Source organism: Mycobacterium colombiense, from assembly GCF_001953985.1.
Taxonomy (GTDB): domain Bacteria; phylum Actinomycetota; class Actinomycetes; order Mycobacteriales; family Mycobacteriaceae; genus Mycobacterium; species Mycobacterium colombiense_B.
Map to the genome: position 1 here is coordinate 55889 of NZ_MBEI01000056.1, position 113325 is coordinate 169213.

The 113325-nt window shown below is 66.5% G+C and carries 118 protein-coding genes, 4 tRNA genes and 4 pseudogenes (2 of these 126 only partly in view); 67 read left to right on the forward strand and 59 right to left on the reverse strand.

The annotated features are described in order from the left end of the window. Window positions 1-246, reverse strand: partial view of an alpha/beta fold hydrolase gene (locus A5732_RS15850; RefSeq protein ID WP_076054924.1) — the 5' portion only. The gene continues 624 nt to the left of window position 1, outside the view; the window shows 246 of its 870 coding nt (coding positions 1-246); its start codon is at window positions 244-246; the stop codon falls past the left edge of the window. A gap of 235 nt (window positions 247-481) precedes the next feature. Here A5732_RS15850 and A5732_RS15855 point away from each other — a divergent pair, with 235 nt between their 5' ends. Then, window positions 482-2185, forward strand: a complete 1704-nt coding sequence (locus A5732_RS15855) for an MOSC and FAD-binding oxidoreductase domain-containing protein (protein ID WP_076102722.1) — start codon at window positions 482-484, stop codon at window positions 2183-2185. Between the two features lie 4 nt (window positions 2186-2189). Here A5732_RS15855 and A5732_RS15860 read toward each other — a convergent pair whose 3' ends face one another. From A5732_RS15860 to A5732_RS15870, 3 genes are all read right to left on the reverse strand, one after another. Continuing rightward, window positions 2190-2918: an SDR family NAD(P)-dependent oxidoreductase gene (locus tag A5732_RS15860; protein ID WP_436971828.1), complete on the reverse strand. Its 729-nt coding sequence runs from the start codon at window positions 2916-2918 to the stop codon at window positions 2190-2192. 81 nt (window positions 2919-2999) lie between these two features. Continuing rightward, on the reverse strand, window positions 3000-3797 hold the full coding sequence (locus tag A5732_RS15865) for a family 1 encapsulin nanocompartment shell protein (RefSeq protein WP_065052649.1): 798 nt from the start codon (window positions 3795-3797) through the stop codon (window positions 3000-3002). Beyond that, a complete protein-coding gene (locus A5732_RS15870; RefSeq protein ID WP_170880101.1) occupies window positions 3794-4846 on the reverse strand; it encodes a Dyp-type peroxidase in 1053 nt (350 codons plus the stop codon). Before A5732_RS15870 ends, A5732_RS15865 begins: the two co-directional genes overlap by 4 nt. Before the next feature lie 10 nt (window positions 4847-4856). Here A5732_RS15870 and A5732_RS15875 point away from each other — a divergent pair, with 10 nt between their 5' ends. Further along, on the forward strand, window positions 4857-6119 hold the full coding sequence (locus A5732_RS15875; RefSeq protein WP_076055023.1) for a M18 family aminopeptidase: 1263 nt from the start codon (window positions 4857-4859) through the stop codon (window positions 6117-6119). A gap of 11 nt (window positions 6120-6130) precedes the next feature. Here the strand turns inward: A5732_RS15875 and A5732_RS15880 are convergent, their stop codons facing one another. Next, window positions 6131-6487: a DoxX family protein gene (locus tag A5732_RS15880; protein ID WP_076054916.1), complete on the reverse strand. Its 357-nt coding sequence runs from the start codon at window positions 6485-6487 to the stop codon at window positions 6131-6133. Between the two features lie 46 nt (window positions 6488-6533). Next, window positions 6534-6680, reverse strand: a pseudogene (locus A5732_RS27630) (deazaflavin-dependent nitroreductase); the annotation flags it as partial. Window positions 6681-6891: 211 nt separating this feature from the next. Here A5732_RS27630 and A5732_RS15885 point away from each other — a divergent pair. The 3 genes from A5732_RS15885 to A5732_RS15895 all read left to right on the forward strand — a co-directional run bounded on the left by A5732_RS15885 (window position 6892) and on the right by A5732_RS15895 (window position 9314). Next, window positions 6892-7314, forward strand: coding sequence for a hypothetical protein (locus A5732_RS15885; RefSeq protein WP_076054914.1), 423 nt, complete (start codon window positions 6892-6894; stop codon window positions 7312-7314). Beyond that, entirely contained in the window at window positions 7311-8840 is a 1530-nt protein-coding gene (locus tag A5732_RS15890; protein WP_076054912.1) for a multicopper oxidase family protein, read from the forward strand. The genes A5732_RS15885 and A5732_RS15890 overlap by 4 nt, the downstream gene beginning before the upstream one ends. Before the next feature lie 126 nt (window positions 8841-8966). Further along, window positions 8967-9314 carry a VOC family protein gene (locus A5732_RS15895; RefSeq protein WP_076054910.1) on the forward strand — a complete coding sequence of 116 codons (348 nt, stop codon included), beginning with the start codon at window positions 8967-8969 and terminating at the stop codon, window positions 9312-9314. 7 nt (window positions 9315-9321) lie between these two features. Here A5732_RS15895 and A5732_RS15900 read toward each other — a convergent pair whose 3' ends face one another. Then, on the reverse strand, window positions 9322-9717 hold the full coding sequence (locus tag A5732_RS15900; RefSeq protein WP_076102724.1) for a nuclear transport factor 2 family protein: 396 nt from the start codon (window positions 9715-9717) through the stop codon (window positions 9322-9324). Between the two features lie 124 nt (window positions 9718-9841). On the opposite strand from A5732_RS15900, the gene A5732_RS15905 reads away from it, so the two are divergent. From A5732_RS15905 to purM, 6 genes are all read left to right on the forward strand, one after another. Beyond that, the gene (locus A5732_RS15905; protein WP_076102725.1) at window positions 9842-10630 is read left to right on the forward strand and encodes a helix-turn-helix domain-containing protein; all 789 of its coding nucleotides are present in this window, start codon (window positions 9842-9844) and stop codon (window positions 10628-10630) included. A 56-nt stretch (window positions 10631-10686) separates the two neighbouring features. Next, the gene (gene purL / locus A5732_RS15910; protein WP_076102726.1) at window positions 10687-12984 is read left to right on the forward strand and encodes a phosphoribosylformylglycinamidine synthase subunit PurL; all 2298 of its coding nucleotides are present in this window, start codon (window positions 10687-10689) and stop codon (window positions 12982-12984) included. 19 nt (window positions 12985-13003) lie between these two features. Beyond that, entirely contained in the window at window positions 13004-13633 is a 630-nt protein-coding gene (locus A5732_RS15915) for an Rv0804 family intramembrane glutamic endopeptidase (RefSeq protein WP_076102727.1), read from the forward strand. Between the two features lie 25 nt (window positions 13634-13658). Continuing rightward, window positions 13659-14048, forward strand: a complete 390-nt coding sequence (locus tag A5732_RS15920) for a sterol carrier family protein (protein WP_076102728.1) — start codon at window positions 13659-13661, stop codon at window positions 14046-14048. Between the two features lie 137 nt (window positions 14049-14185). Next, a complete protein-coding gene (gene purF, locus A5732_RS15925) occupies window positions 14186-15712 on the forward strand; it encodes an amidophosphoribosyltransferase (RefSeq protein WP_064951303.1) in 1527 nt (508 codons plus the stop codon). Between the two features lie 71 nt (window positions 15713-15783). Beyond that, on the forward strand, window positions 15784-16878 hold the full coding sequence (purM, locus tag A5732_RS15930) for a phosphoribosylformylglycinamidine cyclo-ligase (RefSeq protein WP_064951302.1): 1095 nt from the start codon (window positions 15784-15786) through the stop codon (window positions 16876-16878). Window positions 16879-16944: 66 nt separating this feature from the next. Here purM and A5732_RS15935 read toward each other — a convergent pair whose 3' ends face one another. Both A5732_RS15935 and ygfZ read right to left on the reverse strand, forming a co-directional pair. Next, complete coding sequence (locus A5732_RS15935) at window positions 16945-17130, reverse strand: DUF3073 domain-containing protein (RefSeq protein ID WP_076102729.1); 186 nt, start codon at window positions 17128-17130, stop codon at window positions 16945-16947. 146 nt (window positions 17131-17276) lie between these two features. Continuing rightward, on the reverse strand, window positions 17277-18371 hold the full coding sequence (gene ygfZ, locus A5732_RS15940; protein ID WP_076102730.1) for a CAF17-like 4Fe-4S cluster assembly/insertion protein YgfZ: 1095 nt from the start codon (window positions 18369-18371) through the stop codon (window positions 17277-17279). 131 nt (window positions 18372-18502) lie between these two features. Between ygfZ and A5732_RS15945 the strand changes: the two genes are divergently transcribed. Then, window positions 18503-19360, forward strand: a complete 858-nt coding sequence (locus tag A5732_RS15945; RefSeq protein ID WP_142256631.1) for an aminodeoxychorismate lyase — start codon at window positions 18503-18505, stop codon at window positions 19358-19360. A gap of 247 nt (window positions 19361-19607) precedes the next feature. Here the strand turns inward: A5732_RS15945 and A5732_RS15950 are convergent, their stop codons facing one another. The 7 genes from A5732_RS15950 to lmeA form a co-directional block, all read right to left on the reverse strand. Continuing rightward, window positions 19608-20264, reverse strand: coding sequence for an FABP family protein (locus tag A5732_RS15950; protein WP_076054892.1), 657 nt, complete (start codon window positions 20262-20264; stop codon window positions 19608-19610). Window positions 20265-20410: 146 nt separating this feature from the next. Beyond that, the gene (locus A5732_RS15955) at window positions 20411-20713 is read right to left on the reverse strand and encodes a DUF1416 domain-containing protein (RefSeq protein ID WP_007777644.1); all 303 of its coding nucleotides are present in this window, start codon (window positions 20711-20713) and stop codon (window positions 20411-20413) included. Window position 20714: 1 nt separating this feature from the next. Continuing rightward, window positions 20715-21548: a sulfurtransferase gene (locus A5732_RS15960; protein WP_065055188.1), complete on the reverse strand. Its 834-nt coding sequence runs from the start codon at window positions 21546-21548 to the stop codon at window positions 20715-20717. A 36-nt stretch (window positions 21549-21584) separates the two neighbouring features. Then, window positions 21585-22055 (reverse strand): DUF4395 domain-containing protein, encoded by a 471-nt coding sequence (locus tag A5732_RS15965; RefSeq protein WP_076102732.1) that lies wholly within the window; start codon window positions 22053-22055, stop codon window positions 21585-21587. 105 nt (window positions 22056-22160) lie between these two features. Next, window positions 22161-22274 carry a putative leader peptide gene (locus A5732_RS27810; RefSeq protein WP_364298402.1) on the reverse strand — a complete coding sequence of 38 codons (114 nt, stop codon included), beginning with the start codon at window positions 22272-22274 and terminating at the stop codon, window positions 22161-22163. 5 nt (window positions 22275-22279) lie between these two features. Further along, window positions 22280-22699: a thioredoxin family protein gene (locus A5732_RS15970; protein ID WP_076102733.1), complete on the reverse strand. Its 420-nt coding sequence runs from the start codon at window positions 22697-22699 to the stop codon at window positions 22280-22282. Next, window positions 22696-23508 (reverse strand): mannan chain length control protein LmeA, encoded by an 813-nt coding sequence (gene lmeA / locus A5732_RS15975; RefSeq protein WP_076054885.1) that lies wholly within the window; start codon window positions 23506-23508, stop codon window positions 22696-22698. Before lmeA ends, A5732_RS15970 begins: the two co-directional genes overlap by 4 nt. Window positions 23509-23685: 177 nt before the next feature. Between lmeA and A5732_RS15980 the strand changes: the two genes are divergently transcribed. The 6 genes from A5732_RS15980 (at window position 23686) to pstB (ending at window position 29472) form a co-directional block, all read left to right on the forward strand. Further along, entirely contained in the window at window positions 23686-24465 is a 780-nt protein-coding gene (locus A5732_RS15980) for a winged helix-turn-helix transcriptional regulator (RefSeq protein WP_064951294.1), read from the forward strand. Continuing rightward, window positions 24462-25397: a mycothiol synthase gene (mshD, locus tag A5732_RS15985; protein ID WP_076102734.1), complete on the forward strand. Its 936-nt coding sequence runs from the start codon at window positions 24462-24464 to the stop codon at window positions 25395-25397. The genes A5732_RS15980 and mshD overlap by 4 nt, the downstream gene beginning before the upstream one ends. A gap of 166 nt (window positions 25398-25563) precedes the next feature. Continuing rightward, window positions 25564-26685 (forward strand): phosphate ABC transporter substrate-binding protein PstS, encoded by a 1122-nt coding sequence (gene pstS / locus A5732_RS15990; protein ID WP_076054881.1) that lies wholly within the window; start codon window positions 25564-25566, stop codon window positions 26683-26685. Between the two features lie 51 nt (window positions 26686-26736). Beyond that, entirely contained in the window at window positions 26737-27771 is a 1035-nt protein-coding gene (gene pstC / locus A5732_RS15995; RefSeq protein ID WP_436971829.1) for a phosphate ABC transporter permease subunit PstC, read from the forward strand. Further along, window positions 27768-28682: a phosphate ABC transporter permease PstA gene (pstA, locus tag A5732_RS16000; protein WP_076054877.1), complete on the forward strand. Its 915-nt coding sequence runs from the start codon at window positions 27768-27770 to the stop codon at window positions 28680-28682. Before pstC ends, pstA begins: the two co-directional genes overlap by 4 nt. A 13-nt stretch (window positions 28683-28695) precedes the next feature. Next, the gene (gene pstB / locus A5732_RS16005) at window positions 28696-29472 is read left to right on the forward strand and encodes a phosphate ABC transporter ATP-binding protein PstB (RefSeq protein ID WP_064951289.1); all 777 of its coding nucleotides are present in this window, start codon (window positions 28696-28698) and stop codon (window positions 29470-29472) included. Window positions 29473-29485: 13 nt separating this feature from the next. Here the strand turns inward: pstB and phoU are convergent, their stop codons facing one another. From phoU to A5732_RS16035, 5 genes are all read right to left on the reverse strand, one after another. Then, entirely contained in the window at window positions 29486-30154 is a 669-nt protein-coding gene (gene phoU, locus A5732_RS16010) for a phosphate signaling complex protein PhoU (RefSeq protein WP_064951288.1), read from the reverse strand. 58 nt (window positions 30155-30212) lie between these two features. Beyond that, window positions 30213-32303 (reverse strand): LCP family protein, encoded by a 2091-nt coding sequence (locus A5732_RS16015; RefSeq protein WP_076102736.1) that lies wholly within the window; start codon window positions 32301-32303, stop codon window positions 30213-30215. Window positions 32304-32510: 207 nt separating this feature from the next. Continuing rightward, window positions 32511-33644, reverse strand: a complete 1134-nt coding sequence (dusB, locus tag A5732_RS16025; RefSeq protein ID WP_076102737.1) for a tRNA dihydrouridine synthase DusB — start codon at window positions 33642-33644, stop codon at window positions 32511-32513. A gap of 7 nt (window positions 33645-33651) precedes the next feature. Continuing rightward, window positions 33652-34674: an acyl-ACP desaturase gene (locus A5732_RS16030; RefSeq protein ID WP_076054871.1), complete on the reverse strand. Its 1023-nt coding sequence runs from the start codon at window positions 34672-34674 to the stop codon at window positions 33652-33654. Window positions 34675-34846: 172 nt separating this feature from the next. Continuing rightward, complete coding sequence (locus A5732_RS16035; RefSeq protein WP_139334738.1) at window positions 34847-35461, reverse strand: TetR/AcrR family transcriptional regulator; 615 nt, start codon at window positions 35459-35461, stop codon at window positions 34847-34849. A gap of 69 nt (window positions 35462-35530) precedes the next feature. On the opposite strand from A5732_RS16035, the gene A5732_RS16040 reads away from it, so the two are divergent. Next, on the forward strand, window positions 35531-36604 hold the full coding sequence (locus A5732_RS16040) for an oxygenase MpaB family protein (RefSeq protein ID WP_076102738.1): 1074 nt from the start codon (window positions 35531-35533) through the stop codon (window positions 36602-36604). Between the two features lie 21 nt (window positions 36605-36625). On the opposite strand, the gene A5732_RS16045 is transcribed toward A5732_RS16040, so the two are convergent. Genes A5732_RS16045 through A5732_RS16055 form a run of 3 tightly spaced genes read right to left on the reverse strand, consistent with a single transcriptional unit; the run spans window position 36626 to window position 37825 of the window. After that, window positions 36626-36832, reverse strand: coding sequence for a hypothetical protein (locus tag A5732_RS16045; protein ID WP_064951282.1), 207 nt, complete (start codon window positions 36830-36832; stop codon window positions 36626-36628). A 43-nt stretch (window positions 36833-36875) separates the two neighbouring features. Next, window positions 36876-37283, reverse strand: a complete 408-nt coding sequence (locus tag A5732_RS16050; RefSeq protein ID WP_142256628.1) for an ArsR/SmtB family transcription factor — start codon at window positions 37281-37283, stop codon at window positions 36876-36878. A 44-nt stretch (window positions 37284-37327) separates the two neighbouring features. Continuing rightward, window positions 37328-37825, reverse strand: coding sequence for a nucleoside deaminase (locus A5732_RS16055; protein ID WP_076102739.1), 498 nt, complete (start codon window positions 37823-37825; stop codon window positions 37328-37330). 120 nt (window positions 37826-37945) lie between these two features. Here A5732_RS16055 and A5732_RS16060 point away from each other — a divergent pair, with 120 nt between their 5' ends. After that, on the forward strand, window positions 37946-38842 hold the full coding sequence (locus tag A5732_RS16060) for a class I SAM-dependent methyltransferase (protein WP_076102740.1): 897 nt from the start codon (window positions 37946-37948) through the stop codon (window positions 38840-38842). Window positions 38843-38876: 34 nt separating this feature from the next. On the opposite strand, the gene A5732_RS16065 is transcribed toward A5732_RS16060, so the two are convergent. Then, window positions 38877-38952, reverse strand: a tRNA-Lys gene (locus tag A5732_RS16065). Between the two features lie 124 nt (window positions 38953-39076). Between A5732_RS16065 and A5732_RS16070 the strand changes: the two genes are divergently transcribed. The 3 genes from A5732_RS16070 to A5732_RS16080 all read left to right on the forward strand — a co-directional run bounded on the left by A5732_RS16070 (window position 39077) and on the right by A5732_RS16080 (window position 39359). Next, window positions 39077-39149 (forward strand) — tRNA-Glu (locus A5732_RS16070). 29 nt (window positions 39150-39178) lie between these two features. Continuing rightward, window positions 39179-39255, forward strand: a tRNA-Asp gene (locus tag A5732_RS16075). Between the two features lie 27 nt (window positions 39256-39282). Beyond that, a tRNA-Phe gene (locus A5732_RS16080) sits at window positions 39283-39359 on the forward strand. 31 nt (window positions 39360-39390) lie between these two features. On the opposite strand, the gene A5732_RS16085 is transcribed toward A5732_RS16080, so the two are convergent. The 3 genes from A5732_RS16085 to A5732_RS16095 form a co-directional block, all read right to left on the reverse strand. Then, window positions 39391-40767, reverse strand: a complete 1377-nt coding sequence (locus A5732_RS16085; protein WP_076102838.1) for a TIGR00366 family protein — start codon at window positions 40765-40767, stop codon at window positions 39391-39393. A 281-nt stretch (window positions 40768-41048) separates the two neighbouring features. Continuing rightward, window positions 41049-41888: a mycofactocin-coupled SDR family oxidoreductase gene (locus tag A5732_RS16090; protein ID WP_076102741.1), complete on the reverse strand. Its 840-nt coding sequence runs from the start codon at window positions 41886-41888 to the stop codon at window positions 41049-41051. 200 nt (window positions 41889-42088) lie between these two features. Continuing rightward, entirely contained in the window at window positions 42089-42643 is a 555-nt protein-coding gene (locus A5732_RS16095; protein ID WP_076102839.1) for a TetR/AcrR family transcriptional regulator, read from the reverse strand. Between the two features lie 185 nt (window positions 42644-42828). Between A5732_RS16095 and A5732_RS16100 the strand changes: the two genes are divergently transcribed. Together A5732_RS16100 and A5732_RS16105 are read left to right on the forward strand one after the other, a co-directional pair. After that, on the forward strand, window positions 42829-43023 hold the full coding sequence (locus tag A5732_RS16100) for a ferredoxin (RefSeq protein ID WP_076102840.1): 195 nt from the start codon (window positions 42829-42831) through the stop codon (window positions 43021-43023). Window positions 43024-43060: 37 nt separating this feature from the next. Beyond that, window positions 43061-44341 (forward strand): cytochrome P450, encoded by a 1281-nt coding sequence (locus A5732_RS16105; protein ID WP_076102742.1) that lies wholly within the window; start codon window positions 43061-43063, stop codon window positions 44339-44341. A gap of 6 nt (window positions 44342-44347) precedes the next feature. Here the strand turns inward: A5732_RS16105 and A5732_RS16110 are convergent, their stop codons facing one another. Continuing rightward, the gene (locus A5732_RS16110; protein WP_076102743.1) at window positions 44348-44779 is read right to left on the reverse strand and encodes a tautomerase family protein; all 432 of its coding nucleotides are present in this window, start codon (window positions 44777-44779) and stop codon (window positions 44348-44350) included. Between the two features lie 13 nt (window positions 44780-44792). Further along, the gene (locus A5732_RS16115; protein WP_076102744.1) at window positions 44793-45935 is read right to left on the reverse strand and encodes an LLM class flavin-dependent oxidoreductase; all 1143 of its coding nucleotides are present in this window, start codon (window positions 45933-45935) and stop codon (window positions 44793-44795) included. A 127-nt stretch (window positions 45936-46062) separates the two neighbouring features. On the opposite strand from A5732_RS16115, the gene A5732_RS16120 reads away from it, so the two are divergent. Next, on the forward strand, window positions 46063-46764 hold the full coding sequence (locus A5732_RS16120) for a M15 family metallopeptidase (protein ID WP_076102745.1): 702 nt from the start codon (window positions 46063-46065) through the stop codon (window positions 46762-46764). An 85-nt stretch (window positions 46765-46849) separates the two neighbouring features. Beyond that, entirely contained in the window at window positions 46850-47662 is an 813-nt protein-coding gene (locus A5732_RS16125) for a methyltransferase domain-containing protein (RefSeq protein WP_076102746.1), read from the forward strand. 4 nt (window positions 47663-47666) lie between these two features. Here the strand turns inward: A5732_RS16125 and A5732_RS16130 are convergent, their stop codons facing one another. Beyond that, window positions 47667-48491, reverse strand: a complete 825-nt coding sequence (locus A5732_RS16130; protein WP_065125066.1) for an SDR family oxidoreductase — start codon at window positions 48489-48491, stop codon at window positions 47667-47669. A 70-nt stretch (window positions 48492-48561) separates the two neighbouring features. On the opposite strand from A5732_RS16130, the gene A5732_RS16135 reads away from it, so the two are divergent. Genes A5732_RS16135 through A5732_RS16150 form a run of 4 tightly spaced genes read left to right on the forward strand, consistent with a single transcriptional unit; the run spans window position 48562 to window position 52543 of the window. After that, complete coding sequence (locus A5732_RS16135) at window positions 48562-50139, forward strand: methylmalonyl-CoA mutase family protein (RefSeq protein WP_076054853.1); 1578 nt, start codon at window positions 48562-48564, stop codon at window positions 50137-50139. After that, window positions 50140-50565 (forward strand): cobalamin B12-binding domain-containing protein, encoded by a 426-nt coding sequence (locus A5732_RS16140; protein WP_076054851.1) that lies wholly within the window; start codon window positions 50140-50142, stop codon window positions 50563-50565. Then, entirely contained in the window at window positions 50550-51506 is a 957-nt protein-coding gene (locus tag A5732_RS16145; protein ID WP_076054850.1) for an LLM class F420-dependent oxidoreductase, read from the forward strand. The genes A5732_RS16140 and A5732_RS16145 overlap by 16 nt, the downstream gene beginning before the upstream one ends. After that, complete coding sequence (locus A5732_RS16150) at window positions 51503-52543, forward strand: CaiB/BaiF CoA transferase family protein (protein ID WP_076054848.1); 1041 nt, start codon at window positions 51503-51505, stop codon at window positions 52541-52543. The genes A5732_RS16145 and A5732_RS16150 overlap by 4 nt, the downstream gene beginning before the upstream one ends. Window positions 52544-52564: 21 nt before the next feature. Here A5732_RS16150 and A5732_RS16155 read toward each other — a convergent pair whose 3' ends face one another. Continuing rightward, complete coding sequence (locus A5732_RS16155) at window positions 52565-53173, reverse strand: TetR/AcrR family transcriptional regulator (RefSeq protein WP_076102841.1); 609 nt, start codon at window positions 53171-53173, stop codon at window positions 52565-52567. Between the two features lie 272 nt (window positions 53174-53445). Between A5732_RS16155 and A5732_RS16160 the strand changes: the two genes are divergently transcribed. The 3 genes from A5732_RS16160 (at window position 53446) to A5732_RS16170 (ending at window position 55799) form a co-directional block, all read left to right on the forward strand. Continuing rightward, entirely contained in the window at window positions 53446-54804 is a 1359-nt protein-coding gene (locus tag A5732_RS16160) for an aromatic ring-hydroxylating oxygenase subunit alpha (RefSeq protein WP_076102842.1), read from the forward strand. 16 nt (window positions 54805-54820) lie between these two features. Then, complete coding sequence (locus A5732_RS16165; RefSeq protein WP_076102747.1) at window positions 54821-55282, forward strand: hypothetical protein; 462 nt, start codon at window positions 54821-54823, stop codon at window positions 55280-55282. A 91-nt stretch (window positions 55283-55373) separates the two neighbouring features. Beyond that, entirely contained in the window at window positions 55374-55799 is a 426-nt protein-coding gene (locus A5732_RS16170; protein WP_076102748.1) for a nuclear transport factor 2 family protein, read from the forward strand. Between the two features lie 9 nt (window positions 55800-55808). On the opposite strand, the gene A5732_RS16175 is transcribed toward A5732_RS16170, so the two are convergent. From A5732_RS16175 to A5732_RS16185, 3 genes are read right to left on the reverse strand one after another with little or no spacing between them, the layout of a single operon-like run. Further along, window positions 55809-57074 (reverse strand): amidohydrolase family protein, encoded by a 1266-nt coding sequence (locus tag A5732_RS16175; RefSeq protein WP_076102749.1) that lies wholly within the window; start codon window positions 57072-57074, stop codon window positions 55809-55811. Between the two features lie 41 nt (window positions 57075-57115). Continuing rightward, window positions 57116-57430: a DUF4286 family protein gene (locus tag A5732_RS16180; protein WP_076055012.1), complete on the reverse strand. Its 315-nt coding sequence runs from the start codon at window positions 57428-57430 to the stop codon at window positions 57116-57118. 20 nt (window positions 57431-57450) lie between these two features. Then, a complete protein-coding gene (locus A5732_RS16185; RefSeq protein WP_064951265.1) occupies window positions 57451-57789 on the reverse strand; it encodes a 2Fe-2S iron-sulfur cluster-binding protein in 339 nt (112 codons plus the stop codon). Window positions 57790-57913: 124 nt separating this feature from the next. Here A5732_RS16185 and A5732_RS16190 point away from each other — a divergent pair, with 124 nt between their 5' ends. The 4 genes from A5732_RS16190 (at window position 57914) to A5732_RS16205 (ending at window position 62103) form a co-directional block, all read left to right on the forward strand. Beyond that, window positions 57914-59317: a class I adenylate-forming enzyme family protein gene (locus tag A5732_RS16190; protein WP_076102750.1), complete on the forward strand. Its 1404-nt coding sequence runs from the start codon at window positions 57914-57916 to the stop codon at window positions 59315-59317. Beyond that, window positions 59295-60200: an acyl-CoA dehydrogenase family protein gene (locus A5732_RS16195; RefSeq protein ID WP_076054843.1), complete on the forward strand. Its 906-nt coding sequence runs from the start codon at window positions 59295-59297 to the stop codon at window positions 60198-60200. Before A5732_RS16190 ends, A5732_RS16195 begins: the two co-directional genes overlap by 23 nt. After that, window positions 60187-61269 (forward strand): acyl-CoA dehydrogenase family protein, encoded by a 1083-nt coding sequence (locus tag A5732_RS16200; RefSeq protein WP_076054841.1) that lies wholly within the window; start codon window positions 60187-60189, stop codon window positions 61267-61269. Before A5732_RS16195 ends, A5732_RS16200 begins: the two co-directional genes overlap by 14 nt. A 63-nt stretch (window positions 61270-61332) precedes the next feature. Beyond that, a complete protein-coding gene (locus tag A5732_RS16205; RefSeq protein WP_076102751.1) occupies window positions 61333-62103 on the forward strand; it encodes an enoyl-CoA hydratase/isomerase family protein in 771 nt (256 codons plus the stop codon). Window positions 62104-62124: 21 nt separating this feature from the next. Here A5732_RS16205 and A5732_RS16210 read toward each other — a convergent pair whose 3' ends face one another. Both A5732_RS16210 and A5732_RS16215 read right to left on the reverse strand, forming a co-directional pair. Continuing rightward, window positions 62125-62979, reverse strand: coding sequence for a proline iminopeptidase-family hydrolase (locus A5732_RS16210; RefSeq protein ID WP_076102752.1), 855 nt, complete (start codon window positions 62977-62979; stop codon window positions 62125-62127). Window positions 62980-62991: 12 nt separating this feature from the next. Continuing rightward, a complete protein-coding gene (locus A5732_RS16215; RefSeq protein ID WP_076102843.1) occupies window positions 62992-63594 on the reverse strand; it encodes a cation transporter in 603 nt (200 codons plus the stop codon). 128 nt (window positions 63595-63722) lie between these two features. On the opposite strand from A5732_RS16215, the gene A5732_RS16220 reads away from it, so the two are divergent. From A5732_RS16220 to A5732_RS16235, 4 genes are all read left to right on the forward strand, one after another. Then, complete coding sequence (locus tag A5732_RS16220; protein WP_076102753.1) at window positions 63723-64241, forward strand: phenolic acid decarboxylase; 519 nt, start codon at window positions 63723-63725, stop codon at window positions 64239-64241. A gap of 137 nt (window positions 64242-64378) precedes the next feature. Further along, the gene (locus tag A5732_RS16225; protein WP_076102754.1) at window positions 64379-65518 is read left to right on the forward strand and encodes a thiolase family protein; all 1140 of its coding nucleotides are present in this window, start codon (window positions 64379-64381) and stop codon (window positions 65516-65518) included. A gap of 7 nt (window positions 65519-65525) precedes the next feature. Further along, the gene (gene meaB / locus A5732_RS16230) at window positions 65526-66413 is read left to right on the forward strand and encodes a methylmalonyl Co-A mutase-associated GTPase MeaB (protein ID WP_064951257.1); all 888 of its coding nucleotides are present in this window, start codon (window positions 65526-65528) and stop codon (window positions 66411-66413) included. A 126-nt stretch (window positions 66414-66539) separates the two neighbouring features. Continuing rightward, complete coding sequence (locus A5732_RS16235; RefSeq protein ID WP_076102755.1) at window positions 66540-67439, forward strand: thiamine pyrophosphate-dependent enzyme; 900 nt, start codon at window positions 66540-66542, stop codon at window positions 67437-67439. On the opposite strand, the gene A5732_RS16240 is transcribed toward A5732_RS16235, so the two are convergent. After that, window positions 67432-68085, reverse strand: coding sequence for a response regulator (locus A5732_RS16240; protein WP_076102756.1), 654 nt, complete (start codon window positions 68083-68085; stop codon window positions 67432-67434). The genes A5732_RS16235 and A5732_RS16240 overlap by 8 nt on opposite strands. A 113-nt stretch (window positions 68086-68198) precedes the next feature. On the opposite strand from A5732_RS16240, the gene A5732_RS16245 reads away from it, so the two are divergent. Then, window positions 68199-69419, forward strand: coding sequence for a sensor histidine kinase (locus A5732_RS16245; protein ID WP_076054832.1), 1221 nt, complete (start codon window positions 68199-68201; stop codon window positions 69417-69419). Between the two features lie 39 nt (window positions 69420-69458). After that, window positions 69459-69962 (forward strand): ester cyclase, encoded by a 504-nt coding sequence (locus A5732_RS16250; RefSeq protein ID WP_076102757.1) that lies wholly within the window; start codon window positions 69459-69461, stop codon window positions 69960-69962. 77 nt (window positions 69963-70039) lie between these two features. Here the strand turns inward: A5732_RS16250 and A5732_RS16255 are convergent, their stop codons facing one another. From A5732_RS16255 to A5732_RS16270, 4 genes are all read right to left on the reverse strand, one after another. Continuing rightward, window positions 70040-71110: a GGDEF domain-containing protein gene (locus A5732_RS16255; protein WP_076102758.1), complete on the reverse strand. Its 1071-nt coding sequence runs from the start codon at window positions 71108-71110 to the stop codon at window positions 70040-70042. A gap of 144 nt (window positions 71111-71254) precedes the next feature. After that, entirely contained in the window at window positions 71255-71998 is a 744-nt protein-coding gene (locus tag A5732_RS16260) for a class I SAM-dependent methyltransferase (RefSeq protein ID WP_076102759.1), read from the reverse strand. A gap of 48 nt (window positions 71999-72046) precedes the next feature. Then, window positions 72047-73663, reverse strand: coding sequence for an FAD-dependent oxidoreductase (locus tag A5732_RS16265; RefSeq protein ID WP_076102760.1), 1617 nt, complete (start codon window positions 73661-73663; stop codon window positions 72047-72049). Between the two features lie 14 nt (window positions 73664-73677). Further along, window positions 73678-74355, reverse strand: a complete 678-nt coding sequence (locus A5732_RS16270; protein WP_076054823.1) for an IclR family transcriptional regulator — start codon at window positions 74353-74355, stop codon at window positions 73678-73680. Window positions 74356-74481: 126 nt separating this feature from the next. Here A5732_RS16270 and A5732_RS16275 point away from each other — a divergent pair, with 126 nt between their 5' ends. The 8 genes from A5732_RS16275 to A5732_RS16310 are packed head-to-tail and all read left to right on the forward strand — an operon-like array spanning window position 74482 to window position 83639. After that, the gene (locus tag A5732_RS16275) at window positions 74482-75345 is read left to right on the forward strand and encodes an alpha/beta fold hydrolase (RefSeq protein WP_076102761.1); all 864 of its coding nucleotides are present in this window, start codon (window positions 74482-74484) and stop codon (window positions 75343-75345) included. Then, window positions 75345-77066 (forward strand): bifunctional 3-(3-hydroxy-phenyl)propionate/3-hydroxycinnamic acid hydroxylase, encoded by a 1722-nt coding sequence (locus A5732_RS16280; RefSeq protein ID WP_076102762.1) that lies wholly within the window; start codon window positions 75345-75347, stop codon window positions 77064-77066. Before A5732_RS16275 ends, A5732_RS16280 begins: the two co-directional genes overlap by 1 nt. Then, window positions 77014-77931, forward strand: a complete 918-nt coding sequence (locus tag A5732_RS16285; protein WP_253189078.1) for a 3-carboxyethylcatechol 2,3-dioxygenase — start codon at window positions 77014-77016, stop codon at window positions 77929-77931. Before A5732_RS16280 ends, A5732_RS16285 begins: the two co-directional genes overlap by 53 nt. An 8-nt stretch (window positions 77932-77939) precedes the next feature. After that, window positions 77940-79667 (forward strand): FAD-binding protein, encoded by a 1728-nt coding sequence (locus tag A5732_RS16290; RefSeq protein ID WP_142256632.1) that lies wholly within the window; start codon window positions 77940-77942, stop codon window positions 79665-79667. A gap of 2 nt (window positions 79668-79669) precedes the next feature. Beyond that, the gene (locus A5732_RS16295; protein WP_076054815.1) at window positions 79670-80971 is read left to right on the forward strand and encodes an LLM class flavin-dependent oxidoreductase; all 1302 of its coding nucleotides are present in this window, start codon (window positions 79670-79672) and stop codon (window positions 80969-80971) included. Window positions 80972-81007: 36 nt separating this feature from the next. Beyond that, a complete protein-coding gene (locus tag A5732_RS16300; protein WP_076102765.1) occupies window positions 81008-81835 on the forward strand; it encodes a coniferyl-alcohol dehydrogenase in 828 nt (275 codons plus the stop codon). After that, window positions 81823-82812 (forward strand): cyclase family protein, encoded by a 990-nt coding sequence (locus A5732_RS16305; protein ID WP_076054812.1) that lies wholly within the window; start codon window positions 81823-81825, stop codon window positions 82810-82812. Before A5732_RS16300 ends, A5732_RS16305 begins: the two co-directional genes overlap by 13 nt. After that, window positions 82812-83639 carry an alpha/beta fold hydrolase gene (locus A5732_RS16310; RefSeq protein WP_371915819.1) on the forward strand — a complete coding sequence of 276 codons (828 nt, stop codon included), beginning with the start codon at window positions 82812-82814 and terminating at the stop codon, window positions 83637-83639. Before A5732_RS16305 ends, A5732_RS16310 begins: the two co-directional genes overlap by 1 nt. On the opposite strand, the gene A5732_RS16315 is transcribed toward A5732_RS16310, so the two are convergent. Both A5732_RS16315 and A5732_RS16320 read right to left on the reverse strand, forming a co-directional pair. Further along, window positions 83627-85183 (reverse strand): multicopper oxidase family protein, encoded by a 1557-nt coding sequence (locus A5732_RS16315; protein WP_081396046.1) that lies wholly within the window; start codon window positions 85181-85183, stop codon window positions 83627-83629. The genes A5732_RS16310 and A5732_RS16315 overlap by 13 nt on opposite strands. Before the next feature lie 274 nt (window positions 85184-85457). Further along, complete coding sequence (locus A5732_RS16320; RefSeq protein ID WP_076054807.1) at window positions 85458-86225, reverse strand: SDR family oxidoreductase; 768 nt, start codon at window positions 86223-86225, stop codon at window positions 85458-85460. Window positions 86226-86445: 220 nt separating this feature from the next. On the opposite strand from A5732_RS16320, the gene A5732_RS16325 reads away from it, so the two are divergent. Further along, window positions 86446-87255, forward strand: a complete 810-nt coding sequence (locus A5732_RS16325) for an SDR family NAD(P)-dependent oxidoreductase (protein ID WP_076102768.1) — start codon at window positions 86446-86448, stop codon at window positions 87253-87255. A gap of 28 nt (window positions 87256-87283) precedes the next feature. On the opposite strand, the pseudogene A5732_RS16330 reads toward A5732_RS16325, so the two are convergent. The 4 genes and pseudogenes from A5732_RS16330 to A5732_RS16345 all read right to left on the reverse strand — a co-directional run bounded on the left by A5732_RS16330 (window position 87284) and on the right by A5732_RS16345 (window position 91268). Further along, window positions 87284-88116 (reverse strand): annotated as a pseudogene (locus A5732_RS16330) (glycosyltransferase family 2 protein). Then, window positions 88116-89003, reverse strand: a complete 888-nt coding sequence (locus A5732_RS16335; RefSeq protein WP_076102769.1) for a glycosyltransferase — start codon at window positions 89001-89003, stop codon at window positions 88116-88118. Before A5732_RS16335 ends, A5732_RS16330 begins: the two are co-directional and overlap by 1 nt. After that, entirely contained in the window at window positions 88984-90225 is a 1242-nt protein-coding gene (locus A5732_RS16340) for a glycosyltransferase family 4 protein (RefSeq protein WP_076102770.1), read from the reverse strand. The genes A5732_RS16335 and A5732_RS16340 overlap by 20 nt, the downstream gene beginning before the upstream one ends. Beyond that, entirely contained in the window at window positions 90222-91268 is a 1047-nt protein-coding gene (locus A5732_RS16345; RefSeq protein WP_081396047.1) for a glycosyltransferase, read from the reverse strand. Before A5732_RS16345 ends, A5732_RS16340 begins: the two co-directional genes overlap by 4 nt. A 306-nt stretch (window positions 91269-91574) precedes the next feature. Between A5732_RS16345 and A5732_RS16350 the strand changes: the two genes are divergently transcribed. The 9 genes from A5732_RS16350 to A5732_RS16390 all read left to right on the forward strand — a co-directional run bounded on the left by A5732_RS16350 (window position 91575) and on the right by A5732_RS16390 (window position 101511). Beyond that, window positions 91575-92240, forward strand: a complete 666-nt coding sequence (locus A5732_RS16350) for a TetR/AcrR family transcriptional regulator (protein ID WP_076102772.1) — start codon at window positions 91575-91577, stop codon at window positions 92238-92240. Window positions 92241-92250: 10 nt separating this feature from the next. Beyond that, on the forward strand, window positions 92251-92445 hold the full coding sequence (locus tag A5732_RS16355; RefSeq protein WP_065056056.1) for a ferredoxin: 195 nt from the start codon (window positions 92251-92253) through the stop codon (window positions 92443-92445). 1 nt (window position 92446) lies between these two features. Continuing rightward, on the forward strand, window positions 92447-93691 hold the full coding sequence (locus A5732_RS16360) for a cytochrome P450 (RefSeq protein ID WP_076102773.1): 1245 nt from the start codon (window positions 92447-92449) through the stop codon (window positions 93689-93691). Between the two features lie 154 nt (window positions 93692-93845). Continuing rightward, window positions 93846-94907: an amidohydrolase family protein gene (locus A5732_RS16365; RefSeq protein WP_171975041.1), complete on the forward strand. Its 1062-nt coding sequence runs from the start codon at window positions 93846-93848 to the stop codon at window positions 94905-94907. Beyond that, window positions 94907-96151 carry a M24 family metallopeptidase gene (locus A5732_RS16370; RefSeq protein WP_076054793.1) on the forward strand — a complete coding sequence of 415 codons (1245 nt, stop codon included), beginning with the start codon at window positions 94907-94909 and terminating at the stop codon, window positions 96149-96151. The genes A5732_RS16365 and A5732_RS16370 overlap by 1 nt, the downstream gene beginning before the upstream one ends. After that, the gene (locus tag A5732_RS16375) at window positions 96141-97268 is read left to right on the forward strand and encodes a M24 family metallopeptidase (protein ID WP_076102774.1); all 1128 of its coding nucleotides are present in this window, start codon (window positions 96141-96143) and stop codon (window positions 97266-97268) included. The genes A5732_RS16370 and A5732_RS16375 overlap by 11 nt, the downstream gene beginning before the upstream one ends. Before the next feature lie 2 nt (window positions 97269-97270). Continuing rightward, window positions 97271-98266, forward strand: a complete 996-nt coding sequence (locus tag A5732_RS16380; RefSeq protein ID WP_076102775.1) for an enoyl-CoA hydratase/isomerase family protein — start codon at window positions 97271-97273, stop codon at window positions 98264-98266. Beyond that, on the forward strand, window positions 98266-100695 hold the full coding sequence (locus tag A5732_RS16385; RefSeq protein WP_076102776.1) for a CaiB/BaiF CoA-transferase family protein: 2430 nt from the start codon (window positions 98266-98268) through the stop codon (window positions 100693-100695). Before A5732_RS16380 ends, A5732_RS16385 begins: the two co-directional genes overlap by 1 nt. Before the next feature lie 6 nt (window positions 100696-100701). After that, on the forward strand, window positions 100702-101511 hold the full coding sequence (locus A5732_RS16390; RefSeq protein ID WP_076102777.1) for an SDR family NAD(P)-dependent oxidoreductase: 810 nt from the start codon (window positions 100702-100704) through the stop codon (window positions 101509-101511). Here the strand turns inward: A5732_RS16390 and A5732_RS16395 are convergent. Further along, on the reverse strand, window positions 101508-102347 hold the full coding sequence (locus A5732_RS16395; RefSeq protein WP_076102778.1) for an SDR family NAD(P)-dependent oxidoreductase: 840 nt from the start codon (window positions 102345-102347) through the stop codon (window positions 101508-101510). The genes A5732_RS16390 and A5732_RS16395 overlap by 4 nt on opposite strands. 86 nt (window positions 102348-102433) lie before the next feature. On the opposite strand from A5732_RS16395, the gene A5732_RS16400 reads away from it, so the two are divergent. Next, window positions 102434-102925, forward strand: coding sequence for a MarR family winged helix-turn-helix transcriptional regulator (locus tag A5732_RS16400; RefSeq protein ID WP_076102779.1), 492 nt, complete (start codon window positions 102434-102436; stop codon window positions 102923-102925). Window positions 102926-102942: 17 nt separating this feature from the next. Beyond that, window positions 102943-103359, forward strand: coding sequence for a DUF5313 domain-containing protein (locus A5732_RS16405; RefSeq protein ID WP_064951228.1), 417 nt, complete (start codon window positions 102943-102945; stop codon window positions 103357-103359). Between the two features lie 3 nt (window positions 103360-103362). Here A5732_RS16405 and A5732_RS16410 read toward each other — a convergent pair whose 3' ends face one another. Together A5732_RS16410 and A5732_RS16415 are read right to left on the reverse strand one after the other, a co-directional pair. Further along, entirely contained in the window at window positions 103363-104211 is an 849-nt protein-coding gene (locus A5732_RS16410; protein ID WP_065056048.1) for a mycofactocin-coupled SDR family oxidoreductase, read from the reverse strand. A 227-nt stretch (window positions 104212-104438) separates the two neighbouring features. Continuing rightward, entirely contained in the window at window positions 104439-105089 is a 651-nt protein-coding gene (locus A5732_RS16415) for a TetR/AcrR family transcriptional regulator (RefSeq protein ID WP_064951226.1), read from the reverse strand. A 290-nt stretch (window positions 105090-105379) separates the two neighbouring features. Between A5732_RS16415 and A5732_RS27845 the strand changes: the two are divergent. Further along, a pseudogene (locus A5732_RS27845) lies at window positions 105380-105949 on the forward strand (acyl-CoA dehydrogenase family protein); the annotation flags it as partial. A 156-nt stretch (window positions 105950-106105) separates the two neighbouring features. Further along, a pseudogene (locus tag A5732_RS27850) lies at window positions 106106-106519 on the forward strand (acyl-CoA dehydrogenase family protein); the annotation flags it as partial. A gap of 8 nt (window positions 106520-106527) precedes the next feature. On the opposite strand, the gene A5732_RS16425 reads toward A5732_RS27850, so the two are convergent. The 8 genes from A5732_RS16425 to A5732_RS16460 all read right to left on the reverse strand — a co-directional run bounded on the left by A5732_RS16425 (window position 106528) and on the right by A5732_RS16460 (window position 112662). Then, window positions 106528-106797 carry a DUF4190 domain-containing protein gene (locus A5732_RS16425; protein WP_076054778.1) on the reverse strand — a complete coding sequence of 90 codons (270 nt, stop codon included), beginning with the start codon at window positions 106795-106797 and terminating at the stop codon, window positions 106528-106530. A 136-nt stretch (window positions 106798-106933) separates the two neighbouring features. Further along, window positions 106934-107764 (reverse strand): acyl-CoA dehydrogenase family protein, encoded by an 831-nt coding sequence (locus tag A5732_RS16430; protein ID WP_076102781.1) that lies wholly within the window; start codon window positions 107762-107764, stop codon window positions 106934-106936. A gap of 3 nt (window positions 107765-107767) precedes the next feature. After that, the gene (locus tag A5732_RS16435; RefSeq protein WP_076102782.1) at window positions 107768-108865 is read right to left on the reverse strand and encodes an acyl-CoA dehydrogenase family protein; all 1098 of its coding nucleotides are present in this window, start codon (window positions 108863-108865) and stop codon (window positions 107768-107770) included. Window positions 108866-108882: 17 nt separating this feature from the next. Continuing rightward, window positions 108883-109338 (reverse strand): nuclear transport factor 2 family protein, encoded by a 456-nt coding sequence (locus A5732_RS16440; protein WP_075236183.1) that lies wholly within the window; start codon window positions 109336-109338, stop codon window positions 108883-108885. Beyond that, window positions 109310-110536 carry a metal-dependent hydrolase family protein gene (locus A5732_RS16445; RefSeq protein WP_076102783.1) on the reverse strand — a complete coding sequence of 409 codons (1227 nt, stop codon included), beginning with the start codon at window positions 110534-110536 and terminating at the stop codon, window positions 109310-109312. Before A5732_RS16445 ends, A5732_RS16440 begins: the two co-directional genes overlap by 29 nt. A gap of 3 nt (window positions 110537-110539) precedes the next feature. Beyond that, entirely contained in the window at window positions 110540-110863 is a 324-nt protein-coding gene (locus A5732_RS16450) for a hypothetical protein (RefSeq protein ID WP_076054771.1), read from the reverse strand. Next, a complete protein-coding gene (locus tag A5732_RS16455; RefSeq protein WP_064951219.1) occupies window positions 110847-112124 on the reverse strand; it encodes an aromatic ring-hydroxylating oxygenase subunit alpha in 1278 nt (425 codons plus the stop codon). The genes A5732_RS16450 and A5732_RS16455 overlap by 17 nt, the downstream gene beginning before the upstream one ends. A 19-nt stretch (window positions 112125-112143) precedes the next feature. After that, window positions 112144-112662: a carboxymuconolactone decarboxylase family protein gene (locus tag A5732_RS16460; protein WP_076054770.1), complete on the reverse strand. Its 519-nt coding sequence runs from the start codon at window positions 112660-112662 to the stop codon at window positions 112144-112146. 388 nt (window positions 112663-113050) lie between these two features. On the opposite strand from A5732_RS16460, the gene A5732_RS16465 reads away from it, so the two are divergent. Beyond that, window positions 113051-113325: the start of an amidohydrolase family protein gene (locus tag A5732_RS16465; RefSeq protein ID WP_065075886.1), read on the forward strand. The gene runs 1024 nt beyond the window's last position; 275 of the gene's 1299 nt are visible here — the first part of the coding sequence; it begins with the start codon at window positions 113051-113053; its stop codon lies beyond the right edge, outside the window.

A 113325-nucleotide genomic window follows, 5' to 3' on the forward strand; every position in this document is an offset into this window, starting at 1 on the left:
GGTCAGCGCGTCGAACGTGTAGTCGAACTCGTCGACGGGTGGGGCGTCGGACAGCCCGAAGCCGAGGTGATCCGGCGCGATGACGTGGTATTTGTCAGCGAGGGCCGGGATCAGGTGGCGGAACATGTACGAGCTGGTGGGAAACCCGTGCAGGAGGACCACTGCGGGAGCGGCCGGGTCCCCGGCCTCCCGGTAGAAGAGCCGATGGCCGTCGACGGTGGCGTATCGATGATGAACAGCGGACATGACATTCCTCCTGGGTCAATGTGATTCACCAAGCGAGCGCCGCGGCGGCGTCCGGCGGGAAACCCGCGAAACCCTATTCCGGAGTTCTGGGTTATGCGACCCATTATGCACCACTGCGGCGTCGCGCAACAGCCCGTGAAGCCGATCTATTGCCGAGCGCATCCGGCTGCCCTATTCTGGGCCAACCATCCCAGTTGGGGCTCGGTACGAATGCGAGCTGGTTCGAGGTGACACAGTGGGCAGGCTTGTCTCGGTGAACGTGGGCATGCCCAAGGACGCCCGATGGCGGGATAAAACCATCTACACCGGGATCTGGAAGACCCCCGTCGAGGGGCCGGTCATGGTGCGCCGGCTGAACGTCGACGGCGACGGTCAGGGGGATCTCGCCGGTCATGGTGGGGAGCAACGCGCCGTCATGGTCTACCAGAGCGAGGCCTACGACTTCTGGAAGACCTACCTGGGTCGCGACGACCTGCAACCCGGACACTTCGGCGAGAACTTCACCGTCACCGGCCTCGCCGACGACGAAGTGTGCATCGGGGATCGCTATCAGATCGGCGACGCCGAGTTCGAGGTCACCCAGCCGCGTGTCACCTGCTTTCGGGTCGGCATTCGCCTCGACGAGCCCGACATGCCCAATCTGCTTGTCTCTCAACATCGCCCGGGCTTCTACTTCCGGGTGATCACCGAGGGCCACGTGCCGGCCGGCGACGACATCGTCCGCACCCGCCGTGGCCGCCACGAACTCAGCGTCGCTGACGTTGACGCCCTGCTCTATCTGCCCGACCGCAGCGTCGAAACGCTGCGCAAGGCCGTCGACGTTCCGGCGCTCAGCCCGGGCTGGCAACAGTCGTTCCACGAGCTGCTGGCCGCACGCGATGGCACCGTATCCGCGGTGGCACCAGCCCTACCGGGATGGAAGGGATTCCGCAACCTGCGCGTCACCCAAACCCGCAGAGAGAGTTCGCAAGTGCTCTCGATCACGCTCGAGGCCGACGACCGGAGTTCGCTACCGCCGGCCCTGCCGGGCCAATACCTGACGGTCAAGGTCACCGGCGCCGGCGAACCCGCACCGTTGCGCAGCTACTCCCTGTCCGATGATTCCTCGGCCGGCTCCTACCGGATCAGCGTCAAGCGCGACGATCACGGCGTGGTGAGCCGCTGGCTGCACGCCCACATCCAGCCGGGGTCGGTGATAGCGGCGGCCGCCCCGCGCGGCGACTTCTACCTCACCGAGGACAGCGGCCCGGTTGTCCTGTTCTCCGCCGGTATCGGGGCCACACCCGTCCTGGCGATGCTGCACGCGCTGTCCGCGGCCCGGAGTCGGCGCGACATCTGGTGGCTGCACACCGCGCGCAACCGCGAATCGCAGTCATTCGCGGACGAAGTCACGGCGCTCATCGATTCGTTACCGCACGCCAGGCAGCAGGTCTTCTACACCGAAACGCAGGGCCGCCTGGGCCGAGAGTCGATCGCGGCATTGGGTCTTCCCACAAATGCCACCGTTTACCTCTGCGGTCCAACGCAATTCATGGCGGATATGCGTGACGACCTGGTTGGCATGGGGTTCGACCCCGCCCGGATTCACAGCGAGCTGTTCGGGGCGCTGCCGGCGATCAACCCGGGCATCGTCGAGGGCGGGGAGCGCAAGCCGCCGCACCGCCCGGTCGGCCCACCGGGTACGGGACCCGCGATCACGTTTGCGCGCAGCGGATTAACCGTCGACTGGTCTCCCCGCTACCGGAGCATCCTGGATTTGGCCGAGGCCTGCGACGTGCCCACCCGCTTTTCCTGCCGAAGCGGGGTGTGCCACGTGTGCGTCACCGGAGTTGTCGCCGGGACGACCAGTTACGTCCAGCAGCCTTTGGAGCCGCCCGCTGACGGGTCGGTCCTCATCTGCTCGGCGGCCCCGGAAACCGACGTGGTGCTAGACCTCTAGGTCATCACGCCGCAATTGCCCGCTGACCGCCGGTCGCGTGCAGAATGGCGCCGTTGACATAACTGGCCTCCGGCGAGGCGAGAAACACCACGGCGCTTGCGATTTCGCTCGCATCGGCCGCCCGCTGCAGCGTGGTGATCGCCGCAATCGTGTCGAGCACACCCGGAAGTGCGTTGGCCCCGGGCGTGTCGGTCGGCCCCGCCGCCACCGCGTTCACCCGCACGCCTGAGGCGCCGAATTCGTCGGCCCAGACGCGCGTCAGCTGATCCACGCCGGCTTTGGTGGCGCCGTAGATCCCCGCCCCGCGGGTCGCCACCGATGCGGCCAGAGTGCTCACGTTGACCACGGCGCCGCTGCCCCGCGCGGCCATGGCCGGAACCAACTGCTGCACCACGATGTACGGCGCACGCAGGTTGACGTTGACATGTTCGTCGAAGGTCACGTCGTCGGTGTCGGCAGTGGGGCCGAACTCATAAATTCCGGCATTGTTGATCAGGATGTCCACCGGCCCCGCCTCGGCGGCCAACCGCCGGACATCGTCGGCGACGTTGAGGTCGGCCGCGACGAAACGCGCTTTGCCCCCGGCATTTTCAATATCGTGAACGGTTTTGGCGCCGCGCTCGGCATTGCGGCCCTGCACCACGACCTCGGCGCCGCGAGCCGCGAGCTGCAGTGCGATTTCCCGGCCGATCCCTGATGTCGCGCCGGTCACCAATGCGGTCGAGCCGGCCAAAGTTGTTGCCATCGAAATCCTGCCTCCAAGAGAGAAGTTCATTGCCTCTCCGGGTAAGCAGTGGCTCGCCGGTAATTATTCCTACGGGCTGAGCGGGACGGACGCCTCCGCGGTGTAGCACAGGAAGGTCAGCGTCTCCTGGAGGTACAGCTGCACGGTGTCCGCGTCATGGCTGGTGTAACCGATCGACACGTCGTGCCCGAGCTGCAGGTCGAAGTCGCCGCCGCGGGTGGTCAGCACGAAGGCGCCGTCGATGGCCGGCGCCCAGATGATGTCTCCGGGGACCAGCCGGTCGATGTGCTCGAGGATCGGATAGCCGTGTTCGGTCGTCTCGCTGACCCGCGTGTAGACGTCGGCGGACAGCAGCACCGAGTAGGGGCCGTCGACACCGGCCAGCCGAAGTTCGGAGATCGCCTGGGTGATGACGTCGGGGATCTCGCGCGGATCCGCCGGCAGGGTCAGCGATTTGTTCGAGCTCGCGGAGCGGATGCCCTCGATGGAGGCCGCGGCGTAACCCTCGAAGATGGCCCGGTCTTCCACGAACGCCAGCTTCTTGGCGGCTTCCTTGACCGGGTCCCAGTCGGAGTCGTTGGCGCCGCGCTCGACGTTGTCGATCTCGTAACGCGACAAGGTGAACGGAACCCGCAGTCGGACAAGGGGTTTGCTTTCCCGCAGGTGAGCCTCCACGCCGTCGGTGGGGGACGCCACGTTGGCGAGCCGACCGGTGCTCACCGCGGCGGTGGCCGGCCCGCCGGGCTCGCTGACGTCGACCACCCGGCGCCCGGCGATGTGGCGTTTGAAGGTGCGGGTCGCCTCCAATTCGATTTCTTCCCAAGCGGCTTCGGTGACCGGTGCCAGGTCGCGGTAGAGGTTGTTCATGACGTGGTTCCTTTCAGGCTGCCGATCGAAAGTGAGCCGTTCTGTGCAACAGGCGTTTCCGCCACCGCCGCTGCCGGCAGCGGCGGTGGATCGTCGAGAAAGTCGAGGGTAGGGGAGAAGAACAATCCGCCGGTGACGGCCGTGGAGAAGTCCAGGATGCGGTCGGTGTTGCCGGGTGGATCGCCGAGGAACATGTTGCGCAGCATCCGTTCTGTGACTTGCGGCGTCCGCGAATAGCCGATGAAGTACGTGCCGTATTCGCTCTTGCCGAGTTCACCGAACGGCATGTTGTGCCGCACGATCTTCAGTTCGGTGCCGTCGTCGTCGGTGATCACGTTGAGGGCGATGTGGGCGTTGGCCGGCTTGACGTCGTCGTCGAGTTCGATGTCGTCGAGCTTGGTGCGGCCGATCACGTTCTCTTGCTCGGTGACCGGGATCGCATTCCACGACGACATGTCGTGCACATACTTCTGCACGTGCACATAGCAAGAGCCGGCGAAGTCGGGGTCCTCGTCGCCGATCGCGGTGGCGCTGGTGGCCAGCGCTCCGTCCGGGTTCTCGGTGCCGTCAACGAATCCGAGCAAGTCGCGGTTGTCGAAGTAGCGGAAACCGTGCACCTCGTCGACCACGGTGACCGCACCCGCCATCGATTTGAGGATTCGGTCGGCCAGCTCGAAGCAGACGTCCAAACTCTCGGCCCTGATGTGGAACAACAGATCCCCGGGCGTGGCGGGAGCGCTGTGCCGCGGTCCGTTCAGCTCGGGGAACCGGTGCAGTTCGGCGGGCCGCGGTCCGGAGAACAGGCGATCCCAGGCGTCGGAGCCGATCGAGGCGATCGCCGACAACCGTTTCTGCGGTTCGCGGAAACCGATGGCGCGCACCAGCCCGGGAATATCGGGCAGCGCGTCGTGCACCGCCGCCTCTCCGCCGTCGTCGATGGTCACCACCAGAAAGATCGCCGCTGGGGTCAGCGGCGCGAGGATGGGTTGCGGCTGGACGGGGGGCACTCTGAGGACCCTAGCGTGAAGTCCGTGACCGCGGACAGCCATGATGATCAACATGTCGGCCAGCGCCGCAGGCCTCTGCGATTTCATCGACGCTTCTCCCTCGCCATTTCATGCCTGCGCTACGGTCGGCGCGCGGCTGACCGCCGCCGGGTTCACCGAACTGAACGAGACTCAACGGTGGCCGGAAGAACCGGGCCGCTACTTCGTGGTGCGGGCCGGCTCGCTGGTCGCGTGGGATTCCAACGCCGCCGACGGCCCCTTCCGGATCGTCGGCGCCCACACCGACAGCCCGAACCTGCGGGTCAAACAACATCCCGACCGGGTGGTCGCCGGGTGGCGCGTGCTCGCCTTGGAGCCCTACGGCGGCGCGTGGCTCAACTCGTGGCTCGACCGCGACCTGGGCATCAGCGGGCGGTTGTCGGTGCATGACGGCGGTGCGATCGAGCACCGGCTGGTCCGGATCGACGAGCCGATCCTGCGGGTGCCGCAGCTGGCCATTCACCTGGCCGAGGACCGCAAATCGCTGACACTTGACCCACAGCGACACGTCAACGCCGTCTGGGGCGTCGGTGAGACGGCCCGGCCATTCGTCGATTACGTCGCAGACCGCGCCGGGGTGGTGGCAACCGACGTGCTGTCCGCCGACCTGATGACCCACGACCTGACGCCCTCCACGGTGATCGGCGCCGACGCCAGCATGCTGAGCGCTCCCCGGCTGGACAACCAGGCCAGTTGCTATGCGGGCATGGAGGCTATGTTGGCGACCACGCCTCGCGCGTTCGTGCCCGTGCTGGTGCTCTTCGACCACGAGGAGGTCGGTTCGTCTTCCGACCACGGTGCCCAGTCCGACCTGCTGGGCACGGTGCTGGAGCGCATCGTGCTCACGGCCGGCGGTACCCGAGAGGACTACCTACGCCGTCTGCCCGACTCACTGCTGGCCTCGGCGGACATGGCGCACGCCACCCATCCCAACTATCCGGATCGGCACGAGCCCGGCCACCTGATAGAGGTCAACGCCGGACCGGTGCTGAAGGTGCACCCCAACCTGCGTTACGCCACGGACGGACGCACGGCCGCGGCCTTCGCGCTGGCCTGCCGGCAGGCTGGGGTCAACCTGCAGCGCTACGAGCACCGCGCAGACCTGCCCTGCGGGTCGACGATAGGGCCGCTCGCCGCCGCCCGGACCGGCATCCCGACCGTCGACGTCGGCGCCGCGCAGCTGGCGATGCACTCGGCGCGCGAGTTGATGGGCGCGCACGACGTGGCCGCGTATTCGGCCGCGATGCAAGCCTTCTTTTCGCCGGAGTCGTTCTGAGGCTCCCACGGCTACACGAAAGCCAGGGTGAGCGCGAAGGTTGCAGCGTTGAGGACGAGCAGGAACCCGGCGAACGCGAACTGACCGGAAATATCCTTGGCGAGTACGTGGGTGTACATCGCACAGATGAAGAAGATAGTCAGCCCGGCTGCCGCGGCGACGCCGATCGCCGGAACCCACAGGCCGACGATAAGCCCAAGGGCGCCTAGGGTTTTCAGTGTGCCGATGGGGAACCTCAGCCAGGACAGCGGCACCCCGGCCCGGCGCATGGGTCCCATGATGGGCGCGAAGTGGAGCAATGCGCTCACACCCGAGAAGCCGTCAAAGGCTATGGCAATTGCCGTCACGATGAGGTATGCGGTGCGCATGTTGGGGTCTTCCGTGGTTGGTCGAATGAGAGCAGAGTCGTCTGTGTCAGCCCGTCGGGATCGGATCCAATCGGAACACCGCGATCCGGCCGGCCAGCGGCTCGACCTCGTCGGGGCTGCCCTGGCGCACCAGGCCAAAGCGCTGCGGAAAGCCGACACCGATCGGAACTTCGATCGGGTATCGCCGCAGTAGCAGGGTTCATCGCTTCTCCTATTGCGTATTCCGTTGCGGTGGCCCGCAATCGGCTGATCCAGTTCGGCGGAGTAGCCGACTGCCACCGGCAACTCGTATCCAAGGACGGATCGGCGGGGCGGAAAGTTACACGTGCGCGTAACTTTTCGCCGTCCCGCCTCGTCGTCATTTCTTGAGTACGGAGTCCCGACGCCGACTACGAGGAGGATCGATGACAGCGGAGAGCTGGTACGGCCCGCGCTGGCCGCGGGTGACCGCCCGTGCCACCAGTGCAACGTTGGCAGTCCTGGCGGTGGCTCAAGCCGCATTCGCCGGCAGTTTCCTGGGTGGGCAGTACGACGCACTGGGGCTGCACTCCGCGGGCGCGAAAGTCACCACGGTACTTTCCGTCGTTCAGGTGGTGGTGCTGGTGATCGTGAGCAGGACGGGCGGGCCGCGCTGGCCGATCGCGGTCGCGACGCTGGTGACCATCCTCTTCATCGCCGAATTCGCCTCGGGGGAATTGCGGCTGACAGCGTTACACGTTCCGCTCGGGGTGCTGTTGATCGTGGGGATCTTTCAGCTGACCGCATCGGTGTGGCGATTGCCGCTGGCCGCACGCTCTCGTTCCGCACAGCGGGATGTGATTCGGTGAACCGGCGTAGCGCGCTGCGGGTGGGCGCTGCCGCGGCTGGAATAGGTTTTGTCGGTGCCGGCTGGCCGCTGGCGGGCGCACTGCTGGGATCGACCGAGTCGGGGCGGCTCGTGCGCAGTCAGACGAAACTGCCCGACCGCTATCAAGTCCCGTTGCCGATCCCGGAACAATTGGCACCGGTCAGCAGCGATGCCGGCACCGACTACTACGAGATCACCCAGCAGATCTCGCACTTGCGCATACTGCCCGAGTTGACTACTGCCGCATGGACGTACAACACGACTTTCCCTGGCCCCACCATTGTTTCGCGGTCCGGCCGGCGGGCCGTGGTGCGGCACCGCAACGCTCTGCCGGTGCCGGTCGTGGTGCATCTGCATGGCGGGCATACGCCGCAAGACCACGATGGATACCCAATCGACTTCATCCTGCCCCAAGGCGATCAATCCAGGGCGGATGGCATGACGCGCAATAGCGTTGTCGGACAGCGTGAGTACGTCTATCCGATGAAACAGCGGGCCGCTACGTTGTGGTACCACGATCACCGCATGGGGTATACGGGCGCCGCTGTGTGGCACGGCCTGGCGGGTTTTCATGTGATCCACGACGATGAGGAAGACGCCTTGCCGCTGCCTCGGGCGGGGCGCGATATTCCGTTGATGATCACCGATCGTGCCTTCGCCGCCGATGGCTCCTTTCGGTATCCCGCCGCGGACGGCGGCGGCGTAACCGGCGACTACATGAATGGCGTCCTCGGTGACGTCATCCTCGTCAACGGCGCGCCGTGGCCGGTGCTGCAGACCGACCCTGCTCGCTATCGCCTGCGGCTACTGAACGCATCCAACGCCCGTCGCTACCGACTCCAGTTAGACCCGCAGCCGCCCGGCGGGTCGGCGCTGGTGCAGATCGGCAGTGATGGCGGATTGCTTGCGCGACCGCTCGCCCACGATTTCATCGACATCGCTCCGGCCGAACGCTTTGATGTTGTGGTCGATTTCAGCCGTTACCGGCGCGGGACAAGGGTGCGCCTGGTCAACCTGCTGGGTACCGAAAACGCCGGTGAGGTCATGCGATTCGACGTCGTCGGCGCCGACCGTTCCGATGAGTCGGCCATCCCCGAACGGCTCAGCAGTAGCGCAGCGGGTCTCAACCGACACGATGCCGTGGCCACCCGCACGTTCCTCTTCCGCCTCGGGAGAGGGGGCGCGTGGACGATCAACGACCTGTCGTATCAACCGGGCCGGGCGCTGGCGTGTCCCAAGCTCGGTACCGCAGAAATCTGGCGATTCATCACCGAATTCCACCATCCCGTCCACGTGCACCTGAACCCGTTCCAAGTGATCTCGCGCAACAATCGCGCACCGGGACGGTTCGACATGGGCTGCAAGGACACCGTCGATGTCCGGCCGGCCGAGGCGGTCGAAGTCCTCATCCGATTCACCGACTACACCGGTTCCTACCTTCTGCATTGCCACAATCTCGAGCACGAAGACATGGCGATGATGGCCGACTTCGTGACGGTGGATTAGCCGCCCGGACGAGGGCACCGGCTCGCCCCGATTCGGACGGGTGTCCCGCCGCCGATATCGGGCTCCCACAGGCGGCGATGGAGCGATCCTTCCGCCCGGACCCCATCACGCCTAAGGTCTGCCGGTATGGCGCTCAACGTGGAGATGCTGACCTTCGACTGCGACAACCCGGCGAGGCTGGCCGGCTGGTGGGCCGAACAGTTCGGCGGGACGACGCACGAGGTGCTCGCCGACGAGTTCACCGCGGTGACCTTCGGCGAGGGGCTGCGGCTCGGATTCCAGAAGGTGCCCGATCCGACGCCCGGAAAGAACCGCGTGCACCTCGATCTGGGTGCGTCCGACGTCGACGCCGAGGTGTCGCGGCTGACGGCGGCCGGAGCGACCGAGGTCGGCCGGCACCAGTTCGGCGATACCTTCCGCTGGGTGGTGCTGGCCGACCCCGAGGGCAACGTCTTCTGCGTCGTGCGTCAGTAGCCGTAGCTCAGCGCTGACCCACGAAAGCGGGCTCGTAGCGGATGACGTTCTCCACCACGATCCCGTTGCGGGTGCGGACCCGGTCGATGCCGCGGATGTGGAACGGTCCGTCCGGGCCGGTGCCGTGGCCGACGTAGTGCAAGAACACCAGTTCCTCACCTTCGGCGGCGGCGGGGACGGTCGCGCTGTCGACCACCTCGAGCCGCAAATCCGGTGCGGCCTCGAGCAATTCGGCGATTTTCGCCGTGTATGCCTTGATCCCCTGGACCGGCTCCGGATCGCCGGGCCAGTAGCCGACGATGTCCTCGTGAAGGATGTCGAAGCCGCGCGACATGGTGGGTGCGGCCCAGTATGCCGCGAAAACCTCGGCGCTGAACTTCGGGCCTGATTGGACGTCCGTCATGGTTCCTCCTTGGATCGGGCGCTCCGATCGAGCGCGTACCGCAAGCGTGTCGCCGCGCTGTGCGGCCCCGCAATTACCTCCGAGGTCATCGTCGCCGACGCGCCGGCGTGGTTACCGTTGCCTGGTGAGCCATGCGGCGGTTGGTGAGTTGTTGCGCGAATGGCGGACGCGGCGACGGGTGAGTCAGCTCGATCTGTCGCTGAGTGTCGGTGTGTCGGCACGACATCTGAGCTTCATCGAGACGGGACGCTCGCGCCCCAGTCCGGAAATGGTGCTCACCCTGGCCGACGGCCTCGACATACCGCTGCGGGAACGTAACACGCTGCTGCTCGCCGCCGGTTTCGCGCCGCGCTACCAATCGCGCCCTTTGGAGGATGCCGCACTCTCCCCGGCTCGGGACGCGGTGCAGCGCCTGCTCGACGCGCACCATCCCTACCCGGGCATCGTCATCGACCGGTGCTGGAACATCGTGGGGACCAACGCGGCGGCCTCCGCGCTGACCGCCGGCCTACCCGAGGAGCTGCTGGGCCCGCCGGCCAACGTCTACCGGTTGTGCTTGCACCCCGACGGCCTGGCGGGGCGAACCCTGAATTTCCCGGACTGGGCCGGCTACCTGCTGCACCAGTTGCGCCGCACCATCGCGCTCACCGGCGACCCGGGATTAGCGGCACTCGACGAGGAGGTACGCGATTACCCAGGGGTCGCGGCCGCGGCCGAAGCCCGGCGCGCGCCCGCGGATAGCTCGTCGCTGCTGATTCCGTTCGTTCTCGACGCCGGTGAGGGACGACGGTTGTCGATGTTCACGACGCTGACGACGTTCGGGACGCCGCTCGATGTCACCCTCGCCGAACTGGCCGTCGAGTTGTTCTACCCCGCCGACGCCGAAAGCGCGGACCTGCTTCGCGGCGGATAGGTCCCGCCTGGGGCGGCGAAAGCGCCTGCACGCCGCCCAGCCCTAGACTGTCTGGCGTGACTGTCTCCGGGACGAGTGCGCGCACCCAGGCCATCGACACGGTCGAGCACGCCGCCACCACTCCCGACGAACCGCAGCCCTTCGCCGAGCTGGGCCTCAAAGACGACGAATACCAGCGCATCCGCGAGATCCTCGGCCGCCGCCCCACCGACACCGAGCTGGCTATGTACTCGGTGATGTGGAGCGAGCACTGCTCCTACAAGTCCTCCAAGGTGCACCTGCGCTACTTCGGCGAGACCACCACCGACGAGATGCGCGCCGGCATGCTGGCCGGCATCGGCGAGAACGCCGGCGTCGTCGACATCGGCGACGGCTGGGCGGTCACCTTCAAAGTCGAGTCGCACAACCACCCCTCCTATGTCGAGCCCTATCAGGGCGCGGCCACCGGAGTCGGCGGGATTGTGCGCGACATCATGGCGATGGGCGCGCGACCCGTCGCGGTGATGGACCAGCTTCGGTTCGGCGCCGCGGACGCGCCGGACACCCGTCGCGTGGTCGACGGCGTGGTCCGCGGCATCGGCGGCTACGGCAACTCGTTGGGCCTGCCCAACATCGGCGGCGAGACCGTCTTCGATGCGTGCTACGCCGGCAACCCGTTGGTGAACGCCATGTGCGTCGGCGTGCTGCGCCAGGAGGACCTGCATCTGGCCTTCGCCTCCGGCACCGGCAACAAGATCATCCTGTTCGGTGCCCGCACCGGTCTCGACGGCATCGGCGGGGTGTCGGTGCTGGCGTCGGACACCTTCGACAGCGAGGGTTCCCGCAAGAAGCTACCCTCGGTCCAGGTCGGCGACCCGTTCATGGAGAAAGTGCTCATCGAGTGCTGCCTCGAGCTGTACGCCGGTCACCTGGTGGTCGGCATCCAGGACCTGGGTGGTGCCGGATTATCATGCGCCACTTCGGAATTGGCGTCAGCAGGCGACGGCGGGATGGCAATCCAGCTCGAGACCGTGCCGTTGCGGACCAACCAGATGACGCCCGCGGAGATCCTGTGCAGCGAGTCACAGGAGCGGATGTGCGCCGTCGTCACCCCGGAAAACGTCGACGCCTTCATGGCGGTCTGCCGCAAGTGGGACGTGCTGGCCACGGTGATCGGCGAGGTCACCGACGGCGACCGGTTGCGGATCACCTGGCAGGGCCAGACGGTCGTCGACGTGCCGCCGCGCACGGTCGCCCACGAAGGCCCGGTCTACCAGCGCCCGGTCGCCCGCCCCGACACGCAGGACGCGCTGAACGCCGACAGCTCGACGCGGCTGCCACGGCCGGCCACGGGTGACGAACTGCGCGCCACTTTGCTTGCACTGCTGGGCAGTCCGCACCTGTGCAGCCGCGCATTCATCACCGAGCAGTACGACCGGTACGTGCGCGGCAATACCGTGCTGGCCGAGCACGCCGACGGCGGCGTGCTGCGCGTCGACGAATCGACCGGCCGCGGCATCGCCTTATCGACCGACGCGTCCGGCCGGTACACGAAGCTGGATCCCTACGCCGGCGCCCAGCTCGCCCTCGCCGAGGCCTACCGCAACGTCGCCGTCACCGGGGCGGCCCCGGTCGCGGTGACCAACTGCCTGAATTTCGGTTCGCCCGAAGACCCCGGGGTGATGTGGCAGTTCTCGCAGGCGGTACGTGGCCTGGCCGACGGCTGTGTGGCCCTGGGCATTCCGGTCACGGGCGGCAACGTCAGCTTCTACAACCAGACCGGGTCGACGGCGATCCTGCCCACCCCGGTGGTCGGGGTGCTCGGCGTCATCGACGACGTCGGCCGGCGCATCCCCACCGGTCTGGGCACCGAGCCCGGGGAAACCCTGATGCTGCTTGGGGATACGCGCGACGAGTTTGACGGTTCGATCTGGGCGCAGGTGACCGCCGACCACCTCGGCGGGCTGCCGCCCAAGGTCGACCTGGCCCGCGAGAAGCTGCTGGGCGAGGTGCTGCGTTCGGCGTCGCGCGACGGCCTGGTGTCGGCGGCGCACGACCTGTCCGAAGGCGGCCTCGCGCAGGCCATCGTCGAAGCCGCCCTGGCTGGCGAAACCGGTTGTCGCATCGTGCTTCCCGAGGATGCCGACCCGTTTGTGACGTTGTTCTCCGAGTCGGCCGGCCGCGTGTTGGTGGCGGTGCCGCGCACCGAGGAGAGCCGGTTCCGTTCGATGTGCGAGGCGCGGGGGCTGCCGGCGGTGCGCATCGGCGTGGTCGACCAGGCGTCCGATGCGGTGGAGGTCCAGGGACTGTTCACGGTCTCGCTGGCCGAACTGCGCCAGACCTCCGAGGCGGTGCTGCCGCGGCTCTTCGGATGAGCGCCCGCAGCGAAACCTGATGTGTGACAGGCGTTTCCGTCGGGCCGGCGCATTGTCTCTGGCCGCCGCGCTGGTCGGCTGGAGCTTCGTCAGTCCCCGGTTGCCGCCCTGGTGGCGAGCGGTGCTGCAGGCCGGCGTGGGCGGCCTGCTGGTGTCGATGACGGGCGCGCCCCTAGGCCTGGCTCCGCCCCGGCTATGGGTCGGCCTGCGGCTGGGGTCACTGGCCGCGTTGCCGACTGCTTGCGCGGTCGCGGCGACCAGCGCGCTGCCGCCGGTGCGCCGATCGATGGCCGGCCGCGAGCCGCCGGCGACCGCGCCGGACTGGCTGCTGCTGCGGATACCGGTGGCCACCGTGTGGTCGGAGGAGTCCGCCTTTCGGGGGGCGCTGGCCGCCGCCGGGTCCGCCGCTTTCGGGCCACGCGGCGGACGGTTGTTGCAGGCCAGCGCTTTTGGCCTGTCGCACATCGCCGATGCGCGCGCGACGGGTGAACCGGTGGCCGCCACCGTGCTGGTCACCGGGATCGCGGGCTGGCTCTTCGGTTGGCTGGCCGACCGGTCGGGCAGCCTGGCCGCACCGATGCTCGCGCACCTGGCCATCAACGAAGCCGGGGCGATCGCCGTGCTGGCCGTGCGGGCGTCGAACCGCTGACTCCTGGATTTTGAGACCCTGGGGTATGGCCACGCGCGACAAAGCCGATCCGGCGCAGACCCGGCAGGCCGTGTTGGCCGTCGCGGACTGGCTGCGTGACGAATCCCGTCCGGCGCCCGACCGGCAGGAATTGGCGACGGCCGTGCGGCTGACCGCCCGCACCCTGGCCGCCGTGGCGCCCGGGCGAAGCGTCGAGCTGCGCATCCCGCCGTTCGTCGCCGTGCAGTGCATCGCCGGGCCCACCCACACCCGGGGCACGCCGCCCAATGTGGTGGAAACCGACCCGCGGACCTGGCTGCTGCTGGCCACCGGAAAGTCGTCGTTCGCCGAGGCGCAGAGCACCGGTGCGCTGCGGCTTTCCGGCTCGCGCGCCGGTGAGATTGGACACTGCCTGCCCCTGTTCGATGTGGGCTGAACATAACCCTGAACTGCAGGTTTAGGCATTCGCACCGGCAATTAGTCGCTCAACACGCCCGGGGGATTCGTCGGCGCAGCTCCGGTGCCCGTAGACTCCGTTACGTCACCAACCGTTCCCCGGGGAGCTGCCTAATCGTGACCGTCCAAGAGCCCGAAGAGGATTTCAGCGCACCCCGCGAAGAATGCGGTGTATTCGGGGTTTGGGCCCCGGGCGAGGACGTCGCCAAACTCACCTATTACGGCTTGTACGCGCTGCAGCATCGCGGCCAGGAAGCCGCCGGCATCGCCGTCGCCGATGGATCCCAGGTGCTGGTCTTCAAAGACCTCGGCCTGGTCAGCCAGGTGTTCGACGAGCAGACGCTGGGCGCCATGCAAGGCCACGTCGCCATCGGCCACTGTCGCTACTCGACGACCGGCGACACGACCTGGGAAAACGCGCAGCCGGTGTTCCGCAACACCGCGGCAGGCACCGGGGTTGCGTTGGGACACAACGGGAACCTGGTCAACACCGCCGAGCTCGCCGCCCGCGCCCGCGACGAGGGGCTGATCGCCAAGCGCGCCCCGGCGCCGGCGACCACGGACTCGGACATCCTGGGCGCGCTGCTGGCCCACGGCGCGGCGGACGCCACCCTGGAGCAGGCGGCGCTCGACCTGCTGCCGACCGTGCGCGGCGCGTTCTGCCTGACCTTCATGGACGAGAACACCCTGTACGCGTGCCGCGATCCGCATGGGGTGCGGCCACTTTCGCTCGGACGGCTGGATCGCGGCTGGGTGGTGGCCTCCGAAACGGCGGCGCTCGACATCGTCGGCGCGTCGTTCGTGCGTGACATCGAACCGGGCGAACTGCTGGCCATCGACGCCGACGGCGTCCGGTCCACGCGCTTCGCCAACCCCACCCCCAAGGGCTGCGTCTTCGAGTACGTCTACCTGGCCCGACCGGACAGCACGATCGCCGGCCGGTCCGTCCACGCGACGCGGGTGGAGATCGGTCGCCGGCTGGCCCGAGAGCGTCCCGTCGACGCCGACCTGGTGATCGGCGTGCCCGAGTCGGGCACGCCCGCCGCGGTCGGATACGCGCAGGAGTCGGGCATTCCCTACGGCCAGGGTCTGATGAAGAACGCCTACGTGGGGCGCACGTTCATCCAGCCGTCGCAGACCATCCGCCAACTCGGTATTCGGCTGAAGCTCAACCCGCTTCGCGAGGTGATCCGCGGCAAGCGACTCATCGTCGTCGACGACTCGATCGTGCGCGGCAACACCCAGCGCGCCCTGCTGCGGATGCTGCGCGAGGCCGGCGCCGTCGAAGTGCACGTCCGGATCGCCTCGCCCCCGGTCAAATGGCCCTGCTTCTACGGCATCGACTTCCCGTCGCCGGCCGAACTGATCGCCAACGCGGTCGAAGACAAGAAGGAGATGCTGGAGGCGGTGCGGCACGCCATCGGCGCCGACTCGTTGGGCTACATCTCGCTGCGCGGCCTGGTCGCGGCGTCCGAACAGCCGGCCTCCCGGCTGTGCACCGCGTGCTTCGACGGCCAGTATCCGATCGAACTGCCCGGGGAAACCGCGTTGGGCAAGAACGTCATCGAGCACATGCTCGCCAACGCCGCGCGCGGCGCCGGCCTCGACGATCTCGCGGCCGACGAAGTGCCCGTCGTGCACTGAGGGAACTCAGTTGCACACCTTCGCCGACGTTTGATACCGGCCGTCAGCGCCGCCCGGTAGCCTTTATCGCGATGACGGATCCCGGAAAGAGCCCCGGACGCCACCACGGCAGTCAGGGCATCACCTACGCGTCGGCCGGGGTGGACATTGAAGCCGGCGATCGCGCCGTCGAATTGTTCAAGCCGCTGGCCACGAAAGCCACACGACCCGAGGTTCGGGGCGGCCTGGGCGGATTCGCCGGCCTGTTCGCGCTACGCGGCGACTACCGCGAGCCGCTGCTCGCGGCGTCCACCGATGGCGTCGGCACCAAGCTGGCGGTCGCCCAGGCGATGGACAAGCACGACACCGTCGGGCTGGACCTGGTCGCGATGGTGGTCGACGACCTGGTGGTGTGCGGCGCCGAACCGCTGTTCCTGCAGGACTACATCGCGGTCGGCCGCACGGTGCCGGAACGGTTGAGCGCCATCGTCAGTGGCATCGCCGAGGGATGTGTGCGGGCCGGATGCGCGCTGCTGGGCGGCGAGACGGCCGAACACCCCGGTCTGATGGAACCGGACCACTACGACATCTCGGCTACCGGCATCGGTGTCGTCGAGGCCGACGACGTGCTGGGGCCCGACCGGGTCAAACCCGGCGACGTCATCATCGCGATGGGCTCGTCCGGCCTGCACTCCAACGGATATTCGCTGGCCCGCGCCGTGCTGCTCGAGATCGACCGGATGAACCTCGAGGGCTATGTGGAGGAGTTCGGCCGCACCCTGGGCGAAGAGCTGCTCGAACCCACCCGCATCTACGCCAAGGACTGCCTGGCGCTCACGGCCGAAACCCACGTCCGCACCTTCTGCCACGTCACCGGCGGCGGGCTGGCCGGCAATCTGCAACGCGTCATCCCGCACGGGCTGGTCGCCGAGATGGACCGGGGCACCTGGACGCCCGCGCCGGTGTTCGCCATGATCGCCCAGCGCGGCCGGGTAACGCGCGAGGAGATGGAGAAGACGTTCAACATGGGCGTCGGCATGATCGCCATCGTGGCTCCCGAAGACACCGACCGCGCTCTGGCCATCCTGACGGCCCGGCATTTGGATTGCTGGGTGCTGGGCACCGTCGGCAAAGGCGGGAAAGAGGGCCCGCGGGCCAAGATGGTGGGTCAGCACCCGAGATTCTAGGGAGCTCGGACCCGATACAACTAACGCGGCGCCGGTGCGCTACGCATCGGCGCCGGGGTGTTGGCTCTACCGCCGCCAGCTGTCCTGGTCGTCCCAGGATTCGTCGGATCCGTCGCTGTCCAGTTCGTTGGACTCGTCCGAAGCCGTTCCGGACAGCTCTTGCTGAAGCCGCTGGAAGTCGGTCTGCGGAGAACTGTATTTGAGTTCTCGAGCAACCTTGGTCTGCTTTGCCTTAGCCCGGCCGCGGCCCATGGGGGAACCCCCTCGCGCAATAACGGAGCGGCCTAACGAGTAGGCGGCTCCGATCTCCTGGTGTCGTATTGTCCTGCCAACAGTTTACCGTGCCCCGCCACCGGGCGTTGGCGCCCCCTGCTTGCTGTGGCGGACGTTACCGTTCATTATCCCGCACCGCCCCGCAACCGTTCAACAGCTAACCGTCCGGCGCCGATCTGTTCGGTTGCGGGCAGGGAATCGGCATCGATCACCGCGGCCACCGAGGCCTCCGCTCCGGTCGCCAATTCCGTGTCGGCGGGCAGCCCGCGCTTCAGCAGCGCCAGCGCGATGGGGCCGAGATCCACGTGGTCGACGACGGTGCCGAGGCGGCCGACCGTGCGGCCGCCGGCCAGCACCGGATCCGCGGTCGACGGCCGGTCCACCGACCCGTCGAGGTGCAGCAGCACCAGCATCCGGGGCGGCCTGCCCAGGTTGTGCACCCGCGCGACGGTCTCCTGCCCGCGATAACAGCCCTTGTCCAGGTGGACGGCCCCGACATCGGGACCACCGATCCATCCCACCTCGTGCGGAATCGTGCGCTCGTCGGTGTCGACGCCGAGGCGGGGCCGCGCCGCCGCGACCCGGTGGGCTTCGTAGGCCCACACCCCGCTGGGCCGCACCCCGGCCTGCGTGAGGCGATTTCGCCAGTCGCCGGCCGCGGCGCGCGGAACCAGCAGGTCCAGCTCGATCTGGCCGCCCGGCGTGCCCGGCATCCGCCGCACGAAGCCGTCGCCGACGGCAACCGCGGTCAGCTCGGCGGGCAGCGCGTCCACCCCGAGCGCGTCGAGAACCGCCCGGTCAGCCAGCTTCGGACCGAGCAGCGACAGCACGGCCAGGTCGGCGCCAGCCGGGGTGACCTCCGACCAGAACACCATCTTGCGCAGGTATTGCAGCAGCGGCTCGGCCCGCCACGGCTCGGTGTCGAGGTAGGTGGTGCCGGCCAGCTCGGTCTGGATCCAGTGATCCTCGACGCGGCCCTGGCCGTCGAGGCTGAGGTTCTGCGTGCTGGCGCCGTCGGGCAGGTCGCTGACGAACTGCGTCGAAATGCTGTGCAACCAGGTCTGCCGGTCGTTTCCGGTCAGGGTGAGCACGCCGCGATGCGAGCGATCGACCAGTATCGCCTCGGTGTCGGCCGCACGTTGCTCGCCGAGCGGGTCGCCGTAGTGCCAGACGGCGCCGGCGTCGGGTCCGGTCTCGGGTGCGGGAACAGCGCGGGTCACGAGTCAACTCTACGGACCGGCCGGCGCCCCACGAGTGTGAAGCTGGCTTCACACTGGCTGCCGAGTGTGCGGCTCGCTTCACGTTCGCGGCTCATTGGCTAGGCTTCTCCACCATGGCCGGCCCAACGGGTGTGATCGTCACGCTGGACGGCGAAATCCATTCGCCCGACGCGCCCCTGCTGCACGCCGACGACCTGGCTGTGGTCCGCGGCGACGGTGTCTTCGAGACGTTGTTGGTCCGCGACGGCAGGGCCTGCCTGATCGAGTCGCATCTGCAGCGGCTGACCCAGTCGGCCGCGCTGACCGATCTGCCCAAGCCGGATCGGCCGCGGTGGCGGAGTGCGATCGAGGTAGCCACCCGGCAGTGGTGCGCGGGCAGCGCCGACGAGGGCGCGATGAAATTGATCTACAGCCGCGGGCGCGAGGGCGGTTCGGTGCCGACGGCCTTCGTCATGGTCAACCCCGTTCCCGAACGGGTGACGGCGGTCCGGCGGAGCGGGCTGGCGGCGATCACGCTCGATCGCGGGCTGCCCGCCACCGGTGTCGACGCGATGCCGTGGCTGCTGGCCGGCGCCAAGACCCTGTCCTACGCGGTCAACATGGCGGCCCTGCGCCATGCCGCCCGTCAGGACGCCGGTGACGTGATCTTCGTCAGCACCGACGGCTACATCCTGGAAGGCCCGCGCTCGACGGTGGTGATCGCCACCGCCGCCGAGACGCCGTGCCTGCTGACACCGCCGCCGTGGTATCCGATCCTGCGCGGCACCACCCAGCAGGCCCTGTTCGAGGTGGCCAGGGACAAGGGCTATGACTGCGACTACCGGGCGCTGCGCCTCGCGGATCTGCATGCCGCCCAAGGGGTTTGGTTGATCTCCAGCATGACCTTGGCCGCCCGCGTGCACACCCTCGATGGCCGCCGGCTGCAGCCGTCACCGATGGCCGCGGACTTCGCCGAACTGATCGACGCCGCCATCGTCAGCGATCGCTGAGCGCTGAATTCTGTTGTCGGCTGGCCGATTCGCCGGTACGGTCGGTCGTACACAAGGAAGGAGGTGGTCCGCGAAATTGATAGCTTCATGGACATGTGAGGTGGCTGCGCGCTAGCAGCACCTGCTCGGAAGAGCTGGCGTCACAAGTGCGCTAGCGAATTCCCCGCAGTCACCCGGCCCCCGAGCTTCCGGTTTTTGTCCAACCAGGAATACGGCTCGGGGGCCGCTCCATATCTCGGGCCGGTTGCTAGCCGGCGAAGCGGGACAGCCGTGCCGAGAGATGCGGCACCAGACCGCCGTCGGCGTCCACCCGCTCCTCGACGTAGGCGAGGTCGCCGCCTTCGACGATGCCGTAGAGGCGTTTGGCGCCGCCGACCAGGACGCCCGACCTGCTGCGGGCCAGCGCGTCGGTGACCAGCTCCCACGACGACTGGGTGAGCGGGCGGCCGTAGAACAGTTCGACGTAGCCCGCCGAATGGGCCAAAAGCAGTTCGATCGCGTGAGATTCGCCGGGGTCGTCGGGATCGGTGACGAAGCGCCAGAAACCGGTCTCGCGTAGGCCGCGTTCTTCGTAGTCGCCCGTCTCGCTGAGCCGCCAGGATCGGGCTTCCCAGTTCAGGTAGTCACCGCCGTCGTGCGAGACCACGATCTGCTGGCCGAACCGGTAATCGCCATCGGGCCCACGGCCTTCGCCTTCGCCGCGCCAGACACCGACCAGCGGCAGCAGCGCCAGCAGGTCATCGCTCAGGTTGGCGCCTTGGCGCAGGTTCGCGGTGTCGGCGGGCAGCGGCAGGTCATCGTAGGACGGGATGTTGCGGCCGGCGGTCAGCTTGGCGCGCTCGGCGGCGGCGGCCACCGCCCGGTCGCCGGAACCGGCGGAACTCAGCGGTTCGTCGGGACTCACGACTCGTCAGTGATGAGCCGATAGAGGGTGTACAGGGCGAACCATGAAATCACCACGACCGCCACAACCAGCATGATCTCGAAGAACAGCACCACGGGGACAAGTCTATTCGTCCCGCAGCGTCCCCGTCGGGAGCGGCTGGCGGGTCAGGCGATCTTGACGTCGACCTCGTGGATGCCCGCACCGGACGGCGCCACCACGGCGTCGCCGTTGCCGGCCTTCGACAGGGCACGCAGGGTCCAGGATCCCGGTGCGGCGAAGAACCGGAAGTCACCGGTGGCCGACGCCACCACCTCGGCGGTGAACTCGTCCGAGGAGTCCAGCAAGCGGACGAACGCGCCCCCCACTGCCTGGCCCTCGCCGTCCACGACGCGACCGGTGATCACCGTTTCCTTCTCCAGGTCGACGCTGGCGGGCAACGTCAGTCCTTGTTTCGGTGCAGAGCACATATCAGCTTCCCAACTCGATCGGGGCACCCACCAGGGAGCCGTATTCCGTCCAACTGCCGTCGTAGTTCTTCACATTCCGATGCCCGAGCAATTCATAAAGAACGAACCAGGTGTGCGACGACCGCTCGCCGATGCGGCAATAGGCGATCGTTTCCTTGTCGCCGTCGAGGCCGGCGCCGGCGTAGAGCTTGGCCAGCTCCTCGTCGGACTTGAAGGTGCCGTCCTCGTTCGCGGCCTTGCTCCACGGCACGTTGATGGCGCCGGGGATGTGGCCGGGGCGCTGGCTTTGCTCCTGCGGCAGGTGCGCGGGCGCCAGGATCTTGCCGGAGAACTCGTCGGGGGAGCGGACGTCAACCAGGTTCTTGACGTTGATGGCGGCGATGACGTCGTCGCGGAACGCACGGATGCTGTTGTCCGGCGCGGCGGCCGTGTACGACGTCGCCGGCCGGTTGACGGTGTCGCTGGACAGCGCGCGCCCGTCGAGCTCCCACTTCTTGCGGCCGCCGTCGAGCAGCTTCACCTTGTCGTGGCCGTACAGCTTGAAATACCAGTAGGCGTAGGCGGCGAACCAGTTGTTGTTGCCGCCGTAGAGGATCACGGTGTCGTCGTTCGAAATGCCCCGCTCGCTGAGCAGTTTGGAGAACTGCTGGGCGTCGACGAAGTCGCGTTTGACCGGGTCCTGCAAGTCGGAGCGCCAGTCCAGCTTGATCGCGCCCGGGATGTGGCCGGCGTCGTAAGCGCTGGTGTCTTCGTCGACTTCGACGAAGACGACGCCTGAGGCGTCGAGATTGCTCTCAGCCCAGTCGGTGGAGACCAGGACGTCGGAGCGTGCCATGGAGTGGATCCTTTCAATCGCTTTTGTTACAGCAGGTCAGGTGGGACGCGCAGGGCGTCGGAAACGGGCCACCAGCGGGTAGAGCTGGCAGCCCAGGCAGATGGCGAAGGCCGCGTTGAGAAACGCGGCCACCAGGGCGGCCGCGGTCGCGATGACGCCGAACAGGACGGCGCCGGCGGCGAATCCCGCGGCTCCGAGCACCGCGAAGATCAGGCCGACGAGTTGGGCGAACTTCAGCGGCGGGGTCGGTTCGCGATCCTGCACCGGGCCCAGCCGCGGCGCGACGACGGTGGCGAAGATCCGGCCGTAGGGGTGCTTGCGCGGCCCACCGGCCGCGCCGATGGCGAAGATGACGGCCTGGGCGGCCAGGATCACCGCCGCGGCCAGCGGACTCGCCGCGGACACGACGAGCGCGAGCACCAGGACTGCGGTGGTGACCCAAGCTGCGAATCGTGGTCCACGCACGTCGACCAGGTCGGGCTGCGTGGTGGTGTTGCTGCTTGGCAAGGTAGGAACTCCTCGATACCTCTGTTGCTGACGGGAACGACGAATGGAGACGTGCCACGGTCTGGAACCCGGGCCGCTCCGAGTGCTACGCGAAAGCGCGGCTACTCAGCAGCAACAGCAACAACAACAGCCCGCGGTGCGGCACAGTTCAACTGCGCGACGCTGGGTGAGCATGGGCTCGAGGCGGGCTAACACGTCGGTCAGCTTACCCAATGACACGGTGGTCAAGCCAACAGCGGTTTCAGGGCGGAGCGCAGGTCGGCGCTGCTGGGCACTCCGGACGTGCGGTATCGCTGCCGGCCGTCGACGTCGAAGATCAACGTGGTGGGCAGGGACAGCACCGAATACCGGCGCGCGGTCTCCGGATTGGCGTCCAGGTCGACCTCGACGTGTGTCACATCGCCCAGGTCGTAGCAGACCTGCTCGACCACCCGGCGGACCCGCTCACATGGCCCGCACCACGGGGCGCTGAAATGCACCACGGTCGGCCCGCTGCGGGAGAGCCCCAGCGCCGCGATGTCGGCACCGTTGTCCCGGTCCGGCTTGGCGTCGATTTCCCGGATGCGTCCCGAGCGCCGGGTCAGCAACCACCCGGCCAGGCTTGCCGCGGCGAGCACCGCGACGATCACGACGATGACGGTCATGACTGCTTAAACCCATCGAGGGTCACGGTTACTCCATGGGTGATGCCCTCGATGATGACGTCGGATCCCCGAGCGCCCTCGGTGGTCGGCGCGACACCGAAGGGCAGGCGCTGATTGGGCAGTCTTCCGCTGAAGGCGTGCAGCACCGCGTCCTGCTTGTCCGCCGGCACGGTCTGGTTGGCGGTGTCCGAGCCGGTGAGCACCCCGGTCGGGGTGAACACCAGCGTCGCCGGGTCATCGGGGGCGATGGACAGGTCGACCGAGACGCTGACCCGGCGATCGAAGCCGGCCGATTTGGGTGTGCCGGTGAACACCAGCCCATGGCTGTCCGAGATGCCCGACGCGGTCACGCCGCCGGTGGAGGTGTTGGTTTCCTTGGGCGGTGCCTCGACCATCAGGTCACTGATGCCCATGAACCGGCCCAGGTGCGTCGAATCGACGATGATGCGGCTCTCCAGCTTGCCCACCGCGAGCTTCGCATCCGTGCTGATCAGCCACGACGCCCGGGCGAGGTCCACCGAGTACATGGTGGCCTCCAGGGTGGCCCTGCCGGTCATCGAGTGCTCGACGGCGTTGGCCTTGATCTCCACCTGGCTGTAGTTGCCGCGCATCGCCTGCGGAATGAACGGAAACGCCACGATGGCCACGAACGGGTCGGTGCCCAGCCTGGCCGCTTTACGGACGCTGGAAGACAGCCGGTATTCGGCATAGATGCTGGTCCCGTAGTCGAAACCGATCGCGCCGAGGGCGACCACCGCAACCACGATCGCCGTCGCGGTCACAGCAATCAGCACCTTGCGCACCCGCATATTGTGGCGTAACACCAAAAAGCCGGTCGCCGCCGGATCGGTGGTGGTGGGTCTCACACCGGCTCGTCTGCCACGCGAAAAAACCAGGTGACACGTTATCGTTAGATGACCTGGTAACTAACGCTTAACTACGTTGTGAAATTGGGAGATGCCGTTCCCCCGAGCTGGAGGGGCTAGTTGGAGCTACTACTGCTGACCTCGGAGCTTCATCCCGACCCGGTCCTGCCGTCGTTGTCCCTGCTTCCGCATGCCGTCCGGACGGCGCCGCCAGAGCCTTCTTCGTTGCTCGAGGCCGGGACCGCGGATGCGGTGCTCGTCGACGCGCGCACCGACCTGTCGTCGGCGCGCGGACTTTGCCGCCTGTTGAGCACCGCCGGCCGGTCGGTCCCGGTGCTGGCCGTGGTGAGCGAGGGCGGGCTGGTGGCCGTCAGCTCGGATTGGGGCCTGGACGAGATTCTGCTGCCCACCACCGGGCCCGCCGAGGTCGACGCGCGGCTACGGCTGGTGGTCGGCCGTCGCGGCGGGCTCGCGGACCAGGAGAGCGCAGGCAAGGTCAGCCTGGGCGAGTTGGTGATCGACGAAGGCACCTACACCGCCCGGCTGCGGGGCCGCCCGCTGGATCTCACCTACAAAGAATTCGAGCTCCTCAAGTACCTGGCTCAGCATGCCGGGCGGGTGTTCACACGCGCGCAGCTGCTGCACGAGGTGTGGGGATACGACTTCTTCGGCGGCACCCGCACCGTGGACGTGCACGTGCGCCGGCTGCGGGCCAAACTCGGTCCCGAGTACGAGGCGCTGATCGGCACCGTCCGCAACGTCGGTTACAAGGCCGTCCGTCCGGCGCGTGGCCGCACGCCGGTCGCCGAGCCCGACGAATCCGACGAGGCAGACGCCGACTCCGAATCCGAATCGCAGGACGTCCAAGATCCGTTGGTCGATCCGCTGCACACGCAGTGACGGCGCCCGACTGGCGCCGGACGCTGACCGTCGACGAGCAGCGGGGCGTACGCGAACTTGTCAGTGCGGCAACCGAATCCGATGGCGTCGCGCCCGTTGGCGAGCAGGTGCTGCGCGAGCTCGCGCACGACCGCACCGAGCATCTGCTGATCACGAATCCCACCCCGGCCGGCGACGCGATCGTCGGTTACCTCAACCTGAGCCCGCCACGCGACGGGGAGACCGGGATGGCCGAACTCGTGGTGCACCCGCAGGCACGCCGCCGCGGTATCGGATCCGCACTGGCACGCGCGGCGCTGGCCAAAACCGGTGCGGGAAACCGGTTTTGGGCGCACGGCACGCTCGAGTCGGCCCGCGCGACCGCGTGGGCGCTGGGCCTGGCGCCCGTGCGGGAACTGATGCAGATGCGACGTTCGCTGCGCGATCTGCCCGAGACCGTGCCGTCGGTGCCCGGGGTCAAGATCCGCACCTATGCGGGCACCGCCGACGACGCCGAGCTGCTGCGGGTCAACAATGCCGCGTTTGCCCACCATCCCGAACAGGGCGGCTGGACGGACGTCGAGCTGGCGGAGCGCCGCAGCGAACCGTGGTTCGACCCGGCGGGCCTGTTCCTCGCGTTCGCCGACTCGGGCAGCGACCAGGCCGGCACGCTGCTGGGCTTTCACTGGACGAAGGTGCACCTCGATCGGCCCGGGCTGGGCGAGGTTTACGTGGTGGGCGTCGACCCGTCGGCGCAGGGCCGCGGCCTGGGTCAGGTGTTGACCGGCGTCGGCATCGACTGGCTGGGCCGGGTCCTGGCCGACGCCCCCGACCCCACCGTCATGCTCTACGTGGAGTCGGACAACGTCGCCGCGGTGCGCACCTACCAGCGCCTGGGCTTCAGCACCTACAGCGTCGACACCGCATACGCGGTCGTACCCGCGGCCAACTGACGCGGGTATGAGCCGCATCTACCCAGATCGTTAATCTGGTTCTGGCCACCAAGACGTTGCTGTGGACCGCGTCGGCGCATATTTTCGCCCGCGCTTGGCAACCTCACATGACAGATAGGCCAGCGGCGCCCACATGCGTCCGGAACGCGGCAGGAAAGCGAGATCGGTGAGGCTCGACAGGCAGGGCAGGGCGCTGGCCGCCGTGGCGTTGGCGACGGCGCTCGGTGCCGGAGCGCTGACCGCCTGCGGCAGCGACGAAAACCCCCGGGGGGTCAGTGCGCCCAGCTCCGGCGTCACCGGGACGGCGGGGTGCGGCGGCAAGGACAAGCTGACCGCGGAGGGCTCGACCGCCCAAGCGAACGCCGTCACGGTATTCAACCAGGTCTGGGGCCAGTACTGCCCCGGCAAGGGCCTGGCCTACAACCCGACCGGATCGGGCGCCGGCCGCGAGCAGTTCATCGCCGGGCATGTCGATTTCGCGGGCGCGGACTCTCCCTTGGTCGCCGACCAGATCGGGCCCGCGGCCAAACGCTGCGACGGGAACCCGGCGTGGGACCTGCCGCTGGTCTTCGGCCCCATCGGGATCGTCTACAACCTGCCCGGAAACCCCGCCCTGGTGATCAACAGTGACGCACTGGCCAAGATCTTCACCGGCAGGATCACCAGCTGGAACGACCCGATCCTGGCCGCCCTGAATCCGGGCGCGGCGCTGCCCGACACCAAGATCACCCCGATCTACCGGACCGACTCGTCGGGAACCACCGACAACGTTCAGAAGTATCTGACCGCGGCCGCGCCGCAGAGCTGGTCCAAAGGGGTCGGCACCGAGTTTCAGGGCGGCGTCGGCGAGGGCGCCGCGAAGTCGGCCGGCGTCATCCAGGCGGTGCGGGCCACCCCGGGCGGCATCGGATACGTCGAGAAGGGCTTCGCCGACCAGGCCGGCGTGCCCTACGCCAAAATCGCCACCCGCGGCGGCGTGATTCCGCTGACCAACGACACGGCCGGAAACGCCGTCAACGCGGCCCGATTCCTGGCCGAGGGCGACGACCTGGTGCTCGACCTCAATGCCATGTACGGCTCCGAGGAGCCGGGCGTCTACCCGTTGCTGCTGGTCACCTACGAGATCGTGTGTTCAAAGGGCTACGACGCGCAGACCGCCGCGGCCGTCAAATCCTTCCTCTCCATCTCCGCCACGAGCGCGCAGGGCGAGCTCGCGAAGGCCGGCTACATCCCGCTGCCCGATAAGGTCAGGGAACGACTGATCACGGCCATCAATGCGATGCAGTAATCGATTGAATCTGGTTTCAAGGAGCGACAGCAGAACTGTGACGGGATCACAGTGACAACGCCAAACCCCATCCACGCGGGCTCGGGTGCGGTTGTCGCCGCGCCGCATCCGGAGAAGCAGGCCACCCCCACCAGCCCCTGGGGAGAGGGCCGGCCCCATGTGGCGGACCGGGTCTTCCGCCGGCTCGCGCAGTCGTCGGGCGTGGTCATCATCGTGGTCATCGCCGCGATCGCCGCCTTTCTGCTCGGACGCGCGATACCGGCACTGCACCGCAATCGGGAGAACTTCTTCAGCTACGGCGGTGTGTGGGTCACCACGGACCCCTCCGCGATGCACTTCGGCATCGCCAGCCTGGTCCCGGTCACCGTGTTCGTGTCGCTGTTCGCGCTGATCCTGGCCATGCCGGTCGCGCTGGGCGTGGCCATCTTCATCACCCAGTACGCGCCGCGGCGGGTCGCGACACCGCTGGCGTACTCGGTCGATCTGATGGCGGCGGTGCCCTCGATCATCTACGGAGCGTGGGGCCTGTACGTGCTGGCGCCGCAGCTGCGGCCGGTCGCGGTTTGGCTTAATCACTCCCTGAGCTGGTGTTTTCTGTTCGCCAGCGGCAACGCGTCGCCCGCCGGTGGGGGCACCATCTTCACCGGCGGCATCGTCCTGGCGGTGATGATCCTGCCGATCATCACCGCGGTCACGCGCGAGGTGTTCGTCCAGACACCGCAGGACCAGATCGAGGCCATGCTGGCGCTCGGTGCCACCCGCTGGGAAGTGGTCAAGACGATCACGCTGCCGTTCGGGCGGTCGGGCTACGTCAGCGGCTCGATGCTCGGGCTGGGCCGCGCCCTGGGCGAGACGGTGGCGCTGCTGATCATCCTGCGGGGCACCCAGTCGGCGTTCGGCTGGTCGCTGTTCGACGGCGGCTCCACCTTCGCGACCAAGATCGCCGGCGCCGCGGCCGAATTCGACGACCGGTACAAGGCCGGCGCGTACATCGCCGCCGGCCTGACGCTGTTCGTGCTCACGTTCGTGGTCGACGCCCTGGCGCGGGGCGCCGTCGCCGGAGCCGGGCGAAAGGGCGCCCGATGACCTCGATGCTGGACCGCCCGCTCAAGCCGCGGACGTTTTCGCCGGTCAGCTGGCGCCGACGTGTCACGAATTATGTTGCGACCCTCCTTGTTTCGCTGTCTCTGCTGGTCGCGGTGACCCCGCTGGTGATGGTGCTGTGGTCGGTGGTCGCCAAGGGCTGTAAGGCGGTGGCGTCAACCACATGGTGGTCGCACTCGCAAGCGGGGATGACGGCATTCGTGACCGGCGGAGGCGCCTACCACGCGCTGGTCGGCACCGTGCTGCAGGGATTGGTATGCGCCCTCATCTCGGTCCCGCTCGGGCTGATGGTCGCGATCTATCTGGTCGAGTACGGCGGCGGCACCGCGCTGGGCAGAGTGGCCTCGTTCATGGTGGACATCCTCAACGGTGTGCCGTCAATCGTTGCGGCACTGTTCATCTACGCGTTGTGCGTGGCAACCCTGGGACTTCCCCGGTCGGAGTTCGCGGTGTCGCTGGCGCTGGTGCTGCTGATGCTCCCGGTAATCGTGCGGGCCACCGAGGAGATGTTGCGGATCGTCCCGATGGACCTTCGCGAGGCCAGTTACGCGCTGGGCATCACCAAATGGAAAACCATTGCCCGGGTGGTCATCCCCACCGGGCTGTCGGGCATCGTCACCGGGATACTGCTGGCCATGGCCCGGGTGATGGGGGAGACGGCACCGCTGCTGATCCTGGTGGGTTACGCGCAATCGATGAACTTCGACATCTTCAGCGGGTTCATGGGGACGCTGCCAGGCATGATGTTCAACCAGACGACGGCGGGCGCGAGCCTCAACCCCATCCCCACGGATCGGTTGTGGGGTGCCGCACTAACCCTCATCCTGGTGATCGCCGCGATCAACGTCGCGGCCCGAGTCATAGCGAGATACCTTGGCGCCAGGAAGTCATAGGCAGGAGCACTAAGTGGCCAAACGGTTGGACCTCAAAGCCGTCAACATCTATTACGGATCGTTTCACGCGGTCGCGGATGTGACGCTATCGGTTCTGCCCCGCAGCGTGACGGCGTTCATCGGCCCGTCCGGTTGCGGCAAAACGACGGTGCTGCGCACCCTCAACCGGATGCACGAGGTGGTGCCCGGCGGACGGGTCGACGGCAGCGTGCTCCTCGACGACGAGGACATCTACGGCGCCGGCGTCGACCCGGTCGGCGTGCGGCGAGCCATCGGGATGGTGTTCCAGCGGCCAAACCCGTTCCCCGCCATGTCAATTCGAGACAACGTCGTCGCCGGCCTGAAGCTGCAGGGGGTGCGCAACCGCAAGGTGCTCGACGAGACGGCCGAGTATTCGCTGCGCGGGGCGAACCTGTGGGACGAGGTCAAGAACCGGTTGGACCGGCCCGGCGGCGGACTGTCCGGCGGGCAGCAGCAGCGCCTGTGCATCGCGCGGGCCATCGCCGTGCAACCCGATGTGCTGCTGATGGACGAGCCGTGTTCGGCCCTCGACCCGATCTCGACGATGGCCATCGAAGAGCTGATCAGCGAACTGAAGCAGGACTACACCATCGTCATCGTCACGCACAACATGCAGCAGGCGGCCCGGGTCAGCGACTATACGGCGTTCTTCAACCTGGAGGCCGTCGGTAAGCCCGGGCGGCTGATCGAAGTCGACGACACCGAGAAGATCTTCTCCAACCCGAGTCAGAAGGCGACCGAGGACTACATTTCCGGCCGCTTCGGCTAGCCGGGCGCCGCAGCTACTGCGAGGCGGACTTCGCTTCTTCCTCGGGCAGTCGGCCGGTCGCCTGGAAGATGACCCGCCGGGCCACCTCAACGGCGTGGTCGGCGAAGCGCTCGTAGAACCGGCCCAGCAACGTCACGTCGACGGCCGCCGCGACGCCGTGCTTCCATTCCCGGTCCATCAGCACCGAGAACAGATGCCGGTGCAGATCGTCCATGGCGTCGTCTTCTTCGCGAATCCGGGCGGCCTTCTCCGGATCGCGCGACAACACCACCTCTTGGGCGCTGTTGCCCAATTCGACTGCGATGCTGCCCATTTCGGCGAAGTAGCCGTTGACCTCTTCGGGCAGCGCGTGCTGGGGATGGCGCCGACGGGCGATCTTGGCGACGTGCAGCGCCAGCGCGCCCATCCGGTCGATGTCAGCCACCATCTGGATGGCGCTCACGATGGCCCGCAGGTCGCCGGCCACCGGCGCCTGTAAGGCCAGCAGTACGAAGGCGCTTTCTTCGGCACGCGCGCTCAGCGCGGCAATGGCTTCATGATCGGAGATGACTTGTTCGGCCAGCACCAAGTCGGCCTGCAGCAGAGCCTGGGTGGCCCGCTCCATGGCGATTCCTGCCAAGCCGCACATTTCGCCGAGGCGCTCGGATAACTCCGAGAGTTGCTCGTGGTAGGCGGTCCGCATAGCACCAAGGGTACGGTCTCGCCGCAAGAAACGGGCAGCGGAGCGCCGTCAAAAGCGGCTACTCGCAGGTGGTGTCGGCCGCGTTGGTGACGGTCAGGTCCTCGGGCAGCTTGGCCGGGGCGTTGCTCGAGCCGCGTTCGATCTGCAGGCTCATCGACGATCCGCTCGGTTGCGGGCTGGCGACCGACTTGAAGTCGGGGCCCAAAACCACCTGCACGACCTGCCCGTAGCCGGAGACTCGCTGGACTTTCGCGTTGGCGAACGAGGACGCGACGGTGGCGGCGGCCTCTTCGTTGCCGGGCGAGAACAGCACGGTCGTCGCGTTCACCGAGCTCGGATAGTCATCGGGCGACATCACGTTGAAGCCGTCCCGCTTGAGCTGGGTGGTCGCGGTGGCGGCCAGGCCGGTTTGCGTGGTCGCGTTGGAAACCCGCACCGTCACGCCGCTGGGCGACGTGGTGGTCACCTGCTCGTGTTGCGCCTCGGGCGCCGGTGCGGGTGTCTTCTTGGTGGTCGGCGCCCTCGACGGGCCCTTCGTCGGAGACGTACTCAGATTCTGGGCGTTCTGGTCGTTCTCCTCGGGCAACGGCTCGTCGTTGATGACGGCATCGAACAGGGCCCGCATATCGTCCATCCGCGGCGGCTCGTCGCCGTTCTGGTCGGTCACACCGGTCGGCACGGTGACGAACGTGACGTGTCCGGCGGCCATGCCCTGCAGCGACTGCCCGAGTTGGATCAGGTCCCTGGACTGCACATTGTCGACGACGGTGTCGCTGATGAACATGTTGACGACGTTGTTGAGCTTGTTGGGGTCCAGCAGGGTGTCTTCGGAGATCAACGACCGCAGCAGCGACGACAAGAACAGCTGCTGGCGTTTGATCCGGCCGTAATCGCCGTTGACCTCCGTGGTGACCTGGCGCGCCCGCACGTAGTTCAAGGCGGTCGAGCCGTCGAGGACCTGGCGTCCACCGTGGTCGAGGACCGTGCCCAACTCGTAGTCGTGCAGCGGTGTGCTCGAGCACACCTCGACGCCGCCGAGGGCGTCGACCATCTTCGCGAAGCCGGAGAAGTCGACGGCGATGAAGCGGTTGATGCTCAAGCCGGACAGTTTCTGGATTTCCTTCACCAGACACTTCGGGCCGCCGAAGGCGAACGCCGAGTTCAGTTTGGTCTCGGTGTAGATCATCTTCGGCCCGTAGGTCTTGGTCTTGGAATCGTAGAGGGGCCCGTACTTGCCGGTTTCGGGGTTCCACGCTTCGCACTGCATCGGGGTGATCGCCAGGTCGCGGGGGAAGGACACCGCCACCACGCGCTTCCGGTTGGCCGGAATGTTGACCAGCATCACGGTGTCCGACCGGGCACCATCGGCGTCGTCGGTGTTGCCGGCGCCCATGTTGGCGTTATCGCCGGAGCGGGAGTCGAGACCGACGATCAAGAAATCCTCGTCGCCGTATTGGCCGTTGCGATCGCGGATGTCGCTGGAGTTCTGGTCGAGCGCGCTGATGGTGTTCAACCGGGCGTTTTTCGACGTGCTCCATTGCCATGCCCCGCCGGTCATGACCAGGGCCAGCACGGCGGCCAGGGCGGCCGTCGACCGCGCGGCAACCAGCAGCGGACGGCGGCGGCGTTTGGGTTCCTCGGCGCTGGTGTCCTGGGCCAGGTCGTCGGGATCATCGTCGATCGGATAATCGGCGGCCTCGAGGGCGCGAAGCTCGGCGACGGCGTCCATGGAGTAGGCCAGATCGTCGATGACCTGCGTTTTCTGCAGCTCGATCGGCAGGCGCGGCTCGGCGCCAAACGGCTCGGCGCCAAACGGCTCGGCGTCGAACGGCTCCCCCTCCGGATCCGCCGGAGCGGCACGATGGTGGACGGGTCGGCCGGGCGCACCGATTTTGGCGATCAGGTCGGCGACGCTGACGCCACCGCCGGTGTGGGATCCGCCCTGCTCGGGTTCCTCCTCGCGCGGCACGACGGGCTCGATCGGGGCCTCGGGCTGCCAGCGGTGCAGATTGTCGTCGGCGGGAGGCTCGAAGAATCGCTCCCAGGGAGCGGCGCCCAACGGTGCGGGGTCCGGGGCGATCCGGCGGGCGTGCGCCCCGCCCGGGCTGCGCCGACCATTACGAGTGGCGTCGCTCTCGGCGTCACTCATGTCGTACCGGCCTCCGAAGCTCTGCTGCAGACGTCAGCGTGTTCGTGCGTAATGTCAGCGCAGCCCCACATTGCGAGCGCTGCCGCTGGTGCCAACCACTTTTGTTGCCCTGTGCGGCGACACGGAACCCATCCGCCGCCCAAACGCATGCAACAAAGCCCACATCGTACTGAGTTATTGGTCCAGACGCGATTTCGAGTTGTCGGCTCAGCCGCCGGAGTGCATGACGTCGGCGCCGGCCGGCACTGTGCAGTCGTCCGGATCGGTCAGCCAACCTTCCGGCAGCACCACCCGGGCCGGTGAACCCTGCCGGCCGCGCGGGCCCGTCGCCTCGTCCGGGAACGGCACGGTGCCGTCCAGCCGGTCGAGCAGAGAGTCCAGCTCGTCGAGCGTCTTGACCATCGCCAGGGCCCGGCGCAGCTCCGAGCCGGCCGGAAAGCCGTGCAGGTACCAGCCGATGTGCTTGCGGATATCGCGCATGCCCTTGTCCTCGCCGAAATGCACGGCGAGGAGCTGCCCGTGCCGTCGGACGATGTCGGCGACCTCGCCCAGCGTCGGCGGCGTGGGTGGCGGGCTGCCGGTGAACGCGGCCGACAGCTCGGCGAAAAGCCAGGGCCGGCCCAGGCAGCCGCGGCCGATGACAACGCCGTCGCAGCCCGTGGTGGCCATCATGGTCAGCGCGTCGCTGGCGTCATAAATGTCGCCGTTGCCGAGCACCGGGATCGTCCGCACCTGTTGCTTGAGCCGGGCGATCTCCTCCCAGTCGGCGGTACCGGAGTAGCGCTGCGCCGCCGTGCGGGCATGCAGCGCGACGGCGGCGGCCCCTTCGGCCTCGGCGATGCGGCCGGCATCGAGGTGCGTGTGGTGTTCGTCATCGATGCCGATGCGGAACTTGACGGTCACCGGAATCTGGGTGCCCTCGGTGCCGCGAACCGCCGCGGCGACGATCTGCCCGAACAGCCGCCGCTTGTACGGCAGCGCCGACCCGCCGCCACGCTTGGTCACCTTGGGCACCGGGCAGCCGAAGTTCATGTCGATGTGATCGGCCAAGCCTTCGTCGGCGATCATCTTGGCGGCCGCGTAGGTGGTCGCGGGATCGACGGTGTAGAGCTGCAGCGAGCGCGGTGACTCGTCGGCGGCGAACGTCGTCATGTGCATGGTGGCCGGATGGCGCTCGACAAGTGCACGCGCCGTTACCATTTCGCAGACATAGAGCCCGCTGACGGTGCCGACCTTGGCTTGCTCGAGTTCCCGGCACAGCGTCCGGAATGCGACGTTTGTCACGCCCGCCATCGGTGCCAGAACCACCGGGCTGGCGAGCGCGATGGAACCGATGCGCACCGCTTGGTTACCGCCGGCTCATGGTCAGCGTGCCCGCGGTTTGGTGCAGTTCGGCTGCGGTGGTCCTCTTGCCGGTGCGGGCTTCCCGATCGAGCTGACGCTGCTTGGAGATCTCGAACTTCTCGCAGGTTTGCTCGAGTTCCTTGATCAACAGCCCGAGATCGTCGCGCAGGGCGGCCGCCTCACCGGTAAAGTCCTCACGCTCGAAGATGCGCCATTTCCTCAGCACCGGCATGACCACCTCGTCGAGATGGATACGCGGGTCGTAGACGCCGCCGACGGCGATGACGACGGCCTTCCGGCGGAACTCGGGCACCTGGTAGCCCGGCATCTGGAAGTTGCGCAGCACCTTGTGCAGCGACTTCATCGCCTGGTTCGGCGAAGCCGCGAACCCGGCGTCGCTGACGTCGCGGTAAAAGATCATGTGCAGGTTCTCGTCGGCCGAGATCTTGGCCAGCAACTGGTCGGCGATGGTCTCGTTGCAGGCCTTGCCCGTGTTGCGGTGCGAAATCCGGGTGGCCAGCTCCTGGAACGTCACGTAGATGACCGAGTCGAACAGGCTCTCGGCGAACAAGTCGGCTCGAACCTGCTGGTTCTGGCCCGGGCTGAAGCCCCGGTTCACCACCTCGATGCGCAGCTTCTCCAGCTCGACAGGGTCGACCGCGCGGGTCACCACCAGGTAATCGCGCAGCGCGATCCCGTGCCGGTTCTCCTCGGCGGTCCACCGGTTGACCCACTGTCCCCAGGCGCCATCCATGCCGAAGTTCATCGCGATCTCGCGGTGATACGACGGCAGGTTGTCCTCGGTCATCAGGTTCTGCACCATCGCCACCTGGGCGACATCAGACAGCTGCGACTGACCTGGCTCCCAGTCCTGCCCGCCCAGCGCGTAATAGTTCTTGCCGTCCGACCACGGGATGTAGTCGTGCGGGTTCCAGTTCTTGTGCATGCTCTCGTGCCGATTCAGGTACTTCTCGACGAACGGCTCGAGTTCGTGAAGCAGTTGTAAGTCGGTCAGCCCGGCTGACATACGGCCTCCAGTTATCTGTGTCGATGGGTAGCAGTCAATATATCTGTGTACCTCAGTAGCATCAAGTTCCTGGTCCGGCGCGCCAGATGACGTTTTGATGCCGGTTTCCGGCCCAAGCGCTTTATAGGTTCAGTTGTACGGCTTGCCGATGCGGCGGAAAAGAAAACGCGCGTTACTGCGACTTGCCGAGCTCGCCGGCCGGGACGTACGGCGCGGCCGTGATGTAGAGCATGTTGATGCAGTAATCGATGAACTGCTGGCGGGTGGCGCCCAGCTGCCCGGCCAGATAGGCCGTGAACAGGCCCGAGAGCCCGCCCACCAGGCTGGTGGCGATCATCTTCTGCAGCACGGCGTCGCCGATCCGGGACAGCTTGCGCTGCAACAGATCGATGAAATTGGGCATCCACTCCGCGCCGGAGCGGGTCAGCACCGGCTCCACCGCCGGCGCCAGCAACAGCACCCGTCCACCGACCGGGTCGTCGACCATCAGCTCGACGAACCGCTCGACGGCCTCGCGTGGGGTCGTCGCCGATGTCAGGGTGTTCATCGCGCGCGTGCAGACATCGTCGTAAACCGCGCGCACGAATTCGTCACGGTCGGCGAAGCTTTCGTAGAAGTAGCGTTCGGTCAGCGCTGCCTCACGGCAGACCGCGCGCACGGTCAGCGCCGGCCCGCCGGGACTGCCGAGTAGCTGCACGCCGGCGCTGATGAGGTTGTCACGGCGAAGCGCGAGGCGACTCTCCAAGGGGACGCCGGTCCAGCGTCCCCGTCGTTGACCCGTCTGCACATCGCTCCTAAGCTCTAAATTGACAACGGTTGTAGTCAAAAATTCACGATACCTATAAGGGATCCAATAGTGACTCAAGATACGTCCGCATCGCGCCCTCTGACCAGCGACGTAGCGCGTAGCGACGTCGTCGGCGCCGCTGAGCAGTCGGTTTGTGCCCGGCCGGCGGACGCGTCCGACGGTGTCGCGGGTGGTTGCCCGGTGTCGCCGGCGGGGTACGACGCGCCGCCCGCGCCGCTGGGACCCGACTCGCTGACCTGGCGGTACTTCGGGGACTGGCGGGGCATGCTGCAGGGTCCGTGGGCGGGTTCGATGCAGAACATGCACCCGCAGCTGGGGGCGGCGGTCATCGATCACTCCACGTTCTTCCGGGAGCGCTGGCCGCGTCTGCTGCGTTCGTTGTATCCCATCGGGGGAGTCGTGTTCGACGGGGACCGTGCCCCGGGCACGGGCGCCGAGGTGCGCGACTACCACACCGACATCAAGGGGGTCGACGAACAGGGCCGGCGCTACCACGCGTTGAACCCCGACGTCTTCTACTGGGCGCACTCCACCTTCTTTATGGGCACCATCCATGTGGCCGAGCGATTCTGCGGCGGGATCACCGAGGAACAGAAGCGCCAACTGTTCGACGAACACGTCGAGTGGTACCGGATGTACGGCATGAGCATGCGGCCGGTGCCCGCTTCCTGGGAGGAATTCCAGGTCTACTGGGACCACATGTGCCGCAACGTGCTGGAGAACAACTGGGCGGCACGGGCCGTGCTCGATCTGACCGAGCTGCCGAAACCCCCGTTCGCGCAATGGATTCCGGATCCGTTATGGGCCGCGCAACGCAAACTGCTGGCGCCGTTCTTCGTCTGGCTGACGGTCGGCCTGTACGACCCACCGGTGCGCGAGCTGATGGGCTACCGCTGGTCACGCCGCGACGAGTGGCTGCACCGGCGCTTCGGCGACCTCGTCCGTGGCGTGTTCGCCCTGGTGCCGCCCCGATTCCGCAAGCACCCGCGGGCCCGGGCCGGTTTGGACCGCGCCAGTGGCCGTATCCCGCTCGACACGCCGCTGGTGCAGACACCGGCGCGCAACCTGCCGCCCGAAGACGAGCGCGGCGACCCGAAGCATTACTGCCCGACGGTCTCCTGAGCCGACCGGGCGCCGGTCGCGCTATGCGTCGTGGGTGTGACCGTGAACTTCTTCCAGGCCCGCCTGATGCACGTGCGCGTGGGTGTGCTCGGTGCCGTCGGCGTGCGCGTGTGAGTGTTCGTGCTCGACGTGCTCGTGCTCGTGGCTCGTGTGCGCATGGTCGTGCGTCACGTCGCCGTGCTGGTGCTCGTGCGCGTGTGGCTCGTCGTGGGTGTGCTGTTCGCTCATGGCTGTTCTCTCCTTTGTGAAATGCCTTGTGGCTATTGCTCGCTCAGTTGCCGGCGCTGCGCTGCCGGCTGGGCGGTCGGGGCGACTCGGCGACGGCCTTGAGCCCGCTGTCGCGGCGGTGGTGACCGGGCACCCCGGGGCCGGCGTGCTCGGCGTTGAAGACCGCGTCGATGACGAGCTGGCGGACGTGGTCGTTTTCCAGGCTGTAGAAAATCGTCGTGCCCTCCCGGCGGGTGCGGACCAGGCGTGCCATCCGCAGCTTCGCGAGGTGCTGGGAAACCGACGGCGCCGGTTTGCCCACGTGCTCGGCGAGTTCGTTGACCGACATCTCGTCGTCGGTCAACGACCAGAGCACCTGCACGCGAGTCGCATCGGCCAGCATCCGGAACACCTCGACCACCAGGCTGGCCTGGTCGTCGGGCAAGCGGCCTTTGCCATTATCTGCATGCATACGCAAATACTAGCGATAGCCGGTCAAGCTGCCAAGGGCGCGGATCAGGCCGAGGGGACCACCGTCGACTGGCGGCCGCCGTTGCGCTCGTTCCAGAGCCGGTAGACCTGCACGGCGTCGTCTTTGGGCTCGTAGCGCATGGGCAGGCGTCGCTGGTCCCATTCCTTCGCGAATTCGTCGTAGAACGTGGACAACTCGAAGTACTTGCGGTCATCCAGGTAGTACTGCTCGTAGCTGTCCCGGGTGGTCAGGAAGACGACTTCCTTGGGTGAGCAGTAGTACAGCGAGCCCAGGCACATCGGGCATGGATGCGCCAACACGTAGATAGTGGCGTCGACGAGGTGCTCGGTGCCCAGCTTCATGCAGGCCTCGCGGATCGCCAGGATTTCCGCGTGGGCGGTGGGATCGTTCGTCTGGGCCACCTTGTTGGCGCTCTCGGCCAGTACCGCGCCGTCTTGGACGATGACGGTTGCGAACGGGCGGCCACCCTCAGTCACGTTTCGGCGAGCGAGGTCGATCGTTCGCTGGGCGAAATCGGTCACGGATCCTCCGGCGTAGAACGGGAGCAGATAACTCGGAGAGTAGTCCCGCGGGCCCGGATGCGACCTTGTGATACTAACTAGATTGTCTATGTTTTTTTCTGACCCGATTAAGGGGGCACCATGGCGCGCGCCGAACGTGATCGTTGGGACCTGGCGACGAGTGTCGGGGCGACGGCGACGATGGTGGCCGCCCAGCGGGCGCTGTCATCCGACGCCAAGCTGATCGACGACCCGTACGCCGCACCGCTGGTGCGCGCGGTCGGGATCGACGTCTACGTCCGGTTGGTCAACGGCGAAATCGCGGCCGGCGGTAAGACGGAGTTCGACCCGCGGCGGATGGCGCAGGGGATGGCCTGCCGAACCCGGTTCTATGACCAATTCTTTCTGGACGCGACCCGCAGCGGCATCAGCCAGGCGGTGATCCTCGCGTCGGGCCTCGATTCCCGCGCCTACCGGCTGCCCTGGCCGGCGGGGACGATCGTCTACGAGGTCGACATGCCAGAGGTGATCGAATTCAAGACGCTGACGCTGGGCGACCTGGGCGCCGAGCCGACCGCCGAGCGGCGCACCGTCGCCATCGACCTGCGCGACGACTGGGCCTCAGCCCTGCAGGCGGCCGGATTCGACCCGCAGGCCCCCTCGGCATGGAGCGCCGAAGGCCTGGTGGTGTACCTGCCCGACGAAGCTCAAGACGCGCTGTTCGACAACATCACGACGCTGAGCGCGCCGGGCAGCCGTCTCGCCTTCGAATTCGTGCCTGACACTGCCGTTTTCGCCGACCCGCGGTGGCGCGCCCACCACGACCGGATGAGCGAACTCGGGTTCGAGATCGACTTCAACGATCTCGTCTACCACGGCCGGCGCAGCCACATCGTCGATCACCTGAACCAGCGCGGCTGGCAGACCAACTCCCGGACCATTGCGGAGCTGCATGCGGCCAACGGATTCGTCTACGCCGACGACGACGTCGCGGCGGCCTTCGCCGATGTCACCTACAGCAGCGCGGTGCTCGGGTGATGATTGCGGTGCGCGGAGCGGGCCGTGCGCGTTGTGGTGCCCCCACTAGGACTCGAACCTAGGACCTGCGGATTAAAAGTCCGTAGCTCTACCAACTGAGCTATAGGGGCCGCGGAGATTCAGGATACTTGGACCGAAAATGAGGCTCGTTTGAGGATTGGGCACACCGTGACCTAAGCTGACGTGGCTCCCAACGAAACCACGTTGCGAGTACCCCGGAGTGATTCGGTTCTGGCCCCCATCGTCTAGTGGCCTAGGACGCCGCCCTTTCACGGCGGTAGCACGGGTTCGAATCCCGTTGGGGGTACGCGACGCGGTGACGCGGAGCAGCAGCAAGGCCCTGTGGCGCAGTTGGTTAGCGCGCCGCCCTGTCACGGCGGAGGTCGCGGGTTCGAGTCCCGTCAGGGTCGCCAAGCGCGGCGAGGCAATCGCTGCCCTCCGGCCAGGTAGCTCAGTCGGTACGAGCGTCCGCCTGAAAAGCGGAAGGTCGGCGGTTCGATCCCGCCCCTGGCCACCAAGGATGTGCGAGTTCTCGACGTCGCGCGGCGTCAAACCAGGTAAGGCGCAATCAGAGTGGTGGCCCCCAACACCGCCAACCCGATCAGGAACGCGACGATCGTGAAGCCCATCACCTGACGGACATTGAGTTTCGCGATCGCGAGCAGGGGCAGCAACCAGAACGGCTGGATCATGTTCGCCACCCCTTCGCCCACGGCGACCGCCATGGACATCAACCCGAGGTAGGCCGGTGAGGTCTGACCGACCGCGCGCGCCGAGTCGACCGCGATCGGGCCCTGCACGGCCCAGTGCCCGCCGCCGGACGGCACGAACAAGCTGATGATCAACGAGCCGATGAAGGTAAAAAACGGCAGCGTGTACTGCGTCGCGCCGCTCACCAGCCCGTGGGCCAGCAGCGTCTGCAGGGGCACGGCCTTGGCGCCGGCGTGCGGGGGCGCATAGCCGAGCAGAGCAACCAGACCGCCGTAGAGCGGGTACTGCAGCAGCAGCGGGCCAGACACCTTCGCGGCGCCGGTGAATGCCCGGATGAACCGGATCGGCGTGCGGTGCAGCAGCGCACTGGTGATCGTGAACAACATGATCATCGACGAGATGTTCAGCGCGAAACCGCTGAGGCAGAAGTAGGCGATGCCCGCGGCGAACACGAGGACATTGAGAATCCACTGGTTTTCCAGCCATTCGGCGAACGATCGCTTGCCCTCGGCCTTGGCCTCGATCTGGCCCTCGTCCTCGAACACGGCGGGATCGGGCGCAAGGCTCTGCGTCGGCTGCATGCGCCAGATCGCAAGCGCGAGTAGCGCCAGCACGACGATCACCGACAGCCAGCTGTAGGGCTCGAAGATGGTCAGCGTGAGCGGCACCGTGGCGCCAGTCATCTTGTGGATCACGTTGATTGGGCTGCCGTCGTCCGTGTTCGCCAGCGCGATCGACGACGACAGTCCCTGCGTCCAGACGATGAAGCCCATGAACGCCGCCGCGATGAGATAGCCGAAATGTGTGTCGGTGAAGCGCTTCGCGACCTGGCGCGCGATCAGCGCACCCGCGACCAACCCGAGCCCCCAGTTCAGGAGGGACAGTGCGGCGCTCAAGCCGAAACAAAGCAGGGCTCCCTGCACCTGGTTCCTCGGCTTGCCCGCGATATACACGATGGCGCGCTTCAGAATCGGGGCCTCGGCGAGCGTGTAACCGGTCACCAGGATCAAGACCATCTGGAAGGCGAAGGTGAAGATGTTTTGCGATCCCCACACGCCCCCGTACCACGCCTTGAGCATGCCGCCCGCCGAGGCGCCGCGCACCAAGAACGCAACCAGCGCGGCGACGATGACGGTGAGAATGACCGCGAACAGGTAAGGGTCGGGCATCAGCCGTTCGACATACCGGACACAGAGTGCGGTGAAAGCTTGGATGACGCCGCGGTGTCTGGGTTTACCGTCTTCTTCTGACGCGCTTGGCTGCTCGCCCTCGGGCGCATCGGTTACGGCCTTGCGTTCTTCGCTCGTCGTCATCGACCTGCCCTCGCGTTCTTTGGCCAGCTCGCGTTCGACCGCGCGCATTGGCTGATCGTAATAGCGAAACTGATGAGGCCTGAACCTGACAGGAGATGTCGCGGCTATGAACTGTCCGTAGCCGCCGCGTTGCGATCCGGGGCGACAGGGCCTTGGGGCGGGCCGAAAACCGGCGCCTGCAGCTACTTGAGCATGCTCCCGGCGTCGACGGTGACCGGAAGGCCTGTGATGCAACGCGATTCGTCGGATGCCAGGAACAGCACCGCGTTGCTGATGTCCACCGCCTCGACCCAGCCGACCGGCAGTACGTGCATGAACTGCGCGGCGACCTTGAGGTCGTCCGGGCCGGGGTTCTCCAGGTCCGGCCGGAACAGCTTCATCGTTCCCTCGTTCATGAACATGGGCGTGTTCACGTTGGTCGGATGAACGGAGTTCACCCGGATGAAGTGCTGGCCGAGTTCGACCGCGAAGGTACGCATCAGCCCGACGACGCCGTGTTTGGCGGCGATGTAGTGACCGGTGTGCGGGTAAGCCTTGAGCCCACCGACCGAGCTGGTCAGGATGATCGATCCACCCTGTCCTTGGGAAATCAGGTGCGGCACACCGGCTTTGACCGTCTTCCAGACGCCGGAGAGATTGACGTCGATCATGTCTCGCCAGTCGTCTTCACTGGTCTTGTCGAGAGTCTGGCCGCCGTTGCCGATCCCGGCGTTGGCGCAGATGATGTCCAGGCGGCCGAGTTGTTCGACTCCGCTGTCCACCGCCGCTTTCAGGGCGTCGTAGTCGCGCACGTCGACTTCGGCGGTCACGATCCGGCGGTTGAGGCCCTTGATCAGGTCGGCCGTCTCGGCCAGGTCATCCGGCGTCGACGGTGGGATCTCGCTGCTGCTGCTGATCGGGGTGCAGATGTCGACGGCGATGATGTCGGCACCCTCCTGCGCCAGGCGCACCGCGTGGCTGCGGCCCTGGCCACGGGCCGCCCCGGTGATGAACGCAACCTTGCCCTCGACTCTTCCGCCCATGACTGCACCTCACTGATCTGAGAGGCCGGGATGACGAAGGCCCGGCGCACTTTGTTTCGGTCGACTTCAATTGTTTGTCGATCGATCAGGAAGGGTGGCACCGTTTGGGCGCGGTGTCAACAGACGGTCGGGACGGTCGCACGATTTGGCGCTGCCCGGCGGAAGCGAGGCGGGGGTCGTCGCCTGAGTGGTCGCCGGCTCTAGCTGCTCGGTATCGGTCCGGCCGCGGGTGCCTTCAGCAGACCCATCTGGCGTTCGACGAACGCGCGCAACTCGTCGTGCCCTTGGGTGACGCCGACCGCGCTCTCGTTGCACAGGCTGCGCGCCACCTGCGCGATCAGCATCGAGATGGCCACCGGCGGGTATTGCTCGAGATCGACGTGGTTGGCGCGCAGCACCATCGTGACGGCCGCCGTCTCGATGTCACGTACCCGCTCGGCGTAGGCCTTGAGTTCGGCGCCAATTGCCTTGCGGTGGTTGGCCAATGCCATGAACTCGGCATTCAGTGTCGTCACGGCGGAATCGCTGTTCATCAACCACAGCGCCTGCAGCGGGTCGTCGTCGGCCAGCAGGGCGCGCATGCGTGCCAGCGCGGTCTCGGCACCGGCGCGCAGCACCTCCACGAACAGATCGTCCATGGTCGGGAAGTAGTAATAAACCAGGGCCTGCTTGACGCCGGCCTCCGCGGCCACCCGCCGCGACGTGGCCGCGGCATAGCCCTCCTCGCGCATGATCCGGGCGGTGGCCTCGATCAGCTTGCCGCGCGCCCCCGCATCGGCGCCCCTCCTGTTTTGGCGAGTCGCCGCGGCGTTGGGCGCGCCGGTCTTGCTTGACCGGCCTGCGCGATCCGTGGTAGGCATACCGCATCCTAGCAATTTGGTCGATCGATCAGTCACGTATGACGTAACCGGGGATGGAGGGGCCGATGACGACCACACGCCTGCGTGTCCGGGTGGATCCCCGGCAGTGTGAGGCGCACGCCCTGTGCGTGGAGATCGCCCCGGAGGTTTTCGAGCTCGGCGACGACGTCGCAACCTGCGACGAGGACCCGGGTGAAGCGTTGCGCCACAGCGTCGAAGCCGCCCTGGCCGCCTGCCCGCGCCAGGCCATCAGCGTGGTCGCCGGGGGCGCGTGATGCGCGGCTTGGTAGGCCAGGAAAAGGAATCGAACTCATGACTGAACTCGCCGACGCCGACTACTTCACCGACCCAGACATCGCCCAAGATCCGTATGCCTACTGGGATTACCTGCGCGGCCAGGGCCCGGTGTTCCGCGAGCCGCATTACGGGGTCGTGGCCGTCACCGGTTACCAGGAGGTCCAGGCCGCCTTCAAAGACGTCGCTTCGTTCTCCGCGGTCAACGCGATCGGTGGTCCGTTCCCGCCGCTGCCGTTCACCCCGGAAGGTGACGACATCAGCGACCAGATCGAAGCGCATCGCCACGAGTTCCCGATCTTCGAGCACATGGTCGTCATGGATCCGCCCGAACACGAAAAGGCGCGCTCCCTGCTCGGGCGGCTGCTCACGCCGCGTCGCCTGCAGGAAAACAAGGACTACATCTGGCAATTGGCGGACCGGCAGTTCGACGAGTTCATCGCCAACGGTCAGTGTGAGTTCCTCGGTGAGTACGCCAAGCCGTTCGCGACGCTGGCGATCGCCGATCTGCTCGGGGTTCCCGACGAAGACCGTGCCGAGATTCGCCGCAACCTCGGAGCCGGTAACGCGCCGGGCGCCAGGGTGGGCGCGCTCGATCACGAACCGGTTGGCAGCAACCCGTTGCAGTACCTCGATGACCTGTTCAGTGCCTACATCGCCGACCGGCGGAAGCGCCCCCGCGAGGACGTGCTGACCGGCCTGGCCACCGCCACGTACCCCGACGGCTCGACCCCACCGCTTTTGGAGGTCGTGCGGCCGGCCACCTTCCTGTTCGCGGCCGGTCAGGAGACCGTGACCAAGCTGTTGAGCGCCGCGGTGCAGGTCCTCGGTGACCAACCCGAGCTTCAGGCGCGGCTGCGCGCCGACCGAAGCCTGATCGGCTCGTTCATCGAAGAGGCGCTGCGCATGCAGAGCCCGACGAAGGTCGACTTCCGGCTGGCGCGCAAGACCACCACCCTGGGCGGAGTGCACATCCCGGCCGGCACGGTCATCATGCTGTGCCTGGGAGCGGCCAACCGTGACCCCCGAAAATTCGCGAACCCCAACGAATTCCAGGTTGACCGGAAGAACGTCCGCGAGCACATCGCGTTCGGTCGCGGAATCCACACCTGCGCGGGCGCACCGCTGGCGCGCGTGGAGGGCCAGATCACCGTCAACCGCCTCCTGGACCGAACGCGGGACATCCGGATCAGTGAGGCCAAGCACGGTGTGGCGCCCAACCGCGACTACCAGTTCGAGTCCACGTTCTTGCTGCGCGGGCTCAAGGAGTTGCACATCGAGTTCACCCACGCCGACTGACGGGCGTCAGTCCTGTGCCGCAAGGCCTTTCACCTGCTGGTAGTAGATGACGTTGCCGCCACCGGCCCAATTTCCTTCGGGGATTTCGTGGATCAACGTCCAAACGTGAAAGGCCCGTGCGCCCTGCGGTTCGATCTCCGCCGCGCCGCACACCGCGGCGTGCACGTCGGCGGCGAGTTGTTCCTTGCGGGCCCGATCGAGGGCGCCTTTGAACACCGTCAGGTCGACTCTGAACCGGGGCTCGCCGGGTCCGCGCCCGCCGATCGAAAGTTCGTTTTCCTCCAGCGGGTGCAGGTACACCCAGGTGTTGTCGCGCAAAAACGGTGTGTCCGGCGCGCGTTCGGTGCGCAGCAGTACGGTGACCAGCTCATCGGTCAACCGGTTCAGCGCCTGATCATCCAGCGAGCCACGAATGAACGTCAGGTCGATCATCGGCATTGCGGCACCCTCCTCACAGCTTCCTCAAGCCCCGAACGACCTTGACGTAGGGCGTGGTTGCGGACGCGCTCTTGCGCAGACTCGGTTGAATCGCACCGGCATTGCCCACGACGAGATAGCGCAGGCCGTTGTCGCGGAACTCCGCAATCTGTGCGATCACCTCGTCGGGTGTCCCCACCGCGAACAGCTCCTTGACGAGCGACCGCGGCACCTTCGCCGCGTATGACAGCGCCGTCCGCTCGTCGATCAGTTGGGGAATGAGGTCCTGGACGCCGGTGAAGTCCGCGCCCAGTGGATGTTCGGCGCCGTGGCGGGCCCAGTCCTTGGCGGGGGAGTTGAGCGTGAACACTTTGGCGATGTCGGATTCCACCACTTCGTCGATCTCATCGCGGGAACGGCCCGTCACGATGAACCGGATGAGCGCCGGCGTGATGGCCATCGGATCGCGCCCGGCATCCGACGCCGCGGTGCGAACCATCTCGAGCTGCTCACCGTATTCGACGGCGCGCGTGGTCCCCGGGAACCAGCCGTCGGCGTAGCGGCCGGTCGCCCGCATCATGCGGGGCCCGTGTGCGGCGATCCAGATCTCGGGATACTTGCCCCTGTATGGGGGAAGCGCGAACGTCGCATTGTGCAACGGGAAAAACGGGGAGTCGCGAGTGACCAACTCGCCATTGGAATTCCATAGCGCGCGGATGGTGGCCACCGCTTCCTCGAAGCGCGCCACCGGCTTGGTCCAATCCACGCCGTAGGGGGCATTGCTTTCCCGCTCGCCGGTTCCGATGCCCAGAACCGCGCGGCCCCGGGTCAGCAGGTGCAAGGATGCCACCGCCTGCGCGGTGACGGCGGGGTTGCGCCTCCCGGTATCGGTCACGGCCACCCCGAGGCGCATCCGGCCGAGGCGGTTGCGGCCCGCCAGATATCCCAGCATCGTCCACGGTTCCAGATGGGCGTCCATCTTCGGGATCAGGCGGGCCGCCCCCACGTGCTTGGGCGTCCACATCGACGGCGGCAGCACGGAGTTGAGGTGGTCGGCCACCCAGAACGAGTCGGCGCCGCAGGCCAACCCGGTCAGGTAATCGGCGTGGATCAAGGGCTTTGGGCCGAAGCGCGAATTGATGGTGTTGTGCATGACACCCACGCCGAACTTGGCCATCGCCGTCGCTCCTTCGACCGTCGGCCAGAGACTAGCCGATCGGCTACCCGACGATAGATGATCAACCGGCGTACATCAATGGCCGTCCTTAACCGGATAATCGGCGAGCGGCCGCGACAATGGCGGGATGCGTCATGATCTCCGTCCGCTCCTCTCGCTAACGGTGGGCTGCGCGGTCGCGCTGTTGGCGGCCGCACCTGCCCATGCGAGCCCCGACGTGCCGCCGGTCAGCGATGCCGCGCGTGCGGCCGGCTTCGTCGACATCCGTACCGTCGTTCCCGACGCGGTGCTCGATCTGCGCTACGCGACCACCAACAACTTCACCCACACGCAGCTGTACCCCTCCGATGCCAGATGCCTTGTGCACCAATCGATGGCGTCCGGCCTGGCCGCCGCGGCCGACGCGTTGCGCCCGCAGGGCCACGTGCTGGTGTTCTGGGACTGCTATCGGCCGCACGACGTTCAGGTCAAGATGTTCAACCTGGTCCCCAACCCCGCGTGGGTCGCCCGTCCGGGACCGTACGCGCGCAGCCATGAGTCGGGGCGTTCGGTCGACGTGACCTTCACGACGCCGCAGCAGCCGTGCCCGTCCGGTCAACACGCGGGTGGGCTCTGTCTGGCCGACATGGGCACCGACTTCGACGACTTCACCTCCCGAGCAACCGCTTTCAATACGCAGGGCATCAGTCCCGACGCGGTGGCGAACCGGGCCGCGCTGCGCAACGCCATGAACTACGGCGGGTTGAAGGTGTATTCGGGGGAGTGGTGGCATTTCGATGGCCCGGGAGCCGGCATCGACCAACCGATTCTCAACGTGCCTGTCGACTAGGCGTCTCAAATTATGAGACGTGTATTTCATGATGTGACCAGACGGCGTAAGCTGCCAGACGAGACGCGGCAGTCAAGGGGTCACAGTGAACGACGAAGATCGAGCGACCTACACGCACGGACACCATGAGTCGGTGTTGCGCTCGCATCAGCGACGCACCGCCGAAGACTCCGCGGCATACCTGCTGCCGTACCTGAAGCCGGGGCTGTCCGTGCTCGACGTCGGGTGCGGACCCGGCACCATCACCGCTGACCTGGCCGCCCTCGTCGCGCCCGGGGCGGTCACCGCCGTCGACCAGGTCGCCGACGTGCTCGATGTTGCCCGTGCCGAAGTCCAGCGACGTGCGCTGTCCAACGTCTCGTTCGCGACCGCCGACGTGCACCATCTTGAATTCCCCGACGACACTTTCGATGTCGTGCACGCGCATCAGGTGCTACAGCACGTCGCCGATCCGGTCGCAGCCCTGCGGGAGATGCGGCGGGTGTGCGCGCCGGGCGGCATCGTGGCGGCCCGCGACGCCGATTACTCGGGGTTCGTCTGGTACCCCGAACTGCCGGCGCTCGACCTGTGGCGAGACCTCTACCAGCGCGTCACGCGCGCCAACCGCGGCGAACCGGACGCGGGCCGACGACTGCTGTCGTGGGCGCAGCAGGCGGGATTCGAAGACATCACGCCCACCGGCAGCCTGTGGTGCTATGCCACGCCCGCGACGCGCGACTGGTGGGGCGGAATGTGGGCCGACCGAATTCTGCACTCCACCGTGGCCCGCGACCTGGTGAGCCTCGATCTGGCGAGCACCGCGCAACTCGAGGAGATCTCCGCCGCGTGGCGGCAATGGGCCGCCGCCCCGGACGGCTGGATCGCCATCCCGCATGGCGAAATCATCTGCCGCGCATAGGCGCTCAGTCGAGGAACAGGTCCGGAATCGGTTGGTCACCGCCGCCGTACCGGGACAGGTCCTCGACGCCGGCGGAGTGCAGAACGTCGGCGTCGATGTAGCAGTTGCCGGTCGCTTCGCGGCTGGGGCGAGAGATGATCTCGACGGCGGCGTCGGCCATGATCTCGGGGCTGCGCGACGACTCGGCCAGCTTGTCCCCGTCGGCCATGTTCGCCACCGCCGCGGTGGCGATATACGTCTGCGGCCAAAGGCAATTGACGCCGATCCCGGCGTCGGCGAATTCCACCGCCCAGCCCAGCGACAGCAGCGTCATGCCGTACTTGGACAGCGTGTAGGCCGGGTGCTCTCCCAGCCAACGGGGGTTCATGTTCACCGGTGGCGAGATGGTCAGCACGTGCGGGTTGGCGGATTTCTCCAGGTGCGGCACGCACGCCTTGGTCAGCAGGAAGGTGCCGCGCAGGTTGATCTCCTGCATCAGGTCGTACTTCTTGGCCGACAACTTGGCCGTCGGTTCCACTGCGATGGCGCTGGCGTTGTTGACGCAGACGTCGACGCCGCCGAACCGTTGCACCGCCGCATCCACCACGCGTTGCACGTCCTCTTCGCGACGGACGTCGCCGACGACCGCCAGCGCCTTGCCGCCGGCGGCCTCGACCTCGGCCGCGGCGGTGTGCACGGTCCCGGGCAGGCGGGGGTGCGGGGTGTCGGTCTTGGCCAGGAGCACCACGTTGGCGCCCTGCCTGGCCGCGCCGATTCCGATCGCGAGCCCGATTCCGCGGCTGCCACCAGAGATGACGACGGTGCGATCGACGAGCGAACCGTTGGGCATGGAGCCTCCTTTTACCTGGTCAAGCATGTGGTATTGGCATTCTCTTTTTTTGCAAGTACGTTATTCACCGATGGATAATACGGCCCACACTCCGTCTGGTATCCCGCTGCAGCCCGTATACGGGCCGGCGGATGTAAGCGCGGAGCCTCCGCAACCGGGGGAGTTCCCCTTCACCCGGGGTAACTTCGCGTCCGGCTATCGCGGCAAGCTCTGGACCTTCCGCCAGTACTCGGGATTCGGCACCGCCGAGGAATCCAACCGCCGTTATCGCTACCTGCTGGAGCAGGGCGGGACGGGGCTGTCGGTGGCGCTCGACCTGCCCACGCAGTGCGGATACGACTCCGACGACCCCGAGTTCGGCGAGGAGGTCGGCCGGGTCGGCGTCGCGGTGGACACCCTGGCCGACTTCGAGATCCTGTTCGACGGCATCCCGTTGGACAAGCTCAGCACGAGCATGACGATCAACGGGACGGCGGCGATCCTGCTGGCGTTCTACGTCGCCGCCGCCGAGAAGAAGGGGATCCCGCGGGAGAAGCTCACCGGGACCATCCAGAACGACATCCTCAAGGAGTACGCCTCGCGCGGTACCTGGATCTGGCCGCCGGAGCCCTCGCTGCGACTGATCGCCGACACGATCGAATTCTGCGCGGCCGAGGTTCCCCGGTTCAACGCGATTTCGGTGGCCGGCGCGCACTTCCGCGATGCGGGGGCCAACGCCGTGCAGGAGATGGCGTTCACCCTGGCCGACGGGGTGACGTATTGCGACACCGTGGTCGAGCGCGGCCGCATGACCATCGACCAGTTCGCGCCGCAGATCTCGTTCTTCTTCTACACCCACGGGGATTTCTTCGAGGAGATCGCCAAATACCGTGCGGGACGCCGTCGTTGGGCGACGATCGTGCAGGAGCGCTACGGGGCGAAAACGGCGAAGGCGGCGATGTTCCGCTTCGGTTGCGTCTGTGGCGGCGCGTCGTTGTACGCGCCGCAGGCCCACAACAACATCGTCCGGGTGGCCTACGAGGCGATGGCCGCGGTGCTGGGCGGTGTGCAGTCGATGTTCACGGCGGCCTGGGACGAGCCGTTCGCCCTGCCGACCGAGGAGACCACCACCCTGGCGCTGCGCACCCAGCAGATCCTGGCGCACGAAACGGGCGTCGCCAGCGTCGCCGACCCGCTCGGCGGCTCCTACTTCGTGGAGGCGCTGACCGATGCGACCGAGGAGCGCATCATCGAGATCATGTCCGACCTCGAGCGGCACGGCGGAATGGTGCAGGCCATCGAGGACGGTTACCTGCAGGGCCTGATCGCCGACGAAGCCTTCAACCTGCATCAGGACGTCGAAGCCGGCACTCGGCCCGTCGTCGGGGTCAACCGGTTCGTGACCGAGGAACTCGCGCACGATGTCATCACCTATGAACTCGATGCCGAAGGGCGTGATCTGCAGCTCAAGCGGCTGTCCAAGGTCAAGGCCGAAAGGGATTCGGCCGCAGTGAAATCCACGCTGGCTGCGCTGTCACGGTCAGCCGAGGGAGACGACAATCTGATGCACAAGCTGATCGACTGCGCCAACGCGTACTGCACGGTCGGGGAAATGGTCTCCGCGCTCAAGGCGGTCTGGGGCGAATTCCAGCAACCGGTGGTGTTCTAGATGGCCGTCCGCGTTCTCGTTGCCAAACCCGGCCTGGACGGGCATGACCGCGGCGCGAAGATCGTCGCCCGCACCCTGCGTGACGCCGGGTTCGAGGTCATCTACACCGGCATCCGCCAGCGCATCGAGGACATCGCCTCGATCGCCGTCCAGGAGGACGTGGCGGTGGTGGGGTTGAGTATCCTGTCCGGTGCCCACCTGGCCCTCACCGCGCGCACCGTGGAGGCCCTGCGCGCCGCCGACGCCGCCGACATCGCCGTCGTCGTCGGGGGCACCATCCCGCACGCCGACGTCCCCAAGCTGCTCTCCGCCGGCGCCGCCGCGGTATTCCCCACCGGGACACCGTTGGACAACCTGGTGCGCGACATCCGCGCACTGACCGGCACTCCCGACCCAGTCACGGAGGAATCATGCGCGTCGGAGTAATGATCGGCGCCGAGCGTGGCGACATGGCCCGCAAGGTGGACAGACTGGCCTCCGATATCGAATGGGCCGAGTCCGCGGGCCTGGACACGGCGTGGATGCCGCAGGTGCCCAACGACTTCGACTGCCTGACCATGGTGTCGCTGATGGCCGCCCACAGCTCGCGCATCGAGTTGGGCACCGCCGTGGTGCCGCTGCAGGCCCAGCACCCGATCGCCCTTGCCCGCCAGGCGCTTTCGACGCATGCGGTGGCCGGTGGACGGCTGGCGCTTGGTGTCGGGCCCTCGCACCACTGGATCATCCGGGACATGCTCGGTCTGCCGTACGAGAAGCCGGCCGCCTACACCCGCGATTACCTGCAGGTGCTCAGCGCCGCCGTTGCCGGGCCGGGATCGGTTGATGTCGAGAACGATTCGTTCAAGGTGCACAATCCGTTGGCGATCGGGGCCGATACCCCGATGCCGGTGCTCGTCGCCGCGCTGGGACCGGTGATGCTGCAGATCGCCGGTGAACTCGCCGACGGCACCGTGCTGTGGATGGCCGACGAGCGCGCGATCGGCGATCACATCGCGCCGAAGATCACCAAGGCCGCCGCGGACGCCGGCCGGCCCGCACCGCGGATCGTCGCGGGAATCCCGGTATGCCTGTGTGCGCCTGGGCAAGTCGATGAGGCCAAGGAGCGGGCCAACCGCATCCTGGGCGAGGCCGAGGTGTCGCCCAACTACCAGCGCCTGCTCGACCGCGGCGATGCCCGCGATGTCGGTGATCTGTGTGCGGCCGGCGATGAGGAGGCGATCCTGGCCCGGATGCGCCGATTCGCCGACGCCGGTGTGACGGATCTGTCGGTGCGGCTGCTGCCGATCGGCGACAACCGCGACGAGCTGGTCGCCTCCAAGCAGCGCACCCGCGAAATGATCGCCTCACTCGCCGCGGAATTGCGTTGACCGCAAACAACACCGGACCGCTGGCCGGGGTACGCATCCTCGAGGTCGGCACCATGCTGGCGGGTCCGTATGCGACCATGCTGCTCGCCGACCTCGGTGCCGAGGTCACCAAGATCGAACCCGCCGGCGGCGAGATCTCCCGCAGCGTCGGCGCCACCTACTTCGCCAGCCTCAACCGCAACAAATCCAGCATCACGCTGGACCTGAATTCCGATGTGGGACAGCAGCGATTGGGCGAACTGGTCGCCGGATCGCACGCGCTGCTGGTCAACCTGAAGCCGTCCGCCATCCGTCGGCTCGGCCTGACCTACGACGAGTTACGCCGGCACAACGAGAAGATCGTCTGCGTGGCGATCACCGGCTTCGGCCTGTACGGCGGCGACGACCCGGCCTTCGACTACGTGGTGCAGGCGGGCGTCGGCACCGCCGCCCTAACCGGTGACCCGGACGGGCCGCCGACGCTGCCCGGCTACTCCTCGGCCGACAATTCCACCGGAATGACCGCGGCACTGGGGTTGTTGGCCAAGATCATCTCCGGAACCGGCGGCCAGGTGGATGTGTCGCTGCGCGACGTCATGCTGTCCCAGCTGAACTACCACGCGTCCGCCTACCTCAACAGCGGCGTAGAGCCGCAGCGTCGCCCCTACGGCGCCCACTCCTATTACGTTCCGGCGCAGCTTTTTCCGACGGCCGAGGGATATCTGGCGTTGTTCATCACGCACGACGGATTCTGGAAGTCGTTTGCCGCCGAAGCGGGCATCGGGGGCTTCGAGACGATGGCCGAGCGAGTCGCCCGGCGCGACGAAGTGCTGACCGTCGTCACCGCGATGCTGGCCACCGACAGCGCCGTCGGGTGGGAGCGACGGCTGCGTCCGCTGGGAGTTCCGGCGGCCGCCGTCCGAACGCTGCCCGAGGCGCTCGAGGCGACGCCGGAAGTGGTTGTGACGGCGGGCGAATTCCGGTTGGTGGGAAGCCCGATCCACGTCTCGGGGTATGAGCCCGAGTACCGGCCGGCGCCGGAGTTACCGCAGGGCTAGTCGCACTTGCCGCCGCCTGAGTTACGGCGTGTCGCCGGCCGGCGCGATGGCCGACACCACCAGCTGCAGATATGGGCGGTAGAGATTCACTCCGTCGAGTTCGCTGCCCAGGGTGACGCCGTCGTTGACGGCAAGAATAAGGCGCGCCAACGAATCTGCGGGCATCGTGAGCCGCGCCCCAAGTCTCGCGACGTCCTTGGCGATGAATTCGGCAAGCGAGCGGATCGTCTCCGTTCGCTGTGCGGCGAGCCTGTCGCGCGCCTGCGGGCTCCGCAGCAAAAACAACGTGAGCTCGTAGTTGAGCGCGGCACGGTTCGGATCACCGCTGGCTGCACTCCACCGATCGGCGAGTTCGTCGATATCGATGTCGCCGAGCCGGCGGTAGGACTGGATGACGTCGGTGAAGCCATCGAGAAACCGTTGCCGTTGGCGGTCGATCACCGCAAGAAACAATTCTTCCTTGGCTCCGAAGTGGGAGTAGATCGCGCCGCGCGTGTATCCCGCTGCATCGGCGATATCCTCCAGCGCCGCCCCGCTCAGGCCCTTGCGCGCGAAAATGTCCTCGGCGGCATCTAGCAAGAGGCCGCGAGTGTGCTCGAGGCGTCGCTCCCGCGTCCACCGATCAGCCACCGGCCCATCCTCCCACATCGCCCAGTTCTCCGATGTGCTCTGCATCGAATCGAAATGACCCGTTGCGCAGCGCCATTGGCGTCAATTCCACCGCAGTCTCACCCCTCAGCGCCGCGCCAGGAACAACCGGCCGATGTGATATGGACCACTTTGATACATTGTTGTATAACTTATACATCAGTGTATATGGTGCATGTGTCGCGCGACGCGTATGCCTACGGTCACCGGTGGAGCCCCGCGCGCGCGACCGTCACCACGATGAGGAGATCGTCATGAGTCAAGTGACCCAACCCGGACAGTGGGTCGCACAGGAAGCGGGGCTAGGGCTTGCTGACGTCGCAGCCGGTGCCTTCAACATGCGCATCTCGACCGACCGGTACACGTCGCGTGACTACGCGCGACAGGAGCACGAGCACATCTGGATGCGGGTATGGCAGATTGCCGGCCGAGTCGATGAGTTGCCGAAGGTGGGCGATTGGAAGCAGTACCGAATTCTGAACCAATCGTTCGTGATCGTCCGCGGAAAGGACGAGAAACTCCGCGGATTCGTCAACGCCTGCCGCCACCGCGGGAACATCCTGTGCAACGCCGCCGCCGGAAATGCCAAGCGCGGCTTCCTGTGCCAGTATCACCTTTGGTCGTACGACCTGGACGGTAAGTTGCGCGGGATGCTGCGGGAGAATCTCGCCGGCCCTATCGACAAGGGTGAAAACTCACTGCTGGAAGTGCCGGTCGACACGTTCGGCGGCTTTATATTCCTAAACCCGGATCCAAATGCTCGGCCGCTCAACGAGTTTCTCGGCCCCGAAGTCACCGAACTGCTCGCCCCGTACCACCTCGATGAGATGGTCACCGTGATGAATGTTCGAGAGTCCTTGGAATGCAACTGGAAAGTGGTCATGGACGCCTTTGAGGAGGGTTACCACATCAATGGCATCCACCCGCAACTCCTCAGCGTGCTCGTGGTCGATCCGACGACCGCGCGATACCGATTCTTCGAGAATCACAGCGTCGCTGTCGCCCCGTTCGAGGTAAAGGGGGCCAGTGCGGAGAGGCAGATCGAGGGCATCCTGAACCTGCCGGACACGTTTCCCTCGACCGTCGCGGTCATGCCCCGCTTCCAGGAATTGGTCGCGCAATACCGTGCGCCGGACGATTCGGTCGAGTTCCCCGAGGGCGTGACCGCACGCAAACTGCTGCAACAAGCCACCCGCGACACTCTGACCGATATGGGCTTGGATGTCGGTGGACTCACCGACGACCAGATGAGCGACAACCAGGGCTGGGTGCTTTTCCCGAACTACTTCATGACCATTCGTGCCGGCGAATGCCACGTCGTCATGGCCATGCCGCACCCGGACGGCGACCCGAACCGATGCCTCTGGCACGTCAGCAGCTACATGTACCTGCCACCGGAACACCGGGACGCCTTCCGGGTCCCGCTCACCGAAGTCGACGAGCCCGGGAGCTACAAGTACTTCGAAGCGCTGCAACAGGATTACGAACAGATGCCCCGGCAGCAGCTCGGTTTGCGCAACCGAAGGCTCGACCACATGTCGCTGGTCAAGGAGGAAGTCGTCATCGGTCACTACCATTCTGTCGTGGATCGCTACATGGCCAACGGCGTCTGAAACGGGAGCAACTCCGATGAACATTGACGAACACATCGGCGACTACACTGGCCGAGCACGCGCGGTGCTGCAGTACAGCTCAGTGACCAAGCGTCTGGTCGACGAAGCGAAGAAACCGGGCTTCTCGGCAGATAGCTGGGGCCCGCTGGCCGAACTGGTCGCCGTCGACGAGTTCGAGCGAGTCGGTGCCTTCAAAGAGGTGATGAGGTGGCCGGACTATGTTGCATTCCTAACGAATTGGGCCACGTCATCGGTGTGGGAGTGCTCTTTCAAGCGCATCACGGAGTCCGGCGGCCGGGTGTTCCTCGAGCTGGAGGAACGGAGCGAAGTGGGCGACTTCAGCAGCGTGGTCAATTCGCTGTCGGTATACGAGTTCACCGAGGATGACAGGATTCGACACATAGACATCTATCTACAGATGACGCCGCTGCAACCCGAGATGTTGAAAAGCTTTGAGGGAGCGGAAATGCCACAGTGAAAGCAGCCGACATCGATAAGAGGGGCATTCAGCGACGACACTTAGTAGCGCGCGGCTACCAAGATCTCCAGCGCGTTAGGATTTCCCCGTGATGGATCTGCAGCGGGTCGCCGATGAACTCGAAATCAGCGCGCTACTCAACAAATACGCCCGCGCCGTCGACACCAAGGACTGGGACCTGTACCGGTCGGTCTTCACCGACGATGCGCACATCGACTACTCCTCCGCGGGCGCCGCGGCGGGCCCGCGCGACGAGGTGGCCACGTGGTTGGAGCAAGGCTTTGGCGCCATTCAAATGTCGATGCACTACATCACCAATGTGGAGATCCTGGATCTCGACGGAGATGTCGCGACGGTGCGCGCCATGTTCTACAACCCGATGCAGTTGCCGGGCATGGCGGAGCTGAGTTACTGCGGGGGCTACTACCACCACGAGCTGACGCGCACGGCCGACGGCTGGCGCAGCCGCAGCCTGCGCGAGGAGAACGTCTGGTTCGTCAACCCGCCGACGGGCTGACCCGCTGGGCTACGTCAGCTGCGCCAGCTGCTTTTCCTGGTAGCGACGCGCCCACTCGGCGCGCGACCGGATCGACACGTCCACGTCACTTCCCTTGGCGCGCAAGGCCTTGACATTCGCCTGCTCGCGCGCGGTCCGGGCGAACGGGTCCCACCCGAAGAACCGGCAGGCGTTGCCCCAGGTGATCTTGTCGATGTCGGAATCGTCGGCGCCGGCGGCGTTAAGCTCGGCGAGCACCTGCTCGGGCGCGTCCGGCCAGAAGCAGTCCGAGTGCGGGTAGTCGCACTCCCAGGCGATGATGTCGATGCCGATCTCGTGGCGCAGCTTCAGCGACGTCTTGTCGGTGACGTAGCAGGCCAGCGAGTGTTCACGAAAGACATCACTGGGCAGCTTGTCGCCGAAGTCGCGGCGCAGCCACTTCTGGTTAGTGTAGTGGCGGTCGCTGCGGTCGAGGTAGAACGGGATCCAGCCGATACCGCCTTCGGAGAAGGCGAATTTCAGGTCGGGATAGTTGCGCATCGCGGGGCCCCACAGCAGATCCTGGGCGCACATCGCCGACACCTGGGTGGCCAGGATGATCAGGTTGTCGATCGGCGCATTGGGCGCCATGCTGATCGCCCCGAAGCCGGTGCCGATGTGCAGGCACATCACCACGTTCTCCTCGGACAGCGTGCGGAACACCGGACCCCAGTAGTCCTCGTCGTGGTAGCTCGGAAGTCCTTCCAGGTGCGGCAATTCCGGCATGGTGACCGCCCGGCAGCCCTTCGCGGCGACCCGGCGGATCTCGGCGCACATGCCCTCGGGTGTCCAGGTCGGCAGGATCGCGATCGGAATGAAGCGGTCCGGGTAGGACCCGGCCCATTCGTCGATGTGCCAGTCGTTGTAGGCCGACACCATCACCAGGGTGACGTCCTCGCGCGTCATGTTGAGGTGCCGGGCCGAAAAGCCGGTGAACGTCGGGAAGCACATCGACGCGAGGATGCCGTTGCGGTTCATGTCGCGGACGCGTTCGTGAACGTCGTAGACGCCGGGGCGCATTTCTGCGAAGCCGGCCGGATCGCGGCCCCACTCCTCGGCCGGCCACGACACCACCGCGTTGAGGCCGCTGACGCCCTGCGGCCTGCCCTGGTACATCCACTGGTCCACGCCCTTGTCGTCGGTGACGACGACGGGCGCCTCGTCCCTGTACTTGGTGGGCACGTGCCGCAGGAACATGTCCGGCGGCTCGACCACATGGTCGTCGATGCTCACCAAAATCAGGTCATCGACCTTCATCAAGCAGTCCTCTCCCGCGCCGCGACTCGAGCCGAACTCGGTCAGCCGACGCACTCCGTGGTGGTTTCGAGCAGTCGTGGAATCGGCGCCGGGTCCAGCTGCAGGGCGTCCGACATGTGCAGCTGCCCCGCGTTGGCGATCATGTTGTCCAGAATCGCCTGCAGGTCGTCGCCCTCGATCTCGTAGATGGCGACGTAGGGTCCGTCGGCGGCGACGGGCCGAAGGCGGCGCGCCGAGACGAATCCGTCCAGGGCTACCAGCTCACCGAGGTGCACCTCGTCGTACCAGGTGTTGTACTCCTGTTCGCGCTCGGGCGAGCTGGGTCGGCTCTCCACGAGGATGATGCCCTTGGCCATCGTCGCCACCTCTCTGGCTGCTACTCGTAGCGCACCGTGACCGAGTCCGTATCCGGAACGCCCTGGCACGTCAGAATGTAGCCCTCGGCGACCTCGTCCTCCTCGAGAGCGTCGTTGACCCGCATGGTGGCGTGGCCCTCTTCGAGCTTGGCCATGCACGTACCGCAGTTGCCGGCCTCACAGCTGAACGGAGGTTCCAGGCCGGCCCGCCGCGCGGTCTCCAGCAGGGTCTCGCCCGGGACTATGGGTACCGAGACCTTCTTGCGGTCGAGATGAATCGTCACCGTTCCGGCGCTGGAGCCGTTTGTTGCCGGATCTGTCACCCGGGGGGTCTCCTCGATGATCCGGGTGACCGTCACTGAGACCGCCCCCTTCCGTACTTGCATTCTTCAGTATAGAGAATACTATTCTCACGAAGCGATAGCATCTTCTCAAGTCTGTATGGATGTCGGGTCAGCCCGGTCTGTCAGGGAAGGACGGGACGTGACCGAGCCGGCGGCGCTCGTGTTCGAGGAACGGCGATTCAGCCTGCCCGAACTCGATGCATTGGCCGACGGATGGGCCGCGACCCTGGCGAAAGACGGGGTCACGGCAAGTCAACGCGTCGCCGTGATGGCCTCCAATCGGCCGGAGTTCCTCGCCGTCGTGCTGGCGATCTGGCGACTGGCCGCCACGGCGGTGCTCATCAGTCCCGCGTGGAAACGCGACGAGGTCGGCCATGCGCTCGCGCTGACCGAGCCCGAGCACGCCGTCGGCGACCACCCGGTGTTGGCCGATCTGATGCCGATGCTGCACATGGACGAGCCGGTCGCGCCCGCAGAGCCGACAGCCGGCGCACCGCCGCCTGCGAGCGACGCGGCGCTGGTGTTCAGTTCCGGCACCACCGGCCTGCCGAAGGCTGTCCGGCACACCCACGCCTCGCTGGACGAGGCGGTGCGGCACTGGCGTCAAGCGCTGCAGCTCACCCACCACGACCGGATCCAGGTTGCGACGCCACCGTCGCACATCCTCGGACTGTTGAACCTGCTGACCGCCCTGAAGGCCGGGGCCTGCGTGCGCCTGCATCCCCGGTTCGACATCGACCGGGTGTTGCGACACATCGAAAGTGACCGCATCACAGTGGAAATGGCGGTCGCGCCCATCGCGCTGGCCATCGCCTCGCATCCCGACCTCGAGTCCTATGACCTTTCGTCGCTGCGCTACATCATGTGGGGTGCCACCCCGGTCACCGCCCACGTCGCAGAGACGGTGACCCGGCGCACCGGGGTGCGCTGGCTCCCGGCCTACGGAACCACGGAACTGCCTGTCGTAGCGTGCAATCCGATCGATGACGCGCGCCTGGACACCGTCGGGCGGGCGGTGCCCGGCGTCGACCTGCGGGTCGTTTCGCTGGAGACCGGCGAGCCGGTCGGCGCGGGCGAGGTCGGTGAGATCCAGGCCCGGTCGGCATCGCTCATGGCCGGCTACCTCCCGGCCGAGGCGACCTCGGATGCGGTCCGCGACGGGTGGTACCGCACCGGGGACGTCGGCTGGCTGGACGCCGGCGGCTGGCTGCGAATCACCGACCGCCTCAAAGAGATGATCAAAGTGCGCGGCTTCCAGGTCGCGCCAGCCGAAATCGAGACGGTGTTGCACGGTCATCCGGCCGTCAAAGACTGCGCGGTGTTCGGGATTCCGGACGGACTCAACGGCGAAGCCATCGTCGCCGCGGTTGCGACGTCGGCTGCCGTCGATGCGACCCAACTGACCGCCCTGGTGGACGAAAGACTGGCGTCATATAAGCATCTGAGCCGGGTGGTGTTCGTCCCCGACATTCCGCGCCTGCCCTCCGGCAAGGTGCTGCGCCGAGTGCTGAAGGAGCGCTATGGATGTACGTCTGACAGCTGAACAACAGCAATTACGCGATGCCGCCGCCAAGCTGGCCGACGATCTCGGGCCGGCAGCGGTGCAGGATCTCGACGACCAGACTCGAATCACCCGTCTGGACAAGCAGATCGAGAACACCGGCTGGCGGTCGCTGCGTTCCGACGGCGCCTCCGGTGTGGAGGTGGCCATCGTGGCCGAGGAATTCGGCCGCCGGCTGGTCGATACGCCGTTCCTGGGTCCCGTGCTCGCCGACGATCTGGGCCGCCACGTCGGCGCCGAGGTATCGGCGGCGACCGTCGCCGTCGACGATCGAGTGATCGATGCCCGCGGCGCCCGGCGCGCCCTGTCGCTGTCGGGTGCCACGGTTCTCGCCGCCGATGTGCAGGTTTCGCCGCAGAGCGTCGACCTCACGCGGTCCGACGGCACTGTCGCGGGATCGCCGGAGACGCTGGGCGACGTGTCGCCCGAGATTGCCGAACAGTGGCGGGCTCTCGCGCTGGTGACCACGGCCGCGGATCTGGTGGGTGTCGCCCGCGGCGCACACGCCGTCGCGTGTGACTACGCGAAAATCCGTGAGCAGTATGGCAAGCAGATCGGCTCGTACCAGGCCATCGCGCACTTGCTGGCCGAAAGCCTTGCGCTGATCGAGGGTTCGGTGAGCGTGTTGCGGCATGCCGCGTGGGCCGTCGACGAGCTTGCCCCCGCCGAGGCCATTCGGGCCGCCCAAATCGCAAAGGTCTACTGCGCGCGCGCCACCCGCACCGTCTGCGAGACGGCCATCCAAGTGCACGGCGGTATCGGCAACACCTGGGAATGCGTGGCGCACGTCTACCTGCGCCGCGCCCTCACATCGACCGAGCTGTGGCCGGTCGCGTTGAAGGAGATCGATCTTGGACTTTCGTGACTCACCCGACGAAGCCGCCTTCCGTGAGCGGCTGCGCACATGGCTTGCCGCACACGCCAAGGAGTTCTCGGGCTCGGGCGACGAGTACTGGGTACGCATGGCCGACTGGCACCGTGCGTTGTACGAGAACGGCTTTTTCGGCCTGTCCTGGCCACGCGATTGGGGCGGCCAGGACCTGGCGCCGGTCTATGACGTCATCGTCGACGAGGAGCTGGTGCGTGCCGGTGCTCCGCCGCGCCCCAGCGTCGGCTATCTGGTGTACGGCATCGGCGCCCACGCCAGCGACGAGCTCCGAAAGCGCTTCCTGCCCGGCATCATCAACGGCACCGAGCGCTGGTGCCAGGGCTTCAGTGAACCGGGCGCCGGCTCGGACCTGGCGTCGCTGACCACCACCGCTCGCCTCGAGGGCGACAACTATGTGGTGAACGGGCACAAGATCTGGACCAGCTATTCCGACGTGGCGGACCGGTGCCTGTTGCTAGCGCGCACCGACCCCGAGGCCAAGCGCCATCGCGGCCTATCCGCCTTTGTTCTGGACATGAAACAGCCTGGCGTGCAACAGCGCCCGCTACAGATGATCAACGGGGTCACCAACGAATTCGGCCAGGTGTTCTTCGATGATGCGACGGTGCCGGCGGACCGTATGGTCGGCGCTCCCGGCGATGGCTGGGCCGTGGCCATGACGGTCGTCGGGCACGAACGCGAGCCGTCCACGCTCGGCTATGCGGCCCGCTACGGCAAGCTCGTCCGGGAGCTGTTGTCGCGCAACGACGGTGAAGTGCCCGAAGAGCTGGCGTGGGCCGTGGTTCAGTCGGATATGCTGACCCATCACGTCCGGCGGCGGCTCTCCGAACAGCTCGACGGGGTATCGCACGGCTCGGAAGGCTCGCTGGACAAGCTGCTGATGACCTGGGTCGAACAATCCGTCGGGCACGCGGCGCTTGCCGTCGCGGGAACCCGCGACCCCGAGCTGCTGAGCGCCTACCTGTACAGCCGGGCGCAGAGCGTCATGGGCGGGACATCACAAATTCAAAAGAACATCATCGCTTCACGAATCTTGGGATTGTAGGAGTGATCGCGAACGCGGGCGAAGCCCGGGTGAAGCGGGTCACGACCATCGAAGGAGTCTGACGTGTACGACATGCCTACCGAAATCGACGTTCAGGCCGACGGTGCCCTGCGCATCATCACGCTCAACCGTCCGGATTCACTCAACTCGGTCAACGACTACCTGCACGTCGGGCTCGCGCGGCTCTGGCAGCGACTCACCGATGACCCCACGGCCCGCGCTGCGGTGATCACCGGCGCCGGCCGGGCGTTTTCGGCCGGGGGTGATTTCACGTATCTGGAGGAGCTGGCGAACGATGCTGAGTTGCGCGCCAAGACTATTCGGGACGGGCGCGAGATCGTGCTGGGCATGGCCCGCTGCCGAATTCCGGTGGTGGCGGCGGTCAACGGCCCCGCCGTCGGGCTGGGCTGCAGCCTGGTGGCGCTCAGCGACATCGTCTACATCGCCGAAGGCGCCTATCTGGCCGACCCGCACGTGCAGGTGGGGCTGGTGGCCGCCGACGGTGGACCGCTGACCTGGCCGCTGCACATCAGCCTGCTGCTGGCCAAGGAATTCGCCCTCACCGGCACCCGGATCAGCGCACGGCGTGCCGTCGAGCTCGGCTTGGCCAATCACATTGCGGACGACCCGGTTGCGGAGGCGATCGCCAGCGCCAAAAAGATCTTGGAGCTGCCGCAGCAGGCGGTGGAGAGCACCAAGCGGGTGCTCAACATCCATCTGGAGCGGGCCGTGCTCGCCAGTCTGGACTATGCGCTGTCGGCCGAGAGCCAGTCGTTCGTCACCGAGGACTTCCGGGCCAACGTCGCGAAATTCAACGCGGCCAAGAAGAACTGAGGATGTAGCCGCACGACGGTCTCAGGCATCATGGCGGCGCAGGAAGTCGCGCATCACCGCATCGAATTTGTCCGGCTCCTCGATGAATGGCATGTGCGCGCTGGCTTCGAACAGCTCGAACCGTGAACCCGGTATCCGCTGGTGCATTTCCCACGCGTGTTCGGGCACGCATTCGTCGTATCGACCGGCGAGTACCAGTGTCGGCACGGCGATTTCGCTGAGCCGGTCGACCACATCCCAGTTCCGGATCGTCCCCACGATGTGAAAGTCGCTGGGGCCGAACATGGTCTCGAAGACTTCGGCGCTCATGTTCCGGAACGCATCCTCGAGCTCCCGCGGCCAAGGGCGTACCCGGCACAGGTAGGTCTCGTTCCAGGTTCGGATGGCGGCCTGATACTCCGGCGCGTGGGTGCTACCGGCGGCCTCATGCCGATCGATCGCCGCCTGGGTGGCGGGGTCCAGTTCGGACTTCAACCGCGCCACCATTTTTGCGAACTCCGGGATGGACGCGATGCTGTTGGAAATGGTCAGGCTCGCGGCGCCGGCGGGCGCCGCGTCGAGCACATACTGTTGGGCCAACATCCCGCCCCAGGAGTTGCCGAACAGGTGGAAGCGGTCCAGATCCAGGGCTCGCACCACGGCGTCGGCCTCGGCCACCGCGCGTTCCATCGTCCAAAGCTCGCGGTTGGGTGGGCATTTGGAGTTTCCGCAACCGAGCTGATCCCAGAAGATGACCTCGCGCTCCGTGGCCAACCGCCCCAGCGACCGCAAGTAATCGTGCGGCAGACCCGGCCCGCCGTGAATGACGAGCAGCGGAAGACCCGCGCCGCCGCCGGTCCGCTTGAACCACACGTTGCCGCCCGGAACCGCGACCATTCCCTGAGTCATTCACCCACCATCGGTGAAGAAGATTTCTTTGACCTCACGCAGAGCGTAGGACACGAGCACGTAGCCGGCGAGCGGATCCGCCCACCACCAGCCGGCGATGCTGTTCAGCAGCAGGCCGAGTAGCACGGCGGCGGCCAGCAGGCCGTCGATGAGGGTGACGCGGCCTTCGGTGGTGAGCACGGGGTTGCTCAGGGCGGCACCGGTTCGGGCCTTGCCGGCCGCAAGAGCGAACATCGTCGCCGCGGTGACCGCCGTCCAAGCGATGCCAAGGGGCGAGGGCTCGGGGTGAAAGCCGGCAACGAGGACCAGCGTTGATTGCACCGTTAGGTACACACCCAGCGCTCCGAAGGCGGCGCCGATGAGCCGCAACGCTTTTCGTCGACGGGCTGCGCCGGTTCCGGAGAGCTCCCAGATCACCACCACCGAGGCGCCGATCTCGATCAGCGAATCCAAACCGAATCCGGCCAGCGCTACCGATTTGGTCGCGATGGCGGCCGCCGCGAGGATAACGATGCCGACCACGTTCCAGACCAGCGTGGCGTATTCCAGGGCAAATCCGCGCCGCAGCAGAGAGTGGCGTGCGCTCTCGTCCAGGTGGCTCATCGGAATCAGTCTCACATATCCGCGTACCGGCATGCCGTCATGGCCGATATCGTCCATGGACTGTGCAGAAAAGTCGACGCTGCCGCAGCACCGCCGCGGAAGCTGCGGCCCAACTGGGAGGAATGGCAATGACCAGCGTCACGAATCCGATCCCGCCGCAAGATCTTTCGGGAATTGTCGGACATCGCTTCATTTATACCTACGCCAACGGGTGGCAGTACGAAATGTACGTCAAGAACGCCATCACCATCGACTACCGCATCCACTCCGGACATGTCGGAGGCCGCTGGGTCAAAGGTCAGGAGGCCAACCTCGTCCAACTCGACGACGACAGTTTCAAAATTTCCTGGACCGAACCCACCGGCACCTGCGTGGCTGTCAACGTGCTGCCCACCAAACGCCGCATCCATGGCGTCATCTTCTTTCCACAGTGGATCCGCCTGCACGGTGAATACACCGTCTGCTTCCAGAACGACCACTTAGATGAGATGCGGGCCTACCGTGATCGGGGACCGACCTACCCCATCTACGAAGTCCCGGAATTCGCCTACATCACCCTGTTCGAATACGTCGGAACCGACGACGAGACCGTCATCGACACCGGTCCCGAACACCTCCCGCCGGGCTGGTCGAACCGCACCGACTAGTGGACCTGCCGCCGCGTCGCGCTCCGCATCCAGACGCTTGTTGCGACTCACGCTCTCGCAGTGAGAGAATATGATTCTCATGAACGTGCGGATGGCTCTCGGAGTGCCGCACCTGCTGGTTGAACTGGAGAACACCCGTGTCTGAAGCCGTCATCGTGTCCGCCCTGCGCACCCCCATCGGCACCGCCCGCAAGGGCACGCTGCGCGATACCAGTGCGTTCGATCTGGCGCAGCACGTGGTTACCGAAGCGGCGAGAGATCTGGACCCCGCGCAGGTCGACGATGTGATCCTGGGCGAGGGCCTCTACGGTGGCGGCGTGGTCGCCCGCCACGCGGCCATCACGGCCGGGCTGTCCCACGTGCCCGGGTTGGCCAACAACCGGCACTGCGCGGCCGGGCAGGCGGCGGTGCAGAGCGCGGCGGCAAGTGTGCGCGCCGGGATGGACGAGTTGATCATTGCCGGCGGCGTGAATGCGGCGTCGACGTCGCCGCGCTCCCGCATCCAGGTGGACGGCGAGTGGGTCGACTGGTTCCCCCCGACCCATCCGGACCGGCCCGACGCGCCGAACATGGACATGTCGATCACCGTGGGCTGGAACGCCGCGGTCAAGGCCGGCGTGAGTCGCGAGGAGATGGACGCCTGGGCGCTGCGGTCACACCGCAATGCCATCGCCGCCATCGACGAAGGCCGCTTCAAGGAGGAGATCGTCCCGATCGAGACGCCGCACGGCCTGTTCTCGGTCGACGAGCACCCGCGTCGCGACACCACCATGGAGAAGCTGGCCGCGCTCAAGCCGCTGCACCCCGAGATCGAGGGCTTTTCGATCACCGCCGGCAACGCGTGCGGCGCCAATGACGGTGCGGCGGCGCTCGTCGTCGCCAGCGACCGGCTCGGCCTGCCCGCGCTGGCCACCATCCGGTCCTGGGCATCCGTCGGTGTCGACCCGGCGATCACCGGGCTGGCACCGGTGGAGGCGATACCCAAAGCCCTTAAGCGGGCGGGGCTTTCGACCTCCGACGTCGATCTCTACGAGATCAACGAAGCCTTCGCCGCGATGTGCGTGGCCACCATCAAGTTGCTCGAGCTCGACCCCGACAAGGTCAACGTCAGCGGCAGTGGCTGCTCGCTGGGGCACCCCGTCGCGGCGACGGGAGCCCGGATGCTGGTCACCCTGGTGCACGAATTGCGCCGCCGCGGTGGTGGCATCGGCGTCGCGGCGATGTGCGCGGGCGGTGGAATGGGCTCGGCGACCGTGATCGAGGTCCCGGCTCCATAATGCGTACATGATCATCGCTGACCTGATTGCCCGCGCGCGCAATGGATCTCCGCGCGCGGCCGGTCGGCTGCTCAGCCTGGTCGAGGGCGACCAGCGCGACGAGGTCCTGGAGAATATCGGTCCCGCGCCGCAGGGCATGGGCCCGGTCGTCGGCATCACCGGGCCGCCGGGCGCGGGAAAGTCGACGACGGTCGCCGCGCTGGTCGCCGCCTACCGCGAGCGCGGCAACCGGGTGGCGGTGCTGGCGGTGGACCCGTCGTCCCCGTTCAGCGGCGGAGCCCTGCTGGGCGACCGAATTCGAATGGCCGCGCATATCAACGACTCCGACGTACTCATCCGATCGGTGGCCACCCGCGGGCACCTGGGCGGCCTGGCCGCCGCGGTGCCGGCGGCCATCCGGCTGCTGGGCGCGATCGGTTACGACGTGGTCCTGCTGGAGACGGTGGGGGTGGGGCAGTCCGAGATCGAGATTGCCGCCGTCGCCGACCCGACCGTCGTCATCCTCAATCCCGGCGCGGGCGACGCGGTTCAGGCCGCCAAGGCGGGAGTGCTCGAAGTCGCCGACATCGTGGCCGTCAACAAGGCGGACCGAGACGGCGCCGAACAGACGGTTCGGGATCTTCGGGCCGAAACCAGCGCGCCCATTGTTTCGCTGATCGCTGCCCGGGGTGAGGGCATCGAAGACCTGATGGCCGCCATCGAGGACCACCGCCGCACCGACAGCCGCGCCCGACGGCTGGCCCGCGCTCGAGCGCAGATTCTGTCGCTGGCGCAAACCCGGCTGCGCACCCAGCCCGATCTCGACCGGCTCGCCGAGGCGGTCGTGGACGGCGACCAGGACCCGTACACGGCCGCCGATCACCTGATCTCATCTCCGTCGCCCGGAACGGACTGACGGCCCCCGCTGTCCCCCGATCGGGGGACACGCGGATTCATCACCTTTGCTGACCGATCGGCGGAGGTGCGGCCCGCCGCATTCGCCCTACGTTGAGCGTGTTCGCTCGAGAGTAGGAGACCCGGCATGACTCACACACCCCAGACTTCGGCAGCACTGGTCCGCGACGACTGGTTGGAGCTGTATCGCCGGATGTGGGTTCTGCGACTGCTCGACATGGCGTGGGAGGAGCTGCGCGCCGACGGTCCGATCGACGACAGCGCGCAAGTGGAGTTCGGCCAGGAGGCGGTGGCCATCGGGACGGTTGCGGCGCTGAGGCCGGGCGATCTGGTCAACGCCAGCACCCCGCAGTTCGGGCACGCTCAGCAGATCGGCCTGGCCCTCCCGCTCGGCCCGGCCATCGCCGAAACGATCGGCCCCAAGCGCCGCGCCGGCGGCGGGGCGGCCGACTGGAAACGCTCACTGGCCAACGAGACGGCTCTCGGCCAATCGACTCTGTTCGCGCTGGGTGACGCCAACACCCAGCGACTGACCGGCGAGGGCAACGTCAGTGTGTGCGTCATCGGTGGCCGCGACACGCACTCCGTCGAGTTCACCAGTGCCGCAAGGATCGCCGTGCAATGGCGGCTACCGGTGGTGTTCGTCGTGGAAAACATCCGCGGCGCATCCAACGCCCGTCGGCGCGCGTACGAATTCGACACGATGCCCATGCTTCCGGTCGACGGCAGGGACGTTGTGGCGGTGGCCGACGCCGTCGCCGAGGCGGTGCACCTGGCGAGCGCCGGCGACGGCCCCGCCTTGGTCGAGGCGATCACCTACCAAACGAATCACCCCGCGGCCGTCGACCCTTTGGTCTTCGCGCGTCGGCAACTGGTCGCCGCCGGCAGCGACGGCGACCACCTCTGCGAGGTGGAGCGCGGGGCACGCCACCTGGTGGCCGAGGCCATGGCTTCGGCGAGAGCATTGGTGCGGGCGCGGCAGATTCCGCCCATGCCAGAGTCGAAGCCCTGGTCGGCCGCTAGCTGAGCAGACCCTGCCGCATTGCCTCGGCGACGGCGGCCGCGCGATCGCTGACGCCGAGCTTCTCGTAGAGGCGTTGCACGTGCGTTTTCACCGTCGATGGGGCCACAAAGAGCTCACCCGCAATCGTCGGGATGCTTTGACCGCGGGCGATCCTGTTGAGCACCTCACGTTCGCGGGCGCTCAACACCGGCGCCGACGGTTCCCCACGCTGCCGGATCTCCGCCGCAAGGCCGCCGACGAGCGCGGGCGCCACCACGTCTTGCCCCTGTGCGCAGTCGAGTACGGCCTTGACGATCTCGCTGCGCGTCGAGTCCTTCAGCACGAACCCGGCCGCACCCTGTTGCAGCGCCTGGTACACGATCGCCGACTCGTCGTGCGCCGAGATCAGCAACACCCGGGTGGCCAATCCCTGCGTTCGCACCGCCGCCGCCACCTGGGCGCCGTCCATGCCGGGCATCCGGTAGTCGAGCAGCGCGACGTCGGGCACGTGCGACTTGATCAATTCCAGTGCCGCAGAGCCGTCTTCCGCCTCAGCGACGACGTTGACCGAGCCGCTCGACGACAGCGCGCGCACCACGCCCTCGCGAAAAAGAGGGTGATCATCGCCGACAACCACCCGCACCGTTTCGGGGGTAGCCGCACCGACCATGGCGACGAGTGTAGCCGTTTGCCCCACAGCGGCGTTCGCATTCTGTGGGCGGCACGATGAGTCATTTTTCAGTTTGCTTCGGGGCGACGGACGCGGATGAGTACGGTGATCGGGTGGCGGTCGCCGGTGACGTAGAGCTGGAACGCGTGCGCACTGTTCACCAGTTGCGCTCGTACCGCATCGGCTCGGTGCTGCGGATCGGTGTGGTCGGCCTCATGGTCGCGGCCATGATCATCGGCACGAGCAGATCGGAGTGGCCGCGGGAAAGCGTGCTGATCGTCCTGTACGCGGTCGTCGCGCTCAGCGCGCTGGGATTGGCGTTCGCTCCGTTCCGTCGATGGATCGGAATGGGCCGATTGGTGGCGATCGGCCGGTTGGAGCCGTTTGTCTTCACCGTCATCGACATCGTCGCGCTCACCGTCTTCCAGCTGTTGTCCACCAACGGGGTCTATCCGCTGCTGATCATGGCGATGTTGCCGGTCCTGTTGGGATTGGACGTCTCCTCGCGCCGGGCGGCGGTGGTGCTGATCTTCTCCATGCTCGGATTCGCCATTGCCGTGCTGCAAGATCCGGTGATGTTGAGCGAAGTCAGGTTGCCGGAGGCGGGATTTCGGTTCCTGCTCTATGCATTCCTTTGTTGCGCGGCCTTCTTGGTGGTGCGCATCGAGGAACGTCATACCCGATCGGTGGCTGGATTGAGCGCCCTGCGAGAGGAATTACTCGCCCAGACGATGAACGCGTCGGACGAGGCGGCGCGCCGGATTTCGGAATTCATCCACGATGGGCCCCTGCAAGACATCCTGGCCGTGCGCCAAGAGCTCGTCGAATTGGACGCGGCGTTCGACGACGATGACCGCGTTGGCCGGGCGCTGGCCGGTTTGCAGATGGCCTCGGAACGGTTGCGGCAGGCCACTTTCGAGCTGCATCCCGCGGTACTCGAGCAGGTCGGGCTGGGCGCCGCGGTGCAACAGCTCGCGGAGTTCACCGCACAGCGGTCCGGCATCGACATCACCACCGACATCGATTATTCGGCGCGCAGCGACATCGATCCCGTCGTGTTCGGTGTGGTGCGCGAGTTGTTGTCCAACGTCGTGCAACATGCTGCGGCCAGCAGTGCAGCGGTCATGCTCGGGATCACTGACCAGACTTGCGTTTTGCATGTGGTCGACGACGGTGTGGGATTCGGCCAGGAGACGGTGGCGCGCCGCCTGGGGGAGGGCCACATAGGTCTGGCGTCACATCGCGCCCGGGTGGAGGCAGCCGGGGGAGCCCTGGTGTTTCTCGACGCCCCGGTGGGCACGCACGTCTGCGTCGAAGTGCCGTTGAAGAATTAACGACAGACTTGTGGGTATGCACCTCGCCAGGAGGTAGCCATGCAGCCGAGCCAGCCATCGCACCAAGCGACCACAGACCAATTCACGCCCGACGAACAGCGCAACATCAACATTGTTCGCGAGTACATGGAGATCTCGTACACTCCTGGCCGCGCCAGCGCGCACGCCGTTGAACACCTGTGCGGGCCGGACAACCGATTCGTCGCACCCACCACCTTTCCGAACGTCCACACGCTCGAGGAGTACGCGGAGGACCACGGTCGGCTCATGGAGCAGGTGAATGATCTGCACATCATCAGTTTCGACGTTCTCTTTGCCAAAGCCGACCGTGTCTGTCTGCGTTACACCGCCGAAGGAGCGCACCAAGGTGAACCGCACGGCGACATTGCGCCGACGGGCCGTACCGCGCGCTGGTCTGCGGCGGCGCTCTTTCGGGTACAGGACGGAAAGCTCGTCGAATTCATCAAAGACTGGAACAAGCTGTCAATGTGGGAGCAGTTGGGCTGGCCGACGCAAGAGTGCCTGACGGCAGGCCAGCCCTAGGCGAAAAGCAGTGGTGGCTCGCGTGTCAACTAGAGCCGCCCGGCATGCGGTGACTTGCGGATGCGCCATCACCGGCGCTACGTCCGCACCCCGTGCTGGGCCTGGTTTCCGCCGCCGCGTTTGGCGGAGTACATCGCAGTGTCGGCGATCCTGATGAGCTCGTCGACGAGCCATCCGACGTCAGGCCCGGCAAGCAGGTCCAATTCGGCGCTGGCGGTGCCGATGCTGGCCGTTATCTTCGGAGATTGCCGGGCGAGCTCGGCGCAAATCCGCGCGGCCAGGTCACTCACGTCCGAGGTCGTCGAGGTCAGCGCGACCAGAAATTCCTCGCCGCCGGCGCGGCAAATCATCGCGTCGGCCGGGGTGTGGGCGCGCAACAGCTCGGCCACCGCCCGCAGGACCTCGTCACCGGCCGAATGACCGTAGGTGTCGTTGATGCGTTTGAAGTTGTCGAGATCGACCATCACCACCGCCAGATGGGTGTGGGGCGACGGCGGGTTCGCCAATCGATGGCTGACGGCGGCGGTAAACGCTCGTCGATTCAGCAGGCCGGTGAGCGGATCCTCCTCGGACCGCTGAACATACGTCTCCATTGCCCGCGACATCATCAAAATACCCAGGGGCACACACAGATTGAGAAAGGTGTTGACCCAAAACGCGGAGGCCGCCGTGGCCATGTTGGTTTCCCGAGCAAGCCGCACCACCGCGGCGGTGGTCACGGCGACGGTTATCACGCCGGTGAACGGCAGGAGCCTGGAGCCGTGAAAGAAGGCGATGTAGCCGGCGGGGATCGCCATCGCGGTGCAGGCCAGGGCGGCGATGGCGCCCGTGGGCTGGACGAGGCTCCAGCCGCCGACGCCGAGCGCGCCGATCAGCGCGCCGGTTTGTGATTGCCGACGGGTGGGCCAGCGCGTCAACAACAACAACGTCAGACCGATGGTGAACGTGGCGGCAACGCCGCCGGTGATGACTTCAGCGAGGCTGGGTCGATGTTGACTCGGCAACACTGTCAGCGGCACCAACGCCGACGAACCGACGACGGCGGACAGGGCCGCACGCGCCGGGCGCAGCATTGCGCGTTGGCGAAGGAAGGTCGTGATCCACTCAAACCGGTCGGGTTGATCCCACCAGCTCCACAGCCGTCGCATCAGTCGGCGATCCTTCGGCCATACGCCAGGTGTCGTGCTGTGCAGTCCATCGGACCGGCAACCTTTCGTGATCCCCGGCGCCATTATTCAACTTTCCCGGGCCGGCCGTCACCCGGAACGCGCATCCGCGTGCGGCTGGTGCCCTCATCGGTAGTCGCTGACCAGCAGGCGGTAGCCGACGTCGAGCGCCTGTTGGTCGAGTAGTTCGGAGTGTCGTTGCTGCCATCGTCCGGAGCGCAGGTCGGCCGTCAGCCGGTCCAGACCCGCGGCCAGCGAGCCCGGCTGCGCGTACGCCAGCATCGAAATGCCGGCCCGGACGGTCGGATCGAGATAGGCATGCGGCCGGCGCCAGTAGGCGGCGCCGAATCCGTCGGTGCAGTCGTGCGGTACGGGCACGGTCTGCACGCGTGCTCCTCCCAGCAGCTCCACAAGTCGCTCGATCGGGACATGAAGCTCCTCGTTGATCCGCGCGGCATCGGGCAGATAGTCACGCAACAACCAGAAGTTCTGAATCACCGATTGGTCCCAGGTCAAGACGACTATCCGGTGGCGCGCGACGCGGCGCAATTGGCGGATTCCAGCGGCAACGTCACTCCAGTGATGGACGGTCAGCAGGGCCATGGCGGCGTCAACGCACTTGTCGCGCAACGGCAAATCCTCCGCCAATGCCTGTACACACGGGGCCGACCCTGCGGCCCGCTGCGCGATCATCACCATGCTGGGCTCGACCGCGACGACGGTCTGGGCCGGCTCGTACGATCCGGTGCCCGCCCCGACGTTGACGACGGTGTCCATCGCGGTGAGCGCGGCCTGCACCTGGGAGGCGATCCGCGGGTCGGGTCGGCGAGTGCTGCGATAGGTGGCGCCGATCCGGTCGTAGGCGACCATCGACTCAGGATGACGCAGTCGGGTGCGGTTACGCCAGTACGTACCCGGCTACTTCAGGTCGACCGACTTCCCGGTGGCGGCCGCGTGACCCGCTCGGTAACCGAAAACCATTGCCGGGCCCAGTGTTCCGCCGGCGCCCCCGTAGGCCCGCCCGGTCACGCCGCCCATCGCATTGCCGGCAGCGAACAGGCCCGGTATCGGCTCGCCGCCGACATGCAGAACGCGGGCATCGTGATCGGTGCGCGGCCCGCCCTTGGTGCCCATTGCACCGATGCTCACCGGCACCGCGTAGAACGGGGCGGTATCGATCGGGCCCAGCGTCTTACCGGCCGGCGTGGTCGCGTTGTCATCGCCCCAGTAGCCGTCGTATGCGCTAGAGCCGCGGCCGAAGTCGGGGTCCGCGCCGGCGGCCACGTGACGGTTCCAGCTTTCGACCGTGCGGGTCAGGCCGTCGGCGTCGATACCGGTCTTGGCGGCCAACTCGGCGAGGTCCGCCGACTCGCAGAACCAGTCCGGGACGGGCTGGCCCGGTTCGATGCCGAGAAACCCGTAGCGCTGCAGATGAATCGAGTCGAACACCATCCATCCGCGGTCGTTGACGTAGCCGCCCCGAGGGTCCAGGTAGTGGAAGGCGCCGGCCATCGAGTTGTAATCGCATGCCTCGTTGACGAAGCGCCGGCCGGCCGAGTTGACGATGATGCTGCGCGGCCGCGTTCGCTCCAGCCGCACGCTGCGGCTGCGCGGCTTGCCCTCGATGGTGTCGCCCGGGATTTGCACGATCGGCACCCACCAGGCCTCGCCCATGTTGGCCAAGGCGGCCCCGTGCTCCATCGCCATGCGCAAGCCGTCGCCGGTGTTGTTGGGCGGCGAGACCGCGCCGTGCATGGGGCCGCGTAGAAAGGCTTGCGTCAGAGCGGGATCCCATTCGAAGCCGCCGGTGCCCAGGATGACTCCGTGTCGGGCGCGGACGCTGATCGTGCGATCCGGCAGGGCCACGCGCACCCCGGTGATTTCGCCGTCTTCGGCGATGAGGCCTTCGGCCCGGGCGTTGGTCTGTGGGGTCACCCCGGCATCCAGCAGGCCCTTGAGCAGGCCCGCGATCAGCGCGGTGCCGGCGACGCACAGATGGCTGGTTCGTTCGTCGATCGCCGCGTGCAGGCGCGCCCTGGTCTCCGCGTCGAAGCCGACGTTGGACCAGTCGGCCGGGAAAGACGTTATCTGCGTTGCCCATGCGCCGAGCTGGGCCAGGTCGAAGGGGGCCGCGCTCAGCGACCTGCCGCCGCCGGGCTGTCCTCCCGGCAACTCGGGACGGTAGTCGGGGAATCCGGTCGCGATCTCGAACTGAAGACCGCTGTGTGCCTCGATGAAATCGAGCATCACCGGCCCGGTGCGAACGAAGGTTTCCACCAGCTCGTCGTCCATCGATCCGAGCGACTGGGCACGCAGGTACCGCAGCGCATCGGCGGGCGTCAATTCGCCGTCGGGAGAACGGTTATGGGCGGGTATCCACACGATGCCGCCGGACACGGCGGTGGTGCCGCCGACGGTCGGGGCCTTCTCGTAGACCTCAACCGAGGCGCCCGCGACGGCCGCGGTCAGTGCGGCGGTGAGGCCGGCGCCGCCACTGCCGAGCACGACGACGTCGACTTCGTGGTCCCATGACATGGGCTGCTATCCCTTCAGCTCAGTAGCTCCGACAACTGCTTGGCGGCCTTGACGACCGCATCCTTGCCGCGCATCACGACGTCTTCCCGGTGCGAGATGAGGTTGATGCACGTTGGTGGGGACGGCACCGGACGGCGCACCCCCACGGCCAGGCCGTAGGTGTTCGGTTCGATCTCACCGTAGGTCGTCACCCAACCACGTTCGCGCGCTCGTGTTACCAGTTCTCTTTCCCCTGGTCGTGGCGGCATGCATGCGAGCAAAGCGATCCCGGCGGCGCCGCGGTCCAGCGGGTAGCGGCTGCCTTCGTGGAAGGAAAGCTGGTAAGCGACATGGCTGGGCACGATGACCGCGATCGCCACCTGCTGGTCGCCTTCGGCGATGAGCAGGGACACGGTGGTGCCGAGCTCGTCGGCCAGCGCCCGCAGCGTCGGCAGACTCACTTGCCGCACGTTGCGGTCGAAGGAAGCGCCGAGCACGGCCAGGCCCGCGGCCGGGCGGTAGCGGCCGTCCTCGCCCTTGGCCACCAGCCGGAACTCGGCCAAGGTGGTCAGCAGCCGGTAGGCGATGGTGCGGTGCACCCCCACCTGATCGGCGAGCTGTTGCACCGTCAGCCCGCCGGGGGAGTCCGCCACCATCTGCAGCGCGGTCAGACCCCTGGCCAGGGTCTGCGAACCGGTACCGGACCCCGTCACAGCCTTGACAGACCTTGCCACGAGAGCGAAGCTCTATATATAACGCACATTAGTGTGCGATATTAGCACACAAGATAAGCCGAAAACGAGAACGAGATTTCCCCGATCTGGAGGCCGGACAGCACCGTGGCGGAGTTCGAGAGCATCTGGAGCGATCTCCAGGGCGTCGCGTTTGAGCAGGGCTACCTCGACGCCGGAGGCATACGGACCCGCTACCTGCGTGCCGGTGATCCGGGCAAGCCGGTACTGGTGCTGCTGCACGGGTCCGGTGGCCACGCCGAGGCCTACGTCCGCAATCTGGGCGCGCACGCCGAGCATTTCTGGACCTGGTCGATCGACATGCTGGGCCACGGATATACCGACAAGCCGGGTCATCCACTGGAAGTCGCGCACTACGTCGAGCACCTGATGGCGGTGCTGCGAACCCTCGGTGTTGACCGCGCCTATATCAGCGGTGAATCGCTCGGGGGCTGGGTGGCCGCCCGCACCGCGGTCGACCATCCGGATGTGGTTGAGCGGCTGGTGCTTAACACCGCCGGCGGTTCGCAGGCCGATCCCGTGGTGATGCAACGGATCATTACGCTGTCGATGGCCGCCGCCGAGAACCCGACCTGGGAGACGGTGCAGGCGCGCATCAAATGGTTGATGGCCGACAAGTCGAAGGATTACGACGACCTGGTTGCCAGCCGCCAACGGGTTTATCGCCAACCGGGATTCGTCTCCGCGATGAGCGACATCATGGCGTTGCAGGATCCGGAGATCCGCGCGCGCAACATCCTCGGCCCGGAGGAGTACGGGTCGATCATCGCCCCGACACTGGTGCTGTGGACCAGTGACGACCCCACCGCCGACGTGACGGAGGGCCGTCGCATGGCATCGATGATTCCGGGTGCGCGCTTCGAGGTGATGCCGGGTTGCGGCCACTGGCCGCAGTACGAGGACCCCAAGACGTTCAATCAGTTGCATCTCGACTTCCTGCTGGGCCGGTAATGGTTGCACCGGGGCAGGAGGTACCTGACATCGAGACCGACGTACTGGTGGTGGGCGCCGGTCCGGTCGGTTTGACGCTCGCCAACATCCTTGGCCTGCAAGGCATCCGCACGGTCGTGGTCGACGAGCGGGACACGCTCATCGACTACCCCCGCGGGGTTGGCCTGGATGACGAGGCTTTGCGGACCTTCCAGTCGATCGGGCTCGCCGAGCGGGTGCTGCCGCACACCGTGCCCAACCAGATTCTTCGGTTCGTCGACGCCAAGCACCGAGTGCTCGCCGAAATGGCGCCGCCCGACGCACGTTTCGGGTGGCCGAAGCGAAATGGCTTCGTGCAACCGCTCGTGGACGCCGAATTGCTGGCCGGCCTGGACCGATTCGAACACGTTCAGGTGCGGTGGGGGCGCCCGATGACGGCATGCCAGGAAAGCGCCGACGCGGTGACCGTCGAACTCGGTGGCGCCGACAACAACGGTGACACCTCACGTGTGCGGGCGCGCTATGTGGTCGGCTGCGACGGCGGCCGCAGCATGACCCGCCGGGTGATGGGTGTGTCGTTCGACGGAACGACGTCGTCGACCCGGTGGCTGGTCGTCGACATCGCCAATGACCCGCTGGGGCACCCGAACAGTGAGGTCGGCGCCGACCCCGAACGCCCGTATGCCTCGATCTCGATCGCCCACGGAATTCGCCGCTTCGAGTTCATGATTCACGCCGACGAGACCGACGAGCAGGCCGAAGATCCCGCGTTCCTGACGCAGATGCTGGCGCGGATGGTGCCGCATCCCGACCGGGTCGACGTGATCCGGCGCCGGGTGTACACCCACCACTCGCGGATCGCGGGCGCGTTCCGCCAGGGGCGGCTGCTGTTGGCCGGCGATGCCGCCCACCTGATGCCGGTGTGGCAGGGCCAGGGATACAACAGCGGGATCCGCGACGCGGCGAACCTGGGCTGGAAGCTCGCCGCGGTGGTCAGTGGGCGCGCTGACGACAAGCTGCTGGACACCTATGACGTGGAACGCCGCAAGCACGCCCGCGCGATGATCGACCTGTCCACCATGGTGGGCCGGGTGATCTCGCCGACCAACCGCCGGGTGGCGACCGCGCGAGATCTTCTGGTGCGCTCGGCGTCAATTGTCCCTTCGCTCAAGCGATATGTGCTGGAGATGCGGTTCAAGCCGATGCCGCGCTACGAACACGGCGCCGTCGTACACGCCGCGCCGGGCCGCACCGATTCGCCGGTGGGAACCCTGTTCATCCAGCCCCGCGTCGACACCCGGGACCAGCAGGACGTGTTGCTCGACGACGTGCTCGGTTCGTGGTTTGCCGTGCTGTGCTGGAACAACAACCCGCGCAAGATTCTGGGCGATGTGGCGTTCGCGAACTGGAAAGCCGTGGGCGCGCGATTCTTCGCGCTCCGCCCGGCGACCCAACTGCACTGGACCGGACACGACGACCCCGACGTTGTCGTGGTCGGTGACCGGCACGGTGGCCTCAAATCCTGGTTCGATACCCACTCCGACTCGGTGCTGTTCCTGCGCCCCGATCGGTGCATCGCGGGAGCCTGCATCGCTCAGCGCGCCCCCGACCTGAGCGCCGCACTCCTTGATGCACTCACACTCACGCCGCGAGGGGGTGATCTGCAAAGTGGCACTGGCTCTGTGCTGTATGTCCCACAGCCCTCTCCTGAATCTTCCGGGGCCGTCGCAGGACCTGCTTGACGACATCGAAGGCGCGATCGCCACAGCGCGCGGCTTCGTCGAAAAGTATGACCCTGAACTGGTGGTCAGTTTCTCCCCGGACCACTACAACGGCTTCTTCTACAAGGTCATGCCGCCCTTCTGCATCGGCACCAGCGCCTGCGGAGTCGGCGACTACGGCACCCATGCCGGTCCGCTGAACGTGCCGGAAACGCTTGCGACCGAATGCGCGACGGCGGTCCTCGACGCGGGCGTCGACATCGCGGTGTCGGCCAGCATGGACGTGGACCACGGGACGGTCCAGCCGCTGGAAAAGCTCTTCGGTGACGCCACCGACCGTCCCGTGATACCGATCTTCGTCAACGCCATCGGCGTCCCGCTGGGCCCGATGCATCGCTGCCGTGCGCTCGGCAGGGCCGTCGGCGACTATCTGGCCACCCTGGACAAGCGGGTTCTGATCCTGGGATCCGGTGGGCTCTCGCACAGCCCGCCTGTGCCGACCCTGGCGACCGCGTCCGCGCCGGTGCTGGAGCGGATCGTGCACGGGCGGCCGATGACGTCCGAGCAGCGGCAGGCCCGGCAAGCCGCGGTCATCGATGCGGCCAAGAGTTTCGCCGCCGGCGACAGTGAGTTGCAGGCGCTGAACCCGACGTGGGACCACCGATTCCTGGAGATCATCGACGGGGGATGGCTGAACGAATTGGATGGGTGGTCGAATTCGTTTGTCGCCCATGAGGGCGGCAGCTCCGCGCAGGAGATCCGCACCTGGGTGGCGGCGTTCGGGGCGCTGGAAGCGGCGGGCCCGTACGAGACGACCGGGCGCTACTACAAGCCCGCACCCGAATTGATCGCCGGTTTCGCCATCAGAACGGCACTTCCCAAATGACGGAGGCACTGGACGGTTTCGATCACGTTGTTGATGTGCTCATCGTCGGGTCCGGCGGTGGCGGCATGACTGCCGCGCTGACGGCGCAGGCCGCCGGGCTCGACGCACTGGTGATCGAAAAGTCATCCCACTTCGGGGGTTCCACCGCGTTGTCCGGCGGCGGCATCTGGGTGCCCGGGGCTCCGGCGCAGCGGCGGGAGGGCTATGTGCCCTCGCCAGAAGCCGTCGTGGGCTACCTCAAGCTGATCACCGACGGATTGGTCAGCGAGGCCCGGCTGCGGCAATACGTCGACGGCGCGCCGCAAATGCTGCAGTTCTTGGAGCAACTGTCCGGATGGTTCGAATTCGTCTGGAAGCCAGGCTATGCCGACTACTACCCCGAGCTGCCCGGCGGCTCCGAGCTCGGCAGCACGATCAACGTGCCCGCGATCGACCTGCGGAAGTTGGGTCCCGATGAGCAGAAGCTGCTCGCGCCCCTGGCGCTGGCCCCGAAGGGCATCTGGCTGGGGCCCAAGGACCTGCGCACGTTCTATCGGATCAGGCAGTCGTGGGCGGGTAAGGGCGTGCTGCTCAAGTTGATTGGGCGAATGATCCGGGCGAGGGTGTTCGGCGAGCGGATGGCCGCGATCGGGCAGTCGCTGGCGGCCCGGCTCCGGCTGGCATTGCGGGAACGCGGCATCCCGCTCTGGCTGGACTCGCCGATGGTGCAGCTGCTCACCGACTCCGACGGGTCGGTGACCGGCGCGGTGGTGGAGCGCGAGGGCAAGGTGCAGCGGATCGGTGCGCGGCTGGGCGTTATCCTGGCGTCCGGCGGGTTCGACCACGACCTGGCCTGGCGCAAAGAGCTTCTGCCCGAGGTGGACCAGGACTGGAGCTTCGGCAATCCCGCGGCGATGGGCGACGGCATCCGCGCCGGCCAAAAGGTGGGCGCCGCAACGGATCTGCTCGACGAGGCCTGGTGGTTCCCGGCCATCCAGTGGCCGGACGGCCGTATGCAATTCATGCTCAACGAACGGATGATGCCGGCGCAGTTCATCGTCAACGGAGCGGGCAAGCGCTTCATCAACGAGGCGGCTCCCTACATGGACTTCGGTCACGCCATGATCGACGGCCAGCGATCCGGCGTCACCCACATCCCGTGCTGGCTGATCACCGACCACAGATCGTTCAACCGCTACGTCGTCGGAGGACACCTGCCGATACCCAAGATTCCGGGAGCGCCGGTGCCCACCGGCCGGAAGATCCCGCCGGGCTGGCTGGAATCGGGCGTCGTCAAAGCGGCCAGGACATGGGACGAAATGGCGGCCAAGATCGGCGTGCCCGCGGACCAGCTTGCCGAAACCGCCCGCCGCTTCAACGAACTCGCCCGCAAGGGGCACGACGACGATTTCAACCGCGGCGACAGCGTGTACGACAACTACTACGGCGACCACACCCTGCCCAATCCGAACCTGTATCCGCTTGGCGATCCGCCGTACTACGCCTTCCGGATCGTTCTAGGGGACCTCGGGACCTCGGGCGGCCTGCTGACCGACGAGCACGCCCGCGTGCTGCGGGCCGACGGCAGCGTGGTGCCCGGCCTGTATGCGGTGGGTAACACGTCCGCGCCGGTGATGGGCCGCAGCTACGCCGGTGCCGGTGCGACCATCGGCCCAGCCATGACCTTCGGCTATGTCGCAGCGAAACACGTTGCGGCCCAAGCAGCCAACCGAGCCCTTAATACTCATAGGAGGTAACGATGAAAATCTCGCTGTTCTACGAATTCGCACTGCCGCGGCCTTGGGCGCCCGACGACGAACACGTCATGCTGCAGGACTGTCTCAACGAGGTCGAGGCCGCCGACAAGGCGGGCTTCTCCACCGTGTGGCTGACCGAGCACCACTTCCTCGAGGAGTACTGCCACTCGACCGCACCCGAGATCTTCTTGGCCGCGGCCAGCCAGCGGACCAAGAACATTCGCCTGGGATTCGGCATCATGCACCTGCCGCCGGTGGTCAACCACCCCGCCCGGGTCGCCGAGCGCATCGCCACCCTCGACCTGCTGTCCAACGGCCGCGTCGAATTCGGTACCGGCGAGTCGTCGTCGGTCGGTGAACTCGGCGGATTCAACATCGACCCGGCCGACAAGCGCGCACAGTGGGAAGAGGCCCTCGAGGTCTCGATCCGCTGCATGATCGAGGAGCCGTTCACCGGCTTCAACGGCGAACACGTCCAGATGCCGGCGCGCAACGTCATTCCCAAGCCGCTGCAGAAGCCGCACCCGCCGGTCTGGGTCGCCTGCACGCGGCCGGCCAGCGTGCAGATGGCGGCCCAAAAGGCGATCGGCGCATTGAGTTTCGCCTACACCGGTCCCGGACCCCTGACCGAGCGGGTCAACGGCTACTACAAGGAGTTCGAGGAGAACGGCGTGCCGGTCACCCCCCGGATCAACCCGAACATCCTGGCCATCGGCGGGGACCTGTCCATGATGGTGGCCAAGACCGACGAGCAGGCTTTGCAGCGGCTCGGGCAGGGCGGCGGCTTCTTCTCGTTCGGCATCATGCACTACTACATGACCGGAGTACACACGCCGGGGCGCACCGGAGTCTGGAAGCGCTACCTCGAAGAGGTGGAGAAGGATCCGACGCTGGCGTACGGGCCCGGCCGCGGTGCCATCGGTTCTCCGGCCACGGTGCGCGAGTTCCTGCGCGGCTACGAGGAGAGCGGCGTCGACGAGATCATCTTGCTGCTCAACCCCCGTAGCCACGAGGGCACCATGGAATCCATCGAGCTGATGGGCAAAGAGGTGCTCCCCGAATTCATCGAGCGGGACGCAAAGGCCGTGGCGGAAAAGGCGAAACGGCTGGAGCCCGTCATCGAAAAGGTGGAGGCGCGCCGGCCGAAGTCGACCGCACCGCAATTCGACGAGGATTACTCGTTCGGTGGACTCCCGACCGGTCGCGGCGGTAAGTTCACCGCCAGCGAGATCCCCGAAGCCATGGCGGAGATCAACGAAGGCCGCGTGCAGGCGGCGCAGCGCGCAAAGGACCAGCAGAAGTAGTACGGGATCTGGGCCGGGAGAATTTCGAGGCGAGCCTTGGGAGAGATCGACGAGCTGTGGCGCTACGACGGCCGTCGTGCGGTGGTGACCGGATGTGCTTCCGGCATCGGCGAACACGTGGTGCGCCAGCTCACCGAGCTTGGTGCCGAAGTCATCGGGTTGGACAAACGGCGACCGGACTTCGCGATCGACGAGTTCCATGAGGTCGACCTGGCCGACCAAACGTCGATCGAGTCGGCGGTCAGCGCGGTGACGGGTCGGGTCGATGCGCTGTTCAACGTTGCCGGCGTGTCGTCCGGGATAGGCGATCCGCCACTCGTCGTAACCATCAATTTCCTGGGCATGCGCCACGCCACCGAGGCCCTGATTCCGAAGATGGCCGCGGGGTCGTCCATCGTCAGCGTGTCATCGCTCGCGGCGGCCGCATACCGGGAGCACCTGGCGCAGGTGGCGCCGCTGCTTTCCACCGCGACGATGCAGGAGGGCATCGACTGGTGCGCCGAACATCCCGATGCGCTGGGCACCGGCTATCAGTTGTCCAAAGAAGCGATCATCCTGTACACCATGCGCAGCGCGACGCCGCTGGGCGCGCGGGGAATCCGCATCAACTGCACCGGCCCCGGGGTCACCGAGACACCCATCCTGGACCAGCTGCGCACAGCGTACGGACAGGGCTTCCTCGACGACATTCCCAAGCCGCTGGGCCGCGTCTCCAGCCCAGCAGAGCAGGCCTCGGCGCTGCTCTTCCTGAATAGCAATGCCGCCAGCTATATTTCGGGCCAGGTGTTGTGGGTCGACGGCGGAAACGTGGGCGCCGCAATCGCGCGTGAACTCGAGGAAGGGCGTGCTCCGTGGCCAGTGTGACCGACTTTCGCCGGGTCGCGCGCGATGTCAGCAACTGGGGCCGCTGGGGCGATGACGACGAACTCGGCACGCTGAACTTCATCACCGAGGAAAAGGTCGCCCAGGCCGCAAGTCTGGTCCGGCACGGCAAAGTGTTTCCACTCGGCGTGGACTTTGGTTCATCGGGGCCGCAGGGCGCCTTCGGTTTTCGGCACAATCCGATCCACGTGATGACGGTGGACGGCGGCGACGCCAGCACGCTGGCCCAGTACGGGCCGGATTGGGACCGGAACCCGACGGCGGCACAGATGGGCCCGTACTTCGTCGACAACCTGTTCCGGTTCAACGACGACATGGTCATCATGCCGTTGCAGGCGGCAACCCAATGGGACGCGTTGTCGCACGTCTATTACGACGACCAGCTCTACAATGGGATCCCCGCGGGCTCGGTGACCAGCCTCGGCGCCCGCCGGCTCGGCATCGAAAAAGTGGACGGTAAGGGTATCACCTCGCGTGGTGTGCTGCTGGACCTGGTGCGTCATCGCGGCGCTGAGGTGTTCCTGGAGCACGGAAACCCCATCACACCAGAGGAATTGGACGATGTGGTCCGCGCACAGGGTGTGACGATCGGACGTGGTGACGTCCTGCTCATCAAAACAGGTTGGTGGACACGGTATCTGCAGACGGGGAACAAGACCGAACGATATTCCGGCCTGGACTGGCGATGTGCACAGTGGCTGCACGATCACGAGATCGCGGCGGTCGCGTCCGACAACCTCCAGGTCGAAGACCCGGTATCCGGGGTCGACGGCGTGTTCTTGCCCTTCCACCTGCTGACACTGCGCGACATGGGGCTGATGCTCGGCGAGTACTGGGACCTGACCGCACTGGCGGCCGACTGCGCCGCCGACGGGGTATACGAGTTTCAACTCGTCGCACCGCCACTGAGATTCGTTGGGGCAGTGGGCTCGCCGGTGAACCCGATCGCGATCAAATGATGCGGCGCAAGTCCCTGTCGGTTGACGGCCTGGCCACCAGCTATCTGGAAGCCGGCGACGGCGACCCGGTGGTATTGCTGCACGGGGGTGAGTTCGGCGCCGGCGCCGAACTCGGCTGGGAACGCAACATCGCCGCGCTGGCCGGGCGGTATCGAGTCCTGGCACCGGATCAGCTGGGATTCGGGGAGTCCGCCAAGGTCATCGACTTCGTCGACGGCCGCGGCATGCGGATCCGGCACGTCGCGCGGTTCTGCGAACTGCTCGGGGTCGACTCGGCGCACTTCGTCGGCAATTCGATGGGCGCCATCAACCTGCTCACCGATGCCACGTCGGACACACCGCTACTCCCGGTGCGCAGCTTGGCGATCATCTGCGGCGGTGGAGCGATCCAGCAGAACGAGCATTTCGAGGCGCTGCAGAACTACGACGCGACGTTGCCCGCGATGCGCCGCATTGTCCAAGCGCTGTTCTTCGACTCCGGCTATCCCGCCGACGACGACTACGTGCGCCGCCGGTACGAGTCGAGCACCGCGCCGGGAGCCTGGGAAGCCATCGCCGCGGCCAGGTTCCGCCGCCCCGGTACCACGCCGTCCGCGACCCCGTCTACCACCCGAGCCTACGAACGCATCGGCGTGCCAACGCTTGTCGTCGAAGGGGCGGGTGACAAGCTCCTTCCGGCCGGCTGGGCCGCCGAGATCGCCAAGCAGATCGACGGGGCCCGTTCGGTTGTGGTCGACAATGCGGGACACTGCCCGCAGATCGAGCAGTCGTCGGTGGTCAACGAGCTGCTGATGGATTTTCTGGGCGCCCAACGTCAGAAGACGTAGTCCAGGCGGGTCATCATTCCGGCCACCTGGTGATAGGTGTTGTGGCAGTGCATCACCCAGGTGCCGGGATTGTCGGCAACCAGGACGGCGGCGAGTTTCTGCTTCGGCAGCACCATGACGGTGTCTTTGCGGGCGCCGGGGCTGCCGTCGGCCCTGATCACCTGGAACGTATGCCCGTGCAGGTGAATTGGGTGATACATCATCGTGGTGTTGTCGAACGTGATGGTGGGCCGTTGGCCTTGCTGGACGTGCAGCGGATTCGTCCTGCCGTACGGCTGCCCGTTGATCGTCCAGTTGTATTGCATCATGTTGCCGCCCAGAACCACGGGGAGATCGAGGCTGGGATCGGGACGTCCTAGGTTGACCGGCGTTGTGGCCGTGAACATCTCGACGGTGCCCACCCGCTTGGTGAGTTCGCCCGGCTGGAACTGCGGGTCGGGGTCGCCGCCCGAAGCCGTGGAGAACAGAGCGCGGGCCAGGCCATTCTTGCCTTCGGCGACCGCGACCAGTGGGAAGACACCGTCCGCGGCGGTCACGGCCACGTCGTAGCGTTCGGCCATCCCGATGAGCAGCGCGTCGACCTGTGCGGGGACCACGGGGTAGCCGTCGGTGTGAGTCACCGTCATCGCATGGCCGGCCAGTGCGACCCGGAAGGTGGTGTCGGACGCGGTGTTGATGAACCGGATCCTGATGCGCTGGCCGGGCTTGGCATTGAAGGTCATGGGGGAAGCGGCGATTCGACCGTTGATCAGATAGTACGGGTAGGCGATGTCGCCGGCGTCGCCACCGAGCAGGTCGCTGGTGCCGACGCGTGCCACCGCGGCCGGCGATGCCGATGTCGTCGGGCTGGTCGACGTCGTCTCGGTCGTCGTTGTGGGCGATGTCTCGGTCGTCGTCTCGGTCGTCGTCGTGGGCGATGTCTCGGTCGTCGTCTCGGGCGTGTTCTGCGCAGGCTTGTTCGGGTTGCTCAGTTCGCTGTAGAGCTGCTGCGGGCTCTTCCCGACGCCATCGGTCCAATCGTCAAGGACGACGATCCATTCGGCGTCGTAGTTGCCCTCGGTCGGGTCGTCGACGATGACCGGCAGATAGAGACCGGTGTCTTCATCCAGGCCGGTGTGCGGATGTGCCCAGTAGGTACCCGAATTCGGCACGGAGAACCGGTAGGTGAAGTCGTGGCCGGCCGCGATGTTGGGTGTGGCCGGCTCGGCGCCGTCCATGTCGTTGCGCAGCGCAATGCCGTGCCAATGCACCGACGTCGGATGATCGAGCCGGTTCGACACCGTTACCTCGACCTCGTCACCGATGCGGGCCCGGATAACCGGGCCCGGGATGCTGTTGCCGTAGGCCAGCGTGCGCACGACCGGTCCACCCAGGTCGACCTCGACCTGCTGGGGTGTGAGCTTGGCGGTGACGGTGCGGCCGCTATGCGGTCGGGCGGCTTCGGTTTCGGCGATGGCGGCGGTCAACCGTGCATTGCCCGTCTGCTCCGGTTTGGATTGGCTGCACGCCGTCAGCGCTAGTCCGCCGGCGATGCCCGCGGCCATGAAACCGCGTCTGGTGAGCCGAGTGCTGTCGACAGGGACACCGCTTGTGGGCTGCACGGGTAATCGGTGCTCCTCGTCTTTGGCTCGCCCTAACGTTCTCGTGCTTGGATGCTAGGCGGCCCGCAACCGCGAGCGCTAGACCCTCCAAATGATCGCGCGAAGGTATACCCCCGAGCGCGGTAACAGTACGCAATCACTTCAATGTGATTCCGCGTAAACGCATCTGGGGGCCGCGACCGCTACTCGATGTCGCCACCTGCTCGCACTTGTGGGCCTACTGGGCATCGCTCGCTGCCTGCGCAGCCATCCAGTCGCTGAAGGTGGTGGGGTAGACGGCCACTTGTTCGTCGTCGGTGGGAACGATGCTGCGGTCGTCGAGAACCGCACCGTAATAGCGCGCATCGTTGTCTGTCACCACCGTTCGCGCATCACCTGTGGCCGCGAACCGCGTGCGGATGAAGTCGTCCATCCCATGCTTTTCGGGCCCGGCGATGTTGATCACCGCGTTGACCGGATCGCCCGTCGCCGCGCGGGTGACCGCCAGGGCCACATCCGCGGCGGCAATCGGCTGGAACGCCCCGTGCGGGGCACGCACGGTGTCACCCTCGGCCAACGAATCAGCAATGCCGTCAACGAATTCGAAGAACTGCGTAGCCCGCACGATCGAATACGGCTGTCCCGATTCCACGATCACTTTTTCCTGCGCAACCTTGGCTCGCATGTAGCCACTTTCGGCCGCCCGGTCGGCTCCCACGATCGACAGGGCGACGTGATGCTGTACGCCCGCAGCCCGCTCCGCGTCCAGCAGGTTGCGGGTAGATGTGGTGAAGAAGTTCAGGACGTCGTCGTCGGCCCAGGACGGCGAGTTGGATACGTCGACGACCGTGTGGACTCCTGCGACGGCGTCGGAGACACCTTCACCGGTCACCGAATTGACACCCGTGCTCGGCGACGCCGGGACCGCCTCGTGTCCCAGCTCGGTGAGCCTGGCGACGACCTGTGACCCGATCAGCCCGCTGCCACCTATTACCAACACCTTCATGATCACGCCTCTCCCGTTTCCCGACGAACTGGCCGTCTCAGCATGGCGCAGACCTCGGCGGGCCGGAACCCCAGGGTCCGTTACGCAAAGCGCCGGACCGGACTTTCGTCGGTGCTGGCGACCGAGGGACGAATCGCGCTTTAGCTCCGGCGGACCAATCCCGGACCACACTTAAATCAACTGCTTGACTTAATGCGGTGCACGCCGATTAACTCGTCGTGTGGTTAACGAATTGGATGGCAAGGTTGCCATCGTCACCGGCGGGGCGTCCGGCATCGGCCGCGGCCTTGTGGAGCGGTTTGTGGCCGAGGGCGCGAAGGTCGTCATCGCCGACGTCGAGACCGACCGGGGGGAGGGCCTGGCAAAATCACTCGGAGTCAACGCCGTCTTCCGGCAGACCGATGTCTCGGATCCCGAACAGGTGGCAGCCTTGGTGTCCGGTGCGGTCGAGACGTTCGGGGGCCTGCACGTCATGGTGAACAACGCCGGGGTCTCGAGCCCGTTGCGCAAACTGCTCGACGATGACCTCAACGATTTCCACCGCGTGATGGGGGTCAACGTGCTGGGCGTGATGGCGGGTACCCGAGATGCCGCGCGGCACATGGTCGAACACGGCGGCGGGTCGATTATTAACATCACCTCGATCGGCGGGATCCAGGCCGGCGGTGGGGTGATGATCTACCGCGCATCCAAAGCGGCGGTCATTCAATTCACCAAGGCCGCGGCAATCGAGTTGGCGCACCATGAGATTCGGGTCAACGCCATTGCCCCCGGCAACATTCCGACGCCGATCCTGGGGAAGTCGGGAGCCGGCATGGACCCCGAGCAACTGAAGCAGTTCGAGGCGAGAATCCGCGAGACGATGCGCGAGGATCGGCCGCTCAAGCGCGAGGGCACGCCCGATGACGTCGCCGAGGCGGCCCTGTATTTCGCCACCGACCGCTCGCGCTATGTCACCGGAACCGTGCTACCGGTCGACGGCGGGACCGTGGCGGGCAAGCCGATCCGATCCAAGAAGCGCGGCGGATGACCGAACGGCTCGGACGTTGGCACTGCGGTCACGTTCGAACCGCTGCGCGGACCGGACGTCCGTCGGCGTCGCGGCTGATAAGCCCTTTGTCCGCAAAGGCGGACAGCCAGCCATCCATCGGCCACCATCCCCAACGCCGACGGAAGATCGCGGCGTTGCGCAATATGTCGTCCAAGTGGTCTACGGGAGGGTCGGTGACCGCGTGGTACTGGTGGAATGCGTGTGCCCCCCAACCCACCGCATCGGAACTCGGCGTGCCGCCGCGCATTGCCCGAAGTCGGTGTCCTCCGCGCCGTAGCCGCGGTACAGCTCACTGAATCCCCCGATTCGCTGCCAAGTGGCGACCTTCACCGCGAAGGACAGCGACCAGAACAGTGCGTAGTCCGTCGTGGAAACGACGGCGCCGTCAGGCGGCGCGGGCCGAGCGCGATGCGGGTGAGGTTTTGACCGCACCTCTGAGACCACGTAACCGTCCGGGCCGGGCGGCGGCAAATAGGTGACGGGCCCATTCAGGATTGCATCCTCGTGTTCGGGTTCGCCTGCGACGCTGTGGTAGCGATCGAGTAACTCTGCGCCGGGAATGCAGTCGACGTCGAGAAACACCAAGAGCTCTGCGGCATTTCGTACCGCCGTGGCCGCGCCCACGTTACGTCCCATCGCCAACGGCAACGGGTGGGAGGCCGGGCAGTCAACCACGGTCGCCGGCGCCCCGAGCCCAGCGATGGTGGCAGCGACGGTGGAGTCACCGAGCGCGACCACAATGTGCATGTCCGGCCGCAGCGTTGCCGAGGCCAGGCCTTCGAGCTGCCGGCGCAGGTGGGCCCCGCGGCCGTGAACAACCGTGATGACGGCGGTGCGCACTATGCACCCAACCTACAGCGACGGGCCGTCGACTCGATCGCTTCGGCGGCGCGGTTGGCGGCCCCGTCCACTTCCCAGCGCCGCCACTGCTGGGGGTCGCTAGCGGCCGCGGCAGTCAGCAGCGCGGGCCACGCACGGGGGCCCGGGACACCTTGGGCGACCACCGCAAGCCGGTGGCGCTCGAGCACCCGGGCCGTGGCACGCTGCTCATCGAAGGGACGGGGTTGCGGGATGACTGTTGCGGGTCGTCTCGCGGCGGCAACATCGGCAATACAGCTCTGACCCCCGTGGGTCACCACTACATCCGCCTCGCGGATTTCACGCCACGGATCGCGTTTCCACGATCCGCCCTTACCGCCGAGCGCCGTCCATGCATGGACCGAATGTGCTGCGGCGCAGTCCTGTAACGACGCTGCGAACGCGTCGCTGGCTCCGCTCAACACGAGTATCCGGCTGTCCTTCAACGGCTTGGCGGGTATCAATGATTTGGACTCGCCGTCGCAGCCGTCGCGGCCCTCGAAACGGCTGATCCCACCGACGTAAGTCGTCTTATCGTCCCACTGCCGCAGCCACGAGGGCACACACAATGCTCGCGGCCAGGCCGCCACGATGTGATCGGCGAGGCGATGCACCAGCAGGTGCGGGGCATCCACCCGGTTGCCGGGCAACGCCATGACGATCACCGGCACTCCAAGCAGCCGGATGAACACCGCAACTTCCACCGACACATCGACGACGACGGCTTCGGGCCGCGCGTCGGATACCCACCTCGCGATCTTTTCCATCCGCGCGCTGTACCCAGCGTCGTGTTGGGGTGCCCAATGCAGCGCGCCATGTGCGGTGGTCTCGCGCGGCTGCGGTCTAGCGTCATCGCGCGGCAGCCTCACGACCGTCGAAAACGGGTGTGGTTCTTGAACATCCAGTGATGTGATGGCCGTCACCGGACGGCGCATCCAGGCGCAGATGCTGATGGCCCGCGCCAGATGTCCGAAACCCTGGTGGTGAATGTAATACCCGATCATCTTGCCTGCCCGCGAAGTCGTCCATCATTTGTTGGTACAAGTCGGTGTAGGCGGTCACCATCGCGTCCGCCGAACAGTGTCGAATAGCGTGTTCACGCACCTTTTTTCGTGACAGCGTCATCGCGACGGGAATGGCGTCCGCCATCGCGGTGACGTCGCCCGCAGCGACGAGCCGCCCCGACGAGGTGCTGATGAGTTCGGGTATACCCCCGAGGTCAAACGCCACCACGGGGGTGCCGCACGACATCGCTTCGGCGACGACGAGGCCGTACGGCTCGTCCCAGCTCGGGGTGACAAGCGCCGCGGCGGCATGACCGACCAAGTGGGCCAGACACTCATGGTCCAGATGGCCGGCATATCGAATGTTGCCGTGTAGGTGGGGTTGGATATGGCTGAGAAAGTACTTGCGATCGGCGATGGGACCTGCGAGTACCAAAGGCCGGCAAGCCTGTTGGGCTGCTGCGATTGCCAAATGGGGCGCCTTTTCTGGGGTGATCCGGCCAAACCACACCAGGGAACGCCCGCCCGGACCGAGGGGCCACTGGCCGGTGTGGATGCCGTTGGGAACCACCGTGATGTCGCCGGTGAGGGTTTCCCACGCCGCCGCAGTGTGTTGGGAAACGGCCGCGAAGCGGGTGCCTTGTCCGGTGGAGGCGCCGATGGCCGACTCGAGCCACGGGGTTGGCGGTGTGTGCACCGTGGTGAGCATCGGGATGGACAAAGCCGAGGCCATCGCCACGGGAAGGTAATGGAGGCTGTGGTTGTGAATGACGTCGAACTCTTGGCTGCCGGGCCCGGCGAGCCACAACATCAACGACAGGTACGCGTGATGATCGGCCATGAAGGCCGCTGGGGGCATTGACACGTCGCGGCGCGCTGCATCGGACAGATCCAGCGGACGTACGTCGAGCGTTCGACATTTCAAGCCGGGATCCGAACCGGCTGCCGCGAACAGCGACACCTGGTATCCGCGGGATGCCAGCGCGCGGGTCAGGTGGCAGACATGTGCCTCGAGCCCCCCGGCGAACGGTTGCCGTATCGGGTAGCGAGTTGACGCGATCAGCGCTACGCGCGGTGGGCCCGTCATCTCAGGACGCTCCAATAGATGGCGCGATGCGCACACGCCAGCTCTCGCCTCTCGCTGAGCCGCGCCGCCCAGCCAGCCCTCGGCGCGGGGCGCCCGGCAGCCCAACGGGCATACGCGTGGTGGATCGCTCGGCAGAGCGACGATTCGTCGAAGCCGTCCTCGCCGAAGCCGAAAGCGCCGCAGGGACGTTGCTGGTGATAGAACCCGCAGCTGGGCGCGACGATGGCGGTTCCGAGATCGTAGCTGGCTTCCAGCCAGCCCGAATGCGTGCCGAACCGGTAGGGCAGCACCGACACCGTCAGCGACGCGAGGTATTCCCACAGTTCGGCGTCCGAGAAATACGGGTGCACTCGGACGTGGACGTGCTCGTGTGAGTCGTAGGCCAGCAGCGCCGCGCCGGCCTCCGGTGCGAACCAGTGGTTGTCGGGATCGAAGATCTCGTCGTGGACATCGACCTGCAGGATCGCGTCGGGCAGCGACGACACGATCGCCGTCAGTGCGTGGACGATGGGCAACGGGTCCATGTTGGCGCGCAGGCTCTTGGCGTGGAGGCCGACGACGAATCGTTCGCCAGGGCTGCGAGGCTTTTCGATCCATTCCTTTTCGAGCACATGGGGATGCGGCAGTACCCGGGCGCGCCGTCCCCAATTCTGCCAAATCAGCTGTGCGGCGCCCGGTGTCAGCGTTATGAGTTCGTCGGCGGCGGAAATCAGGACATCCTGCTGCGCAGTGTGGGCCTCAGGCTCCGGATGGTGCGGATTACGCAAGTCGTGCACCGTATAGACAAGCGGCTTGTCGTGCATCTTGAGCTCATGGACGACTCCGGCCAAAACCTCGGGACCCACGGCGTCGAATCCGAAGTGGATGTGGAACACGTCGAACCGTGAGTGATTGTCGCTGACCCAGCCCGGCTCCAACATCAGCGGCGGCCACCAGCCTCCCGGCACGGTACGGCCGTCCGCTGGAGCCGGATCAGCGAGGCGCACAACACAATCGACGTTCGAATCACTGAGATGGCGAACATAGACGTGTGACGCCGGCACCGAAGCGACGCGCAACAATTCAGGACCCTTTCTGGAAACCGTGGGGCCAGCCGCGCGTCTTGGCGGCACTGTCCCGTCATTCGAGAAGCAGAACCGTTCCTGCGTTCTGAAGAACAGTGCGAAGCTGCAATACCCGCCACCCTGACGGCCAAACTGTGGACTTGCGGCGGAGTTCGCAAAAGCCGGGCCGGACGATCCGTCCCTCCGCGATGGGCGCTGTCTGGACTGCGACCTCAGTCCGACATCGTGGGAGAGGGATTAAATCAAGCGCTTGACTTAAACATGCGCGCAAGGTTGACTGGTCCAATGACCACCGCCGGCCGGACCGTTCGCACCGAGCGGGCCAGTTCTACCCAAGAGGCGATCCTGGTGGCGGCCGAGCGCCTGTACGCCGAGCACGGCATGTTCGCGGTTTCCAACCGGCAGGTCAGCGAGGCCGCCGGCCAGGGCAACAACGCGGCCGTCGGCTACCACTTCGGCACCAAGGCCGACCTGGTTCGGGCGATCGAGCGCAAGCACCGCGGGCCCGTCGAGCAGCTACGCGAGCAGATGGTGACCGAACTGCTCGACACGGGCGGTTCGGGCGACATGCGCAACTGGGTGGCCTGCCTGGTGCGCCCGCTCACCGATCACTTGGACGAGCTCGGAAACCCGACCTGGTACGCGCGTTTCGCGGCCCAGGCCATGACCGACCCCGCCTACTACAACATCATCGTCAAGGGCGCGCTCAGCTCCCGGTCGCTGGTCCAGGTGGTCGAGGGCATCAACCGCTGTCTGCCCGAACTGCCGGCCGAAGTGCACTTCGAGCGCAACATCATGGCCCGAAACCTGTTGATGCACACCTGCGCTGACCGTGAACGCGCGCTTGCCGCAGGCGCGGTAACGTCTCATCGTTCGTGGCGGGCCGCGGCATCCGGGCTCATCGACGCGATCGTGGGCCTGTGGCTGGCGCCCGTGACGGCGTACGAATAAGGACTCACAGATGAAAGTGACTGTCGATCAAAATATTTGCGCTTCGTCGGGGAACTGCGTGATGAATGCGCCCGAAGTGTTCGACCAGCGCGATGACGACGGTGTCGTCGTCCTGCTCAATCCCAATCCAACGCCCGAACAGGCCGAAGGGGCGCGGCGGGCGGCGGCGGCCTGCCCCGCGCTTGCCATCCACATCGAGGAATGACATGTCAGACACATTGACGAGCACCGCGACGGCGCAGACCTCCGATATCCCGGACTACCCGATGGCCAGGGAGCCGCGCTGCCCATTCGCGCCGCCACCAGACGTCATGGCGCTTGCCGAGGCCAGGCCGATGTCCCGGGTGCGGATCTGGGACGGCAGCACGCCGTGGCTCATCACCGGCTATGAGCAAGTGCGCGAACTGTTTTCGGATTCCCGGGTCAGCGTCGACGACCGCCAGCCCGGATTCCCGCACTGGAATGAAGGCATGCTGTCCACGGTGCACAAGCGGCCACGGTCGGTCTTCACCTCCGACGGCGAGGAGCACACCCGATTCCGGCGGATGCTGTCGAAGCCCTTCACGTTCAAGCGTGTCGAAAACCTGCGCCCCACCATCCAGCAGATCACCGACGACCACATCGACGCGATCCTCGCCGGACCCCAGCCCGCCGATATCGTCACCGCGCTGGCGCTGCCGGTGCCGTCGCTGGTGATCAGCCAGCTGCTGGGCGTTCCCTACGAAGACGCCGACATGTTCCAGCACCACGCCAACGTGGGGCTCGCGCGTTACGCCACCGGTGAGGACACCGTCAAAGGCGCGATGAGCCTGAACAAATACCTCGCCCAACTGGTCGAAGCCAAGATGGAGAACCCGGCCGAGGACGCGGTGTCCGACCTCGCCGAGCGGGTGAAGGCCGGCGAGCTCAGCGTGAAGGAGGCCGCGCAGCTGGGCACCGGCCTGCTGATCGCCGGACACGAGACCACCTCCAACATGATCGGGCTCGGCGTGCTCGCCCTGCTGGAAAACCCCGACCAGCTGGCCGTCATCCGCGATGCCGAAGATCCGAAGGTCGTCGCCAGCGCGGTGGAAGAACTCCTGCGTTACCTCAGCATCATCCAGAACGGTCAACGCCGCGTCGCGCTCGAAGACATCCACATCGCCGGTGAGACGATCCGTGCCGGCGAGGGCATCATCATCGATCTGGCCCCGGCCAACTGGGATGCGGATGCGTTCGCCGAACCGGACCGCCTATACCTGCACCGCTCGGGCGCCGACCGCAACGTCGCCTTCGGCTACGGGCGGCATCAGTGCGTGGGACAACAGCTGGCCCGCGCCGAGCTGCAGATCGTCTTCCATACGCTGGCCCGGCGCATTCCCACGCTGCAACTTGCCATTCCGATCGAGGAGGTTCCGTTCAAGGATGACCGACTCGCCTACGGCGTCTACGAACTGCCGGTGACCTGGTAGCCCAGCTCGCTACTTATCAAAAACTGCGGATCCGAATGGAGGGTCAATGATGACGACTCACACAAGCACGCTCTACCCGCCCGGAGGTTATGGCGCTCCGAAGGATCGACGCGGCCACGCCGCGGGCAGCGACGTCGGTCTGCCGCAGGGGACCGTGGTCTTCTCGGCCGACAACCACATCTCGCTGGCGGATGACATCTTCTACCAACGCTTTCCGGACGACCTGAAGGACAAGGCGCCGCGGATCTGGTACGAGGACGGTGCCTATCAGGTCGGCCGCAAGGGACAGTCGTTCCTGCCGGGCGACTTCAGCGCCGTGCTGATGCAGTACGACGACCTGCCCGGGGCCGCGAGCACCAACATCGAGGCCCGGATCCAGGAGCTGCACGACGACGGCGTCGAAAAGGAACTGGCGTTCCCCAACGCGGTCCTGGCGCTGTTCCACTACCCGGACAAGCAGCTTCGCGAGCTCGCCTTCCGCATCTACAACGAATACATCGCCGAGTTGCAGGAACGTTCCAATGGCCGCTTTTACGGCGCGGGCCTGATCAACTGGTGGGACCCGCAGGGCACGCGGAAGACCCTGGACGAACTGAAGTCCTTGGGCCTCAAGACCTTCCTGCTGCCGCTTAACCCCGGCAAGGATGACGACGGCAACATCATCGACTACGGCAGCACCGCAATGAAGCCGGTCTGGGACGAGATCGAGGCCGCCGGTCTTCCGGTGACCCACCACATCGGGGAGACGCCGCCGAAAACCCCTTGTCAGTTCAACAGCGTCGTGGTCGGCATGATGATCAACATCGACGGCTTCCGCGAACAGTTCGCCAAGTACCTCTTCACCGGGATCCTCGACGATCATCCCGGGCTGCGAATCGGCTGGTTCGAAGGTGGGATCGCCTGGGTGCCTTGGGCTTTACAGGACGCCGACCACCTGATGGGCTCGTACCAGCACATGTTCAACCGGACCCTCGAGCACGAACCGCGCTACTACTGGGACACCCACATGAGCGCGTCGTTCATGGTCGACCCGCTGGGCCTGCAGCTGATCGACCAGATCGGGGTGGACAAGGTGATGTGGTCCAGCGACTACCCGCACAACGAGAGCACCTACGGCTATTCCGAGAAATCGCTGAAATCCGTTGTGGACGCCGTGGGCCCGGAGAACGCGGTGAAGATCGTCAGCGACAACGTCACGAAGTTCCTGGGTCTGTAGTGACGACGTTTGCGCAACTGGACACCAACACCGGCAACGGGCTGGTAATCCCGGAAACAGCCGACCTGGCTCGCCTGCGCCGCGAGACGGGCGCCCGGCTGCGTTCGGCGATGGCCGAGCGTGGGGTCGACGCGATGATCCTGCTGGGCAACAACGCGGTGGTCTACGCCACCGGCGCCAGCTGGCCACTCGGCGACGCCGGATTGTCCTACGTGGAACGGCCGGTGGCGGTGGTGCTCGCCGACGACGAATGGCCGCACCTGTTCCTGCCCTTCCGCGAGGGGGCCGCGCAGGAATCGGACTTGCCGGCCGATCACCTGCACGGGCCGGTTTACCTCGAATTCGACGAGGGCGTACAGTATTTCGCCCGTCAGCTGGCCGACCTCATCCCGGCCAAAGCGGTAGTGGCGGTCGACGAGCTCACCGGCGCCATGTCGCGCGCCGCGAAGCTCCTGTTCCCGGGCGGTGCACCCGTCGACGCCGCGGCCGTCGTCAGCGCCGCCAAGTCGGTGAAAACACCGGACGAGTTGTCCTGCATGCGCACCGCGATCCGGATCACCGACGAGGCGATGGTCGAGGTCCAGAAGAGCCTGGCCCCGGGGATCCGTCAAATCGATTTGTCGGCAAGCTTTTTACGCCGAGCCTTCGAGCTGGGCGCCACCGCCAGCATGCTCGAGCCGATCTGGCAGGTGATGCCGCCGAGCAAGGCCGAGGGAGTGTGGACCACACACGGCGATTTGGCGCTGCCGCTGCTGACCACCGAGCGCGAGTTGGCCGAAGGTGATGTGCTGTGGACCGACGTCAGCATCACCTATCAGGGCTACTGCTCCGACTTCGGGCGCACCTGGATCGTCGGGCGGGACCCGTCGCCGCGGCAGCAGGCGCAGTTCGACAAGTGGTTCGAGATCATGAGCGCGGTCCTCGGCGTCGCCAAGGCGGGCGCCACCGCCGCCGATCTGGGCAGGGCCGCCATCAAGGCGAATGGCGGCACCAAGCCGTGGCTGCCGCATTTCTACCTGGGCCACGGCATCGGGGTCAACGCCGCCGAAATGCCGATGATCGGAACCGATCTCGGGCAGGAGTTCGACGAGAACTTCGTCCTGCAAGCCGGGATGGTGCTGGTGCTGGAACCCGTGGTGTGGGAAGACGGCACCGGCGGCTACCGCAGCGAAGAGGTCCTGGTGATTACCGAGGAAGGCTGGATCCGTTTGACCGACTACCCCTATGACCCCTATGGCAACTGAAGTCCTGCCCGACGAGCGCACGCTGCGCTCAGGGCGCCGCCAGCGGGCCCTGGCGCAGATGGCGGCACACGATCTCGACGTCCTGGTCCTCGGCCGCCAGGCCAATGTCCGTTACGTCACCGGGGCGCCGCAGCTGTGGGTGGCCGGCACCCGGCCGTTTGGCCCCACCTGCGTGCTGGTGCGTGAGACCGGCGCCGTGCACCTCCTCAGCACCTGGGACGAGGGCGTTCCCGAGGACATCCCCCACGAGAACCTCTACGGCATCTCGTGGAACCCGATGAACACGATGTCCGCCCTGCAGCGCATCGACGGCGCGGCGACCGCGCGGCGCGTCGGAACCGACGCGCTCTCACCGGTTTTCGCGCAGCTCCTCCCCACGGCGTTTCCCAACGCGCAGCTGGTCGACGGCGAGCTCGCCATGCGTGCCGCGCGCCGCATCAAGACCAACGAGGAAATCGCCGCGCTGCGCCAGTCCGTCACGGTGGCCGAGTCTGCGCTGGCGGCCGCGGTCTCCGAGTTGCGGCCGGGCGTAACCGAACAGGCGCTGGCCGGAGTCTTGCTCGAGGCCTCCGCGGCCGGCGGTGTGAGCACACCGTCGAATCAAGATGTCGCATGGGTGACATCGCGCACGCACCCGTGGCGGCGCGCCCACGGCGACGGCCGTATTCAGGAGGGCGACCTGGTGGCGTTCTCCGCCGGAGTGCTGGCGGGAGGCTATGTCGGCGAAGTGGGCCGGACCTGGCCCGCCGACAACCGGCACGCGCCCGGCGGCGCGGCTACCCTACACGGTCGATGGCAACACCTGTGGGACAAGCTGATTGCCGCCTGTCGGCCCGGTGCGGGCGCGAGCGAACTGCTCGAAGCCTACCGGGCCGCGGACGAATCCGAGCCGCCGATGCCGGTGGCCCGCGGCCTGGGCATGGGATTCGACCCACCCGTCGTCTCCAAGCACCTGCCCACCACCGCGGCCGACGAACGCCTGGAGCCCGGGATGGTGCTGGCCGTGACGGGCTACGTGTGGGAAGAAGGAGTCGGCGCGGTATTCGGGCGAGAAGCGGTCCTGATCACCGCAGACGGCCGCGAAGTGCTTACCGCGAGCCCGTTCTGGCAGCCCTAGCCATGCCCGAGCCCTCGGAGCCGGCGGCCGAAGAGATCATCCGGTACCACAAAGACGCCGCGACGCGGATCGCCACGATCACGTTCGACCGGCCGGACTATCTCAACGCGCCGACGGTCGCCGCGCGCCTGCGCTACGCGGACTTGTTGCACCGGGCCAGCATTGACGACGACGTCAAGGTTCTCGTGATCCGCGGCGCGGGCGACGACCTTGGTTCGGGTGCGGACCTGACCGAGGTCATGCGGATGCGCGACGCGGCGGACCAGAGCCCGCGGCTTGCCGAATACCGCATCGGCGCCGACGAAGTCCGGTACCCGCCGCAGGGTTCGTTCCGCAACGGCGCCACCCTGGGCCAGTGGTACGCCAACCCGAACTCGGGCATCCGCGGCCTGCAGGACTTCAAGAAGATCTCCATCCTGGAGGCCAAGGGCTACTGCTACGGCTGGCACTTCTACCAGGCCGCCGACGCCGATCTGGTCATCTCCAGCGACGACGCGCTGTTCGGGCATCCGTCGTTCCGGTACTACGGCTGGGGTCCCCGGATGTGGTGGTGGGCGCAGACCATGGGCATTCGCAAGTTCCAGGAAATGGTGTTCACCGGAAGGGCTTTCACCGCTGCCGAGATGTATGACTGCAACTTCCTCAACAGTGTGGTGGCGCGGGACGAACTCGAGGCCGAGGTCGAGAGATACGCGTTGGCCTGTGCGAGTAACCGGCCCACCGACACGGTGTTCATGCAGAAGGTCTTCTTCGAGATCATGAAGCAGTTTCAGGGCGAATACCTCGGCAGCATGCTCAGCGGCGTTTTCGAGTCGATGGGCGGCAGCGTCCGCCCGGATGGCGGCGACGAGCTGATACTCGACGACGCGATGAAGCGGGGTCTCGGCGACGCCGTCAAGGGCAACGACGACAAGTTCCCCGCTGAATGGCGGCTGAGCAAGAAGGCGCGCAAGAAGCCGCGTGCCGACAAGGACACCAAAGCGAAGAGAAAGAAATAGTGACGCCACACCGCGTCGAACCGCCACTGGACGGCTATACGGTGATCGACCTGTCCACCGGGATAGCCGGCGCCTACTGCACCAAGCTGCTCGCCGACGGCGGTGCAGACGTCGTGAAAATCGAGTCACCCGAGGGCGATCCGCTGCGCCGGTGGTCGGCATCGGGTGCCACCATCCCGGCAGGCGGTGACGGCGCCCTCTTCAGCTTCCTGGCCGGGGCGAAACACAGCGTCGTCGCCGATCTCGCCGACGACGCCGACGCCGAACTGGTGAACCGGCTGCTCGGGTCCGCGGACGCGGTGGTGTGGTCGGCCGGCTCGAAAGTGGCTGAGCACCCGGGCTTTAGGCCGGACGCCATCCACCGCCGCTACCCGCATCTCACCGTCACCTCGATCACACCGTTCGGGCTGGAAGGTCCCTGGCGCGACCGCGCCGCGACCGAGTTCACCCTGCAGGCGTGGTCGGGAGGGATCGTCGGGCTCGGCCGCGGCGAGCAGCAGCGTGCGCCCGTCTTCGTCGGCGGTCAGGTCGGTGAGTACCTCGCCGGCGTCTATGCCAGCGCGGCCACGCTGACGTCGCGTTGGCGCCGAATCGACGGCGGGGCAGGCGAACTGCTGGACCTGTCGATGCTCGAGACACAGATACTGTGCCTCACCTATTACCCGGTGTCCTACTTCGAAGTGCTCGGACGACCGTGGCGCGACATGCGACGGCCTACCATCCCGGGGGTGGCCCAGGCCAAGGATGGGCTGGTGGATCTCGGCTGCGGGACCGCGCAGCAGTGGTTCGACCTGTGCGCGATGGTAGGCCACCCGGAGTGGATCGATGAGGAATCGCCGCTGTCGATCACCGAGCAGGCCAACATCCACGCCGAGGAGCTCTTCTCCTGGCTGGCGGAGACCCCGGTCGACGAAATCCGGGAACTGGCATCGGCATTCCGCATTCCCAACGCGCCGGTAGCCAACGGCGCCAACGTTACTTCCTTCGATCAGTTCGTGGAGCGCGATTCATTCGCACGCAATCCGCGCGATGGCTTCCAGCAGCCGAGCCACCCGTATCGCATGCAGCCCGCGCAATTGCGCGCGCCGCAGCCGGCGCCGCGGCTGGGCGAGCACACCGAGCACTACCGCGCCGCACCCCTTCCCGCGCGCCCGGCGCCGACCAAGGCCGCGAAAGCGCTGCCGCTCAGGGGCCTTCGCGTGCTGGACATGACGACGTTCTGGGCGGGCCCGTGCTGCACGCATTCGCTGGCGCTGCTCGGGGCCGAGGTCATCCATGTCGAGTCGACCCGCCGTCCCGATGGCACCCGGATGATCGCCGGCATACCGATCACCGAGGAGCAGTGGTGGGAGAAGTCACCGATCTTCGAGGCCCTCAACACCAACAAGAAGGGGCTGACGCTGGACCTGCAGAGTCCGCGCGGCCGGAAGTTGCTGCGTGAGCTCATCGCGACGTGCGACGTGGTGGTGGAGAATTTCACCCCGCGGGTGCTGGATCAGATCGGGCTGGATTTCGCCACGGTGCAATCGATTCGGCCGGACACCGTGATGGTGCGGATGCCCGGGTTCGGCCTCGAAGGCCCGTGGCGGGACAACCCCGCTTTCGCCTACGTCATCGAATCGGCATCCGGCGTGAGTTGGCTTACCGGCTACCCGGATCGAACGCCGTATGACCCGTATTCGATCGGTGACGCATGCGCGGGTGTGCACGCCCTCAACGCGATACTGCTCGCGCTCGAGCACCGGCGCCGCACCGGCGAGGGCGTGTTCGTCGAGGCGGCTATGGTCGATGCCGCCCTGAGCATCGCCGCCGAACAGGTCATCGAGTACACGGCGTACGGGGCGCTGCTGGAGCGGGCGGGTAACCGGGGGCCGACCGCCGCGCCGCAAAACCTCTACCTCAGCGCCGACATCGACGAATTCGGCCGGCTCGACAGCTGGGTCGCCATCGCGGTGGCCACCGACGACCAGTGGGACGGTCTGTGCCGGGCACTCGGATCACCCTCCTGGGCAACCGATCCCACGCTCTCCACCGAATCCGGCCGGCGCACACACCACGATGCCATCGACGAGCAACTCGCGGCCTGGTGCGAGCACCGCAGCCGCGACGAAATCGTCGCAACTCTGTGGGACGCCGGCGTGCCGGTCGCCAAAGTCATGCAGCCGCACCGCCAACCCGAGCTGGAACAGTTGGCATTCCGGGATTTCTTCGAAGAGGTCGATCATCCGGTCAACGGCCCGGCTAGGCTCAGCAGCGTGCCGATGAGGTTCTCAGCGGGGCCCCACAAGTTCCACACCGAGCATGCGCCGCTGCTTGGGCAGCACAACCATGAACTGCTGTCCGGGCTGGGCCTGTCCGACCCGGAGATCGCCGGCCTGGAAGCCGACGGCGTGATCGGCAGCGCGCCGGCCATGCGCGCGAGGAGTTGATCGACGATGGCGATCGATCCCTCGAACATTCTGCTCACCGACCGGGTTGCGGTGGTGACCGGCGGGGGAGCCGGCATCGGGCGCGGCATCGCGGCCGGGATGGCGGCATTCGGTGCCCGGGTGGCGATCTGGGAACGCGACCCGCAAACCTGTGCGCAGGCAGCCGAATCCATCGGCGCCCTGGGCATCGTCACCGATGTCCGAGACGGTGAGCAGGTGGACGCCGCGCTGCAGCGGACCGGCGCCGAACTCGGCACGCCCACGATTCTGGTCAACAATGCCGGCGGCGTCTTCTCCTCGCCGTTGCTGGAGACCAGCGAAAACGGCTGGGACGCACTTTATCGCGCCAACCTGCGCCACGTGCTGCTCTGCAGCCAGCGGATCGCCCGGCAGATGGTGTCCGCGAACCTGCCCGGCAGCATCATCTCGCTCACCTCGATCGAGGGCGTACGGGCCGCACCGGGCTACGCGGTATACGCCGCCGCCAAGGCCGGTGTCATCAACTACACGAAGACCGCGGCGCTGGAACTGGCCCCGCACAACATCCGGGTCAACGCGATAGCGCCGGATATCACGCTCACCGAAGGGCTGGCGAACCTTGGCGGCGACGCCGCGACGGCCGCCATGGGCAACATCGTGCCGCTGGGGCGGCCGGGCCATGTCGACGAAATCGCCAGTGCCGCGGTGTTTCTGGCCTCTGACATGTCGGCCTACCTGACCGGGCAGACGCTGCACGTCGACGGCGGCACCCAGGCGTCCAGCGGCTGGTATCACGACCCGAAGACCGGCGACTACCGGTTGGGGCCGACGAGCTAGTGCGTCCAGCCCTCGGCGGCCTGTTCGTCGAAGGTGCGGTCGATGCGTTCGAACCGGCGCTTGACCGACGCCCGTGCCGCCTCGTGCGGCAGGATGTACAGGCGGTTGGCCAGAATCGCGTCGGCGGTAAGCCGTGCCACGCCATCGACCGACACCGTGTCATCCTGCGTCGGCGGAAGCTGGCCGAAGCCGCTCGTCAGGTCTGGCGCCGCCGCGAGCCCGTCGTCCGCGCCGCGGATTCGTTCCGAGTTCGCGACCAAGCCCGTCTCGATGACCATCGGGCAGAGGACTGAGACGCCGATGCCGTTGTCCCTGACCTCGCGGGCCAGCGTCTCGGCCAGCCCGACGACGCCGTACTTGGCAACGCCGTAGGCCCCGAGGCCGGCGTTGGGCACCAACCCGGCAAAGGAAGCGGTGAACGCGATGTGGCCGCCCCTGCCCTGCTCGATCAACTTCGGCACGAACGCCTCGACGGCGTGGATCGAACCCCATAAGTCGATATCGATGACCCAGCGCCAGTCCTCGTGCGTCATGGCCACGAGCGGACCCGCGACGACGATGCCCGCATTGCTGAACACGACATCGACCTGACCCAGCAGCCGGAAGGATTCATCCGCGAGGTGAACCATTTGATCGAGATGCCGCACGTCACACGTCACCCCGTGCGCGTCGAATCCCTCGGCCTTCAAGTGCGCCACGGCTCGTTCCAACGCGGCCTCATCGACGTCGGCCAGCACCAGGCGGGCCCCGCGGCGGGCGAATTCGGTGGCGGTGGCCAGACCGATGCCGCTCGCGCCGCCGGTGATGACCGCCCCGCGTCCCTCGAAACCGTCCATGGATTCCGAGAGTATTACTCGCGCTGGAAGCGGTGTGAGAGACATCATGTAGATAGCGCCCTAACTATTAGGGCACCATACAAAATATGGCGGCTCCGACTGCGCGCGAGATTGATCCGCTGGCGCTCGAACACCAGGTGTGCTTCGCGCTGGCGACGACCAACCGGGCGGTCCTGGCGGTGTATCGGCCCCTGCTGGAGCCGCTCGGCCTGACCCATCCGCAATACCTGGTGATGCTGGCGCTGTGGGATCATCGCAAGGAGCCCGGGGCGGACGAGTTCCCGTTGTCGGTCAAGCAGATCGCGGCCGCGTTGCAGTTGGATTCCGCCACACTGTCACCCATGCTCAAGCGCCTGGAGGCGCAGGGGCTGATCATCCGCGCCAAAAACGCGGCCGACGAGCGCACTACCGATGTGATGCTGACGCAGCGCGGAATCGCCTTGCGGGAGCGAGCGCTTGAGGTTCCGCCCGCCGTGGTGGCACGCCTGGGTGTTGAGCTGCCCGAACTCGAGAACCTGCATCGGGTGCTCACCCGTATCAACGCCGCCGCCGTGGCGGCGGGCGCATTGCAATCCTGACACTCTGAGGAGCCAACATGACCGACGCGAAACCCAATCTGTGGCAGCGGATCGGCTATTCCTACGGCCGGCGACTGCCCGACTCGATGCGCACCTGGGTGGCGCGCGATCTGGCCGGTGAGGGAGCCGTCCGCCGGCACATGATCAGGTGGGCCATACCGCCCCTGCTGGTCCTCGCTCCGTTCTGGCTCCTGCCCGCCTCGCTCTACGTGCACACCGAGATGACCGCGCCGCTCTACATCTGGGCGCTGCTGATAACCCTTGCCCTGAACAAGGTCTGGCGCCGCCACCGGCTGGCGGTCCATGGGCTGGACCCGAAGCTGATCGACGTGATCGCCCGCCGGAAACAGGCACGGATGCACGAGGACTACATCGCCCGCTACGGGCCGCGACCCGAATCGGCCGAATGGCAGTCCAACAGCAGCCCCTTCTAGCGGCTACTTCAGGCAGCTACCGGCGTCGATGGGGAGCGTCACACCGGTGATGTAGCGGGCTTCGTCCGAGGCGAAGAACAGCACCGCATTGCTGATGTCGATCGGCTCAACCCAGGGAATCGGCAGCGTGTGGAACAACTGGCAGATCGGCGCCATGTCGTCCGGGCCCGGGTTTTCCAGGTCCGGGCGGAACATCTTGAACGTGCCCTCGTTGTGCAGCATGGGCGTCTTGACGTGGGTCGGGTGCACAGAGTTGACGCGAATCATGTGCTGTCCCAGCTCAACTCCGAAGGCGCGCATCAGCCCGACGACGCCGTGCTTGGCCGCGACATAGTGGCCGGTGTGCGGGTAGGCCTTGAGCCCGCCCACGGAGCTGGTGAGGATGATCGAACCGCCGTTGCCGCCCGCGATCAGGTGCGGCACACCGGCTTTCACCGTCTTCCACACACCGGCCAAGTTGATGTCGATCATCTCGGTCCAGTCTTCTTCACTGGTCTTGTCCAAAGTCTCGCCGCCGTTGCCGATTCCGGCGTTGGCAACGATGATGTCGAGCCGGCCGAGCTGCTCGACGCCGGTGTCCACCGCCGCCTTGAGGGCGGCGAAGTCGCGCACATCGACCTCGGCCGTGAAGATCCTGCGGTTGTGCCCCTTGACCAGGTCGGCCGTCTCGGCGAGGTCTTCGGGCGTCGACGCCGGGATCGCGGTGTCCAGCACGCCCTCGCGGATGGGCTTACAGATGTCGACGGCGATGATGTCGGCGCCCTCCTGGGCCAACCGCACCGCATGGCTGCGGCCCTGACCGCGTGCCGCTCCGGTGACGAAAGCGACTTTGCCCTCAACACGTCCAGTCATGGCTACCTCAACTCCTGACTTCCGATCGGCACGCCTCAGCGGGCAACAAACGCGTTCTACAAGACCGCGGGTCTTGCCGCCCTAGAACTCTGTCATTCGGCCGTCACGGGTGTCAATGACGGATCCGTTTCGGCTATCTCTGGTTCTAGATATTAGAGAATCTCATTCTCACCGGCAAACGGCATGCGCTATTTGCTCATCGAGAGACGACGGGAGCGCGGGGCGTATTACGCGACGAATCCGCGTGAGCAGAAGTCCCATACCTCTTCGGCGGTGATGGGGTGCATCGTCGCGTCGTCGGGCCCGCCGCTGGATTGCGCGATGAACATGACCGTCTGCATGGTCATGGCGGCCACCCGCTTGGGATTGATGGTGGTGCGCAATTTGCCGGCGTCGTGGGCCGCGTCCATCAGCTCCGTCAGCAACGCGAGTAGCGGTGCATGAGCGACCTTGACCTCGGCGGGGTGTGTCACCAGCAACCGTGGAGCAAAGTCGGTGAACAGCGGACGCTTGGCCGTGGGGTCCGGGCGGGACGCCTCGTAGAGGAGCTGGACGGCGACCTGCAGCCGCTCCAGTGGATCGGCTTGGCTCTCCGTGGCGGCGCGGATCTGGTCGGCCGACCGGCTCAGGGCGTCCTCGAAGAGCGCCAGCAGCAATTCGTGCTTGCCGTCGAATTGCAGATAGAAGCTGCGCAGCGACTGACGGGAGCGGTCCACGACCTCCTGCACGGTAAAGTCCGTGCTGCCCTTTTCGATGATGATGGCCTGGGCCGCATCGAGGAAGCGCTGAACACGCTGCGCCGCGCGCAATTTCGCAGTCTTGATGGACCGCTCGACGGCACGCTGCTTCCAGGCCGGCTCTTCGCTGGGATTGGTCACGGCCGGCTCAGCCGATTGCCGCGAGGGGAGAACATGGTTGGACTCTACCGGAGAACGCCGTGACATCGCTGCGCTCGACCCCCTCACGGATCACGTGTCGGAGATTGTAACTTTCTTACCACGAGAATACTATTCTCTTAGACGTGTGTATGGAAGCGTAATCGTAAGAGCGAACCCCGTCGTCGGCGGAAACCCGAATCTACCGACGCTGCGGTGCGCTCAGAACCATCCCGGGAAGTGCTGTGCAGCTGACGTTTGACGCCGACGTGGAGGCGTTCCGAGCCGAATTCGTGGCTTTCCTCGACGCACATCTGCCTCCCGAGGCCGAGGCGCTGGTGCGGCCGCAGTCCAGTTCGGACATCCCGGAGTGGGCCCGCCGCTGGCAACGACTGCTGTTCGACAGCGGATGGCTACAGCCCGGCAACCCGCCGGAGTTCGGCGGGCGCAACGCCACGCTGCTGCAGCAATACGTGTACCAGGAAGAGCTGTCCCGCCGTCGCATCTATCAGAGTTTCAATCCGCAGGGAGTGGGCATCATCGCCGCGTCCTTGCTGTCGTTCGGGACACCCGAGCAGAAGCAGCGGTGGGCGGTGCCGATCCTGCGCGCGGAGATCACCGCGTCGCTGGGGATGAGCGAACCCGGCGCGGGCTCGGATCTCGCGTCGCTGAAGACGCGCGCTGTGCGCTCGTCTGATTCAGAAGGCGACCACTTCGTCGTCAACGGCCAGAAGGTGTGGACCTCGGGCGCCCATCACGCCGATGTGTTGCTGACATTCGTGCGCACCGACCCGGACGCGCCAAAACACAAGGGCATCAGCGCTTTACTGATTCCGACCGACACCCCCGGTGTGGTCCGTCGCTCCTTCGCCTCGGTGGGCGACATCGAAGATGTCGACTTCAACGAGGTGTTCTTCACCGATGCGCGGGTGCCGGCTGAGAACTTGGTGGGGGAGCTCAACGCCGGCTGGCGCGTCGCGACCGGTTCGCTCGGCCACGAACGCGCGATGCTGTGGCTGGATTACGCAAACATGTTGCACGCGTTGACCGTCGAGTCCAGCCCCGCAGGGTCCGTGCAGCGGGATCACTACGCGACGCTGGTGATGGATTTCTACGCGATGCGGCTGCTGGGTTCGGCGACGCTGGCCAAAGCCGCGCGCGGCGAGGAGGACGTGCCCGCCCAGTCGGTGCTCAAGCTGCTCGGCTCGGAGGCGATGCAACGTGCCAGCGAGGACGCCCTCAACGCCAAGGACGGCGACGGGCTGGCACTGCGTGCGGTCACGGCCCCGTTCGCGCCGCTCAACCTGGACAGCCACTACGGCAGCTGGTTCGACCGGTACACCCGCACCTTCGCCGCGACCATCGCCGGCGGTACGTCGGAAATTCAGCGCAACATCATCGCCGAACGCGTGCTCGGGCTGCCGCGCAATTGAGCTGCGCGTCAGTGGTTCCGGGCGTCCAGCTGGGCGTAGTAGGCGATGGCGACCAGTCCCGCCACTATCGCGATTGCCCCTAAAACCATGCCGGCCACGGCAGTTCGGGGGTTGTTCGCCTCCCCGCGCCCGACCCGTCGCCGGGCGATGTCACCCGTCACCACCGCCGCGATGCCGAAGGGCACCCCGAGCAGCAACCAGCAGGTGAGGAGTCCCACCAGGCCCAGCAGCACCGAGGCGACGCCGAACTGGTTTTGTGGTGCGTCGGGGTGACTCATTGGGTCCCAACCTCCTCGGGCTGACGGCCGGCGCCGGTTGGCCGCCGCGCCCAGTCTGCTCCGAGCTGCGTTCGCGGGACAAGAAACGGGGCGTACCGCGCCTGACGCCCGGGTGGTACCGCCCGGGACGCGTCCGTTACAGCTGCGCGAGCCGCGGCGCAGATCCGGCCGCCACCACCGCTTTTCCGGCGGCACGCGTCAGTTCGCGAGAGCTGCCCAGTAGTCCGTCGAGAATCAGCGACCGCTTGATGTGGTGGTGCAGCGGATGCTCGGCGGTGAAGCCGATTCCGCCCAGCACCTGCTGGCAGTGGCGTGCGGCGGTCAGCGCGGCCTGGCCGGCCGCGGCCTTGGCCAACAGGGAAGCCAGTCCCTGCGGGTCGTCGCACTCCGTGGCGGCCTGCAGTGTGGCCTCGGCACCCTCGATCGCGACGAGTGTCTCGGCCAGCCGGTGCCGGATCGCCTGGAACGAGCTGATGTGCCGGCCGAACTGAACGCGGTCCACGGCGTGTTGACGGGCCAGTGACAGCATGGCGCGGCTGGTGCCGACCAGCCACCAACCCAGCGCTCGCCAACCCGCTTGCAGGGCGGCTGACGGCAAGGGATTGTCCTGCGGCACAGGGTGTATCGGCAGCAGCTCGTCGATCGCCGAGCCGGGGTGGTCGCGGCGTTCCCACAGCACCCAGGAGCCGCCGGCGAACGGCAGCGGCAGGGTGCCCCCCGGGGCGTCGCCCGCCGCGCGCAGCACCACGTCGTTGAGCACGGGGGCGTGCGCGCCGGTCTCACCGAGCAGCTTGAACACCAGAGGGATTGCGAGGTCTGGCATTTCGTCGAGCATGTCGCGCCAGCCGAGGTCCGTCAGCGCCGCGTCAAGCTTGGCTCCCGAGGCGGCGCTCATCGTCGTCCGCAACGAGTCCGCCAGCAGGCGCAGCGATTCGGGGTCTGACTCGGTGTCTGCCGAAGGGGCCACTGTTCACTCCTTCCCGAGGTCGAGCAGCCGGCGGGCGATGATATTGCGCTGGATCTCGGCGGTGCCGCCGTAGATCGTTGCCGCGCGCGAGTACAGGTATTCCGAACGCCACGGCGTGTCGTCGAGCTCGAGCGTCCCCGCCAACACATCGCGGACGGTGTCGTAGAGCCGCTGCTCGGCGGAGGCCAGGAGCACCTTGTCGATGGAGGTGTCCGGTCCCAGTCGGGCGCCGTCGCGCATGCGGTGCTGAGTGGCACGCGACCGGCAGCGCAACGTGTGCAGCGCCAGATAGGCTCCGCCGAGCGCGGATTCGTCGGGCTCGCCGGTTGCGGACGCCGCGGTGATCAGGTCGTCGAAACGCGAATAGAGGTAGGCGATGCGCTGCCAGAAACAGGCGGAACGCTCAAAGGGCAGTAGGTCCATGGCCAGTCGCCAGCCGTCGCCGGGCTTGCCCAGCATCCGGCTGGCCGGGATCACCACGTCGTCGTAGTACACCTCGCAGAATTCGTCGACACCGTGCATCGTCCGCAGCGGACGGACGGTGATGCCCGGAGTATCGAGGTCGACGAAGAACGCGGTGATTCCGTCGTGCCCGGGCGCGGTGCGGGTCAGCAGCACGCACCGGGTGGAAAACTGCGCGAAGCTGGTCCAGACCTTTTGGCCGTTGACGATCCAATTGTCGCCGTCCTGGACGGCGCGGGTGGTCAGCGATGCCAGGTCGCTGCCGGACCCCGGCTCGGAAAAGCCTTGGCACCACTGCTCTTCGCCGCTGAGCAGGCGCGGCACCATCTCCTTGGCGAGCTCCGCCGGCGCGTAGTCGATCATCGTGGGCGCGAGCACCTCGAGCATCGAGTAGGGGCCGGGTTCGGCCAGTCGGCGGCCCACCACTTCCTCGCCGACGATCGCGCGCAGCACCGCGGGACCGCCCAACCCACCGACCTCGACCGGCCAGCCGAACCGCATCCAATCGGCGTCGTAGAGCGCACGGCTGACCCGGGCGAACTGCCGCATGTGCCCCTGCAGCGAGTGGTCGGGCTCGGGGGTCAGATCGTTGTCGTCGAGCCACGCGCGCAGGTCGGCCCGGAACTGCTCGACATTCACTTCGATTGGTCGGCTCCTTAAGTCGTTGTCTGGGCCGCAGAGTCACCGGCGGGACGCCCGATGGCGTGCGGGCGTCCGGAGTCGTGCACGCCGCTGCGGCGGATGAAGGTCATGGCGCGGGTCTTCAACCGCCACCCGTCGGCGGTCCGCAGATAGGTGTCGCGGTAGTAGCCGATCCTCATGTCGTGAGTGGCGTGATCGATGAAGCACAGCGGTTGGGTGCCGGTGGCCGCGTCCCCGTCCAGGTCGACCACCGCGGTTCCGGTGAGGAACAAGCCCTTTGGGGCCGCGGCCACCAATTCCGGGAACCGGCTCAGGCTATAGGTTTCACCGAAAGCGCTGTAGGTGCCGTCGGGAGTGAACACGGCGACGAGTCCCTCGATGTCCCCCTGAGTGATCGTGACCGCGTAGCGGCCGAGCAGCTGCTGAATCTCGACCAGGTCGTCAGTTCTGGTTGGCTGATTTGTCGACATAGACCTTGCCGCCTTTCATCACGAAGCTGACGTTCCGGGTAACGGTGATGTCTTCCAACGGGTTTCCTGGCACCGCGATGATATCGGCGAGCTGGCCCGTCGCGAGGCGCCCCCGGTCGGTGACATTGATGAGCTCGGCCGCGGTCGTGGTGGCGGCCCGCAGCACCGCCAGCGGCGGCATGCCCCATTCCACCAGCGTGACGAGCTCGTCGGCGTTTTTGCCGTGCGGGATGGCCGGGGCATCGGTGCCGACCGCGATCTTCACCCCGGCCTCGTAGGCGGCCTTGATCGAAGTTTCGGCCTTGGGGAACATCTCGGCCGCCTTGTCCTGCAATGCTTTCGGGGCGCGAGACACGTCCATCGCCTGGGCAAGCCTGCGGGTGGTCACCAGGAACCTGTCGTTGTCGACCAGCATCTGGATGGCCTCGTCGTCCATCAGGAACCCGTGCTCGATGCAGTCGATACCGCACGCGACCGCGTGCTTGACCGCTTCCGCTCCATGGGTGTGCGCGGCGACGCGTAGCCCACGCCGGTGCGCCTCGTCGACGATCGCCCGCAGTTCCTCGTCCGAATAATGTTGTGCACCAGCCTCACCGGTCAGTGACATCACGCCGCCGGAAACGCACACCTTGATCAATTGGGCGCCGTGCTTGATCTGGTAGCGCACCGCCTTGCGGATCTCGTCGACCCCGTTGGCGATGCCCTCTTCGACCGTGAGCTCGAGCGCGCCCGGCATGAACGCGGCGAACATCGTCGGGTCCAGATGCCCGCCGGTGGGTGTGATCGCGTGGCCGGCCGGGACGATTCGCGGCCCTTCGACCCACCCTGCGTCAATGGCCTTGCCCAGCGCCACATCGAGCAGGTAGCCACCGGTCTTGACGAACAAGCCCAGGTTGCGCACGGTGGTGAAACCGGCGCGCAGCGTGCGTCGGGCGTTGCCGATTGCGCGCAGCACCCGCGTTGGCGGGTCGTCCTGTACTTGGGACAGCCCCGGCGTCTCGCCGCGCCCGCCCATCAGGAGGTTGACCTCCATGTCCATCAGGCCCGGCAACAGAATCTGGTCGCCGAGATCGATGATTTCGCCTTCGGGCTCGCCGCCGGCGCCGACGATCCGATCGTCCTCGATCTTCAGGATGCCGGGCCGAACGATCTCGCCGCTGTCAACGTCGAGCAGCCCTGCGGCCTTGAGCGTCAGCACCGGCTAGATCACCGGTTCCCGGAGTACTTCAACCCACGCGGCGCCGCTGTCCGGGACGCGCGGTTGTTTCCACGCCTCGATGGGGAATGAAATCATGACCAGTGACTGCATCATGTGCATCAATGTCTTTGCGTCATCGGGCAAGTCGTCCAAAGGGAACTTGTCGCAGTAGGCGATGACGTCGTTCAGCAACGGGAACGCGACGTCGTAGAACTCCTGCATCTCGGCCATCGTCGAGGCCAGTCGCTTGGCGTAGCGCTCGGGCTCGGTGGCCAGGTCCCAATCGACAAAGGGCTCGAGGGCGGCGAATTCAGACGGTAGCGCCATTGCGCTGGTACTCCTTCACGTAGTCACTGGTCGTCTTGTGCAGGTGGCGGATCAAGACTTCCTGGTCGCACAGCAGGAACTCCTTGACGGCCCGGGTGCCGATCATGGTCTGCGTCGCTTCCAGGGTGTTGGCGTCCTGCAGCGCGTACTCCTTGAACGTCACGGCGGCCAGCTCCTGGGCCAGACGCTCGCGCGCATTGCGCGGCGGCACGAAATACAGCGAGGACTCGAAGATGTGCTTGTCCACCGCGGTCGGCCAGTAGTGGTAGGTCAGGTACCAGCCCGGCTCCCAGATCAGCAGCATGAAGTTCGGGTAGAAGAGCCACGAGTCGATGCCCCACTGCGGCACCCGCTTCACGTTGACACCCGGTGGCAGCTCGAGGTTTTCGATGATCTCCGGCTTGTCCCACGGACCGAACAGACCGCTGCGCAGCACCTGGTCCATCGGCTTCACCATGCTCATGTCCACCGGCGGCGCCTGGCCACCCCAGGTCGATTGCAGGTTGTGCGGTCCGGCCAGTTCGTAGTGCAGTGCCTCGTAGCCGAACTTCTGGATCTTGGCGGCTTCTTCCTTGGTGTACTGCCCCTGGTGCAGGATCGGCGCGTGGTAGAACTCGACGAACGCGTCGATGAACAACTTCCAGTTGCTGCCGACTTCGGCCCGGTAGGAGTAGGTCTCCGTCATCTCGCCGAAGGGGTAGCCCTCGATGCTCTTGGCCAGCGGCCCGAGGTAGTCGATCAGCGGCGCTGCGTTGTCGTCGAAGTTGATGAAGATGAAGCCTTCCCATACCTCGCAGCGGACGGCTGCCAGGCCGTAGTCGCTCTTGTCGACGTTGAAGAACTCCTCCGGCTGCTGGATGAAGGTCAGCTCACCGTCGAGGCTGTAGCGCCAGGCGTGGTACTTGCAGGTGAACTGCCGGCAGGTGCCGGAGGTCTCCTCGTTGGGAAAGTCGTTCCACACCAACTTGTTTCCGCGGTGCCGGCAGACGTTGTGGTACGCCTTGACGGTCCCGTCCTTGGTCTTGGTGATGATTACCGACGTGCCCTTGCCGGCCGACGGCAGTTCCCTGGTGAAGTAGCTGCCGGTGCGGGGGAGTCGCTCGACCCGGCCGACGTTGAGCCAGGTCTTCTTGAAGACGGCTTCGCGCTCGGCCTCGAAGAACGCCGGGTCGATGGAGTCGGTGTAGTCGACCGGCGCGGTCCCCAGGTCGGGGTAGTTTTCTGTCCAGCTGCCGGCGGCTGGCTTGGGGAAGTGCGGCAACGTTCTTACTCCTCTTGTGTCAGTGCTGTTCGGCGTGTTCGAGCTGGATGCCAAAAGTGTTGAAGGCCATGGCCAGCAGCGCATAGCAGCCGACCGTGAAGACGAAATCCATGCGTTGCTGGTCGTTGAGGCGCTCGCCGAGTGCCGCCCAGGTCTGGTCGGACAGCTCCGATTTCTGGTCGAGCTCGTCGACCCCGGTGATCACGGCTTGGTCGAACGCGTCGGCAGCCTCACCTTGTTGCAGGGCCGCGATCTGGTCGTCGGTGATCCCTTCGTCCTTGGCCATCCTCACGTGGTGCGACCACTCGTAGGCACACTGCCGGCGATGGGCCACCCGCAGGATGGCCAGCTCGCGGATGCGCGGCGGCAGCGTGGACGTCATCAACAGGTGGACGTTGAATCGGAGAAACGACTTGGCCAGCGCCGGGTGGTGAGCCAGCGTGGAGAGCGCGTTGTTGTTGGCCGCGTCACGCATGGCCGAGAGTGCCTGCTGGGTTGCCTCGTCCCACTGGTCAGCGGGCAGCGGCTGCAAGCGCATTAGCAGTGTCCTCTCGGTGAAAGAGAATCATATTCTCATTTGCAACTAACAGACTGGCACGAAACGCCCGCCCGGTCAATGCCGGCGTGCTGGGCGGCAACAGTGTGGCGGCTACCCAGTGCACCCAGGCGGCGACACGGCACAAAACTCGCCCGGGGCCCCGCACCAACGTGTCACGCCGGGTCCTACCTCACCGCACTGCTGCTCGGCGCCGGGAAACTCGCCGATTCGCTCGGCCGCTGGTCAGGCGGGTGTGGGCGGGCTCAGCAACCTATGGATGTTGATTCTCGTCTGACGAGAAGATAGTTTTCATTTTAGTGATCTTGGCACGGGACAGCGATTCGCCGAGGCTGTAATCGATCCGGTGGATCCGATGGAAGGGACGGCCATGAACAAAGAAGACATGATCCTGATCAGCGTCGACGACCACACCGTCGAGCCGCCTGACATGTTCAAGAACCACCTCTCGAAGAAGTATCAGGACGATGCTCCCCGGCTGGTGCACAACGCCGACGGTTCGGACATGTGGAAGTTCCGCGACACCGTCATCCCCAACGTGGCGCTCAACGCGGTGGCCGGACGCCCCAAAGAGGAGTACGGCATCGAGCCGACGGGGCTCGACGAGATCCGGCCGGGTTGTTACAACGTGGACGAGCGCGTCAA

Coding starts and splice junctions, on each gene's coding strand:
- A5732_RS15865 (WP_065052649.1), bottom strand. CDS start 3,797: ATGAACAACCTCTACCGCGACCTGGCACCGGTCACCGAAGCCGCTTGG.
- A5732_RS15870 (WP_170880101.1), bottom strand. CDS start 4,846: ATGGCTGTCCGCGGTCACGGACTTCACGCTAGGGTCCTCAGAGTGCCC.
- A5732_RS15875 (WP_076055023.1), top strand. CDS start 4,857: ATGTCGGCCAGCGCCGCAGGCCTCTGCGATTTCATCGACGCTTCTCCC.
- A5732_RS15880 (WP_076054916.1), bottom strand. CDS start 6,487: ATGCGCACCGCATACCTCATCGTGACGGCAATTGCCATAGCCTTTGAC.
- A5732_RS15885 (WP_076054914.1), top strand. CDS start 6,892: ATGACAGCGGAGAGCTGGTACGGCCCGCGCTGGCCGCGGGTGACCGCC.
- A5732_RS15895 (WP_076054910.1), top strand. CDS start 8,967: ATGGCGCTCAACGTGGAGATGCTGACCTTCGACTGCGACAACCCGGCG.
- A5732_RS15900 (WP_076102724.1), bottom strand. CDS start 9,717: ATGACGGACGTCCAATCAGGCCCGAAGTTCAGCGCCGAGGTTTTCGCG.
- A5732_RS15915 (WP_076102727.1), top strand. CDS start 13,004: ATGTGTGACAGGCGTTTCCGTCGGGCCGGCGCATTGTCTCTGGCCGCC.
- A5732_RS15920 (WP_076102728.1), top strand. CDS start 13,659: ATGGCCACGCGCGACAAAGCCGATCCGGCGCAGACCCGGCAGGCCGTG.
- purM (WP_064951302.1), top strand. CDS start 15,784: ATGACGGATCCCGGAAAGAGCCCCGGACGCCACCACGGCAGTCAGGGC.
- A5732_RS15935 (WP_076102729.1), bottom strand. CDS start 17,130: ATGGGCCGCGGCCGGGCTAAGGCAAAGCAGACCAAGGTTGCTCGAGAA.
- A5732_RS15955 (WP_007777644.1), bottom strand. CDS start 20,713: ATGTGCTCTGCACCGAAACAAGGACTGACGTTGCCCGCCAGCGTCGAC.
- A5732_RS15960 (WP_065055188.1), bottom strand. CDS start 21,548: ATGGCACGCTCCGACGTCCTGGTCTCCACCGACTGGGCTGAGAGCAAT.
- A5732_RS15970 (WP_076102733.1), bottom strand. CDS start 22,699: ATGACCGTCATCGTCGTGATCGTCGCGGTGCTCGCCGCGGCAAGCCTG.
- lmeA (WP_076054885.1), bottom strand. CDS start 23,508: ATGCGGGTGCGCAAGGTGCTGATTGCTGTGACCGCGACGGCGATCGTG.
- pstA (WP_076054877.1), top strand. CDS start 27,768: ATGACCTCGATGCTGGACCGCCCGCTCAAGCCGCGGACGTTTTCGCCG.
- phoU (WP_064951288.1), bottom strand. CDS start 30,154: ATGCGGACCGCCTACCACGAGCAACTCTCGGAGTTATCCGAGCGCCTC.
- A5732_RS16015 (WP_076102736.1), bottom strand. CDS start 32,303: ATGAGTGACGCCGAGAGCGACGCCACTCGTAATGGTCGGCGCAGCCCG.
- A5732_RS16030 (WP_076054871.1), bottom strand. CDS start 34,674: ATGTCAGCCGGGCTGACCGACTTACAACTGCTTCACGAACTCGAGCCG.
- A5732_RS16045 (WP_064951282.1), bottom strand. CDS start 36,832: ATGAGCGAACAGCACACCCACGACGAGCCACACGCGCACGAGCACCAG.
- A5732_RS16050 (WP_142256628.1), bottom strand. CDS start 37,283: ATGCATGCAGATAATGGCAAAGGCCGCTTGCCCGACGACCAGGCCAGC.
- A5732_RS16060 (WP_076102740.1), top strand. CDS start 37,946: ATGGCGCGCGCCGAACGTGATCGTTGGGACCTGGCGACGAGTGTCGGG.
- A5732_RS16090 (WP_076102741.1), bottom strand. CDS start 41,888: ATGGGCGGAAGAGTCGAGGGCAAGGTTGCGTTCATCACCGGGGCGGCC.
- A5732_RS16105 (WP_076102742.1), top strand. CDS start 43,061: ATGACTGAACTCGCCGACGCCGACTACTTCACCGACCCAGACATCGCC.
- A5732_RS16110 (WP_076102743.1), bottom strand. CDS start 44,779: ATGCCGATGATCGACCTGACGTTCATTCGTGGCTCGCTGGATGATCAG.
- A5732_RS16115 (WP_076102744.1), bottom strand. CDS start 45,935: ATGGCCAAGTTCGGCGTGGGTGTCATGCACAACACCATCAATTCGCGC.
- A5732_RS16120 (WP_076102745.1), top strand. CDS start 46,063: ATGCGTCATGATCTCCGTCCGCTCCTCTCGCTAACGGTGGGCTGCGCG.
- A5732_RS16130 (WP_065125066.1), bottom strand. CDS start 48,491: ATGCCCAACGGTTCGCTCGTCGATCGCACCGTCGTCATCTCTGGTGGC.
- A5732_RS16135 (WP_076054853.1), top strand. CDS start 48,562: ATGGATAATACGGCCCACACTCCGTCTGGTATCCCGCTGCAGCCCGTA.
- A5732_RS16140 (WP_076054851.1), top strand. CDS start 50,140: ATGGCCGTCCGCGTTCTCGTTGCCAAACCCGGCCTGGACGGGCATGAC.
- A5732_RS16145 (WP_076054850.1), top strand. CDS start 50,550: ATGCGCGTCGGAGTAATGATCGGCGCCGAGCGTGGCGACATGGCCCGC.
- A5732_RS16160 (WP_076102842.1), top strand. CDS start 53,446: ATGAGTCAAGTGACCCAACCCGGACAGTGGGTCGCACAGGAAGCGGGG.
- A5732_RS16165 (WP_076102747.1), top strand. CDS start 54,821: ATGAACATTGACGAACACATCGGCGACTACACTGGCCGAGCACGCGCG.
- A5732_RS16170 (WP_076102748.1), top strand. CDS start 55,374: ATGGATCTGCAGCGGGTCGCCGATGAACTCGAAATCAGCGCGCTACTC.
- A5732_RS16175 (WP_076102749.1), bottom strand. CDS start 57,074: ATGAAGGTCGATGACCTGATTTTGGTGAGCATCGACGACCATGTGGTC.
- A5732_RS16180 (WP_076055012.1), bottom strand. CDS start 57,430: ATGGCCAAGGGCATCATCCTCGTGGAGAGCCGACCCAGCTCGCCCGAG.
- A5732_RS16195 (WP_076054843.1), top strand. CDS start 59,295: ATGGATGTACGTCTGACAGCTGAACAACAGCAATTACGCGATGCCGCC.
- A5732_RS16210 (WP_076102752.1), bottom strand. CDS start 62,979: ATGGTCGCGGTTCCGGGCGGCAACGTGTGGTTCAAGCGGACCGGCGGC.
- A5732_RS16215 (WP_076102843.1), bottom strand. CDS start 63,594: ATGAGCCACCTGGACGAGAGCGCACGCCACTCTCTGCTGCGGCGCGGA.
- A5732_RS16220 (WP_076102753.1), top strand. CDS start 63,723: ATGACCAGCGTCACGAATCCGATCCCGCCGCAAGATCTTTCGGGAATT.
- meaB (WP_064951257.1), top strand. CDS start 65,526: ATGATCATCGCTGACCTGATTGCCCGCGCGCGCAATGGATCTCCGCGC.
- A5732_RS16235 (WP_076102755.1), top strand. CDS start 66,540: ATGACTCACACACCCCAGACTTCGGCAGCACTGGTCCGCGACGACTGG.
- A5732_RS16240 (WP_076102756.1), bottom strand. CDS start 68,085: ATGGTCGGTGCGGCTACCCCCGAAACGGTGCGGGTGGTTGTCGGCGAT.
- A5732_RS16250 (WP_076102757.1), top strand. CDS start 69,459: ATGCAGCCGAGCCAGCCATCGCACCAAGCGACCACAGACCAATTCACG.
- A5732_RS16255 (WP_076102758.1), bottom strand. CDS start 71,110: ATGCGACGGCTGTGGAGCTGGTGGGATCAACCCGACCGGTTTGAGTGG.
- A5732_RS16260 (WP_076102759.1), bottom strand. CDS start 71,998: ATGGTCGCCTACGACCGGATCGGCGCCACCTATCGCAGCACTCGCCGA.
- A5732_RS16265 (WP_076102760.1), bottom strand. CDS start 73,663: ATGTCATGGGACCACGAAGTCGACGTCGTCGTGCTCGGCAGTGGCGGC.
- A5732_RS16280 (WP_076102762.1), top strand. CDS start 75,345: ATGGTTGCACCGGGGCAGGAGGTACCTGACATCGAGACCGACGTACTG.
- A5732_RS16285 (WP_253189078.1), top strand. CDS start 77,014: ATGTCCCACAGCCCTCTCCTGAATCTTCCGGGGCCGTCGCAGGACCTG.
- A5732_RS16295 (WP_076054815.1), top strand. CDS start 79,670: ATGAAAATCTCGCTGTTCTACGAATTCGCACTGCCGCGGCCTTGGGCG.
- A5732_RS16310 (WP_371915819.1), top strand. CDS start 82,812: ATGCGGCGCAAGTCCCTGTCGGTTGACGGCCTGGCCACCAGCTATCTG.
- A5732_RS16315 (WP_081396046.1), bottom strand. CDS start 85,183: ATGGCCGCGGGCATCGCCGGCGGACTAGCGCTGACGGCGTGCAGCCAA.
- A5732_RS16320 (WP_076054807.1), bottom strand. CDS start 86,225: ATGAAGGTGTTGGTAATAGGTGGCAGCGGGCTGATCGGGTCACAGGTC.
- A5732_RS16340 (WP_076102770.1), bottom strand. CDS start 90,225: ATGACGGGCCCACCGCGCGTAGCGCTGATCGCGTCAACTCGCTACCCG.
- A5732_RS16350 (WP_076102772.1), top strand. CDS start 91,575: ATGACCACCGCCGGCCGGACCGTTCGCACCGAGCGGGCCAGTTCTACC.
- A5732_RS16355 (WP_065056056.1), top strand. CDS start 92,251: ATGAAAGTGACTGTCGATCAAAATATTTGCGCTTCGTCGGGGAACTGC.
- A5732_RS16360 (WP_076102773.1), top strand. CDS start 92,447: ATGTCAGACACATTGACGAGCACCGCGACGGCGCAGACCTCCGATATC.
- A5732_RS16375 (WP_076102774.1), top strand. CDS start 96,141: ATGGCAACTGAAGTCCTGCCCGACGAGCGCACGCTGCGCTCAGGGCGC.
- A5732_RS16380 (WP_076102775.1), top strand. CDS start 97,271: ATGCCCGAGCCCTCGGAGCCGGCGGCCGAAGAGATCATCCGGTACCAC.
- A5732_RS16390 (WP_076102777.1), top strand. CDS start 100,702: ATGGCGATCGATCCCTCGAACATTCTGCTCACCGACCGGGTTGCGGTG.
- A5732_RS16395 (WP_076102778.1), bottom strand. CDS start 102,347: ATGGACGGTTTCGAGGGACGCGGGGCGGTCATCACCGGCGGCGCGAGC.
- A5732_RS16400 (WP_076102779.1), top strand. CDS start 102,434: ATGGCGGCTCCGACTGCGCGCGAGATTGATCCGCTGGCGCTCGAACAC.
- A5732_RS16405 (WP_064951228.1), top strand. CDS start 102,943: ATGACCGACGCGAAACCCAATCTGTGGCAGCGGATCGGCTATTCCTAC.
- A5732_RS16410 (WP_065056048.1), bottom strand. CDS start 104,211: ATGACTGGACGTGTTGAGGGCAAAGTCGCTTTCGTCACCGGAGCGGCA.
- A5732_RS16425 (WP_076054778.1), bottom strand. CDS start 106,797: ATGAGTCACCCCGACGCACCACAAAACCAGTTCGGCGTCGCCTCGGTG.
- A5732_RS16440 (WP_075236183.1), bottom strand. CDS start 109,338: ATGTCGACAAATCAGCCAACCAGAACTGACGACCTGGTCGAGATTCAG.
- A5732_RS16450 (WP_076054771.1), bottom strand. CDS start 110,863: ATGGCGCTACCGTCTGAATTCGCCGCCCTCGAGCCCTTTGTCGATTGG.
- A5732_RS16460 (WP_076054770.1), bottom strand. CDS start 112,662: ATGCGCTTGCAGCCGCTGCCCGCTGACCAGTGGGACGAGGCAACCCAG.